104 protein-coding genes, 1 pseudogene and 1 riboswitch (1 of these 106 running past the window's edge) are annotated in these 115343 nt (G+C 43.7%); of the genes and pseudogenes, 77 read left to right on the forward strand and 28 right to left on the reverse strand.

The window, feature by feature from the left end:
* Nucleotides 1–64, forward strand: a pseudogene (locus K0625_RS08335) (IS200/IS605 family transposase); the annotation flags it as partial.
* 129 nt (nucleotides 65–193) lie between these two features.
* On the opposite strand, the gene K0625_RS08340 reads toward K0625_RS08335, so the two are convergent.
* Nucleotides 194–1570, reverse strand: a complete 1377-nt coding sequence (locus tag K0625_RS08340; protein WP_220109275.1) for an L-serine ammonia-lyase — start codon at nucleotides 1568–1570, stop codon at nucleotides 194–196.
* Between the two features lie 323 nt (nucleotides 1571–1893).
* On the opposite strand from K0625_RS08340, the gene nagZ reads away from it, so the two are divergent.
* The 3 genes from nagZ to K0625_RS08355 all read left to right on the forward strand — a co-directional run bounded on the left by nagZ (nucleotide 1894) and on the right by K0625_RS08355 (nucleotide 4685).
* Nucleotides 1894–2907: a beta-N-acetylhexosaminidase gene (nagZ, locus tag K0625_RS08345; protein WP_220109276.1), complete on the forward strand. Its 1014-nt coding sequence runs from the start codon at nucleotides 1894–1896 to the stop codon at nucleotides 2905–2907.
* A gap of 93 nt (nucleotides 2908–3000) precedes the next feature.
* A complete protein-coding gene (gene ycfP, locus K0625_RS08350) occupies nucleotides 3001–3540 on the forward strand; it encodes an alpha/beta hydrolase YcfP (RefSeq protein ID WP_220109277.1) in 540 nt (179 codons plus the stop codon).
* 869 nt (nucleotides 3541–4409) lie between these two features.
* A complete protein-coding gene (locus tag K0625_RS08355; RefSeq protein ID WP_041417567.1) occupies nucleotides 4410–4685 on the forward strand; it encodes an acylphosphatase in 276 nt (91 codons plus the stop codon).
* Here K0625_RS08355 and K0625_RS08360 read toward each other — a convergent pair.
* The 3 genes from K0625_RS08360 to K0625_RS08370 all read right to left on the reverse strand — a co-directional run bounded on the left by K0625_RS08360 (nucleotide 4682) and on the right by K0625_RS08370 (nucleotide 9763).
* On the reverse strand, nucleotides 4682–5620 hold the full coding sequence (locus tag K0625_RS08360) for a peptidoglycan binding protein CsiV (protein ID WP_220109278.1): 939 nt from the start codon (nucleotides 5618–5620) through the stop codon (nucleotides 4682–4684). The genes K0625_RS08355 and K0625_RS08360 overlap by 4 nt on opposite strands.
* 1 nt (nucleotide 5621) lies before the next feature.
* Nucleotides 5622–9095, reverse strand: coding sequence for a transcription-repair coupling factor (gene mfd, locus K0625_RS08365; RefSeq protein WP_220109279.1), 3474 nt, complete (start codon nucleotides 9093–9095; stop codon nucleotides 5622–5624).
* A 74-nt stretch (nucleotides 9096–9169) separates the two neighbouring features.
* Nucleotides 9170–9763: a hypothetical protein gene (locus K0625_RS08370; RefSeq protein ID WP_220109280.1), complete on the reverse strand. Its 594-nt coding sequence runs from the start codon at nucleotides 9761–9763 to the stop codon at nucleotides 9170–9172.
* Between the two features lie 97 nt (nucleotides 9764–9860).
* On the opposite strand from K0625_RS08370, the gene K0625_RS08375 reads away from it, so the two are divergent.
* The 4 genes from K0625_RS08375 to K0625_RS08390 all read left to right on the forward strand — a co-directional run bounded on the left by K0625_RS08375 (nucleotide 9861) and on the right by K0625_RS08390 (nucleotide 13697).
* Nucleotides 9861–11093, forward strand: a complete 1233-nt coding sequence (locus K0625_RS08375) for a lipoprotein-releasing ABC transporter permease subunit (protein ID WP_220109534.1) — start codon at nucleotides 9861–9863, stop codon at nucleotides 11091–11093.
* Between the two features lie 86 nt (nucleotides 11094–11179).
* Nucleotides 11180–11890, forward strand: a complete 711-nt coding sequence (gene lolD, locus K0625_RS08380) for a lipoprotein-releasing ABC transporter ATP-binding protein LolD (protein WP_220109281.1) — start codon at nucleotides 11180–11182, stop codon at nucleotides 11888–11890.
* Nucleotides 11887–13143: a lipoprotein-releasing ABC transporter permease subunit LolE gene (gene lolE / locus K0625_RS08385; RefSeq protein ID WP_220109282.1), complete on the forward strand. Its 1257-nt coding sequence runs from the start codon at nucleotides 11887–11889 to the stop codon at nucleotides 13141–13143. The genes lolD and lolE overlap by 4 nt, the downstream gene beginning before the upstream one ends.
* Nucleotides 13144–13196: 53 nt before the next feature.
* Nucleotides 13197–13697 carry a YdcF family protein gene (locus K0625_RS08390; RefSeq protein ID WP_220109283.1) on the forward strand — a complete coding sequence of 167 codons (501 nt, stop codon included), beginning with the start codon at nucleotides 13197–13199 and terminating at the stop codon, nucleotides 13695–13697.
* 66 nt (nucleotides 13698–13763) lie between these two features.
* Here K0625_RS08390 and K0625_RS08395 read toward each other — a convergent pair whose 3' ends face one another.
* Entirely contained in the window at nucleotides 13764–14273 is a 510-nt protein-coding gene (locus tag K0625_RS08395) for a DUF2062 domain-containing protein (protein WP_220109284.1), read from the reverse strand.
* Between the two features lie 31 nt (nucleotides 14274–14304).
* Here K0625_RS08395 and K0625_RS08400 point away from each other — a divergent pair, with 31 nt between their 5' ends.
* The 9 genes from K0625_RS08400 (at nucleotide 14305) to atcC (ending at nucleotide 23330) form a co-directional block, all read left to right on the forward strand.
* On the forward strand, nucleotides 14305–16602 hold the full coding sequence (locus tag K0625_RS08400) for a DNA internalization-related competence protein ComEC/Rec2 (RefSeq protein WP_220109285.1): 2298 nt from the start codon (nucleotides 14305–14307) through the stop codon (nucleotides 16600–16602).
* A gap of 34 nt (nucleotides 16603–16636) precedes the next feature.
* Nucleotides 16637–18451 carry a lipid A export permease/ATP-binding protein MsbA gene (gene msbA / locus K0625_RS08405; RefSeq protein WP_220109286.1) on the forward strand — a complete coding sequence of 605 codons (1815 nt, stop codon included), beginning with the start codon at nucleotides 16637–16639 and terminating at the stop codon, nucleotides 18449–18451.
* A 3-nt stretch (nucleotides 18452–18454) separates the two neighbouring features.
* Nucleotides 18455–19459: a tetraacyldisaccharide 4'-kinase gene (gene lpxK / locus K0625_RS08410; protein ID WP_220109287.1), complete on the forward strand. Its 1005-nt coding sequence runs from the start codon at nucleotides 18455–18457 to the stop codon at nucleotides 19457–19459.
* A 10-nt stretch (nucleotides 19460–19469) separates the two neighbouring features.
* Nucleotides 19470–19646 (forward strand): Trm112 family protein, encoded by a 177-nt coding sequence (locus K0625_RS08415; protein WP_012324451.1) that lies wholly within the window; start codon nucleotides 19470–19472, stop codon nucleotides 19644–19646.
* A 202-nt stretch (nucleotides 19647–19848) separates the two neighbouring features.
* Nucleotides 19849–20571 carry a lipopolysaccharide kinase InaA family protein gene (locus K0625_RS08420; RefSeq protein ID WP_220109288.1) on the forward strand — a complete coding sequence of 241 codons (723 nt, stop codon included), beginning with the start codon at nucleotides 19849–19851 and terminating at the stop codon, nucleotides 20569–20571.
* Between the two features lie 301 nt (nucleotides 20572–20872).
* The gene (gene atcJ, locus K0625_RS08425; RefSeq protein WP_012324453.1) at nucleotides 20873–21157 is read left to right on the forward strand and encodes a cold adaptation protein ActJcold adaptation protein ActJ; all 285 of its coding nucleotides are present in this window, start codon (nucleotides 20873–20875) and stop codon (nucleotides 21155–21157) included.
* An 18-nt stretch (nucleotides 21158–21175) separates the two neighbouring features.
* Nucleotides 21176–21673: a cold adaptation protein AtcA gene (gene atcA / locus K0625_RS08430; protein ID WP_220109289.1), complete on the forward strand. Its 498-nt coding sequence runs from the start codon at nucleotides 21176–21178 to the stop codon at nucleotides 21671–21673.
* The gene (atcB, locus tag K0625_RS08435) at nucleotides 21670–22425 is read left to right on the forward strand and encodes a cold adaptation protein AtcB (RefSeq protein ID WP_012324455.1); all 756 of its coding nucleotides are present in this window, start codon (nucleotides 21670–21672) and stop codon (nucleotides 22423–22425) included. The genes atcA and atcB overlap by 4 nt, the downstream gene beginning before the upstream one ends.
* Before the next feature lie 11 nt (nucleotides 22426–22436).
* Nucleotides 22437–23330, forward strand: a complete 894-nt coding sequence (gene atcC, locus K0625_RS08440) for a cold adaptation protein AtcC (protein WP_220109290.1) — start codon at nucleotides 22437–22439, stop codon at nucleotides 23328–23330.
* A gap of 69 nt (nucleotides 23331–23399) precedes the next feature.
* Here atcC and K0625_RS08445 read toward each other — a convergent pair whose 3' ends face one another.
* From K0625_RS08445 to K0625_RS08460, 4 genes are all read right to left on the reverse strand, one after another.
* Nucleotides 23400–24275, reverse strand: a complete 876-nt coding sequence (locus tag K0625_RS08445) for an MBL fold metallo-hydrolase (RefSeq protein WP_220109291.1) — start codon at nucleotides 24273–24275, stop codon at nucleotides 23400–23402.
* 147 nt (nucleotides 24276–24422) lie between these two features.
* A complete protein-coding gene (locus K0625_RS08450) occupies nucleotides 24423–27500 on the reverse strand; it encodes an efflux RND transporter permease subunit (RefSeq protein WP_220109292.1) in 3078 nt (1025 codons plus the stop codon).
* Nucleotides 27497–30757, reverse strand: coding sequence for an efflux RND transporter permease subunit (locus tag K0625_RS08455; RefSeq protein ID WP_220109293.1), 3261 nt, complete (start codon nucleotides 30755–30757; stop codon nucleotides 27497–27499). The genes K0625_RS08450 and K0625_RS08455 overlap by 4 nt, the downstream gene beginning before the upstream one ends.
* Nucleotides 30758–30770: 13 nt before the next feature.
* Nucleotides 30771–31850, reverse strand: coding sequence for an efflux RND transporter periplasmic adaptor subunit (locus tag K0625_RS08460; RefSeq protein WP_220109294.1), 1080 nt, complete (start codon nucleotides 31848–31850; stop codon nucleotides 30771–30773).
* Between the two features lie 290 nt (nucleotides 31851–32140).
* On the opposite strand from K0625_RS08460, the gene K0625_RS08465 reads away from it, so the two are divergent.
* Nucleotides 32141–32623, forward strand: coding sequence for a GNAT family N-acetyltransferase (locus K0625_RS08465; protein WP_220109295.1), 483 nt, complete (start codon nucleotides 32141–32143; stop codon nucleotides 32621–32623).
* A gap of 79 nt (nucleotides 32624–32702) precedes the next feature.
* Here the strand turns inward: K0625_RS08465 and K0625_RS08470 are convergent, their stop codons facing one another.
* Nucleotides 32703–33995 (reverse strand): citrate synthase, encoded by a 1293-nt coding sequence (locus tag K0625_RS08470; protein WP_220109296.1) that lies wholly within the window; start codon nucleotides 33993–33995, stop codon nucleotides 32703–32705.
* A gap of 410 nt (nucleotides 33996–34405) precedes the next feature.
* Here K0625_RS08470 and sdhC point away from each other — a divergent pair, with 410 nt between their 5' ends.
* From sdhC to sucD, 8 genes are all read left to right on the forward strand, one after another.
* Entirely contained in the window at nucleotides 34406–34801 is a 396-nt protein-coding gene (gene sdhC, locus K0625_RS08475; protein ID WP_157581928.1) for a succinate dehydrogenase, cytochrome b556 subunit, read from the forward strand.
* Entirely contained in the window at nucleotides 34795–35142 is a 348-nt protein-coding gene (gene sdhD / locus K0625_RS08480; RefSeq protein WP_012324464.1) for a succinate dehydrogenase, hydrophobic membrane anchor protein, read from the forward strand. The genes sdhC and sdhD overlap by 7 nt, the downstream gene beginning before the upstream one ends.
* Nucleotides 35143–36909: a succinate dehydrogenase flavoprotein subunit gene (sdhA, locus tag K0625_RS08485; protein ID WP_220109297.1), complete on the forward strand. Its 1767-nt coding sequence runs from the start codon at nucleotides 35143–35145 to the stop codon at nucleotides 36907–36909. It begins immediately after the preceding gene.
* Between the two features lie 10 nt (nucleotides 36910–36919).
* Nucleotides 36920–37627 (forward strand): succinate dehydrogenase iron-sulfur subunit, encoded by a 708-nt coding sequence (locus K0625_RS08490; protein ID WP_220109298.1) that lies wholly within the window; start codon nucleotides 36920–36922, stop codon nucleotides 37625–37627.
* A 222-nt stretch (nucleotides 37628–37849) separates the two neighbouring features.
* The gene (gene sucA, locus K0625_RS08495) at nucleotides 37850–40672 is read left to right on the forward strand and encodes a 2-oxoglutarate dehydrogenase E1 component (protein ID WP_220109299.1); all 2823 of its coding nucleotides are present in this window, start codon (nucleotides 37850–37852) and stop codon (nucleotides 40670–40672) included.
* A gap of 29 nt (nucleotides 40673–40701) precedes the next feature.
* Complete coding sequence (gene odhB, locus K0625_RS08500) at nucleotides 40702–41892, forward strand: 2-oxoglutarate dehydrogenase complex dihydrolipoyllysine-residue succinyltransferase (protein WP_012324468.1); 1191 nt, start codon at nucleotides 40702–40704, stop codon at nucleotides 41890–41892.
* Nucleotides 41893–42003: 111 nt separating this feature from the next.
* Complete coding sequence (gene sucC, locus K0625_RS08505; protein WP_012324469.1) at nucleotides 42004–43170, forward strand: ADP-forming succinate--CoA ligase subunit beta; 1167 nt, start codon at nucleotides 42004–42006, stop codon at nucleotides 43168–43170.
* Entirely contained in the window at nucleotides 43170–44042 is an 873-nt protein-coding gene (gene sucD / locus K0625_RS08510; RefSeq protein WP_220109300.1) for a succinate--CoA ligase subunit alpha, read from the forward strand. The genes sucC and sucD overlap by 1 nt, the downstream gene beginning before the upstream one ends.
* A gap of 81 nt (nucleotides 44043–44123) precedes the next feature.
* Here sucD and K0625_RS08515 read toward each other — a convergent pair whose 3' ends face one another.
* The gene (locus K0625_RS08515; RefSeq protein WP_220109301.1) at nucleotides 44124–45767 is read right to left on the reverse strand and encodes an FMN-binding glutamate synthase family protein; all 1644 of its coding nucleotides are present in this window, start codon (nucleotides 45765–45767) and stop codon (nucleotides 44124–44126) included.
* 213 nt (nucleotides 45768–45980) lie between these two features.
* Complete coding sequence (gene fur / locus K0625_RS08520) at nucleotides 45981–46412, reverse strand: ferric iron uptake transcriptional regulator (RefSeq protein WP_012324472.1); 432 nt, start codon at nucleotides 46410–46412, stop codon at nucleotides 45981–45983.
* Nucleotides 46413–46700: 288 nt separating this feature from the next.
* On the opposite strand from fur, the gene cobB reads away from it, so the two are divergent.
* The 6 genes from cobB to K0625_RS08550 all read left to right on the forward strand — a co-directional run bounded on the left by cobB (nucleotide 46701) and on the right by K0625_RS08550 (nucleotide 52764).
* Nucleotides 46701–47465 carry a Sir2 family NAD+-dependent deacetylase gene (gene cobB, locus K0625_RS08525; RefSeq protein ID WP_220109302.1) on the forward strand — a complete coding sequence of 255 codons (765 nt, stop codon included), beginning with the start codon at nucleotides 46701–46703 and terminating at the stop codon, nucleotides 47463–47465.
* On the forward strand, nucleotides 47465–47956 hold the full coding sequence (locus K0625_RS08530; RefSeq protein WP_220109303.1) for an ATP-binding protein: 492 nt from the start codon (nucleotides 47465–47467) through the stop codon (nucleotides 47954–47956). Before cobB ends, K0625_RS08530 begins: the two co-directional genes overlap by 1 nt.
* A 355-nt stretch (nucleotides 47957–48311) precedes the next feature.
* Complete coding sequence (locus tag K0625_RS08535; RefSeq protein WP_220109304.1) at nucleotides 48312–49316, forward strand: ABC transporter substrate-binding protein; 1005 nt, start codon at nucleotides 48312–48314, stop codon at nucleotides 49314–49316.
* 68 nt (nucleotides 49317–49384) lie between these two features.
* The gene (locus K0625_RS08540; RefSeq protein ID WP_012324476.1) at nucleotides 49385–50281 is read left to right on the forward strand and encodes an ABC transporter permease; all 897 of its coding nucleotides are present in this window, start codon (nucleotides 49385–49387) and stop codon (nucleotides 50279–50281) included.
* Nucleotides 50274–51515, forward strand: a complete 1242-nt coding sequence (locus tag K0625_RS08545) for a quaternary amine ABC transporter ATP-binding protein (RefSeq protein WP_220109305.1) — start codon at nucleotides 50274–50276, stop codon at nucleotides 51513–51515. The genes K0625_RS08540 and K0625_RS08545 overlap by 8 nt, the downstream gene beginning before the upstream one ends.
* Nucleotides 51516–51543: 28 nt before the next feature.
* A complete protein-coding gene (locus K0625_RS08550; protein ID WP_220109306.1) occupies nucleotides 51544–52764 on the forward strand; it encodes a putative porin in 1221 nt (406 codons plus the stop codon).
* Between the two features lie 66 nt (nucleotides 52765–52830).
* On the opposite strand, the gene K0625_RS08555 is transcribed toward K0625_RS08550, so the two are convergent.
* The 7 genes from K0625_RS08555 to K0625_RS08585 form a co-directional block, all read right to left on the reverse strand.
* Nucleotides 52831–53076: a hypothetical protein gene (locus K0625_RS08555; RefSeq protein ID WP_220109307.1), complete on the reverse strand. Its 246-nt coding sequence runs from the start codon at nucleotides 53074–53076 to the stop codon at nucleotides 52831–52833.
* Complete coding sequence (locus K0625_RS08560; RefSeq protein WP_220109308.1) at nucleotides 53030–53323, reverse strand: hypothetical protein; 294 nt, start codon at nucleotides 53321–53323, stop codon at nucleotides 53030–53032. The genes K0625_RS08555 and K0625_RS08560 overlap by 47 nt, the downstream gene beginning before the upstream one ends.
* Nucleotides 53324–53338: 15 nt before the next feature.
* A complete protein-coding gene (locus K0625_RS08565) occupies nucleotides 53339–53830 on the reverse strand; it encodes a GNAT family N-acetyltransferase (RefSeq protein ID WP_220109309.1) in 492 nt (163 codons plus the stop codon).
* Between the two features lie 191 nt (nucleotides 53831–54021).
* The gene (locus K0625_RS08570) at nucleotides 54022–54408 is read right to left on the reverse strand and encodes a VOC family protein (RefSeq protein WP_220109310.1); all 387 of its coding nucleotides are present in this window, start codon (nucleotides 54406–54408) and stop codon (nucleotides 54022–54024) included.
* Nucleotides 54409–54623: 215 nt separating this feature from the next.
* Nucleotides 54624–55922: a cytosine deaminase gene (locus tag K0625_RS08575; protein WP_220109311.1), complete on the reverse strand. Its 1299-nt coding sequence runs from the start codon at nucleotides 55920–55922 to the stop codon at nucleotides 54624–54626.
* Nucleotides 55923–55932: 10 nt separating this feature from the next.
* Entirely contained in the window at nucleotides 55933–57192 is a 1260-nt protein-coding gene (codB, locus tag K0625_RS08580) for a cytosine permease (protein ID WP_220109312.1), read from the reverse strand.
* Nucleotides 57193–57501: 309 nt separating this feature from the next.
* A complete protein-coding gene (locus tag K0625_RS08585; RefSeq protein WP_220109313.1) occupies nucleotides 57502–57861 on the reverse strand; it encodes a hypothetical protein in 360 nt (119 codons plus the stop codon).
* 322 nt (nucleotides 57862–58183) lie between these two features.
* On the opposite strand from K0625_RS08585, the gene K0625_RS08590 reads away from it, so the two are divergent.
* Nucleotides 58184–58417: a hypothetical protein gene (locus K0625_RS08590; RefSeq protein ID WP_220109314.1), complete on the forward strand. Its 234-nt coding sequence runs from the start codon at nucleotides 58184–58186 to the stop codon at nucleotides 58415–58417.
* Nucleotides 58418–59119: 702 nt separating this feature from the next.
* Entirely contained in the window at nucleotides 59120–59722 is a 603-nt protein-coding gene (locus K0625_RS08595; RefSeq protein WP_220109315.1) for a DP-EP family protein, read from the forward strand.
* Here the strand turns inward: K0625_RS08595 and K0625_RS08600 are convergent.
* Together K0625_RS08600 and K0625_RS08605 are read right to left on the reverse strand one after the other, a co-directional pair.
* Nucleotides 59719–62541 carry a serine/threonine-protein kinase gene (locus K0625_RS08600; RefSeq protein WP_220109316.1) on the reverse strand — a complete coding sequence of 941 codons (2823 nt, stop codon included), beginning with the start codon at nucleotides 62539–62541 and terminating at the stop codon, nucleotides 59719–59721. The two genes, K0625_RS08595 and K0625_RS08600, sit on opposite strands and share 4 nt — an antisense overlap.
* Before the next feature lie 43 nt (nucleotides 62542–62584).
* Complete coding sequence (locus tag K0625_RS08605; protein WP_220109317.1) at nucleotides 62585–63610, reverse strand: FHA domain-containing protein; 1026 nt, start codon at nucleotides 63608–63610, stop codon at nucleotides 62585–62587.
* A 367-nt stretch (nucleotides 63611–63977) separates the two neighbouring features.
* Here K0625_RS08605 and K0625_RS08610 point away from each other — a divergent pair, with 367 nt between their 5' ends.
* From K0625_RS08610 to bluB, 4 genes are all read left to right on the forward strand, one after another.
* Complete coding sequence (locus K0625_RS08610; RefSeq protein WP_220109318.1) at nucleotides 63978–66182, forward strand: molybdopterin oxidoreductase family protein; 2205 nt, start codon at nucleotides 63978–63980, stop codon at nucleotides 66180–66182.
* Between the two features lie 35 nt (nucleotides 66183–66217).
* The gene (locus tag K0625_RS08615; RefSeq protein ID WP_220109319.1) at nucleotides 66218–68266 is read left to right on the forward strand and encodes a DmsC/YnfH family molybdoenzyme membrane anchor subunit; all 2049 of its coding nucleotides are present in this window, start codon (nucleotides 66218–66220) and stop codon (nucleotides 68264–68266) included.
* A 211-nt stretch (nucleotides 68267–68477) separates the two neighbouring features.
* On the forward strand, nucleotides 68478–68966 hold the full coding sequence (locus tag K0625_RS08620; protein WP_220109320.1) for a hypothetical protein: 489 nt from the start codon (nucleotides 68478–68480) through the stop codon (nucleotides 68964–68966).
* A 199-nt stretch (nucleotides 68967–69165) separates the two neighbouring features.
* Complete coding sequence (gene bluB / locus K0625_RS08625) at nucleotides 69166–69828, forward strand: 5,6-dimethylbenzimidazole synthase (protein ID WP_220109321.1); 663 nt, start codon at nucleotides 69166–69168, stop codon at nucleotides 69826–69828.
* A 6-nt stretch (nucleotides 69829–69834) separates the two neighbouring features.
* On the opposite strand, the gene K0625_RS08630 is transcribed toward bluB, so the two are convergent.
* Complete coding sequence (locus K0625_RS08630; protein WP_220109322.1) at nucleotides 69835–70548, reverse strand: SDR family NAD(P)-dependent oxidoreductase; 714 nt, start codon at nucleotides 70546–70548, stop codon at nucleotides 69835–69837.
* 12 nt (nucleotides 70549–70560) lie between these two features.
* Entirely contained in the window at nucleotides 70561–71928 is a 1368-nt protein-coding gene (gene bioA, locus K0625_RS08635) for an adenosylmethionine--8-amino-7-oxononanoate transaminase (RefSeq protein ID WP_220109323.1), read from the reverse strand.
* 110 nt (nucleotides 71929–72038) lie between these two features.
* Here bioA and bioB point away from each other — a divergent pair, with 110 nt between their 5' ends.
* The 15 genes from bioB to K0625_RS08710 all read left to right on the forward strand — a co-directional run bounded on the left by bioB (nucleotide 72039) and on the right by K0625_RS08710 (nucleotide 89714).
* Complete coding sequence (gene bioB / locus K0625_RS08640; RefSeq protein ID WP_220109324.1) at nucleotides 72039–73103, forward strand: biotin synthase BioB; 1065 nt, start codon at nucleotides 72039–72041, stop codon at nucleotides 73101–73103.
* Between the two features lie 77 nt (nucleotides 73104–73180).
* Nucleotides 73181–74320 (forward strand): aminotransferase class I/II-fold pyridoxal phosphate-dependent enzyme, encoded by a 1140-nt coding sequence (locus K0625_RS08645; RefSeq protein WP_232847011.1) that lies wholly within the window; start codon nucleotides 73181–73183, stop codon nucleotides 74318–74320.
* Between the two features lie 48 nt (nucleotides 74321–74368).
* Entirely contained in the window at nucleotides 74369–75160 is a 792-nt protein-coding gene (locus K0625_RS08650; protein WP_220109326.1) for a methyltransferase domain-containing protein, read from the forward strand.
* 3 nt (nucleotides 75161–75163) lie between these two features.
* A complete protein-coding gene (bioD, locus tag K0625_RS08655) occupies nucleotides 75164–75832 on the forward strand; it encodes a dethiobiotin synthase (protein WP_220109327.1) in 669 nt (222 codons plus the stop codon).
* 289 nt (nucleotides 75833–76121) lie between these two features.
* Nucleotides 76122–76982, forward strand: coding sequence for a protease HtpX (gene htpX / locus K0625_RS08660; RefSeq protein ID WP_012324500.1), 861 nt, complete (start codon nucleotides 76122–76124; stop codon nucleotides 76980–76982).
* Between the two features lie 469 nt (nucleotides 76983–77451).
* Nucleotides 77452–77799 (forward strand): tetraheme c-type cytochrome CctA, encoded by a 348-nt coding sequence (gene cctA / locus K0625_RS08665; protein ID WP_220109328.1) that lies wholly within the window; start codon nucleotides 77452–77454, stop codon nucleotides 77797–77799.
* Between the two features lie 308 nt (nucleotides 77800–78107).
* Nucleotides 78108–78968: a uroporphyrinogen-III C-methyltransferase gene (cobA, locus tag K0625_RS08670; protein ID WP_220109329.1), complete on the forward strand. Its 861-nt coding sequence runs from the start codon at nucleotides 78108–78110 to the stop codon at nucleotides 78966–78968.
* A gap of 19 nt (nucleotides 78969–78987) precedes the next feature.
* The gene (locus tag K0625_RS08675) at nucleotides 78988–80124 is read left to right on the forward strand and encodes a glycosyl transferase (protein WP_232846992.1); all 1137 of its coding nucleotides are present in this window, start codon (nucleotides 78988–78990) and stop codon (nucleotides 80122–80124) included.
* A complete protein-coding gene (locus K0625_RS08680) occupies nucleotides 80125–80670 on the forward strand; it encodes an ANTAR domain-containing protein (RefSeq protein WP_220109330.1) in 546 nt (181 codons plus the stop codon).
* 379 nt (nucleotides 80671–81049) lie between these two features.
* Entirely contained in the window at nucleotides 81050–83692 is a 2643-nt protein-coding gene (gene nirB, locus K0625_RS08685; protein WP_220109331.1) for a nitrite reductase large subunit NirB, read from the forward strand.
* Nucleotides 83693–83724: 32 nt separating this feature from the next.
* Complete coding sequence (gene nirD / locus K0625_RS08690) at nucleotides 83725–84087, forward strand: nitrite reductase small subunit NirD (protein WP_220109332.1); 363 nt, start codon at nucleotides 83725–83727, stop codon at nucleotides 84085–84087.
* Nucleotides 84084–85550 (forward strand): NarK family nitrate/nitrite MFS transporter, encoded by a 1467-nt coding sequence (locus K0625_RS08695; protein ID WP_220109333.1) that lies wholly within the window; start codon nucleotides 84084–84086, stop codon nucleotides 85548–85550. The genes nirD and K0625_RS08695 overlap by 4 nt, the downstream gene beginning before the upstream one ends.
* Entirely contained in the window at nucleotides 85550–87349 is a 1800-nt protein-coding gene (locus tag K0625_RS08700; RefSeq protein ID WP_220109334.1) for a bifunctional protein-serine/threonine kinase/phosphatase, read from the forward strand. Before K0625_RS08695 ends, K0625_RS08700 begins: the two co-directional genes overlap by 1 nt.
* Before the next feature lie 160 nt (nucleotides 87350–87509).
* The gene (locus tag K0625_RS08705; RefSeq protein ID WP_220109335.1) at nucleotides 87510–88676 is read left to right on the forward strand and encodes a tetratricopeptide repeat protein; all 1167 of its coding nucleotides are present in this window, start codon (nucleotides 87510–87512) and stop codon (nucleotides 88674–88676) included.
* A gap of 405 nt (nucleotides 88677–89081) precedes the next feature.
* Nucleotides 89082–89714, forward strand: a complete 633-nt coding sequence (locus K0625_RS08710) for a response regulator transcription factor (RefSeq protein ID WP_220109336.1) — start codon at nucleotides 89082–89084, stop codon at nucleotides 89712–89714.
* Between the two features lie 67 nt (nucleotides 89715–89781).
* Here K0625_RS08710 and K0625_RS08715 read toward each other — a convergent pair whose 3' ends face one another.
* Nucleotides 89782–90336 carry a hypothetical protein gene (locus tag K0625_RS08715; RefSeq protein WP_220109337.1) on the reverse strand — a complete coding sequence of 185 codons (555 nt, stop codon included), beginning with the start codon at nucleotides 90334–90336 and terminating at the stop codon, nucleotides 89782–89784.
* Nucleotides 90337–90520: 184 nt separating this feature from the next.
* Between K0625_RS08715 and K0625_RS08720 the strand changes: the two genes are divergently transcribed.
* Nucleotides 90521–90892 carry a hypothetical protein gene (locus K0625_RS08720; RefSeq protein WP_220109338.1) on the forward strand — a complete coding sequence of 124 codons (372 nt, stop codon included), beginning with the start codon at nucleotides 90521–90523 and terminating at the stop codon, nucleotides 90890–90892.
* Between the two features lie 65 nt (nucleotides 90893–90957).
* On the opposite strand, the gene K0625_RS08725 is transcribed toward K0625_RS08720, so the two are convergent.
* The gene (locus K0625_RS08725; RefSeq protein WP_220109339.1) at nucleotides 90958–91371 is read right to left on the reverse strand and encodes a TetR/AcrR family transcriptional regulator; all 414 of its coding nucleotides are present in this window, start codon (nucleotides 91369–91371) and stop codon (nucleotides 90958–90960) included.
* A gap of 266 nt (nucleotides 91372–91637) precedes the next feature.
* Between K0625_RS08725 and hinT the strand changes: the two genes are divergently transcribed.
* The 9 genes from hinT (at nucleotide 91638) to K0625_RS08770 (ending at nucleotide 99583) form a co-directional block, all read left to right on the forward strand.
* The gene (hinT, locus tag K0625_RS08730) at nucleotides 91638–91994 is read left to right on the forward strand and encodes a purine nucleoside phosphoramidase (RefSeq protein WP_012324513.1); all 357 of its coding nucleotides are present in this window, start codon (nucleotides 91638–91640) and stop codon (nucleotides 91992–91994) included.
* 32 nt (nucleotides 91995–92026) lie between these two features.
* Nucleotides 92027–93025 (forward strand): PaaI family thioesterase, encoded by a 999-nt coding sequence (locus K0625_RS08735; RefSeq protein ID WP_220109340.1) that lies wholly within the window; start codon nucleotides 92027–92029, stop codon nucleotides 93023–93025.
* A gap of 61 nt (nucleotides 93026–93086) precedes the next feature.
* Nucleotides 93087–93476: a YcfL family putative periplasmic lipoprotein gene (locus tag K0625_RS08740; protein WP_220109341.1), complete on the forward strand. Its 390-nt coding sequence runs from the start codon at nucleotides 93087–93089 to the stop codon at nucleotides 93474–93476.
* Between the two features lie 98 nt (nucleotides 93477–93574).
* Nucleotides 93575–93686: riboswitch (TPP riboswitch) on the forward strand.
* A 77-nt stretch (nucleotides 93687–93763) separates the two neighbouring features.
* Nucleotides 93764–95953 carry a TonB-dependent receptor gene (locus K0625_RS08745; protein WP_220109342.1) on the forward strand — a complete coding sequence of 730 codons (2190 nt, stop codon included), beginning with the start codon at nucleotides 93764–93766 and terminating at the stop codon, nucleotides 95951–95953.
* A 104-nt stretch (nucleotides 95954–96057) separates the two neighbouring features.
* Nucleotides 96058–96318, forward strand: a complete 261-nt coding sequence (locus K0625_RS08750) for a hypothetical protein (protein ID WP_064791648.1) — start codon at nucleotides 96058–96060, stop codon at nucleotides 96316–96318.
* 117 nt (nucleotides 96319–96435) lie between these two features.
* Nucleotides 96436–97074, forward strand: a complete 639-nt coding sequence (gene pnuC, locus K0625_RS08755; protein WP_220109343.1) for a nicotinamide riboside transporter PnuC — start codon at nucleotides 96436–96438, stop codon at nucleotides 97072–97074.
* Nucleotides 97075–97099: 25 nt separating this feature from the next.
* A complete protein-coding gene (locus K0625_RS08760; protein WP_220109344.1) occupies nucleotides 97100–98149 on the forward strand; it encodes a phosphotransferase in 1050 nt (349 codons plus the stop codon).
* A 139-nt stretch (nucleotides 98150–98288) separates the two neighbouring features.
* Nucleotides 98289–98876 carry an HvfX family Cu-binding RiPP maturation protein gene (locus tag K0625_RS08765; protein WP_220109345.1) on the forward strand — a complete coding sequence of 196 codons (588 nt, stop codon included), beginning with the start codon at nucleotides 98289–98291 and terminating at the stop codon, nucleotides 98874–98876.
* Nucleotides 98877–99034: 158 nt separating this feature from the next.
* Entirely contained in the window at nucleotides 99035–99583 is a 549-nt protein-coding gene (locus tag K0625_RS08770) for an NAD(P)H nitroreductase (protein ID WP_220109346.1), read from the forward strand.
* A gap of 58 nt (nucleotides 99584–99641) precedes the next feature.
* Here K0625_RS08770 and K0625_RS08775 read toward each other — a convergent pair whose 3' ends face one another.
* The gene (locus K0625_RS08775) at nucleotides 99642–100382 is read right to left on the reverse strand and encodes an oxygen-binding di-iron domain-containing protein (RefSeq protein ID WP_220109347.1); all 741 of its coding nucleotides are present in this window, start codon (nucleotides 100380–100382) and stop codon (nucleotides 99642–99644) included.
* 39 nt (nucleotides 100383–100421) lie between these two features.
* A complete protein-coding gene (locus tag K0625_RS08780; protein WP_220109348.1) occupies nucleotides 100422–101051 on the reverse strand; it encodes a chemotaxis protein in 630 nt (209 codons plus the stop codon).
* 72 nt (nucleotides 101052–101123) lie between these two features.
* Between K0625_RS08780 and K0625_RS08785 the strand changes: the two genes are divergently transcribed.
* From K0625_RS08785 to K0625_RS08845, 13 genes are all read left to right on the forward strand, one after another.
* On the forward strand, nucleotides 101124–101630 hold the full coding sequence (locus K0625_RS08785) for a GNAT family N-acetyltransferase (protein WP_220109349.1): 507 nt from the start codon (nucleotides 101124–101126) through the stop codon (nucleotides 101628–101630).
* A gap of 192 nt (nucleotides 101631–101822) precedes the next feature.
* Nucleotides 101823–102362 carry a GNAT family N-acetyltransferase gene (locus K0625_RS08790; protein WP_220109536.1) on the forward strand — a complete coding sequence of 180 codons (540 nt, stop codon included), beginning with the start codon at nucleotides 101823–101825 and terminating at the stop codon, nucleotides 102360–102362.
* Nucleotides 102363–102461: 99 nt separating this feature from the next.
* Complete coding sequence (locus tag K0625_RS08795; RefSeq protein WP_220109350.1) at nucleotides 102462–102917, forward strand: GNAT family N-acetyltransferase; 456 nt, start codon at nucleotides 102462–102464, stop codon at nucleotides 102915–102917.
* A 51-nt stretch (nucleotides 102918–102968) separates the two neighbouring features.
* A complete protein-coding gene (locus K0625_RS08800; protein ID WP_220109351.1) occupies nucleotides 102969–103421 on the forward strand; it encodes a hypothetical protein in 453 nt (150 codons plus the stop codon).
* Between the two features lie 131 nt (nucleotides 103422–103552).
* A complete protein-coding gene (locus tag K0625_RS08805) occupies nucleotides 103553–103939 on the forward strand; it encodes a hypothetical protein (protein ID WP_220109352.1) in 387 nt (128 codons plus the stop codon).
* A 254-nt stretch (nucleotides 103940–104193) separates the two neighbouring features.
* Entirely contained in the window at nucleotides 104194–104880 is a 687-nt protein-coding gene (locus K0625_RS08810; RefSeq protein ID WP_220109353.1) for an ABC transporter ATP-binding protein, read from the forward strand.
* Entirely contained in the window at nucleotides 104870–105862 is a 993-nt protein-coding gene (locus K0625_RS08815) for an HlyD family secretion protein (protein WP_220109354.1), read from the forward strand. Before K0625_RS08810 ends, K0625_RS08815 begins: the two co-directional genes overlap by 11 nt.
* Nucleotides 105859–107079: an efflux RND transporter periplasmic adaptor subunit gene (locus K0625_RS08820; protein ID WP_220109355.1), complete on the forward strand. Its 1221-nt coding sequence runs from the start codon at nucleotides 105859–105861 to the stop codon at nucleotides 107077–107079. The genes K0625_RS08815 and K0625_RS08820 overlap by 4 nt, the downstream gene beginning before the upstream one ends.
* The gene (locus K0625_RS08825; protein WP_220109356.1) at nucleotides 107076–108335 is read left to right on the forward strand and encodes an efflux RND transporter periplasmic adaptor subunit; all 1260 of its coding nucleotides are present in this window, start codon (nucleotides 107076–107078) and stop codon (nucleotides 108333–108335) included. The genes K0625_RS08820 and K0625_RS08825 overlap by 4 nt, the downstream gene beginning before the upstream one ends.
* On the forward strand, nucleotides 108332–109591 hold the full coding sequence (locus K0625_RS08830) for an ABC transporter permease (RefSeq protein WP_220109357.1): 1260 nt from the start codon (nucleotides 108332–108334) through the stop codon (nucleotides 109589–109591). The genes K0625_RS08825 and K0625_RS08830 overlap by 4 nt, the downstream gene beginning before the upstream one ends.
* 296 nt (nucleotides 109592–109887) lie before the next feature.
* Nucleotides 109888–110931, forward strand: a complete 1044-nt coding sequence (locus tag K0625_RS08835) for a Preprotein translocase subunit SecY (protein WP_220109358.1) — start codon at nucleotides 109888–109890, stop codon at nucleotides 110929–110931.
* A 92-nt stretch (nucleotides 110932–111023) separates the two neighbouring features.
* Complete coding sequence (locus K0625_RS08840) at nucleotides 111024–111719, forward strand: aspartate/glutamate racemase family protein (protein ID WP_220109359.1); 696 nt, start codon at nucleotides 111024–111026, stop codon at nucleotides 111717–111719.
* A gap of 282 nt (nucleotides 111720–112001) precedes the next feature.
* Nucleotides 112002–112556: a porin family protein gene (locus K0625_RS08845; RefSeq protein ID WP_220109360.1), complete on the forward strand. Its 555-nt coding sequence runs from the start codon at nucleotides 112002–112004 to the stop codon at nucleotides 112554–112556.
* Nucleotides 112557–112654: 98 nt separating this feature from the next.
* Here K0625_RS08845 and K0625_RS08850 read toward each other — a convergent pair whose 3' ends face one another.
* Complete coding sequence (locus tag K0625_RS08850) at nucleotides 112655–113956, reverse strand: anaerobic C4-dicarboxylate transporter (protein WP_220109361.1); 1302 nt, start codon at nucleotides 113954–113956, stop codon at nucleotides 112655–112657.
* Between the two features lie 498 nt (nucleotides 113957–114454).
* On the opposite strand from K0625_RS08850, the gene K0625_RS08855 reads away from it, so the two are divergent.
* On the forward strand, nucleotides 114455–115343 hold the 5' portion of the coding sequence (locus K0625_RS08855; RefSeq protein WP_220109362.1) for an ExeM/NucH family extracellular endonuclease. It continues 1934 nt past the right edge of the window; only the first 889 of its 2823 coding nucleotides appear in the window; it begins with the start codon at nucleotides 114455–114457; its stop codon lies off the right edge, out of view.

Genomic DNA, 115343 nt, shown 5'->3' on the forward strand with positions numbered 1-115343 from the left:
AAGATATGTAAGGCATCAAGAAAAGGTTGAAAAACAGGAGCAGCCGCAATTAGATTTGAAGTAGACAACGCCCCCTTTTAGGGGGCTAATGCAAAGCCACCTTCTTCAGAAGGTGGATTCTTTACTTTATTTTTGCCGAACAGAAAAAACTCGCCATTTGGCGAGTTTTTTGTTTGTAATTTTCAGTGATGGATTAACACTCTACGATATTAACGGCCAAGCCACCTTTAGCGGTTTCTTTATACTTACTGCGCATATCTTTGCCTGTGTCCATCATGGTTTTGATCACTTTATCTAGGGATACTTTGTGGTTCCCATCTCCGTGCAGTGCCATTCTGGAAGCGTTAATGGCCTTAACGGCGCCCATGGCATTACGCTCTATGCAGGGAACCTGTACTAGGCCGCCGACAGGATCGCAAGTTAAACCTAAGTTATGCTCCATGCCAATTTCAGCAGCATTTTCAACATGCTCAATGGTTCCGCCCATGATCTCTGTTAGGGCTCCTGCCGCCATAGAGCAAGCTACGCCAACTTCACCTTGGCAACCGACTTCTGCACCGGATATAGATGCATTCTTTTTGTAAAGGATACCGATAGCGGCAGCGGTTAACAGGTAACGACAACAGACTTCAAGATCCACTTCTTGAACGAACATATCATAGTAGCAAAGTACGGCAGGGATAATGCCTGCGGCCCCGTTGGTTGGTGCGGTGACAACGCGATCACCTGCTGCATTTTGCTCATTCACCGATAGCGCGAACAGATCGACCCAATCCAATGCCGTTAGCGGATCGACGCTGTTCTTACCTTCAGCTTTTAAACGGCGGTACATGGCGGGGGCACGGCGTCTTAATTTTAAGCCCCCTGGGAGGATCCCCTCTTTTTTGTATCCGCGCTCGACACAGTTTTTCATGGTTTGCCAGATAACCCATAACTGCTGCTTTATCTCGGATTCAGTGGCTATGCTCAGCTCGTTCTCCATCATCAGCGATGAGATACTTAACCCATTTTCTGTACAGAGAGTGAGGAGTTGAGTTGCACTGTTAAAGTCATAGGGGGCAGATTTTATCGGTGCGGCAGGGGATGCATCTTGGGCTAAAATCTCATCTTGATCTAAGATAAAGCCGCCACCAACGGAGTAATAAGTTCGCTCGAAAATGCATTGGCCTTGGCGATACGCATAAAGCGTCATCGCATTGGCGTGGGCCGGTAGGCTTTTTCGTCTATGGTAGGTGATCCCTAATTCACGAGTAAAGGTGACTTTTGTGCCGTTGGCCATCAATAAGACTTCACTTCGACTGACCTCATCTAAGATCCCATCAATTGAGTCAGTATCTACAGTATCTGGTGCTTCGCCCATTAAGCCTAATATGACAGCTTTACCAGTACCGTGACCTTTACCCGTTTGACCGAGCGATCCAAACAGCTCCGAACGCAACTCATCGGTTGTATCCAATAGGCCTGCTTTATCGAGATCTTCAATGAAGATGTTGCCAGCTTTCATCGGGCCTACAGTATGTGAACTAGAGGGACCAATTCCTATTTTGAACATGTCAAATACACTAATCATCTTAAAACCTTTTCTGTTTTATTCGTTATTAGCACTATCTCTACGCGATTAAATTTCCCAGAGGTCAGTAAATAAAAAGGGAAAAAAGTCATGCTGTGTTAATCTACGCGGATAGTGTGGTTTTGTTTTCATAAATTATCCCACACTTTTCCATTGGGCTTAGCATGAGTTTTTTTAATTTAATACTTCAGATTAGATAAGCTAAGCCATTTTAGTGATATGAGCTTATATCATTGGGGACATTTATCCCCTAAATAATAAGGCGTAGTGCAAAATCTACTCAGCCAATTAATCACATTATTTTTTATATTATAGGAGGAGTTGTGAGTTACTTAATGCTTGATCTGCTTTCTACCCAAGCTTCTACAGAGGAACTGGCTCAGCTGAAACACCCTATGGTTGGAGGCGTGATCTTATTCAGTAGAAATTATACTGATCGTCCGCAACTTGTCTCATTAGTCGAGTCGCTCCGCGTTGTTAGACCAGATCTTCTTATTGCAGTTGATCATGAGGGGGGAAGAGTACAGCGATTTAGGGATGGTTTTACTCATATACCGGCTATGGGAGATATTCTTCCGTTTGCTGGTGGCGATATGATACTTGCTAAAAAATGGGCTGTAGAGTTAGGTTTTCTTATGGCTGTGGAGCTTTTGGCTTGTGATATTGATTTGAGCTTCGCACCTGTGCTGGATCTTAATCGTGTCAGTGAAGTGATAGGCAAGCGTGCATTTAGCTCTGAACCCAATGAAGTCATTGAGCTTGCAGGAAGCTTTATAGAGGGGATGCATCAAGCTGGTATGGCATCTGTTGGTAAACACTTTCCTGGACATGGCAGTGTGGTTGCTGATTCTCATATTGCCCAACCCTATGATGAGCGCAGCAAAGAGGAGATTTTTGAGCTAGATATGCAACCATTTAGATCACTGATCGGCAAAGAGCAGCTCCATGGTGTGATGCCCGCACATGTGATCTATTCAAAGGTTGATCCAAATCCTGCTGGTTTTTCATCATTTTGGTTGCAAGATATATTACGTGAGCAGCTAAGTTTTCGTGGAGTGATCTTCTCTGACGACTTGGGGATGAAGGGCGCCGGAGTTGTGGGCGGGTATAAAGCCAGAGCTCAAGCCGCATTAGATGCAGGTTGTAATATGATTTTGATATGTAATGATGCCAAGGGAGCTACAGAGGTACTTGAAGAGTTAGCTTGGCCGACCTGTCAGCCTGAATATCCTGCTCAGTTGCTGAAACCTGATAGTAAAGTCGTTGCACATGCCCTTCAAAATGATGAAAGGTGGCAGCAAGCCAAAGTCCTTGCATCAACATTTTCAACAGATTAATTGTAACTAATATTTGGAATATTGATTCACCTCAATATTCCAACAGTGCAACTTAGTTAAGGTTAATCTCCTAATTTTTTTATAGGTGACCCAATGATCCTCTATTTACATGGCTTCGATGCAACCAGTCCAGGTAACCATGAGAAAATACGTCAATTACAGTTTATTGATAAAGACGTACGTCTACTGAGTTACAGCACTTTACACCCAAAGCATGACATGCAGCATCTACTTAATGAAGTGAGTAAACAGCTAAAGTTAACTGATGACTCTGAATCTATCATTATCGGTGTCGGTTTAGGTGGCTATTGGGCCGAACGAATTGGTTATTTAAACGGTTTAAAATCGGTATTAATTAACCCTAATTTAACACCGCAAGATAATATGCTAGGTAAGATAGATAGACCTGAAGAATATTCGGATATTGCAAATAAGTGTGTGTCAGAGTTTAGAGAAAAGAACCGAGGTAAGTCTTTAGTTATACTTTCACGCAACGATGATACATTTGATAACCAAGTCGTCAGTGGTGAATTAAGCCGCTTTTATGAAGTATGTTGGGATGAGGAGCAGCCTCATAAATTCCCTGTGTTAGCGAGCCAGTTGCCAAAGATCCAAGCATTCAAAAAGGCTTGATTCAGTGAGTGCCGTATTATTACGGCGCTTTAATTGCTAGCTCTGCACAAATATCGCTTTCCGCTGAAACTCCAGCCATTGAATATTACTCTCACTTTCCCTGCCTAATAATAGTTCTGCTAAAAAATAGTTTAAAAAATAAACTCTCATCTATGTTAAATTGTAAAAGTTCTTATTACATTAATAATGAATTATATAGAATAAGAAACTGACAGGCATCCGAATGTAAGAACTTAAGATCGATATATGTCTTTTTTTTAGTTGAAAAGTCTACTTTTTGTTTTAAAATTGTATTTTGCAGTGTAAAGTAGCGCCCATGATTAATTTGTTACACAATGATACATAAAGAGAATTTGGTCTAAACCAGACCGTACCATTTTGCGTATGTCGCCCGATGCAGCTAATTATTTTTTTGTTAGCTGTTTTTTTTTGCATGTTTTTTGCCCAATGGTGTGCTTTGGGTTATCTTCAGAGGAGGGCATTAGCGATAATGGACGTGTACCAATTGGTACAAAGATGTGATCGCTCAGCGAGAGTTTAGCGCCTCTGAGGTAAGGTCCTTAATTGCTCCTGCATTAATGACATTCACCACATCTGACCTCCAGGGATGGAGGAAATGTCTTATGTATGTCAGGAACATACAAGACCATGTAGTTTGCAACGAGTGAGGAATATAGTTGTTCTACGTTTAAGCTCGTTAACACTGCATCAGAACCGCTAAGACTCGACTGTAAGGAGTGTTTTTGGCTGCCTACTTCTGCGCTGAATGAACTCACAAGGGAATAACCATTGTGTCATTCATTCGCCTTGAATTAGTTTGCCAAAAAAACTCTGAGCAGATCACTTTCTTATACCAATAGGTACTAAAGATGAAGAGAGTATTAATCAATGTGCAGGGCAAAGTGCAGGGAGTGTGCTTTAGGCGTTTTGCACAGTCTAAAGCTAACGAGTTAGGGATAACGGGCTATGTAGTCAACAATGAAAATGGCTCGGTTAATATTCTAGCTCAGGGAGCCTACCCTGCAGTTGATAATCTGATTGATTGGTGTGATAAGGGCTCACCACAAGCCCAAGTCGACAAAGTGTATGTTCAAGAAGATGAGGAGAATGAGATCTACCTCGACTTCTCAATTCTTCCCTATTAAAGCTCGTTGGCAACATCTTTGAGCCTGTCTTTCGGTTGTTCCATCTTCCTGATCTGTAAAATCATTCCCATTTTGGGATGATCAAAATAGTGGATCTCATCGCTTCGGACTCGACGATTCTGTGTCAAAGGGAAAGCATACAGAAAAGGGGTTACTTTATTGCCTTGCTCTACGGTTTCATTGAGATAGCTTGATGAGGTATCAATCTCTTTCGTTCCCTCCTCTCTAAGGTTTAGCGCAGCTTCTACATAAAGATAATGATTTAGGTAGATGTTAAGCGTCCCGTCAAGTTCCCACACGGGCTTTTGAGTCTTACTATCAAAGCTAGTATCAAGAAAGTCAAACTGTGGGATGGTGAGCTCGGATTGATAGCTTTGAACCATCTGGCCATTTCCCTCAAATCGGTCGGAGAAGTCTTGGCCAGAATAGAGCCTCACTGGTTTTGCTTTATGCCGTGGCAGCATAGATTGTTGCCAGGTCATGTGGAGTAAACTCTTGTTGCCTGGCTCTCGGCTTATTTTACTCATGATCTCTTTAAATTGATTCTGCTCACTTGAAAGCAAAACCGGAGCACCACCAGGAATGCCATACTGCTCGGTTGCAGCAGCAATATTGATAGGGATCTGTGTCGTGTGATTGACCTGAGCCGAACCTAACTGCTGATTACATTCATCAGCATTGATCGCCCAGTCACTGGATGAACACCCCTTTAAGCCTAGGCTTGCACCTGTGATATCGGTACTGAAAAGTGGCGAGATAAGATCAACGGCTTTTCTGGTGTTGATTAACGTGACTTGATCAGGACTTTTCTCCTGATTGTGTCCAGCGTCTCGTTCAAACAGGTATACCTCGACTTCAAACCAACGTTCATCTTGAGCGTAAGCTTGAGTTATCGACAGCAGTCCCATTAGGGGTAGTAACGTTTTCTTTAACACATTAATCTCCAAGACGATGTTGTGATAATTGCCCCAAAAGCAATTTAACCAGCGCCAACCTATCTGCATGAGATTCAGCTGGAATAATGAATTTTAACTTACTCGGGCCGTCCATTCGATAGTTTTGTGGTTGGCTTTGCAGTAAACCGATAATAAAACCTGGATCGACACTGTGATCGTCGCTGAACTCTAAGCTACCACCTTTGGCATGCATCTCTATTTTTTTGATCCCCAAAGCTGTAGCTTGGTGCTTGTAAAGCGTTAACTCCATTAAGTTTTTAGTAGAGTCTGGTAGGAGTCCAAAGCGGTCGATTAACTCGACTTTTAATTCATCTAACGCTTGGGATGTTTCACTGTTAGCTATCCGCTTGTAAAGAGAGAGTCTGATATTCACATCATGGACAAAGTCTTCGGGCAGCAGTGCAGGAATGCGAAGATCGATTTCACACTGACGCCTTAGCATCTGGCTCAATGAAGGCTCTTTACCCTCTTTTAAAGATTTAACGGCATCTTCTAGCATCTCCATATAGAGGGTAAAACCAATTTTTGAGATATGGCCACTCTGCTCGTCACCTAAGAGCTCTCCGGCGCCGCGTATCTCGAGATCTTGAGTCGCTAGCATAAAGCCTGCACCGAGATCTTCTAGTGCGCCAATGGCTTCGAGACGCTTCCTTGCATCTTTTGTCATGCTCTTAGGATGTGGCGTCATTAAATAGGCGTAGGCTTGATGATGTGAACGTCCAACGCGTCCTCTTAGTTGGTGCAGCTGAGCGAGTCCAAATTTGTCGGCACGCTCTATTACTATGGTGTTGGCAGATGGAATATCGATGCCAGTTTCTATGATAGTAGTACAAACTAAGACATTGAATTTTTGGTGATAAAAATCAGACATCACCTTTTCTAGTTCACGCTCTCGCATCTGTCCATGGGCGGTGATCACGCGGGCTTCTGGTAGCAGTTCACTGATCTCTGCAGCTCGTTTCTCGATGGTTTCCACTGTATTATGGAGAAAATAAACTTGGCCCCCACGTAATATCTCACGCAGCAGTGCTTCCCTAATCGCAGCATTGTCATATTCTCTGACAAAGGTTTTGACAGCAAGTCGCTTTGCGGGCGGAGTCGCAATGATGGAAAGGTCACGCATACCAGACATGGCCATGTTTAGGGTACGTGGGATCGGGGTGGCCGTTAAGGTTAAGATATCAACATTGGCTCTGAGGGCTTTAATCTTCTCTTTTTGGCGAACCCCAAACCTGTGCTCTTCATCAATAACAAGCAGGCCTAAGTTTTCAAATTTTGCTTCAGATTGTAGTAACTTATGAGTGCCGATAACGATATCGACCTTGCCACTACTCAGATCCTCTAATACACCTTTTTGCTCTTTTGCGGTTTTAAAACGCGACATGACCTCAATTTTTACCGGCCAATCGGCAAACCTATCCTTGAAATTTTCAAAGTGTTGCTGTGCCAATAGGGTGGTTGGTACTAAAATAGCGACCTGTTTACCGTCATTGACTGCAACAAACGCCGCGCGCATGGCGACTTCTGTTTTACCAAAACCAACATCACCACACACTAATCTATCCATGGCGATAGGGGAGCTCATATCGGTTAATACGGCATTAATGGAGGTCTCTTGATCCACAGTCTCCTCAAAGGGGAAACTGTTACTAAAGAGAGCATACTCCTCTTGATCAATATGGCAGGCATCACCAGGTCTAGCTTGTCTTCTGGCATAAACATCGAGTAGCTCTACAGCGACATCACGTATCTTCTCAATCGCTTTTTTCTTCGCTTTTGCCCAGCTCTCATTACCTAGCTTATTAAGCTGGGCCTCCTCATCGGGGCCGACACTATAGCGACTGATAAGATGCAGAGAGGAGACGGGAACATATAGCTTGTCTCCACCTGCATACTCAAGTTTAAGGTACTCAGCGACGAGTCCTCCAGTATCGAGGGTTTCAAGCCCTTGGTAGTGAGCGACACCGTGATCTAAGTGAACTATAGGCTGGCCCACTTTGAGCTCCGCCAAGTTCTTAATCAGGGCATCACTGCTTATCTGTCTCTGTTTATCTCGGCGCCGTGTTTGCGAGATACGGTGGCCAAACAACTCTGTTTCGCAGATAATGCTGAACTTAGCCCCTCTGGCTTTTTCGATAATAGCGCCTTTAGATAAAGGCGAGACAATAAGGCCTTGCTTGACTTTTGAGTCGACAAAATCATCTAGATGCTCGAACACTTGTGGCTTAAGATCTATTTTGGCAAATAGCTCAAGCAGTGCTTCACGACGCCCCTCTGATTCGGCGCTAAAGAGAATCCTGCCGCCTTGAGTGACATAATCTTGAAGCAGTGTCAGTGGCTGTTTAAGTTTATGGTTCGCTGTTAACTCTGGTAGTGATTCGAGCTTGGCATTACTGCCACTGTCTTGATTTTCACCTATTTTAAGCAGAGTTCTAGGGAACTTCTTAAAGGCGGAAAAAAGCTGTTCGGTCAGCAAGTATAATGATTTTGGCGGTAATAGAGGCCTAAGTGGATCGACGCGTCTGTCTTCATATCTAAGCTCTACTTCAGCAAGGTGTGCTTTTGAAGCGGCTTCAAGATCGCCAATGTTAACCAGTTGGGTCTGGACAGGCAGGTAATCAAATAGGCTCGCCGTTTCATCGAAAAAAAGCGGTAGATAGTTCTCAATCCCAGCGGGAAGTATTTTGCGGCTCACCATCTGGTAAACGGATTCTGGCTCTTTGACTATCACTTCAAAGTGACGTCGATACCTCTGTCTAAACCCTTCGATAGCCGCACTGTCCGTGGGGAACTCTTTTGCTGGCAATAAACGTATTGAGTCAATGGCACTGCTGGAACGTTGAGTTTCAGGGTCGAAATGCCTTATCGATTCCACTTCATCATCAAATAGTTCGATACGATAGGGCTGATTTGATCCCATAGGGAACAGATCGATAATCGAGCCTCTTACGGCAAACTCTCCGTGTTCATAAACTTGTTCAACGAGGTGATAACCGGTATCCACCAATTGTTGCTTAACATCTTGAAGGCAGTAGTTATCACCTTTAGCCAACATCAATACGTTGCCGGCTAGAAATGATCTTGGTGGCAGAAGAACCATTAGGGTACTGATGGGGACTATCACCACGCCCCGTTTAGCATTCGGGATCTGTGATAGAGTTTCGAGGCGTTGTGAAACCAGATCTTGATGGGGGGAGAAACTATCGTATGGCAAGGTTTCTCTATCAGGGAACAACCAAACAGGAAGAGTGTCGTCCTGAAGAAGATAATTTAGTTCGCTCTCTAACAGAAGCGCAGTTGGGGTATCACTGGTGACTGCCAGTGTCAGCCCCTCATGATCCTTGACTAAATTAGCTAAGGTGATGGCCTGCGATGCGCCGCCTAAGGTGAACAGAGTTTGTGCTTTGGTGGCACTTTTAACATGGGGCGGCGTTAATATGGAAAATGCTTTCATTGAGAGATGACAGGGGATCAGCGACAAAGATGCCTGTCATTGTAGTGGGATACAGGCGCATGTGCTAGTGAAAATTATGTCGCTTTTTTCGCAAGCTTGCGTTGTTTTAATTGCTTTTGTTGTACGCTCAAGCTCGCCTTGACCAGCTGCTCTACGTCAGTGTCTGTGATCACAGAGAACTCTAACTCAGTCAAATAACGTGTTTGTGGCTCGACATCCGTAGCTTCTATAACTTGAGTGTCCGTGACTTGAGCAAAACAGAGCAGGGCAACCAGCTCCTCTTTAATATGAAGCGTTAGCTTAAACTGCTTCCCGACATCAAATTGTGTTGTTCCCGTTATGCGGATCCCACTCCCGCCAAAGAACTTTCCTTGATGTAGCTCCCCATCATGTGCTTCGCGCTCGAGCACATGTTGCAGTACCAGATCGACCTTCTTTGATTGCAGTTTAAGGTACTCAACAACGGTTTTAGCTTCATCATCTAAATGCCTTAGTTGCAATAAGCAATCGGCTTCTAATGATTTGACATCACTAATAAGCTGTAGACCAAGCGGTAACATCAGCGTTAATTCACCCTCAGTTGGAATGGGGGCGTTATCTGGCCAAGCTGTTAGGTAGACTTTAAAATCGTGCTTGACACTAAAATAGGGGCTTGAGTCAGTGATCAAGGGATTTCCTCTTGTTTTTATATAGCTATTACCCCTATTATCGTGCGCATCTTAATGATTTAGCAAGGCTCTATATTTAATGAGTCGTTGGGCAACTATGAATTTTGCGTTATCTGCACATATTGGCTTTCGTTATTGGCGTGCAAGAAAGGCCAATGCGTTCGCTTCGTTTATCACTTTTTTTGCGGTTTCCGGTATTTTGCTTGGAGTTGCAGCGCTCATTATTGTCAGCTCGGTTATGAATGGTCTAGAGGGACAATTAAAGCAGCGTATTCTTGGGGCTGTGCCTCAGTTGACGGTCAACAGTGAGCAAGCCCTCGCTCATTGGCATACTAATGTGGCAGAGCTTAAAACGTTACCTGGTGTTTTGGCTGCCACTCCCAGTATAGCCACGCAAGCTATGGTCCAGTCACCCTCTAATATTAGTGCCATTCAAGTGTATGGTATCTACCCAGAATATGAAAAAGTGCTCGAAGGTAAGATGCAAGGTGTGCTAAATGCGCATTTTAGTCAGCTTATACCGGGAAAATATCGGATCATACTTGGCTCTGAGCTTGCCAGACGTTTAGATGTGTCCATTGGTGAGAAGGTGAGAGTGCTCAGCGCAGAAGGTGTGGTTTATTCCCCTTTTGGACCCGTGCCTAGCCAGCGTAAATTTGTGGTTGCAGGTATCTTTGAGATGGGCTCCCAGGTTGATGCAAGCTTGGCCTATGTTCATTATGAGGACGCGCAGCGGTTAATGCGGCAACCTCCTGGAGAGATAAAACATCTGAGGCTATATCTAGCAGATCCCTTTAATGCAGAGAGTTTAAGTAGTGAAGTAACTAATCAGTTTAAGAGACAAGGTATTGAAGTCACCACCTCTGACTGGCGAGACACATATGGTCATCTGTTTAGCGCAGTGAAGATGGAAAAGAATATGATGTCTTTGATGTTAAGTCTGATTATTGCCGTTGCCGCGTTTAATATTGTCTCTGCACTGGTGATGATGGTGGTAGACAAGACAACGGATGTTGCAGTATTAAAAACTCAGGGGCTGAGCACAGCGAATGTGATGGGAATATTTATCTTTCAGGGATCGCTCAATGCCATTATAGGTTTGGTGCTAGGGCTTATTATCGGTGTTGGTTTAACGCTTAATTTAAATACCATGATGAATTCGGTTGGGATCTCTATCTTAGGAGCGGGTCAATCACTGCCTGTGCAAATTGAGTGGAGCCAGATGAGCTGGATAGTCATTGGTACTTTAGTTATTACCTTCTGTGCCACGCTATATCCAGCATTTAGAGCGGCTAAAGTACAACCTGCGACAGCGTTGAGATATGAGTGATCTACGCCTAAAAATTAAGCGTCCAAATGGGAGAGAGTAAATAACTCTCCTGTTTGATGAGTAAAGAATATAAGAGTAAATAGCATATGCCAGAGTTATTGTTAGAAGTGAAGAGTGTCAGTAAACGTTTTCAAGAAGGAACGGTGGATACTCAAGTGCTTACAAGTGTGGATCTACAGGTTTTTAAAGGTGAGCAGTTAGCCATTATCGGTACCTCAGGCTCAGGTAAAAGTACTTTATTGCATATCATGGGGACACTCGATAAGCCGAGTAGTGGTCATGTCTTTATGTTAGGGGAAGACCTATATGATTTGTCGCCGCGTCGCCAATCTGAGGTGAGAAACCAAGACTTAGGCTTTATCTATCAATTTCACCACCTATTGCCAGAGTTTAGTGCGCTTGAAAATGTTGCCATGCCAGCCCTTATTCAGGGACGAAATCGTAAAGAGGTTGAAGTTGAGGCCAAGGCATTATTAGAGCGAGTGGGTCTTGGGCATAGATTTGGTCATACCCCTGGTGAGATGTCAGGTGGAGAGCGTCAGCGTACTGCGATAGCCAGAGCGTTAATTAATAAGCCTAAGCTAGTATTAGCAGATGAGCCGACCGGTAACTTAGATGCTACTAGTGGCGAGGCTGTGTATGAGCTTATCCGTGAGCTTGCAAACCAGTTAGGCACGGCATTTGTGGTTGTTACTCATGATGCCAAGTTAGCGGCAAGAATGGACAGGCAGTTGAAGATGAAAGATGGCCACCTTCAGAGTGAACAGCTTGCAGATGTTGCAGGTAAGGCTTCATGAACCCACTTTTATCAATATGGGTTGGTTGGCGTTTCTACATGGCACGCCAATCTAATAGCCTGATTAGTTTTATCTCATTTGCATCGACCGCGGGTATCGCATTAGGTGTCGCGGTATTAATTGTCGTGCTCTCTGCCATGAATGGTTTTGAGAGTGAGTTAGAAAATAGGATGTTAGGTGTTGTCTCTCATGGAGAGTTGAGCGGAGTTAATCAAGCTGTCAATAACTGGCCCTCAATTGTTGAAGATTCCAAGAAGGTGCCGGGGATAGTGGCATCAGCTCCCTTTATTCGTTTACAGGGACTCGTACAAAAGCCTGGGGGATTTCAAGGACTGACCATTTTAGGCGTTGATACTCAATATGAGCAGAAGGTCTCCAATATCGCCCAATTTATGCCAGCAGAAACCTGGGAAAAGCTAGCTGAGAGCGATAAAAATAACATAGTGCTAGGTAGAGGTTTGGCAAAAAGTTTAGGCTTAAGCCTAGGTGACTCATTAAGCATGTATATGCCTAATGTCAACGCCGATCCTACAGTGAAGCGTATTGGCTCTGCAAAAAGTTATCGTTTCACTGTGGCGGGGATATTTGAGCTAGGAGGAGAGCTGGATCTCTCTACTGCCTATGTGCCGATGCAGTATGCGGCATCTATTCTAGACATGGGCGAGCAGGTATCGGGTGTAAGGATTAAAGTGGATAAAGTATTTGAGGCGCCGCGGCTTATTCGTGAACTAGGCTTTAGCCAAGATCAATATCTGTACATCACTGACTGGACTCGTACTCAGGGGCATCTTTACCAAGATATACAACTTGTTCGCAGCGTGATGTATCTCGTACTGGCTTTGGTGATAGCCGTGGCTTGTTTTAATATTGTCTCGACGTTAGTGATGGCCGTACGGGATAAACAATCTGAGATCGCAATCTTGCTGACCATGGGGATGAAGCGCAGCGCGATTATGACTATTTTTATCGTACAAGGTGCCCTTAACGGAGTGCTGGGTTGCCTGCTTGGAGGCCTGTTTGGGGTGCTGATAGCGGAAAACCTAAGTTGGATAGCCAAAGGGATAGAGGGGGCTTTAGGCGTTAAACTGCTTTCTGCTGATATCTACTTTATCGACTTTCTCCCATCAGAGTTACACCTCGTTGACGTTGCACTAGTGCTGTTGTTAGCGCTGGTCATGAGCTTAATTGCGACGCTCTATCCTGCTTGGAAAGCGAGTCAAACACCGCCAGCAAGTGCATTAGCAGGTCGGTAATTAGGAGCTAAGTGTTTAGGCATTAAGTGTTTAAATTTTAAGAGAGGGAAACGGTGAATAGCGCGATTGTAGTTTTGGGAGCGCCAAATGATGCTGATGGTAACTTGTCTGAGATGGCACTCTCTCGGTGCGATCTCGCATATACCTATTTTTGTCAAAACCCTCACCTCAAACTTATCTGCACTGGTGGGATTGGTGCTCATTTCAATATCACTTCAACTCCCCATGCACAGTACTTGAAAAACTATCTCATAAATAAAGGGGTACCACAGATAAATTTTCTTCCCCTTGTCGAGAGCCAATTTACCTTTGAAGATGCACTACTGGCTCGAGAGGTTATTGAGGTGTATGACATTACCTCTATAGTTCTAGTGACATCAGAGTTTCATCTTCCTCGAGCCAAATTAGTGTTTAGCACGATGTTCCCACAAATCACGTTCCACTACTTGGCCGCAACGACGCCACTTCCAGAGGATGAACTGCTTAAGCTTGAAAAGCACGAGAGGGATGTTATGGCAAGAGAGAGGCGTAACCTGAGTACTTTGCTAACGTAATGTCACAATAAGAAACACCAAGCGTGTTTCCTATTGTATCGAGCAGTAACCTTGTCTGGTTTTAAGCTAATTAGCTTTTCGTCTATCCCATTTCAGTAGAATTGAGTACTTCCACAGGGTTCTTATTAAGAAAAAGCCCACAATTGAAAATATTGCACCCATTACAATACAGCCCAGTAGGAAAGGTGGGCCTATGGTGGATATCGATGACTCTATCCATACCCATGTGGCTTCAAAAGCAAAGTTTTGCGGTGGGTGATTAAGGAGCTTAGCCCCTAACATATAAGCTGCATAAAACATAAATGGCATAGTGATTGGGTTCGTAATCCACACTAATGCGACAGATACAGGCAGGTTACAGTTAAAAATGATGGCTAGAGCGGCTGCCAGTACCATCTGAAATGGCATGGGGATCCAAGCAACAAAAAGCCCGACGGCAAAGGCTGCTGGAGCCGAACGTCTGTTAAGGCTCCATAAATTGGGGTTATGTAACAATTTCCCGAACATCCGCAAATGCTTGTGATTTTGCAGGGTTTCAGGTTTAGGCATAAATCTTTCAATGATTTTTTTTGGCATAAATGGTTATTGCTGTCTTAACTAGTTCAGTATGAATCGATTTATGTTTGGTTTTTGCGTCACAATACTCTCAGCCATGTTATGGCCTTCACTGCCGACAGCTCAACTTACCCCCATTTTGTTTGTGATAGGGGCTCTGGTATTAAAACGTGCGCCATTAATCTCAGGTGTCGTCTTGGCTGTTGCATGGAGTGCATTTTATGCGCAGCTGGTATTAAGCTGGGATCATAAAAGTATAGACCTTGACCAGCCTGTAACTGGCGAAATCATATCACTAGTAAATCAAAACAGCGACTGGGTTAGTATGGATTTTCGGCTGTTGGATCATAATTCATCAAACTCTTGGCCAAAAAAAATACGTTTGAGTTGGAAAAAAGCCCCTAAATTGGCACAAGGTGAGATCTGGGAGTTGGTGGTTAAGCCAAAGCCTATCACCAGTGTGTTGAATCAAGGAGGGTATAATCAACAGAAATTACTTCTTAGTCGTCATATCGTCAGCAAAGGTAGTGTTATATCTGGTGAGCGAATTAAGGCAAGTGATTCTTTGCGTAATAAGCTTTTACAAACACTCAAACCCACCTTACAAGCATTGGCTAATGGTGATCTTATCTTAGCATTACTGCTAGGAGATCGAAGCTTATTGGATGCAGAGCGTTGGCACGCCCTTAGAGTGACGGGAGCGGGGCATCTGGTGGCAATCTCTGGTCTGCACCTCTCGGTTGTTGGGGCTTGGGTGTTTATCACCTTATCTAAGTTTCTTAACCTTATATCTCCTTGTGTAGGACGACGGAACTTGATGTTGGCTGCGGCTTCATCTGCTGTAGCGTGCTGTATTTATGCCTATCTTGCAGGGTTTGCATTGCCAACGATCCGCGCTTTAACTATGCTGTTGTTATTGGTTTTTTTGACGCTGTTAAACCGATATTCATCTTCTTGGGAGCGCTTGTTGTTTGCGCTTTTTCTGATATTAGTTATTGATCCCTTCAGTTGTTTAAGTGCTGGTTTTTGGCTGTCTTTTTCTGCATTATCAATTATTTTATTGACGCTACAGGCTCGTCCCATACCTGTTGTTGATGAGCCCGCCTCCCTGCACAAGAGAGTGTGGCTTAAGTTAAGCCTATTCTGGGCCATACAGTGGCGATTAAGCCTTGGACTGGGTTTATTACAGGCAGTGCTTTTTGGTGGTTTAACTCTTTATGGAGTCCTATTTAACTTTATATTTGTTCCCTGGTTTAGTTTGTTGGTTATTCCTGCTGCTATTCTCATTTTCGCTATTTGGGGACTAGGTTTAACTGCTGGGTTTAACCTGTCCGTCTTGTTTGAATTGGTCAATAAAACCTTATGGCCTGTGACCCAAGCATTAGAGCTGTTTATTACTTTACCTGGTGCTTGGTTGCCAATTTCAGATCCCATGATGCTAGCGCTATTCTTTCTTCTGTGCGGATTATGGCTTATGGCAAAACTGAAAAGTGTGCAGTGGAAGCTTATCTCCTCAGTGCTGCTTCTGCCATTTATCCTTTCGTTAATCTTTCGATGGGGATTTGCCCCTAAAGAGCACTGGCAAGTGCACCTGCTCGATGTTGGTCAAGGTTTGAGTGTCGTTATAGAGAGGGGGCAACATGGATTGGTATATGACACTGGAGCACGATATGGTCGGACGTTTAGTTATGCAGAAAGAGTCGTGGTGCCCTTTATTCGGGCCAGAGGCATTACTGAAGTTGATTATCTTGTATTAAGTCATAGTGATAACGATCATGCTGGTGGTGCCTCAACGTTTATTTCTGCTTTTCCAGAGGTAAAATTGGTGACTGATATTCCTGAGTATGCCGGTATCAATTGCAGACCTAAAACCATTATATGGCAGAGATTAAGAGTTGAGATCTTGGCGCCTCGTGTTGTTGAGAAGGGTAATAATGGCTCCTGTGTCGTGAAAGTTAGTGATAAGTATCATCAAGTCTTATTAACTGGCGATATAGAGAGTAGGGCAGAGCAAGCTTTACTGAGCTTAGGTAATAAGCTCAACAGTGAACTGCTTGTGGCGCCACATCATGGCAGCCGAACCTCCTCGACTCCGGAGTTTATCAAGTTGGTCTCTCCTCAGTTAGTACTCTTTCCCTCAGGATTTAATAATCGTTACGGTTTTCCTAAGCCTGATGTCTTACACCGCTATCAGGACCATGGAGCAGAGCACCTTATTTCAGGACGAGAGGGGCAGATTAGTGTGATTTTTAATCGAGAGCGGCGTGATATTCGAACATACCGAGCCAATTTAGCCCCTTTTTGGTACAACCGATTGTTTGAATTTGGTCAGAATGATAATCCAGAGTAGAATGCGTTTTTTGAATTAAGAATAGATTTGGTTAATGACAACATCTTCCAATCAAGAAGTCTGGACAGTATTTAAGCGTTTGATGGTGTATATCAAACCGCTTAAAGGTGTGTTTTTTCTGGCGGTAGTAGGCTTAGTACTTTATGGCCTGGTCGATATGACATTTATTGCCGTAATTAAACCCTTTATCGATGGTGGGTTTGGTGGACAAGCGAGCCAAATTCCCTCCGCGGCCAATGGACTAGATTTAGGTACAACTGATGGGTTTAACTCATCAAGTGATGTGCTTATGATGGCACCTTTTGTGGTTATTGGCCTATTTACACTGCGTGGTTTGGCTAACTTTCTGTCGACCTACTGTGTTTCGTACATGAGTGCTAGGCTCATTATGGATATGCGTCAGCAGGTGTTTGATCACTATCTTACGCTGCCAGTTAGTTACATGGATAGAGAGAATACTGGCAGTTTAATCTCTCGAGTAACCTATGATACAGAGCAGATAGCCCGTGCAACAGGTAGTGCCTTGATCACTATGGTACGCGATAGCATCACAGTTGTGGGCATGTTGACCGTGATGTTCTACTACTCTTGGAAACTCTCCTTGTGTATCTTGATTATCGGCCCAATTATCGGTGTGATTATTACGGTTGTTAGCCGACGTTTTCGTAAAGTCTCTAAACGAATTCAAACTGCAATGGGTGGCGTTACCGCGGCTACAGAGCAGATGATCACAGGCCATAAGAACGTGCTCTCTTTCGGTGGTCAAGAGGTTGAGTCGCAACGTTTTGGTGTCGTTAATGAACAAAACCGTTACCAAACCATGAAGCTTGCCATGGCGCAATCAGTCAGTCAGCCATTAGTGATGGTGATCGGCTCATTTGCCTTAGCGTTTGTTCTGTATGCAGCTAGTTTCGAAAGCTTACAATCTGAGTTAACCGCAGGAACTTTTGCCACGATTTTAGGTGCCATGTTGGCGATGCTAAATCCTATAAAAAGTCTGACTCGTGTGAATGCTGAATTCCAGCGTGGTATCGCAGCTTGTACTACGGTTTTTGAACTTTTGGATATCGAGCCAGAAAAGGATGAAGGCAAACATACTGTGGAGAGAGTGAAGGGGAATTTGAGTTTTAATCATGTCTCTTTTCGCTATCCAGAGCAGGAAGGTCTTGCACTCGATAACATAGACTTTTCAGTCAAGCAGGGTCAAACCATCGCCTTGGTGGGTCGCTCTGGTTCGGGTAAGTCTACCATTGCCAGTTTAATCACACGTTTTTATACCGGTTTGAGCGAGGGCGAAATTGTGCTCGACGGTGTCAGTATTGACGATTACACCTTAGAGTGTCTTCGAAGCCAGGTGGCACTGGTGTCTCAGCAGGTGACGTTATTTAATGACTCCATCGCCAATAACATCGCTTATGCCTACTCTGGCGAGGTGAGTCGTGAGCAGATTATTGAAGCGGCGCGCTCCGCCCACGCAATGGAGTTTATTGAGTTATTACCCGATGGTTTAGACACTCAAATTGGTGAAAACGGGGTGATGTTATCCGGTGGTCAGAGACAGAGAATTGCGATAGCCAGAGCGATACTGCGTAACTCTCCTGTACTTATTTTAGATGAAGCCACATCTGCCCTAGACACGGAATCGGAGAAGGCGATTCAGCAAGGGTTAGATAACTTGAGGCTCAACAGAACATCCATTGTTATTGCTCATCGGTTGTCGACGATTGAGGCGGCGGATCAAATTCTTGTGATTGACCAAGGTAAGGTTGTTGAACGTGGCAACCATGCTAGTCTGCTTGAGCAGGAGGGAGTCTACTCTAACCTTTATCAGATGCAGTTTGGTAGCTAATTGATGCAGGATTTTGTTAATCGACTCTGGTATCCCAAAGCCGATGCTCATATCGGCTACAGAGGGATAAAGTGGTTACTCACTCCACTTAGCTTGCTGTTTTGGTGTGTTAGTACCCTTCGAAGGCTGCTGTTTAAGCTTAATGTTAAGGCCGCTGTGTCTCTTCCTGTTCCTGTGGTTGTTGTGGGCAATATTACGGTGGGGGGCAGCGGTAAAACGCCTACCGTGATCTACCTTATTGAGCTCCTGCGTGCCCAGGGGCTTAAGCCCGGTGTGGTCAGTCGGGGTTATGGGGTTAAGTTTGACGGCGTTAAAATCGTAGAGCCTCACTTAGGCGCTGATAGTGTGGGTGATGAGCCCGCTATGATAGTGGCTAGGACCCAAGTCCCTATGGTGATAGGCAGCGATCGCGTTAGTGCTGCCCAGTGCTTAATTGAGCGCTATGATATTGATATCATAATTAGTGATGATGGCCTTCAGCACTATAAAATGGCGCGGGATATTGAGTTACTTATTCTTGATGGTGAGAGACGTTTTGGAAACGAGCTACTGTTACCAGCAGGTCCTCTTAGGGAGTTGACCGGTAGACAAAAGACAGTGGATTTCACCATAGTGAACGGTGAAGCAAAAGAGGGCGAGTTCCAGATGACACTTGAGCCAACTCGCTTTATTCCAGTATCGCCCCATTCTGAGTTAGCTTTTCAGCCCATAGAACCTGTTGTCGCTATTGCCGGGATCGGTAACCCTGAGCGGTTTTTTACCACTTTAGCTCAATCAGGTGTTGAGGTGATAAAAACCAAAGCGTTCGAAGATCATCAAAAGTTCAGTTTAGCGCAGATAACTCAAGTTACCGGAAACTCTCCTGTGCTGATGACTGAAAAAGATGCGGTTAAATGTCGCGATTTTGCAAAAGAAAACTGGTGGTATTTGACAGTAGATGCCAAGCTAGCAGAAAATTTTGATCAGCGACTGATGGATAAAGTTCGTCAGGTTATCGCTGTTAAATAAGGAAATAGAGATGTCGTTTGATAAAAAGTTATTAGAGATCGTCGCTTGCCCTGTGTGTAAAGGGAAATTAGATTACGATAAAGCGAAACAGCAACTGATCTGTAAGCTTGACCGCTTAGCTTACCCGATAAATGATGGGATCCCTGTTCTTCTTGAGAATAAAGCTGAGAGTTGGGAAGAAGCCTAATCTTAGCTATTTAACCAAAAGCGCTTTTACAAGCGCTTTTTTGTTTCTCCCTCCTTGTGTTCTTTGTGATTTGTTTGATTTACTCTCAATCTCTACTGTTATCGGTACTTGCTTGAGCACTCAAAGTGGATTTTACTTTTTCGGTTTGCTTTAACCGGAGCAAATACGCATAATCACCTCTCATTTTCTCGGAGTAAATTGCGTGCCTAATCAGACCTTCAGATCTCTCGTTGATACAGTATTGAATGACAATAAGGGGGAGAGGGTTGTACGATTTGAACATCTTGGGCAGGTGTATTGGCTAAAGCAGGCGGAAAAGTTAACCGGTGCCATGCGTTTTTTAAAGGCCAACCCCAAAACTGCGATTCAAACTGAAATTGAGACATTAACTCAACTGGCTAAACAGGGAGCTCAGGTTCCCGAGCTTGTCTGCTTCGATGATAACTTTCTTGTTGTTGCCGATGTGGGCAAAACACTCAGTGAGTGGATAGTAAACCCTGAGGTTGATCAAGCAAAGTGCTTGAGAATATTGACTGATAGTGGTGAAGCTTTAGCTAAACTTCATCGCTTAGGTTTAGCCCATGGCCGACCAGCATTAAGGGATATTAGTTGGCGCGATGGCAAGATCAGTTTTATCGATTTTGAAGCAAGTCAGAACAGTAAAGATATTACCTATCAACAGAGGCGGGATGTACTTGTTTATATTCATAGCCTTTACCGTTATCTAGGTCCTAACCATGAGATGATAACGCCTGTGATAAAGGCTTATCGTGATGCCGGAGGTGAGCATATTTGGCAGGAAGCTAAAGCTTGGATAGCTCCTTGGCAGTTTCTCTATTACGCCTTGTATCCGTTAAAAGATATTGGAGGCAAAGATCTTCGTCCCATCTATTGGTTACTATGGCATTTTAAGCAAGTTAATTAATGAGATAGTCTTAGGGACTTAACCTGTAAGCATTTTATTGTTATCGTTAATACGTAAGCTGCAAACATTAAAGCTTAACAAAAGGGAGTTAGTCTGCTCTTTTATCTCCTTTTAGGAGTGCTATGCTTTGGATTTTGTATTGTGCTCCAGCCTTTCAGCCGTTAAACTTCCGCCTCCAAAAATTTGGTTGGGCTAAGGTTTGGTAACATTGGGCTTATACGAACGTTAGCTGGTGAATGTTCACTATTGGATCTATCCATTTATATTTTGACATGAAGAATAATCGCCCACAGGTAATAACATGATTAACCACTTTAGCGTGCTTGGCATTAAGGCAAGTGCAAATGAAGATGATATTAAGAAAGCATACAAACGTTTAGCAAACCGATTCCATCCGGATAAACTACTCGGTGCATCCGATGAAGATAAGCAGCAAGCTGAGGTACAACTTCAGCGAGTAAAGCAAGCTTATGAAGTGCTGTCTAACCCTAAACTTAAAAGCGCTTTTGTTAAAGACTTCAATAATGTCATTGTGACCGACCCTGCTGCCGCTATGCGCGAGCTGTGGGATCAATTTTATTCTTAAGTTAAATTCAGAGCAATCATGGCAACATCACTTAATCTCTCACGCATTGATGAGTTAAAAGAGAATGCATACAGTAATATCGAGTCCTATAACGACCCTGATACCCCTAATGCTTTAGCTCAGTTTACCAGCCAAATTAAGGCTGTATTACTGGCAGATCCTGCTCTGCTTAACTCAGTACCTGAATATCTGCCAATAGCCCTCTATGACAGAGTTAAATTTCCTCCAGAGGCTAAGCTCAAGTGGTCTGGATGGATAGATGAGGGGATACAACCAGAGTGGAATGACTTTAAAACTACGGTTGCATTTAATAATGCCGATATCCCATTGGTGATAGCTGTACGTGGTTACTCTGAGACACTTCTGATTGAGAGCTGTGCAGTACTCTTTTTGTTAGAAAATCAAAATAACACACCATCTGCTAGTAAAGAGACCGATCAAGATGATGACAATGACATCGAAGATGATGAAGACGGTTATTACGATCAGTACGATTACAATGAGGAGTACTCATGAATAATTTGATTGAAATTACCGCCGCTGAGATCAAGCAGTTGGCTGATGTTGAGCCTCAACAGGCGAGTAAGAAATTTGAGTTGATGGCCAATACCATGACCGATGAGGTTTTGGTTGAAGTGATTGAGCATATGGATATTGTGACCTTGACTCAAATCAACAGCCATCACGATATCTCTTGTCCGTCGATCATGTCTGAGTTGATGAGCCCTGAGCAGATCCGAGATATTGTTTGTCAGCAGCCTCTTTATTGGGAGGAGAAGATTAAGAGTAATGCCGATGAATTAAGTCAGCATACTTTTGATTTTTTGACCTACCTTATCCGTATACAAGATAGCGAAGCTAAGCAGGTCGCTATTTTAGAGTGTATCGCTGAAGATCCTGCCGGTCTTTTCTACCTCTCTATTCCATTTATTGAGTTGATCCTTGGACCATCAACAGATACTGATGTGCAGATCAATGATACTTATGATGATGAAGATGACGGTGAGACCATAGGCTTTAGTGATCGCAGTGCAGAGGAGGAAGCCCATAGCTTAAGCATTGATGACCCTCGCAGCCTGTTAGCTTTGATCCGTGAAATTGCACCAGATGTTGAAAAGTCGATTAAGAATCTGCTTCGTAGTGAAAACTCAGGCTGGATGAATATCATCAACAAATTTGTTAGTGAATTAGTTATTCAGGCTAAAGAGAAGAATCAAGTGGCTGATGAATACGCTGAAGTTGATGATATGTTTAGTTTTCTTGATTAAGGGCTCGGAAAATGCAAATAGTATTACGAGATAATGATCAAGGGCCATTTTTAAGTAAAGTGTTAGCCTATGGCCAAGCTGAATCCTTGCTTGATGAGGCGCAGCTTGCTCAAATTAAGGCCAAAGCTGTGTTGATGAGTCTTAAGCTTGCCGATAAATTTTATAACAAGTATAAGATGCACCTGCTAGAGCATGCTGCCTTTGATGTTATCGGAGTGGTGAGTTTAGGCTTGATGGAGCAGAGCGAGCGAGATCTTAACCGTGGGCTCGGCCTTTTGATGACTGCCGATGGTATTGTAAAGTCATTTCAAAAAGGTTGGAGCATGCTCACCACCGTGAGTAAGTATAAGCTTAGCGGTAAATCAATCTATGGCGATATAGATAAAACTTTACTTGAAAAGGTCTCTAGCCCAAGTGATGCTCAGGAGTGGAGCGGGTGGCAAGCTTATCAAGAGGCATTATTGGATTTTAATCGTCAAGAATCAGTGGTGAGCTTACTTAGGCAGTTTTATTCCCAAGCAAGCTATGATCCTTTAGATTGTTTAAGCCTTGAAAGTGTATTTGCTGAAGTGGTCTTGTATCGCCTGTTTTTTGGACCTGTTAAGATTAAGCAAGATCTTAAGCAGCGTTTGGCCCATATTGAACTCGAAGAACACTGGTTTACCCTTGAGCATATTGAGCTTGAGATGAACAATACGCTTGGTGAGTTACCGCAGGCGCTTGCTGAAACCATTAGTGTGGATTTAGGTAAGTACTTTGCTTCTGGATTACTGCGTACCTTAACATTTGCTAAGGGGTACCGTGAACAGCTGTTAAAAGGGGTAAGCCCTGAGCGTTTGGAACGACTAGAGTACAAAGAGGGGCTAACTGGTCTGTTAGGTTGGCCTATCTATATCGTGATGTAGTGTCGCCGGTAGATAAACAGAAAGCGGAAACACCGATAGGTGTTTCCGCTTTTTTATGCCTATTTATAGCTATTTTTTAAGCCCGTTATAGAGAGTGTCTATCCACTTTTTCTCTGATATAAATCTCCACTCCCAAGATTGCCATTTCTCAGGCATGCCTTCAGCTTGGATCTCATCAAGGGTCTGCTGTGCTTGCAGTTTGCTCTGCATCCAATTGATGGATGCATCAAGCATATGCTTAAATCGGATCAGGTCATTTTTTGTGGCAAGCGAGCCATGACCTGGGATCACCTTAGTTTCATCATTAATTTTGCGGATCATCGCAGCGACATTATTACGGTAACCCTTAACTGAGCCGCCAGCGTTGAGATCGATATAGGGAAATCTATCTTTAAAGAAAAGATCTCCCATATGAAGGACGCTTTTGTCTTGCCAAAGAACAATACTGTCACCGTCAGTGTGGCCTGGCCCCATATGTAAAAGCTGAAGGTTTTCCCCATTAAAATGTATGTTAATGCCTTCATGGTATGTGATGCTAGGTAAGCCTGCAGGTGTGTAGCTTGTGTTGCCAGAGAGGCGAGAGAGCACATTATGGTGGGCTAAAATTACCCCATCAATGCCAAATAGATTATTGCCTCCAGTATGATCCCCGTGATAGTGGGTATTGACCACATATTTGGGTTTACCTGCTTGTATTTTTGATAGAGCCGCAGAGATTTTATCGGCTAGAGGTGCAAATTGATTATCTATGATAAGAATACCGTCACTGCCGGCAGAAACGCCAATATTGCCACCTGAGCCTGTAAACATGTAACTGGTTTTCGTCAGTTGTTGAGGTGTTATCTCCACATCTTTAAACCTGTCATCGTTTGCAAACGCAGAGGTTGTGAGCAGATAACTTAAGCTTACACTGAGCAGTAGACGAGTGTTCATCATATGGGCCATCTTTTTTATTAATTATGTTACTTAAGATAACCTTAGGTTGGGTTTAGCACAACAAATTCAGCACGTGGTAACAACAAAGGCTGCTTTAGCAGCCTTTGTTTCATTTGGTAAAATATTGAAGTTAATCTGGGAATGGTTTGCTCTATACTAATTTGCCCAAGGAAGCAGTCGTCTTGATATACGATCTGCTTGTCCCAATTTCACCGCTGCACCAAATCGCATTCTATAGAGTGCTTGGTAGCATAGGGGAACCAGATATAAACTGGTGACTGTAGAGAAAGTGAGTCCGCCAATAATGGCGATTGCCATCGGTGAATATGAGGGACCGCCGCCACCTAGTTGGGTATCACCCATCGCCAAGGGAATAAGCCCCAGAACTGTGGTACCAACTGTCATTAATACCGGACGTAAACGTGAGTTACATACTTGGCTGATGGTGTCAGATAACTTATCCAGATCTGGTGACATTTGATTTATCTGATCGACCAGCACTATGCCGTTATTCACCACGACTCCCATTAAGATCAAAATACCTATCATGGGCATAATATCCATTGAGGTACCGGTAAACAGTAATGCCCAAAATACCCCTGTGATGGAGAACAGAATGGACGTGATAATGGCCGTTGGCAGTAGCAATGATTCAAACAGGGCGGCCATAACGATGTAGATCATTGCAATCGCTAGGATCATGTTGGTCGCCATTATGGCTTCATCTTCATCCTGTTTCTGAAATCCGCCTCTTAAGGAGTAGCCATAACCCGATGGGAAATTAACCGCTTCCATAATCTTGGTTATCTCTTCTTGAGCTTCTTCCATTGTGAGATCGTCAAGGTTAGCGCCAATAGAAAGAGCCGTTTGTCTGTCATAGTGCCTTATCGTGTCGAATCTAGCCTGGATATTAACCTTGGCTAAACTCCCTAGCGTGTACACTCGGTCGTCTATTCGTATGATAGGTAGCTGCTTGAGCTTCTCAAGAGATAGACGCCATTGTTGCTCAAAGGCTAGCTCAATTCTCAGTTCGCCATTAGGGTCGTGACGGAAGGATCTCAGCTGGCTACCACGCAGTGCCATGGAGATATTAGCGGCTATCTCGTTAAGCTTTAAATCAAGACGGGCAGCCAAATCTCGGTCGATATGAATAATGACCTCCTGCTGCGCCCCACTTAATTCAGAACGTACATCAGTTAAGCCTTCGATAGAGGAGAGTTGGGGAATAACTTGCTCACTGAGTTTGATGAGTTCGCTGGTGGAGCGTCCAGTAAGCGAGACTCTGAGCCCATTATCATCATTACCCCAACCAAACTGAGGTTTTGCGATGGAAAACTTAGGAAACCCTTCACGTATGGTTTTCTTAAGGACTTTCATATCGACCTCAGTATCTTCATTGAGGATAAGAGTTGACTGACCGCGGTCGGCAGAGAAGTAGCTATAGACTGAATCTATCTGGAACGTCTCTTTATTGGCATAAAGATAGGTTTCCATCTTGGTTATCATCGCTTCGGTGACATCTAAACTATGACGACCCTCTACCTGATAGTTAATGTAGAGGCGATTATTTCCCTCACCATCGGATTGATCTTGTTTTACCATGCTAATAGGCAGAGCTGTGGTGGCCAATATGATAAGGGCGATAACGCCAGAAGTTTTAGGGTGAGATAATATCCAGTTCAGACTACGTTGGTAGTTGATACGCAGTTTGCTATCTTTTTTCTCCGCCTCTATCTCAAAATGCATCTTGCTTAACATAAGAGGTAGTAAAGTTTTCGCCACTAACAGTGATGCAGCAAGTGAAATACAGATAGCGATAGCGACATGCTCTAAGAAGATGGTTAGCTGGACCTTCACGCCAAAAATATTGGGTAAAAATACAATCGCTGTGGTCAAGGTTCCTGCTAAAACAGCCAGAGATACCTTATTGACACCCGTTAATATCGCATTATCACTTTCAGTTTGCTCATCATTTAGCTCTGAAGTTTGTGAGTTTTTTTGAGCTTGTTTCTCCTGTAAAACACTCTCGGTGACCACAACGGCATTATCGATAAGCATACCGACAGCTAGCAGTAGCCCCATCATTGAGAGGATGTTTAGGCTGTAACCTAGCAAATACATAGCCGCTAATGTCATGCAGATAGAGATAGGTACAGAGGTGACCACCACTAATGTCATTTTTAGATTGCGCAGAAACAGATATAGCACAGCGAATGAGAGTAAGGCGCCGATGAGACCAGCTGTTAGTAGATCTTCTAACGATGAGGTTACCCCATAGGCTTGATCTTCCATGACAAACAATTTAACCCCATTAAATTGAGGATCTTGCTTGGCACTTTCAATCACTTTCATCACACGCTTTGAAACATCAACTAAGTTGGCTCCTGACTCTTTAAATACATCTAGACCCACGGCATACTTCTGATCTAAATGGCGGCCATCTAAACGCTCAGGTAGGGAGAAACTGACGGTGGCAATATCCCCTAAAGTGACCCCAGGTTTAAGCACGAGTGCATTTATATCATCAAGATCTCTAAATTCACCTTTTGGCGAGACTTGATAAACTTGAGAGCCCGTACGTAGTACTCCTGCATTGACAACAAAGTTCTCCTGTTGCAATCGGTGATTTAATGCTTGTATTGAGATGTTGCTTGAGGAGAGTTTATCTGCATTTAAACGTATCTCGATCTGTTTTTGCTCAACACCATAGAGGGTGACTTGTGAGACCCCCTCCACACGTTCAAGAGGGCGTTTAAGCTGCTTATCTAGCAGATCAAAAGCGCCAGAGAGTTCACGGTCACTCGATATTCTTAAGTTGAGCACAGGCATATCGGCGGTTGAGAACTGGCGGATTAACACCCGCTCGACATCTTTGGGCAACAGATGTCTTACGGCGTCGATCTTCTCTCTTGCTTCCAAGCTTTTAGTGGCAACATTCTGTCCCCACTTCATTCTCAGCTCAATCTCTGCACCATTTTGTGATGAGTTTGAACGCATCTCCTCAATACCGCTCATGGTCGCTAGGGACTCTTCGAGTACGCGGGTGATATCACGCTCCACTTCTGCAGGTGTTGACCCTTTATAAGGCACTTCGATATTAACCTGTGGTATATCGATCCCTGGGAACATCTCCAGAGGCAGTAGACGACTGGAAGCGAGACCAAAGAGGAGTATGGCAACGAAAAACATGCTCGTTGTCACAGGCCTTTTAATGGCTAAACGGGTTAAGTTCATACCTGACCTCCGGTATTGACCAATGTGTTACTCTCTTTTACCTCTTTATGTGTAAACTCTTTACGGTCAAATAGGGCATAAAGCACAGGGATAACCACAAGCGTCAACAAGGTGGAGAGACTAAGGCCAAATATTACGGTAATGGCCATTGGCGCTCTGACCTCTGAGCCATCTCCCAACCCTAGCGCCATAGGAGATAGTCCCAAAGCAGTGGTTAAGGTGGTCATAATAATTGGACGTAAACGAGATTTAGCCGCATCAGATATTGCAGTGATTTTATCGAGACCATCTTGACGTAGTTGATTAATTCTATCCACCAAGACAATCGCGTTATTAACCACAATACCTGCCAGCATAATCAAGCCGATAAACACAACAACACTGAGGTGAGTTTGGGTAATGTAGAGGCCTAAAATACTGCCTCCCACCGCCATAGGCACTGCGATTAGGATCAGCAGTGGATGTAACAGTGACTCAAATTGACTCGCCATCACCAGATAAACCAGAAACACCGCAAGCACTAGGGCAATTTGTAGTGATTGGAAAGAGTGCTCCATCTCCTCATTTTGACCACCAAACCTTGCTTGAATTGAGGTTGGTAAAGTCTGCTGACCTAAAATCTCTCTTGCTTCTAGTACTGCTTCATTGAGATCTCCATAAGCCAGGTTTGCAGAGACAATGGCAACTCGCTGTTGACTGATACGGTTGATTGCCGATGGGCCTAGCTTTAATGACACGTCAGCAACGGCGCTGAGTGCGATAGGGTGGCTACTATCTGGATTAACGATCATAGCGTCAATATCACTGATCTGATCGCGCTCCTCAGCTTCACTGCGCACTAAAATATCAACTTTACGATCTCTGACTGTGTATTGGCTGGCAATCGTGCCACCGATACGTTGGGCAATACGGTTAGCCACAGTTGGTGCATCCATTCCCAGCTTAGCGAGACGCTCATGGTCGAAGCGTATGCTGAGTTCAGGTTGACCGTCACGAAGGCTAGTGTTGATATCAGCAAAGCGGTCTGAATCCGATAGCGCATCGACTAGGTTGTCTGCTGTACTTTTTAGCTGAGTTAAATCGTAACCGACCAGCTCAATCTCTAATGGGGTTTTAAAGCTAAAGAGTTCAGGATGTTGAATTTTTGCTTCCAATTCTGGAATACGCATCGCCGTACGCCTTAGAACATTGGCCACGGTATCAAAAGCACGGTGATCGGCTAATACGACCTGTAGACGTCCCCAGTTTTCACCTCCTCGAGAGGTATCTGATGTCATTAATCCGCCGCTTCCCGCTTGGCTGTATGCGTGTTTCACATCGTCTCTGTCTTTAATTGAGAGGGCGAGTTTTCGAAGGACGTTATCTGTTTCTGATACCTCTGTTCCAGGTGGAAGTAAGATCTCTACATAAAACTCTCCTTGATTCATGGGCGGAATAAGCTCCATCCCCAGCTTTGGTATTAGGGATGCGGCGCCTAAGGTGACTAAAAGGGCAATAGCGATCGTCAATACTTTCAGTCTCAGTGCTAGGGCCAGTAGGGCATGATAAACCACCTCTAATTTATGATACATCCAGTTAAAACCTGAGCTAATTGGTCTCATAAACAGACCTGTGAGCCAAGAGGTAAGGCGGCCTAACATCAAGGCTAGTGTCAGTAATGCGCTTGGCAGATAGCTGAACAGTAGTATAAAGGGGAATGAAAAAACGGTGGCACTGTAGTATTTCAACTTACCGATTTTAGTCTCAGGCTTAGGTTTTTTTACCTTTTCCATCAATGGTGGTAGGGATTTAAAGCCCTCTCTTGATGCCAACATGGGGATAGTGGTAAGTGCAACAAGCAGTGAGGCGAGCAGTGCGAAGGTGACAGTTAATGCTTGATCTGAGAATAGGGCACCGGCAACACCATCGACGAACACAAGAGGAACGAAAACGGCTAAAGTGGTTAATGTTGATGCGAAAATAGCGCCAGCCACCTCTTTTGTGCCAGTAACAGCGGCATCGAGTTTATTCATGCCCAATGACCGGCATCTGTCTATGTTCTCTAGCACGACAATGGCGTTGTCGACAAGCAACCCGACCGCGAGTGCTATCCCCCCAAGTGACATAATGTTGAGACTGATATCGGCAAAGTACATCATGTTAAATGTGGCGATGACAGAGAAAGGAATAGAGATTGAGATAATTAAAGTTGGAATAATGTCCCTTAAAAACAGGTAGATGACCAACATAGAAAGCAAGCTACCTATCAGAGCTGCAAAGGTTACTTCGCTGACAGCACTCTCAATAAATTCAGATTGGTCATATATCACTTTGAGCTCAGTGTTACTGTCCTCATTGAGCTTATTCAGCTCTGCGGTTACTTTACGTGCCACTGCGACTGTGTTGGCGTCCCCCTCTTTGTAGATGGCTAACTCAATCGATTCTTGATCGCCGATACGAGTTACATCATTACGCTCTTTATGGGCATCAATAATGTTCGCAACCTCAAACAGTCTAACTAACGTCTGGTCATCTCGGTAAACGACGATTCGGCCCAACTCTTCAAGTGAGTTGAACTGGTTTAATGTTCTAACAAGGTACTCTTTCTCACCCTGGATCACTTTACCGGCAGAGAGATTAATATTCTCCTCTGCGATGCGATTGCGGATAAGATCTGCATTAAGGTTTAACTGAGTTAATTTTTGCTGATTAAGCTGAATATGTACCTCTTGCTCAAGGCCGCCAGATAGCCTGACAGCTGCCACTCCACTGAGTGACTCAAGTTGGCGTTTTAACTCCTCTTCGGCATAGGTTCTCATCTGTTTCAGTTCGTTATCGCTGGCATCGGGTACTGACAGGGCTAAGCGAACGATCGGATCAAGGTTTGGGTTAAACCTCAGTAATAGCGGTTTTTTTACATCGAGAGGGAGCTCAATGGTATCGAGTTTCTCTCGCACATCGAGGCTCGCCATATCCATATCTGTGCCCCACTCAAATTCAAGTACAACATCAGACATACCTGAGCGTGAGATGGAGCTGATTTTACGTAGTCCTTTTACAATACCCGCGGCTTCCTCAATGGGTTTAGAGACAAGTTGCTCCACTTCGACCGGAGCGGCACCAATGTATTGTGTTCGAATAGTAATGGTGGGGTAGCTTAAATCTGGCAGCAACTTGACTGCCAGTCTAGAGAAGCCAACCATACCAAATAGGATGATAGCAAACATAAACATCCAAACAGTGACAGGTCGGTTTACCGATGTTTTTATAATAGACATAGACCCAGTTCCTTTATTTGCTTGTTGACGCTAGATCTAGAGAGCTGATGACCTCAACCAGAGACTGGTCTTTAAGGTTTTGATGACCGCGGATCACTATCTGCTCACCTGGCTCTATTCCTGAAACCACTTCAACCGTATCGGCTTCACGGTAGCCTAGTGAAACTGAGCGGCGGTTGGCATTTGTGCCATCGATAACATATAAAGCAAACTCGTTATCTTGATTGACGACTGCGTTATAGGGAACAGTGATCACGTTGTTATGGGTGTCGTATCTCAGCTCTACTCGGGTAAACATGCCTGCTTTTAGTTTTGAGTCGCTGTTAGGTACGGAAAGGGTCACTTTAAAGGTGCCGCTTTGTGCATCAACAACTGGGCTGATACGCAGTACTTTTGCATGCACTGTGTCTTGTGTGTGCTTATTGGCAAATATTTGTGCATCTTGGCCTAGTTTTAAACTTTCAAGTTGCTGCTCAGGAAGATGAACAATGCCATAAAGTTCATCTTGATCGACGACATAAAATAGCTCATCGAACTCTTTCGCCATATTGCCGGCTTTGACAAATCGAGTTGCTATTACACCATCAATGGGTGAACGAACCATACTCTCTTCAACTTGAAGTGCAGCTAAGTCTCGTTTTGCAATAGCAGCTTGCAAGTTGTACTCAAGTTTTGCCATTGAGTCAGCACTGAAAAACTCTTTATTGTTCATCTTTTTGAGGCGATTTAGCTCCTGCTCAATAATCTCAACTTCTGCTTGTGAGCGGGCTAGTTCATACTTTTGTCTTTTGGCGTCGATAACAGCAAGTAGCTGACCTTTAGTGACTCTATCTCCCTCTTCAACATTGATGCTCTCTATTAAACCTGAGATCCGGGTGACGACATTGGCTTCCTGTGGAGCTTCTAGGGTTGCTGTTGTACTGTAAAATGAGGAGACGTCTCCTTGAATAACAGTGGTTGTTTCTACTGGTACGGCGTATTTCTCCTCCTCTTTAACTTCCTCTTCTGCGCCACAGGCACTTAATACGCCAACTAAAACTAATGGAAGGGCAAGTTTGAAATAGTTATTAGCACGTTTATTTAGAGAGTCCATGTAAGATTACCTATGTTTTTTGATTCCAATTAACACTAACTAAGCACAACTTGTGCCAAAGATTAAAAGTTATATTAATCATATTGTTACATGATACTTCTTTCTTGTGATTAACTACTTAGTAAACTTTGTAGCGAAAATGTTTAAAAAATGATGATTTTGACTATAGGGTTAATCTGAATAAAATGGGTGACTGAATTAAGTCTAATTGCAACAAAATGTAGCTAGAGAGATCTGATAAAAAATCAGAGACTTATTTAGGAGTAAGTTTAGGTTTATAGGAGGGTGGCTTGATTAAGGTAAGGGCGTTTAATGCAGTGAGTTCAAGTTCCGATATTGATGAGCTGTGGACACTTAAGTTTAATACTATCAGAAAAGTAAATTGTAGAGATTATACCCAAGCGCAAGTTAAGGCCTGGGCGCCTGATAGCCTTGATCGTGAAAACTGGATAAAGAGGGTGAGTGAGATGGCCCCTCTTATTGCTGAGCTTGATGGTGTGATTGTCGGTTTTGCTGATCTTCAACCCGATGGTTATATCGATCATTTCTTCTGTCATCTGGACTACCAAGGCAGAGGTGTAGGTAAAACCTTAATGAAAGCGATAATGGAGAAAGGGGCGCGTTTAGGTGTGCCGCGTTACTACTCACATGTCAGTATAACCGCTAGGCCTTTTTTCGAGCATTTTGGTTTTACGTTGGTGAAACAGCAAAGTGTTGAGGTGAGGGGAGAGGTGCTCACCAACTATGTGCTGGAAAAGAGAATTTCTATGTAACGAATTCTTTGTTCAATGTTGCAAGAAGTTTTGGTAATAAAAAAGGCACTCAATGAGTGCCTTTTGGGTAACTTAAAAATTAAGCTTCACGTTTATCTTGAGGGATAAAAGTGCGTTCTTCATCACCAGTATAAAGTTGACGTGGACGGCTAATCTTATGACCTGGCTGATCCAACATCTCTTTCCAATGTGCAATCCAACCAACTGTACGCGCTAGTGCGAATAAAACGGTGAACATGCTAGTTGGAATACCGATAGCTTTCATGATGATACCTGAATAGAAATCGACATTTGGGTATAGCTTCTTAGAGACAAAGTATTCATCTTCAAGTGCAATACGCTCAAGTTCCATCGCAACATCAAGTAGTGGATCATCGACTTTAAGTTCGCCAAGTACTTCGTGACACGTTTCACGCATGACTTTTGCACGAGGGTCAAAGTTCTTATAAACACGATGACCGAAGCCCATTAGGCGGAAAGGATCTTCTTTATCTTTCGCACGAGCAATGAACTCTGGAATACGGTCTACAGTACCAATCTCTTCAAGCATGTTTAGGCAAGCTTCATTAGCACCGCCATGTGCAGGTCCCCAAAGTGATGCGATACCCGCTGCAATACATGCAAATGGGTTAGCACCTGAAGAACCGGCAAGGCGTACAGTAGAAGTTGATGCGTTTTGTTCATGATCTGCATGTAATATGAAGATACGATCCATCGCGCGCTCTACAATTGGATTAACTTGGTACTCTTCACATGGCACACCAAACATCATGCTCAAGAAGTTACCTGCGTAACTCAACTCATTGCGTGGGTAAACAAAAGGCTGACCAATTGAGTACTTGTAGCACATGGCTGCGATAGTCGGCATTTTTGAGACTAGACGGAAAGCTGCGATTTCGCGGTGACGCTCATCGTTTACATCTAAAGAGTCTTGGTAAAATGCAGAAAGTGCACCAGTAACACCACATAGCATAGCCATTGGATGAGCGTCACGTCTGAAACCTCGGAAGAAGGCTGCAAGTTGCTCATTGACCATAGTGTGGTTTTTAACAGTATGAACAAACTTTTCATACTGAGTCTTAGTTGGAAGCTCTCCGTAAAGAAGTAGATAACATAGATCTAAATAATCTGATTCAACGGCTAATTCGCTTATCGGGTAACCACGGTGAAGCAGTATCCCCTGATCACCATCGATATAGGTAATTGCTGATTCACAGGAAGCTGTTGCGAGAAATCCTGGATCGAAAGTAAAGTGACCTTTGCTACCTAGCTTACTAATGTCTATCACATCGAATCCTGCGGTGCCTTCTTTTACCGGCAGTTCGATCGATTCATTCCCTGGCAGTTCCAATTTGGCTATTTTGTCAGCCATACCCTTCTCCTTACTTCATTCTTATGTGAGTGCGGCTTATCAATCGCCAATACTTTACAGTGAATCCAGATCACATTTCAATTTAAATAACCGTTTAAATTCGTTAGACCATGGTCTTATTTTGGCCAAACCCTATAACAGAACAGGAACTTGGCAGATTTTTTTACCAAAAAAACTAAATTTGCATAATGTGATGTTTGTATTTGACATTTGCCCCGCGTATACTTGCCTCGGCTCTTATGAGCTACTAACATTGCCACTTGGTTAACACTTTTTTGCGTGCTTAATTAGTGTCTACTAAAATGGTTAAATGTTTGTTTAAACTTTTCTTTTGTGAAAGCTTGAATTGTGATCTAAGTCACGCCTCAATTTTTGATCAAAAGCGGTTCGTATAACAAAAATATAGCTCAATTGAGCAGAGTGAGCAGAACGTGAAAAAGAAAAGACCTGTCCATTTAGATCTGCAGACCATTCGCTTCCCTGCAACAGCGATTGCGTCCATTCTTCACCGTGTATCCGGTGTCATCATGCTGTTTGCTGTCGGTATTCTTATTTGGTTGTTAAATGAATCTTTAGCATCCCCTGAGAGTTTCGCGGGCATACAATCTCTTTTTGATAATTTGCTAGTTAAGTTTGTCATATGGGGAATTCTTACTGCACTTGGTTATCACCTTATCGTTGGCTTGCGCCATCTGGTAATGGATACCGGGCGTTGGGAAGAGTTGGCCTCTGGCATAGCTTCAGCAAAAGTCGCGTTTGCTTTGTCAGCCGCGTTTTCAATCATTGTGGGGATTTGGGTATGGTAACTAATGCAGCGAGTCTTGGTCGAAGCGGTGTCCATGACTTTATTCTTATACGCTCAAGTGCAGTCGTTTTGGCTATCTATACCATCTTTTTGGTTGGATTTATTGCATGTAGCTCTCCACTAACTTACGACGCATGGCATGGCTTATTCAGCGCATTGCCGATGAAGGTTTTTACACTACTTGCACTGGTTGCTGTTCTGATCCACGCATGGATCGGTATCTGGCAGGTGCTAACAGATTACGTTAAGCCATTGATGCTGCGTGGTGTACTTCAGTTTGTGTTTGTCGTTGCGGCCTTTAGTTATCTGGCTGCGGGCATTTTGATAGTGTGGGGTGTTTAAGTGAGTATTCCAGTTCGCGAGTTTGATGCAGTCGTTATTGGCGCCGGTGGCGCGGGTATGCGAGCAGCACTACAGATCTCTAAAGAGGGTAAAAGCTGTGCGCTTTTATCGAAAGTTTTCCCAACCCGATCCCATACTGTGTCAGCACAGGGTGGTATTACCGTAGCACTTGGTAATGCCCATGAAGATCACTGGGAACAACACATGTACGACACCGTGAAAGGTTCCGATTTTATCGGTGATCAAGAAGCGATTGAGTTCATGTGTAAAACGGGTCCTGAAGCCGTTATTGAATTAGAGCAGATGGGTCTTCCTTTCTCTCGTTTCGAAAACGGTAAGATTTACCAGCGTCCATTTGGTGGTCAATCGAAGAATTTTGGTGGCGAGCAGGCGGCACGTACAGCAGCTGCAGCCGACCGTACAGGTCATGCACTGCTTCATTGTCTTTACCAGCAAAATGTAAAGCACAAAACTGAAGTTTTCTCTGAGTGGTACGCGCTTGATTTAGTGAAAAATGAAGACGGTGCCATTGTCGGTTGTACTGCAATCGATATCGAAAGTGGCGAAATTGTCTACTTCAAAGCTAAGGCAACCATTCTTGCTACAGGTGGTGCGGGACGTATTTTCGCTTCGACCACTAATGCGCATATTAATACTGGTGACGGTGTTGGTATGGCGATGCGTGCTGGCGTTCAGATGCAAGATATGGAGATGTGGCAGTTCCATCCAACGGGTATCGCTGGCGCGGGCGTTCTGGTAACAGAGGGTTGTCGTGGTGAAGGTGGATATCTGCTAAACAAAGATGGCGAACGCTTTATGGAGCGTTACGCTCCGAATGCGAAAGACTTAGCGTCACGTGACGTAGTCGCACGCTCTATGATGACTGAGATCCGTGAAGGCCGTGGTTTAGATGGACCATTAGGTCCGCACTGTTTGCTTAAGCTTGATCACTTAGGTAAAGAAACACTGGAAGCGCGTCTTCCTGGTGTTTGTGAACTGTCTCGTACCTTCGCTCATATCGATCCCGCTGATGGCCCAATCCCTGTACTACCAACGTGTCACTATATGATGGGGGGTCTTCCTGCTAAAGTGAGTGGACAGGTTATTCGTCAAAACGGTGATGGAACAGAGCAAGATGTCGTTGGTTTGTTCGCGGTGGGTGAAATTGCTTGTGTATCCGTACACGGTGCTAACCGACTCGGTGGTAACTCGCTACTTGACTTAGTGGTATTTGGTCGTGCAGCTGGTCAGCATTTAGGTAAAGCACTTGATGCAACAGCAACACCTAAAGATGCAACTGATGCCGATATTGCCCAATCTCTTGAGCGCCTGAATCGTTGGGAGAGCAATAAAGACGGTGAAGATCCTGCACAAATCCGTAAAGACTTACAGCTTTGTATGCAGCTTAACTTCTCAGTATTCCGCAGTGGCGATGCGATGGCCGAAGGGCTTAAAGAGCTCAAAGCTATTCGTGAGCGTTTAGCTAATGCTAAGTTGTCAGATAACTCAACAGAGTTTAATACTCAACGTATTGAGTGTCTTGAATTGGATAACTTGATGGCAACGGCGATAGCAACAGCTTATGCGGCAAACTATCGTACGGAAAGTCGTGGTGCTCATTCACGTGAAGATTTCCTAGATCGTGATGATGATAACTGGTTATGTCACAGTGTCTTCGATCCGGTTAGTGAAGAGATGACTAAGCGTGATGTGAACATGGAGCCTAAGCTTCGTGATGCCTTCCCACCGATTAAGCGTACTTACTAAGGAGATTGAGATGAATTTGAATATCGCAATTTATCGCTATAATCCCGACGTAGACGCGAAGCCGTATATGAAGGATTACACGTTGGAAGTCGCTGAAGGGACCGATATGATGGTTCTCGATGCACTGATGCTTTTGAAAGAGCAAGATCCAACGTTAGCATTTCGTCGCTCATGCCGTGAAGGTGTTTGTGGTAGTGATGGTCTAAATATGAATGGTAAAAATGGCCTGGCATGTATCACGCCTGTGTCGACATTCAAAGGTAAGAAGATAGAGATCAGACCACTACCTGGTATGCCTGTTGTCCGCGATCTTATTGTGGACTTATCTCAATTCTACAAGCAGTATGAGAAGATAAAGCCGTATCTGATTAATGATGAGAAAACACCTGCGCGTGAACATCTGCAATCACCTGAAGAGCGTGCACATCTTGATGGTTTATATGAATGTATCATGTGTGCTTGTTGTTCTACTGCTTGTCCATCATTTTGGTGGAATCCAGATAAGTTTATCGGACCAAGTGGCTTACTTCATGCCTATCGCTTCCTAATTGATAGCCGTGATACAGCGACAGAAGAGCGTCTGTCTGAACTTGATGATGCCTATAGCGTATTCCGTTGCCATGGCATCATGAACTGTGTGGATGTCTGTCCTAAAGGATTGAATCCAACTAAAGCGATTGGACATATTAAGTCCATGTTGCTGAAGAGAGCAGTATAAATGCAAGACCAAGAGCTGAAATCAATAATTATATAGCTCGAATTGAGTCACTTTTCATTTGAAAAGTGGCTCTTTTGTGTAATGGAACTACAATTTGCCGTGAAATGATGAAAACCTGATTTTCTCGGGATAGCAACGATTATGCATTCCTTGTATTTATCACAAAGAATGCATACTTATAGACTTGGCTAAATTCGTGTATAAAGTTTGAAAGGAATAGAAATGCACCAAGGCATCATGAAAGCCTGGCTCGAATCATCACATCTAAGTGGTGCTAATTCGACCTATGTAGAAGAGATGTATGAAGCCTATCAAGAAGACCCTCAGTCTGTTGCAGCAGACTGGCAAGCGGTGTTTGATAACCTCCCTTACGCGAACGGTGCATCAAAAGATGTTCCGGAAGCAGCCCACTCTAAAGTACGTGATTATTTTCGTAGTTTAGCGTTAGAAGGTCGTCAGAAGGGCTCAGCCCGAGTGACAGATCCTGAAGTCGATGCTAAGCAAGTTAAAGTCCTGCAGATGATTAACGCCCACCGTTTCCGTGGTCACCAGAATGCGAATCTGGACCCATTGGAGCTTTGGAAGCGTGATCAAGTTTCTGAGCTGGACCCAGCCTTCCACGGTTTAACTAGCGAAGATATGCAGCGTGAATTCAATACCGGTTCATTTGCTCATGGTGGTGACACTATGAAGCTTGGTGATCTGATTAAAGCCCTGAAGGCCACCTATTGTGGTTCAATTGGCTCTGAATACATGCATATTACTGATACCGATGAGAAACGCTGGATACAGCAAAGGTTAGAGCCTTCTTTAGGTAGAGCTAATTACGATAAACCCGCTAAAACTCGTATCTTAGCAGGCTTAAATGCCGCTGAAGGTATGGAGAAATATCTAGGGGCTAAGTTCCCTGGCGCAAAACGTTTTTCACTGGAAGGTGGTGATGCGCTAGTGCCTATGATGCGTGAGATTTTATATCGCGCAGGTGAAGCTGGTACTAAAGAGGTTGTGGTGGGCATGGCTCACCGTGGTCGCTTAAATTTGCTTGTGAATATCTTAGGTAAAAAGCCCTCTGAGTTGTTTGATGAGTTCGCTGGTAAACACAGTGATGCGATCAATGGCTCTGGTGATGTTAAGTATCACCAAGGTTTCTCATCTGATTTTAAAACACCTGGCGGTAACGTCCACTTAGCCCTTGCGTTTAACCCATCTCACCTTGAGATTGTTAATCCTGTAGTTATGGGTTCAGTTCGTGCACGTCAAGATCGTCGTGGTTGCGATAGCGGCTTACAAGTTCTGCCAATTACCATTCATGGTGATTCGGCGATTACTGGTCAAGGTATCGTACAAGAGACATTTAACATGTCTCAGACTCGTGGTTTTAAAGTGGGTGGTAGCATTCGAATTGTTATCAACAACCAGGTTGGTTTTACCACTTCAAACACAGAAGATGTTCGCTCTACTGAGTACTGTACTGATATTGCTAAGATGGTTCAGGCACCGATATTCCATGTGAATGCCGATGATCCTGAAGCGGTTGCTTTCGTATCTCAGCTTGCCGTTGATTACCGAAATGAGTTTAGACGTGATGTGGTGATCGAGCTTGTGTGTTATCGCCGTCACGGTCATAACGAAGCCGATGAGCCTAGTGCAACTCAGCCATTGATGTATGCCAAAATTAAGAAGCATCCAACGCCACGTAAAATTTACGCTGATCGTTTGATTGCTGAAAGCACCCTTGCAGCTGATGAAGTCACTTCGATGATCAATGATTATCGTGACGCGCTTGATCACGGTGATTGTGTTGTTGAAGAGTGGCGTCCTATGACACTGCACTCTGTTGATTGGTCTCCCTATATCAATAAAGAGTGGGATGATGCCTATGAAGCGCAGATGCCTATGGAACGTATCAAGAACTTAGCTGAGAAGATTAGCTATGTACCTGAAGGCCATAAACTGCAATCTCGCGTGGCTAAGATCTACAAAGATCGTGTCTTAATGGCAAGTGGTGAAAAACTGCTCGACTGGGGTTTTGCTGAAACCTTAGCCTATGCATCGATTGTTGAAGATAAGCAACGTATCCGCATTACCGGTCAAGATTCTGGTCGTGGTACCTTCTTCCATCGTCATGCTGTTCTGCATAATCAAAACGATGCGACAGCGTATATGCCATTGCGTAACATTGCCGATGAGCAAGGTCCTATTGATATTACTGATTCAGTATTATCTGAAGCATCGGTTTTAGCATTTGAATATGGCTATGCAACAGCAGAGCCTGGCGGTTTGACACTATGGGAAGCTCAATTTGGTGATTTTGCCAACTGTGCCCAAGTGGTTATCGATCAGTTCCTCTCCTCAGGTGAGCAGAAGTGGGGCCGCTTATGTGGTCTGACAATGTTACTGCCTCATGGTTATGAGGGACAGGGACCTGAGCATTCAAGTGCTAGATTAGAGCGCTTCCTACAGCTTTGTGCTAACCACAATATGCAGGTATGTGTGCCATCAACTCCAGCTCAGGTTTACCACATGCTGCGTCGTCAGGTTGTTAGACCTATGCGACGTCCATTGGTCGTGATGTCTCCTAAGTCACTCTTGCGTCATCCATTAGCGGTATCGTCAATGGAAGAGCTCGCAGAAGGGACATTCCAAAATGTGATCCCTGAAGTTGAAAGCTTAGACAACAGTAAGATTGACAGAGTTGTGTTCTGTAGCGGTAAGGTGTATTTCGAGTTGCTTGAAAAGCGACGTAAAGAGAATGTCACTAACGTTGCTCTGGTTCGTTTGGAGCAGCTTTACCCATTCCCGCATGAGGACATGGACTCTCTCTTAGCTGAATATCAGCATGTTAAAGATTTTGTTTGGTGTCAGGAAGAGCCTCAAAACCAAGGTGCTTGGTACTGTAGTCAACACCATTTCTGGACATCAATTCCAGCGGGTGCAAAGTTAACCTATGCCGGTCGTGAAGCATCAGCTGCACCCGCTTGTGGTTATCCATCACTGCATGCCAAAGAGCAAGAATCTTTGATTAATAGCGCATTAAAACTGTAGTAATAGACAAATAAAAAGGATAGCTCCTCATGAGTATCGAAATTAAGGTACCCGTACTACCAGAATCTGTTGCTGATGCAACTATTGCTACTTGGCATGTTCAGCCTGGTGAACAAGTAACACGTGATCAAAACCTTGTTGATATTGAAACTGACAAGGTTGTACTTGAAGTGGTTGCCCCTGAAGATGGATCGATAGCTGAATTTCTAGCAAATGAAGGCGACACTGTTCTTGGTGAAGCGGTCATCGCTAAGTTCACTGCTGGCGCTGTTGCTGGTCAAGAAGTGACGAAAGCGGAAGCAGAGGCTACCACACCTGAAGCTGCCGATGACACTAATGATGCCCTTAGTCCGTCTGTTCGCCGTTTATTAGGTGAACATGGTCTTGAAGCAAGTCAGGTTAAAGGTACTGGTGCTGGCGGTCGAATTACAAAAGAAGATGTAGAAGCGTTTGTTAAGAGCAAGTCTGCAGCGCCTGCACCGACGGCGAGTGCACAGGTGGATGTTGCGCCATTAGCTGAGCGTAGCGAGAAGCGTGTACCTATGTCACGTCTTCGTAAGACGATTGCAAACCGTCTACTTGAAGCTAAAAACTCTACAGCGATGTTGACGACATTTAATGAAGTTAACATGAAGCCAATCATGGATATCCGTAAGCAGTATCAAGAGGTTTTTGAGAAGCGTCATGGGATCCGTTTAGGTTTTATGTCTTTCTACATTAAAGCGGTAACGGAAGCGTTGAAGCGCTTCCCTGAAGTGAACGCTTCTATAGATGGTGATGATATTGTTTATCACAACTATTTTGATATCAGCATTGCTGTGTCAACGCCGCGTGGTCTTGTGACACCTGTTCTTCGTGATACAGACACCATGAGCCTTGCAGATATCGAGCGTAATGTTCGTGAACTTGCAATTAAAGGTCGTGACGGTAAGTTGACTGTTGATGATATGACTGGCGGTAACTTCACTGTGACTAATGGTGGTGTATTTGGTTCACTTATGTCCACCCCAATTCTTAACCTGCCACAAAGTGCAATCCTTGGTATGCATGCCATCAAGGATCGCCCAATGGCAGTGAATGGGCAGGTTGAAATCCTACCTATGATGTACCTAGCATTATCTTACGATCACCGTATTATCGATGGTCGTGAGTCAGTTGGTTACTTGGTTGCCATTAAGGACTTCCTCGAAGACCCAACTCGTCTGCTGCTTGATCTATAATTAGCAGCGACACCTTATCGGTCCCTTCACTTGGAGTGACCGATAAATACCCTCGTTACTGGCCCCATAGAGGTCAGTTGGATTTGATAAGAAGTATACGGATAGATCATCATGAATTTGCATGAGTATCAGGCGAAATCTCTATTTGCCGAATATGGTTTACCAGTGTCAGAAGGCTTTGCATGTGATACAGCTCAAGAAGCAGTAGAAGCAGCAGGTCATATTGGCGGTGATATGTGGGTTGTTAAGTGTCAAGTACACGCTGGCGGCCGTGGTAAAGCAGGTGGCGTAAAAGTTACTGGCGATAAAAACGAAATCAGAGCATTTGCTGAACATTGGTTAGGTAAGAACTTAGTGACTTACCAAACTGATGAGAAAGGTCAGCCTGTTGCTAAGATTTTAGTAGAAAGCTGTACTGACATCGCTAATGAATTGTACCTAGGTGCAGTTGTTGACCGTGCTTCACGTCGCGTTGTATTTATGGCATCTACTGAAGGTGGTGTTGAGATTGAGACTGTGGCCGAAGAGACGCCAGAGCTTATTCACAAGGCTATCATTGATCCACTAGCAGGTCCTCAGCCTTATCAGGCACGCGATCTTGGCTTCAAATTAGGTCTAAACCCTACACAATTGAAGCAGTTCACTAAAGTCTTTATGGGCTTAGCGAAAATGTTTGAAGATCATGATTTCGCACTGCTTGAAATCAACCCACTTGTTATTACTGATGAAGGCAACATCCACTGTCTTGATGGTAAGATTGGCATCGACGGTAATGCACTTTATCGCCAGCCAAAGATCCGTGAGATGCACGATCCATCACAAGATGATGCTCGTGAAGCCCACGCTGCTAAGTTCGAACTCAACTATGTTGCATTAGACGGAAACGTTGGTTGCATGGTTAACGGTGCTGGACTTGCAATGGGTACGATGGATATCGTTAACCTACACGGTGGCAAGCCTGCTAACTTCCTTGATGTTGGCGGTGGAGCGACTAAAGAGCGTGTTGCTGAAGCATTTAAGATCATCTTATCAGATGACAATGTTAAAGCCGTTTTGGTTAACATCTTTGGCGGGATCGTACGTTGTGACATGATTGCTGAAGGTATTATCGGTGCAGTAAAAGAGGTCGGTGTAACCGTTCCTGTTGTTGTACGTCTTGAAGGTACTAACGCTGATCTTGGTCGTGAAGTTCTTGCTAACTCAGATCTTGATATTATCGCTGCTACAAGTCTTACTGACGCGGCTGAGCAAGTTGTTAAAGCTGCGGAGGGCAAATAATGTCTGTCTTAATCAATAAAGATACTAAAGTTATCTGCCAAGGTTTCACTGGCGGTCAAGGTACTTTCCACTCTGAGCAAGCTATCGATTACGGTACTCAGATGGTTGGTGGTGTATCACCAGGAAAAGGCGGTCAGGTTCACTTAGGTCTTCCTGTTTTTAACACTGTTAAAGACGCGGTAGCTGAAACGGGCGCAACTGCTTCTGTTATCTATGTACCAGCTCCTTTCTGTAAAGATGCTATCTTTGAAGCGATTGACGGTGGCATTGAGCTTATCGTTTGTATCACAGAAGGTATTCCAACTCTGGATATGCTTCAGGTTAAAGTGAAGCTTGAAGAGACTGGCGTTCGTATGATTGGTCCTAACTGCCCAGGTGTTATCACTCCGGGTGAGTGTAAGATTGGTATCATGCCTGGTCACATCCATAAGCCAGGTAAAGTTGGTATCGTTTCTCGCTCAGGTACACTTACCTATGAAGCGGTTAAGCAAACGACTGATGAAGGTTTCGGCCAATCAACATGTGTTGGTATTGGTGGTGACCCAATTCCTGGTACTAACTTCATCGACGTTTTGGAGATGTTCCAAAACGATCCACTGACTGAAGCAATCGTGATGATTGGTGAGATTGGTGGTACTGCTGAAGAGGAAGCGGCCGATTACATCAAGGCTAATGTGACTAAGCCTGTTGTTTCATACATTGCTGGTGTTACTGCACCAGAAGGTAAGCGAATGGGCCATGCTGGTGCAATTATCGCAGGCGGTAAAGGTACTGCTGAAGATAAGTTTGCTGCATTAGAAGCTGCTGGTGTAACCACTGTTCGCTCTCTTGCTGATATCGGTAAAGCTCTACGTACTAAAACTGGTTGGTAATCATATTCTCCAGTTAAAAAAGGCGCCTATGGCGCCTTTTTTGTGTCTGGAACACTTATGAAGACTCTAAGGTCTCTGATATTAATGTGTTGCGACTTTAAACTCTGCAGGTTTCAGAATATAACGATCTTCTACATAAAACTGTTCAGCGCTGCAGCTTTCCCACCAGTTTGACCAGGCATCATCACATCTGTTTTCAATTAATGCCCCATTTTCCAATGGCTCGATTAAGCTTCCCGTAGACATGAGTAGGCCGTAAGGCGAGCGGCGTTTTATCATCTGAGGAGTTAAAAAGATGGGATCGCTTAATCCCATGCTGCCAACAAGTTCAAAAAAACTCTTCAAGGTATTATGGTGGAAGTTCCTAACCCTTAAGCTCTTATCGTGAACATTTAAGGCTTTTGAGCGGGCAGGGTCTTGAGTGGCAATACCTGTAGGACAATGATTAGTGTTGCAGTGGCGTGATTGAATACACCCAAGTGCCATCATCATAGTTCGCGCCGCGTTAACCGTATCTGCACCTAAGGCTATTTTAGACAGTAGATCAAAACTTGATGCGGTTTTCCCCGAGGCAATAATACGAATCTTATCCCTTAACCCGACACCAATCAGTGCATTATGAACAAAGTAAACTCCCTCTAGGCATGTCATTCCTAAGCGATTGGTAAACTCCACGGGTGCTGCACCTGTTCCTCCTTCAGCACCATCAACAGTGATAAAGTCAGGGGTTATTCCTGTTGCTAGCATCGCTTTACATATGCCTAGAAACTCAGCTGGGTTACCAATACAAAGCTTAAACCCCACGGGCTTTCCGCCACTGAGCTCCCTTAATCTTTTTACAAAGTTCAGTAGTGCAATTGGGGTGGTGCATTCAGGGTTAACGGCAGGGGAGACACAATCTCTGTCTCTAGGAACATGCCTGATCGCAGCAATCTCTTCGGTGATTTTAGCTTTAGGGAGCACGCCACCGTGTCCAGGTTTTGCGCCTTGACTTAGTTTAATCTCAATCATTTTGATTTGAGGTCGAGTTGCCATCGCTTTGAAAGTATCAGGGTTAAAGTTACCCTCATCATCCCTGCAACCAAAAAGGCCTGAGCCAACCTGCCATACCACATCGCCACCATGTTTAAGGTGATAAGGACTCGCTCCGCCTTCACCCGTATTATGGTAACAACCAGCTAGCTTAGCGCCTAAGTTCATCGCTTCAATGGCATTGGCACTGAGTGAGCCAAAGCTCATGGCTGAGATATTTAGGTAGGAGGCATCATAGGGCTGAGTGCAATCAGGCCCACCGAAACACACGCGCTTTACATCATCTTTAACCTCTTTAGGAGAGAGGGAGTGCCACAGGCTTAAATAATTCTCCTCCATCAAATCTCGCTGAGTGCCAAAAGCAATAGTGTCACGGACATTTTTTGATCTTTGGTAAACAAGAGAGCGCTGTTCGCGGTTAAAAGGCTTCTCTTCGGTGTCATTTGCAATAAAGTATTGCTGGATCTCGATGCGATAGGACTCCAGAAAGTAACGCAGGTAAGCGACGACTGGGTAGAGGCGATTTAAGGTGTGTGGGCTGAATTTTAGATCGTAAAAGCCAACAGCGGTATAACCTAAGGTGAACAGTAATAGCAGACTTGAGATAACATTCATCTCAAGTTTTAATATGTAGAGTGCTGATAGGTTACCTAATGTGGCAACTAGCCAATAAACCATTTGCATTATAGTCATGAAGTATCCTTAATTTGGGCGAACATTCGCTGTGGGAAGCTAAAAGTGATGAAGGTTAACTGCTGCATATTGGTAGTGTTGTTTACCATAACCTAATACGAATATGGATAGAAGACCGATGATTGAACAAATTTATGACATAAAAAAACCAGCATTATGCTGGTTTTAAATTCATTGGCCTGTATTCATAAAGCCACTAAGTAGGACTGAGCCTTATGCTTCGCCGTGGTTGCACTCATCATTGGTACACACGCCATAGAGATATAAACTATGGTTGGTGAGTTTGATATTGTGCTTCATCGCGATCTCATCTTGACGAGTTTCAATAACATCATCAGAAAATTCGATGACTTTACCGCAAGACAGACAAACCAGATGGTCATGGTGGTGCTGCGTTGCTAACTCAAATACTGCCTTACCGCTTTCGAAATGATGGCGTGTCACAATACCTGCATCATCGAACTGGTTTAATACTCGATAGACAGTAGCTAAGCCAATCTCTTCACCTAAGTCGAGCAATCGCTTATAGAGATCTTCGGCACTGATGTGTTGGTTTTCTGGTCCTTGCATCAGTTCTAGGATCTTGACTCGTGGTAAGGTAACTTTCAAACCCGCTTTCTTTAGCGCTTGATTTCCATCTGTCATTACTTATCTCTTGATTGCAGAACCTAAGCTATTATCGGTTCATATGTGGATATTGAAATTCATTATATGTGCAGTAACAGAAAACATAAACCTTTGATCTTGCTTTATAGGACGATAAGCAAATAAAACGCAATATTCAGGCACTAATGATGATATTTGGTTCGATTTAAGCACACTTTTTGTATTGTTATTCGACCGTTATACTAATGCACAATAGCAATTGCCCTTAATTTTTGGCAGGGTATAGTGAAACCAATTAAATAATAAAGATAAAAAGAAGGACTGAAGATGTATCGGCAGATTGTGATTTTAACTGGCGCAGGTATTTCCGCTGAATCGGGCCTAAGAACGTTCCGAGATCAAGATGGCCTTTGGGAGGAGCATAAGATAGAAGATGTAGCCACGCCAGAGGGCTATGCCAGAGATCCTGAGTTAGTTGAAGCGTTTTATAACACCCGCTGGACCCAGTTACATAATGGAGATGTAGAACCAAACGAGGGTCACCTTGCTTTGGCAAAGCTCGAGCAGGAGTTTGATGGAGAACTCTTAGTCGTAACACAGAATATAGATGATCTTCATGAAAGAGCCGGCTCTCGTCGTTTGCTTCATATGCATGGGGAGCTTTCAAAGGGACGTTGCCCTCGTTCAAGACAAACATTTATCCTAAAAGATCCCTTTGGTCCTGCTCATACCTGTACCTGCTGTATTCCAGCTCAACGACTTCGCCCTCATGTTGTTTGGTTTGGCGAGATGCCGATAGGTCTTGATAGAATTCAACACGCACTCGATACTTGTGATCTGTTTATCGCTATTGGAACATCTGGAACGGTTTACCCTGCGGCAGGGTTTGTGGATACGGCAAACCATCATGGTGCACAGACCATAGAAGTTAATTTGGTTGAAGCCGACCGTCATAGTCAGTTCCAGTATCACTTGCAAGGTAAGGCAAGCCAAGTTTTACCTGAGCTGGTCGATAAGATACTCAAAGGGCAAGTTATCAGTAACTCGAGTTGTGATGTAACTGAAGCATTAGTGCTGAAAAGTGCTAACTGATGCCTGATAAAGCCTATGAGGTTAACCCTGCTGTTGCCAGTGATACACAAGGTTTAGCCATCATTATGCGTGGCCTTCCCGGCAGTGGAAAATCCCATTGGGTGAATGAGTTTATTGCTCGTCAGGCTGTTGAGGTTAGAGATCGGTTTTTTACATTTGGCTATTTTTCAACTGATAGCCTGTTTTACCGTGACGGCGTATATCAATTTGATGTTAAGCGTTTATCTGAGTATCACCAGCGAAACTTAACGGGGTTTATCCAAGCACTTTCTGCTGGGGAGCCAATCGTTATCTGCGATAATACTAACTTAACAAGGTGGGAGTCGATGGCCTATGAAGCCGCGGCTAAAGCACTAGGCTTTCAAGTGCGTTATGTGTTAATGGGCGATCCAAAAGACAGTGCTCATCAAGCGGTGTGCGCCAAGCGAAACAGTCATGGTGTGCCGTTAGCACAGATTATAAAAATGGCGAATTCGTTCGAAGAGTTTTAGTCTGCCAAATAGCTTCCTGTTACTTCTACTTTAAATATCTCCTTTAAAACCCACCTTGATAATGGCGACAAAAGTGATTCGAGCTCTAATCACTTTTTGTCGCTTCTTCCAGACTCGACTTCATTTTCATTAAGTGAATAAAATTTGCTCTATGACTCGTTAATGTTTGTCTAGGTGAATGATATTCAGATTAATCCCTCTGAAAGCATATGATTATGGAGCGGTGAATGATGCTAGATAGATACTTTGAATAAAATGATATGTCAGTGTTAATCTCTGGTAAACTAACTTGTGCACTAATGGTTACTTGTGTAGTGTGTTGGTTACATATTCACCGCTTTAAATTGGGAACTCTATGAGAAATATCATTTTAGCCGCTGGCTTACTAGGTAGCATTTTTACACAACAGGTATCGGCTGAAGGTGAGTGCGGTAAGGTGACCATTGCCGATATGAATTGGAGCTCAGCGTCACTGATTGCTAATGTTGATCGCTTCATTCTTGAACATGGTTATGGTTGTGAGGCTGAATTGCTTCCCGGCGACACTATGCCAACCAGTACCTCAATGATAGAGAAAGGTGAGCCAGATATTGCCCCAGAGATGTGGAGTAATAGTGTAAAAGAGCTCATTGAAAAAGCGGTAAGTGAAAAGCGTTTAGTGATTGCGGGACAATCTCTCTCTGATGGTGGTGAAGAGGGGTTCTGGGTTCCTCAATATATGGTTGATAAAGACCCGAGTTTACAAACCATTGCTGGGGTTATTGCCAACGTCAAATCCTTTAAACACCCTGAAGATCCAGAGCGAGGGGCTTTTTATGGCTGTCCTGCTGGGTGGGGGTGTCAATTGTCAGCAGAAAATCTTTATCGTGCACTTAATTTGAGTCATGCAGGCTTTGATCTCATCGATCCTGGTTCAGGTGCTGGTTTGGCGGGATCCATTGCTCGAGCGTATGAGCGGGAGAAACCTTGGTTTGGTTATTACTGGGCGCCAACAGCGGTATTAGGTAAGTACAAAATGGTCAAAGTCGATTTTGGAACCGGTGTTGATGTTGAGCATTTTAAAGCGTGTACCTCTCAAGCTGAGTGTGCAGCTCCTAAAGTGACCATGTATCCAAAGGCGCTCGTTCAAACCATCACTACATCTGATTTCACTAAAAAATCGGTTCAGGGGTTTGACTACCTCAGCAAACGCGCTTTTACCAACGATCAGATGAATGGTCTACTGGCTTGGATGGAAGATAATCAGGCTGATGGCGATATTGCTGCTGAATATTTTCTAACAAATTATGAAGATATATGGACACAGTGGGTTGCTGCTGACGTTGCTGCCAAAGTGAAACAAGCCATTAAGAGCCGATAAGTCGTTAATGCGAGATCACTGATCTCGCAGCCTCCCTTTGCATAGACATAAACACAATAGAGGTACTTATGGCCGATTCTTGGCTGAGCAAATTTCCTAAGATGGATCGTGCCGATCTGCTGGAGATACGAAAGTCATTAGACGGTGCTTTTCGTGATTTTTCCCGTGAATATGGTGATGAAATAGAGTCCTTTTTTAGTCCGTTACTTGATTTTTTGATCTGGTTTGAAAAGCTATTAGTGCAATCTCCATGGTGGGCGGTGTTAATCGTTATTACTGCGATGGTGTATCTTGCCAGTCGCTCCTGGAAACTATCCTTAGGTGTGGTTGTGTCGTTTCTGCTTATCGGTTATTTCGGTATGTGGGAGGATACGATGCGCACGTTAAGTATTATCACTGTTTGTACGCTTTTGGCCATTATATTGGGCGTCCCTATCGGGATCTTTATGGCGCGTAGCGACCGAACACAATCTGCCGTCACCCCCATTTTAGATGTCATGCAGACCATGCCTGCGTTTGTCTACCTTATACCTGTGGTGATGTTGCTTGGGATCGGCAAAGTGCCTGGCGTGATTGCCGTGGTTATCTATGCAATCCCACCAGTTATTCGTCTTACCAACTTAGGGATCAGACTTGTCGACAAAGAGGTTCTTGAAGCCGCGACGGCCTACGGAGCCAATAAGATGCAGCGCTTGTTAGGCGTACAACTGCCCCTTGCTGCACCAACGATTATGGCTGGGATTAATCAAACCATTATGATGGCGTTGGGGATGGTAGTGATTGCGTCGATGATTGGTGTAAAGGGACTAGGCCAGCCTGTACTTAAATCTATTACTAATCAGTACTTTACTTTAGGGCTTTTCAATGGTTTAGCCATTGTTGCGTTAGCTATCATTTTCGACAGAGCCTCTCAAGCATACGCTAAGCGTTCTCAGAAGCATTTGCAGGATGGTCATAATGTCTAACGAAGTAAAGATAGAGCCGCTTATTGAGATTAAAGATCTCTACAAGGTTTTTGGAAAAAAGCCTGCGAGTGTGATGCCCATGGTTCGAGAGGGATTATCTAAAGATGACATCTTGGCTCAAACGGGTCACACAGTAGGTTTAAAAGCGATAAACCTTGATGTTTATAAAGGTGAAATTTTCGTCATTATGGGCTTGTCAGGCTCAGGTAAGTCCACATTAATCCGCCATTTCAATCGCCTGATCGATCCCACTGAGGGGCAGATATTGGTCGAGGGAACGGATGTGATGAAATTAAATACCAAGGAGCTGGAAACATTTCGCCGTAAAAAGATGGCGATGGTTTTTCAACGCTTTGGTTTGATGCCCCATAGAAACGTTCAGGACAATGTGGCTTATGGGCTAAGTGTTCAAGGAGTTGATAAAGCCACCAGAGTTGATAAAGCAAACAAGTGGCTAGAGACCGTGGGACTTGCGGGTTATGAGAAGCAGTATCCATCGCAGCTTTCTGGCGGTCAGCAGCAACGTGTCGGCCTTGCAAGGGCCTTGTGTACGGATGCGGAAATCTTGTTGATGGATGAAGCTTTTTCCGCACTTGATCCCTTGATCCGCAGCGAGATGCAAGATCAATTGGTTGAGCTGCAAAAAGAGCTAAATAAAACCATTATCTTCATTACTCACGACTTAGATGAAGCCCTGAGAATTGGTGATCGCATCGCAATTTTAAAAGATGGCGATCTTATTCAACTTGGGGAGCCCGTCGATATTTTGCTTAATCCTGCCGATGACTATGTTGAAGCTTTTGTTAAAGACGTGAACCGAGCACGGGCATTAACAGTAGATACTGTGATGAAGCCACCGGCTTACCGTTTGACTGCAGAGACAATAGGTGAAGCACTCAAAGAGATGAGACAGAACTCAGCCGATTACGCCTACTACATGACCGAAGAGGGATTTCAGGGAGTGGTCTGCGAGAAAGCGCTTGAGAGTGCTGCGGAAGATAACGCAGCCGCGCCAATGGATGAGTTTAAAGTGGAAGAGATGAGTGTGCTCTCACCGGATGCGCCGCTAGAAAGTATTATTCCTGCCACGATGAAGTCAGATTTTCCAATGCCAGTTGTGGATGATGATGGTGATCTACAAGGCCTCCTCTCAAGAGAAGATCTGGCAGAGGTACTGTCGGATTTTTACAAAGATGAAAAAGATGAAGTAGTCACTGAATCTAAAACAGATTAAAAACAATGATAAGCAATAAGGATAAATGATGATCCGCAAGACACTATTAGCCTCTTGCATCGCAATGATGTTAAATGCTAGCGCAAATGGCGCCACGGTTGATGAAGAGATCGCGGCGCTTAAAGCTCGAATCGATCAACTGGAGTCAGAGAAAGCATCTCCTAAGAGTGAGGTTGAGGAGAAAAAGGATAACTCTATTAAGTTTGGTGGAGCCGCACGTTTCCAATATACCTATACCGATTATGACGAGAAGAATGAAGACCGCGGTGGCGATCTCGATTTTGACCTTTTCCGTATCGATGTTGATGGCAATGTGGGAGACGTTCTCTTCTCGGCGCAGTATCGCTGGTTTCAGTATATGAACGTGATTCATCATGCTTGGGTGGGTTATGATTTTGATGAGAATCAACAGGGGAAGATCGGTGTTACTCAAGTCCCATTTGGTATTTTGACCTATGCATCGAACAGCTACTTCTTTAGCTCTAACTTCTACCTGGGACTCGAAGATGATTACGATCTGGGTCTGAATTACACCTATAAAAGTGATGCAAATCGACTGGATTTAGCCTTTTATAAAAATGATGAGTTAGGTGGTCTGGATGGTTATGTCTCTGATCGCAGTGATCGTTATGCCTACGATGTCGTGGGAGTTCGCTTGGATGGAGAGGGGATCTATGATGTTCCTACTCTAGAAGCGGGAGAAACCAACACTTTTAATGCCCGTTATGTGCATAACTTTGTGTTTGATGATGTGTTGCTTGAACTTGGTATGTCAGCGCAAGCTGGTCAGTTAGAGATTGCCAGTGATCAAGATGGCGATCACTTCTCTGGTGCTGTGCATGGTGTGGTTAACTATGATCGCTGGAACCTTAAGCTTCAATATACCGGCTATGAGTATGATGTTGATGGTATGGATGTTGAACAGATGGTGGTCGGTGCCTATGGTTTTTATGACTCTATCCCTGCAGAAGCCAGTAGCTATATCGCTAACATAGCTTATAGTTTGCCTGTGAAGATCGGCCCAATTTCAAATCTCACCTTTTACAACGACTACTCGCTTGTCACCGATAAGTCAGCGGATCTGGAAGACACCTTTATGAATGTCACTGGTGTTGCCATTACTGCTGGTGGTCTCTACACCTATGTAGATTTTGTTGTTGCTGAAAACCAGCCGTTTATTGGTGGTTCAATGGTAGGTAATGGGGAAGTGAATAAGCGCGTTAACATCAACTTCGGCTATTATTTCTAATAACAGTTTGAAATAACAAAAATTAAGCTATTCATTATACAAGGTGAGTGCAGGCTATTGCGGTACTCACCTTGTTTGTAGATGATGTAAGATTTTATCATTGAGCTCATTTATCAAGGCACTGGTTTTGGGGAGTTTGATATCCAAAGCGACCCAGCCATCAGTCCCCATAATATCGAATGTTGAGATGAACAGTTTGGCACCTGTCACTGTTGGCGTGTTCGGTGCCCACTGGCCAGTTGCTCTGATTATTCCCAAAGGGGTGTCAAGCCGAGTGATGGTAAACGCGATGGGGGGATTGTTTAAATTCACCTCTCTTATCCTTGTTAATAAAGCCAAAGCCGAGCAAAGTGCTCCGTTTATCTTCACTGATATCTTCGGCGACAATGGCGTGTAAGTTGATCAATATCTCTGCAAAGTTACTTGGTATAGGGGAGGCCGCCCACTGCTTTACCACCTCTTTTGGATAGTGGCTTAAGCAAGCTTGGCTGATAGCCTTGGTTCTTAATGTCCAAATATCGCAAGTATCGGCTATTGTGACGGCTCTAATATTAATCATCTTGTCCTTTTAAGATTATTGGGCTAACCTTGCCATAAGGTGGCTATCGACATACTCACCATCTCTGAAGGCGTAGTTTTTTGCTGTCCCCTCTATCACGAAACCTGCTTTTTTATAGAGTGCAATGGCTGCGGGATTGTCTGTATACACCTCAAGTTCAACGCGTTTCAGTGCGAGCCAGTTGTCAGCAAGATCAAGTATCGCTTCTAATAATTGTGTGCCTATTCCCTGATTCTGCAGTTGATGGCTAACAGACATACCAATATTGGCCACGTGTTTCCTACGCGGATTGTCCATTATTATCATGCCAATTTGACCCACAATCTGGTTATCAATAAGGGCAACTAAGTTATAGTGATCTTTACCCATATTAGCGAGTCTGGCCTGCCAGTTTGATAGTGATGGGTAGGGGAGTTGCAACGTACCTGAGTAGCAGGAAGGTTGGGTATACAGTGATTGTACTCCCTCAAAATCGCTAGGTTCAGTGTGCCTTATTGTGACATCCATTTTTGTTTCAGCTCCTTTATTTTCTGTTAGGTTTATATCTATCTTATTAATGTATATAAAGTTAATTTCAATTACGAATGTTTTATCACTAAAATTAAGTGATTGGAAGCTATCATCCAGTGAAGGGGCGATAGGCTAAATCTGTTTGGTGTTGATTCAATTTAATCGTTGATGATTACTACTGATTGCTTTTATGGCCACTCATTAACATTTTCAGCGGTTGTGAAGTCTGTTCGCTGTGGGTTAACAACACAGAATCTATGCCCTGTAGGCGCTAGCATCACGACCCAGCGAGGAAACTTTTCAGCAATCACAGCGCCTAGCTTCTCAAGTCGAGCAATTTCCGCATTGATATCATCGGTCTCGATATCCAGATGAACTCTGCTTTCGTGGTTCACTTTTTGAATCAGCACTTGCGGTTGATTGTTACAGGTTTCCAGATGCGCATACTTATTAGACCAATCCTCGGTAGAGGAGATGCACATTAAACCTAGGGCATTTTCCCAAAACTGATTGGCGACTTCGATATCATCAACTTGACTGTCTATCACTAGGGCGGCTAATCGACTCTTATGCATATTGTGGTCCTCTATCTAGTTGAGCTATACCAGAGTTTTTCGCCCGGAATTAGAGGGGAAAATTCTGGTATAGCACTCGTTCTAACTTGATTATTTTAAGGGAAATAGTCAAGAGAAAGGGTGAAAGGACAGGAAGGGGGATTTGGAGGAGAGCTGCTGTAGGTAAAGGGTCACTATATAAACAGCTATAGTGACCACAGTGTCAAAGCTGAATATTAGCGACGAAAAGTGACGTTTTCAGCTTCTTCTAAATGAATTTGTGTTGTTGCAACTTGAGTTTCTGCGAGCAGTTTTCCGTGGCGTACAGAGTAACGTACAGGCACTTGGCGGCGCACGGCATCAAAACCATTATCGGCAGGAAGGATCAGTAAGCTGCCTGGCTTGCCTATCTCTATCCCATAGCTGTCCTGAATATTCAGGGTACGTGCTGATTTACTGCTGATAAGGGCTAGCGAGTCATTTATCTGCTCATAACCCATAATCTGACATACATGCAGACCCATATGTAGTACTTGCAGCATATTTGCAGTGCCCAATGGATACCATGGATCGAAGATATCATCATGACCAAAACAGACATTAATGTTGGCTGCCAGCATCTCTTTGACTCGGGTGATGCCGCGGCGCTTAGGATAATCATCGAAACGACCTTGCAGGTGAATATTGACTAGCGGATTGGCGACAAAATTTATGCCCGACATCTTAAGTAGACGGAACAGACGTGAGGCATAGGCATCATTGTATGAGTGCATCGCGGTTGTGTGGCTGGCTGTGACTCGTTCTCCCATATCGTATTTATGGGCCAGCGCGGCAACCGTTTCGACAAAACGTGATTGTTCGTCATCTATCTCATCGCAGTGAACGTCGATAAGACGGTCATACTTGCGGGCAAGCTCAAAGACAAAGTGCAGAGACTCGACACCATATTCACGGGTGAACTCAAAGTGAGGAATTGCACCTATGACGTCAGCACCTAATTTGACCGCCTCTTCGAGTAACTCTTTACCATTGGGGTAGGAGAGGATCCCCTCCTGCGGGAAAGCAACGATCTGAATATCCACCCATTGCTTCATCTCCTCTTTAACTTCAAGCATGGCTTTAAGGGCGATAAGTGTTGGGTCGGAGACATCGACATGGGTACGAACGTGTTGGATACCGTTGGCTATCTGCCATTTTAGCGTCTGCTTAGCTCGGCTTTTCACATCTTCGATTGAGAGCATAGATTTACGTTCAGACCAACGCTCAATCCCCTCAAACAGAGTTCCAGATATATTCCAGCTTGGCTCTCCAGCTGTTTGTGTGGTGTCTAGGTGTACATGGGGCTCACAAAAAGGGGCGATAGCCATGCCGCCTTCACCGTCAAGGTGCTCGCCAGAGGTATCTGCAGAGCTGAAGTGTAAGTGCTCAGTCATTGGGGCGATAGCTTGGAACTTTCCACCTTCAATTAGGATCTGATGCAGGCCTTGCTTGCCTTGGAGAGTAATGTTTTGGATCAGCATATTTGCAGCTGGCATCGTGGTTTCCTTATGCATTAGTTGCATTTTTACAAGTTGATTTTGATGGAACTGTTTTACGTTTAATCAGAGTGTCTATTATGAGATAACTTAGTGCACCAGCCAGTACCGCATTGATTGGCACTATGCCTGGTAGCAAATGCCCTGCAGCAACACCTATCGCGACGCCTAAAATAGCGGCCCAGTTAACTGTGTCGAATTTTGCATTAGCAAAATCTTTGTACTTTTCACGGTTTCTTAAGAAGTCAGCGATGATGATACCGCCAATTGGGGGGATAGCTGCTGACAGAAAGGTGAGCCACCCCACGAAGTTATTATATAGCCAAAGTGCGCAAAGTGTGCCGATGATGCCGTTAAATACCGACAGGTACTTACTTGGAAGGCCTGTGATATTGGAAAAGCCTAAACCTGAAGCGTAGAGCGCATTATCATTAGTGGTCCAGATGTTTAACCCTAAGATAATAATTGCTGGGATCAGTAATCCTTGAGCAATCATGACCTCTGAAATATCCGCTTGGCCTGTTGCTGCCGCGCCAGCTGCGCCAAAGATAAACATCAACGAATTGCCAATGAAGAAGGCAAACATAGTGACAAATACAGCATTCATCGGCTTTTTACCAAATCGAACAAAATCAGCGGTGAGTGTTCCTGCTGAAATAAACGACCCGACAACCAGAACCAGTGCGGTAGAGAAGGCCATTGGCTCCTCGGGCGTGAAGGCCACTAAGCCATCGACGCCACCCATACTGTCAACCGCCTGAAGTACTGAGAAACCACCGAAGAGGGCAATAGCTGGAACGGCGATGGCAGATAAGATCATGATGGCGGCAATGCCGAAGTAAACGGTGGCGGTCATCAGTAGACCAGAGATAAGAATAAGTAGGTTGGTGTCTATGCCTGTCGCCTTATGTACTGGGATGGCAAACATTGCGACACCAACGCCAAACCAACCAACTTGTGTTCCACCGAGAAGAAGAGAGGGAAGCCAGGAGCCTTTTAAACCGAAAGAGTAACGAGCCAGAAGATGTGTAGAGAGGCCAGATTGAGCGCCGATGTAACCAAGAAATGAAGTATAAATACCGAGAATTAAGTTACCAATGAGAACCGCGAGAATAAAATCATCAAAGGAGAGTCCTGTTCCAAGCGTTCCTCCTGTCCACATACTTGCTGAAAAGAAGGTTAATCCCAGCATCACCATAGTGAGAGAGAGAATGCCTTTACGTGCCGATTGTGGAACCGGACCTAAGCTATAGTTATTATCGCCTGCCATCTGTTACCCCTGCATCATATGAATAAAATGTGCGGCTTACCTGAAGTGTAACCTCGCATTATAACTGCTTGGTGTTACTGCCATTCAGGCAAACGGCGCGTATTCTAGTGATAATCCATACCCTGTCAAGGATATTGATAGGGTTACTCTATTTTTGATGACTTCGCTAGCGCATCTGCTAAAAATGATATGTATTTGCTGATTAGATGTAACTAGCTTCAGTTTTTGTTTATTCACTTTAGTAGCTAAATAGCATATGCATTGTTATCCATCATTTGAAACTGATGACGAGTAAGAGAAAGCTTTAGTTTATCGGTTAAGTGCACTATAGAAGGTAAGAATGCTGATGAGTCTTCTCTTATCTTGAGCTTTGATCCAATTTTGTCCATAAAGATGCATTACTGATGCTGCCAACGTGATTTGATGTAAATTATTACTGCTATTAAACAGTAATGCCCTACAATTTTTATGTAATACAGCCGTATTCAGTTCACCTTGATAAAGCGTATCGATAACAGGGCTATTTTCAACATCACTAAACGTCCAATGACACTGCTCATATACGTTGAGTAGTAGCTGGTTGAATTGGGAATTTGTTAGATTGTCTTTATGCTTTATAAGCCAAGAGAGTGCAATCAGGTTATGCCCCCAAAAACCTGGCTGAGTCATCCAGATTGTTTCAATATCAAAAGAGCATGCTTTTACGGGTTGTACTTACCAATTCTAATTGTACTTTTATACTAGTTTTTCTTTGAATGTTGGCGCTTAAGTATCGTTTATTAAATCATTATTTATGATTGGTTAATTGTATTTGGATCATGTGCTAGTGTCTGAAAAGCTAGATAGTAGTTTGATTAGGGATATCGTGTGCGGGTTGTCCAAGCATATAAGCATATCACTGAGGCAATTAATGCTACTTGCTGTTTCTACTAGGATATTACCTTTCATTGGTAATACTTTATATGTTAACTACTCAATTAATGGAATAATTATGTTAAAAAAATCATATTGTGCAGCTTTGCTGACCACCTTACTTATCTCTACATCATCAATGGCAGGAGCTCTTAACGTAGAGCCCAATAAGGGCGGGGTTGCTGAGCGAGCTAATACTCGACTTTCTAATGGAAATACTCAAAGTCTCACTGATATAGACATAAAAGGCGTATTGTCTCCTACGACGCTTAATCTTCGTCCACTGGTTGGAGTGAGACGTCCTCGATTATAAAGGGCAATATTTATATCTGCTGGCAATGTGCAAGTTTGCCAGCCTTTTCTATTTGTTAGTGAGTTTCCTATTTGTTAGTCAGTTATAGGAGGTATGTCAGTTTTATGGTTCGACTGCTTAATACTTGCTTGCCAGATTTGGATTAACCAATCTTGGGAGTGATAACCTCCCGACAGAGCGAAATTTAGCTGCAGGATAAGTTCGTTATCTCTTTGTTTGCCAGTTAACCAGTGAAAGACTCGGTTAAGACTACACAGTTTCATACTAGTAAGCTCTGTATTATTCACTTCATAAAAGCTTATCAAAAATGATAAAAAATCCGTATTACACCATATAACACGAATTAAACAGCTAATTGCTTCATGCTCTATGAATTAAGTGGAGTATTCTAAAATTATCATAGGTTTGATATTTTTTATCTATTCACATTTTGTTACTTATGGCTGTGAACTAGGGGGGATATAGATAAATTAAAAGGCTTGAATATGGAGGGAAACTGCTGTACTAATTTATAAGGCTTAATTAGACTTCGAATTTAAATAAGCTGAACTAATACCTTAATTTTTGATGGTTCTATTACTTTTTTTAATGAGTTATTTATTCACTGTCTCTATTGTTGAGTCAGTATAAATAACGATTAAGCCTATCAAGTTTTTATTTATCCAATCACGCAAGATAATCTATGACAGGGAAGGGAGATTAATGATGAACATAGCCGAAAACATGACAAACAAAGTGACAGAGGGGGTTGAGATTGTGGTTCCTGCACCCGCGTTCGAAGGAAACAGTATGAACGTGAGTACTGATGTTAACTATTTTTCAATCACGCCCGATGTGCTCTCCCCTTGGAATACCGAAATCTATCGAGTTGATAATGGGGTGTTAGCACCAACACCGAGTCCATGTTCATCCTTAACTATAAGTTTTGAGCCTTATAAACCAAGTGAAACAAGTCCTGTCGTGCTTAGCGAGGAGCTGCAACTCCTGCAGAGGGTGGTACTTATCGGCAAGATGAGTGATAAAGCTATCGAGGCTGGTTGGCGTTTCTATGAAAACGGCATCGTGTTTGATGAGGAGCAAAATGCCAGTGCTTATAGTGTTACCAGTCAGGTGGCGGATAATGGATTACAAGTTATATTGACCATTGAGCAGGTGAAAGAGACTCCCGTTGAGGGAGATACTATTTCCTTTAGGTATGTGGCATCAAAAGACCTACCGACCCCACCTTTTACCGATACACAGGGACAATTCACTGTTCACTATTCGCAAGATCCACAGGTTGGTGTAAGGCGCCCTATGGGTTAGGTTTTCAAGCGTAAAATCAACTCTTTAAGCTGGCAACGATCAAGTGTGCCAGCTGTTTCCAGTAATTGACTAAACTTTGGTATTTCACAGAGTGAATCAAACCAAGGCAGATTAAACCAGACAGCTCCTATATTGGAATTTAGTGCCTCTTCGACTTGAGATAGTGCTGAGGTATGCTCCCCGATTTGTGTGTATATGAGGGCGGCGACAAAAAATACCTCACCATCATTTGTTGACATTTTTTTTAGTTGATTTAACGCTTTAATTGCTGCTTGGTGGTCACCTATATGAACATAAGCTTGTGCTCTTTGTAGCCAAGCACTTCTGCTATCTACTTCCTGATTTAATTTTAAAACCTGCCGATAGTGGGCATGGGCTTGGCTTGTTTTACCTAAGATTAATTGAATATCGGCCAGATTTAATATCCAGTTTGGGTGGTTAGGGCTACTATCTACCGCCAATTGAGCCATCTCCAGTGCTTGTTGGTATTTCCCTGAGAGTGCATAGCTAAGTCCAAGGTTACTAATATCAATACTTTGATTGTTTGTTTTCACTAAAGGAAGATAAAGCGCTATTGCTTGCTCTAAGTCTCCCTCAATAAGTGAAATATCAGCGAGTAGTTGATTGGCAAAGTAGTGTTTTGAATTGATTGAAAGTAGAGTTTTTAAGGTTTTTTTAGTGTTTATTGAATCACTCTCCCACCAATAACTGAGTGCTAAATTATATAATAACTTTGTACTTGGTCTCAGGAATAAAGCTTTTTGGTAGGTACTTATGGCCTGCTCTAATTGATTACTGACTAAGAAAAAGTAGGCTTGAAACTCAATTAAAGTGGTTTGATTTGCACCACGCTGTTTCGCTATGTTTAGTTGAGTATGAGCTTTGTCAAACTCATTGGTTGAGGCATAGATAGTGAACTTATCTATAGCCTGTTCAACACTGTATCTGTATTCAGGAGGGGATTGGTCTAATAGCTTCTCAAAGATGTGAAGAAACTTCTCATCATTTGTACTGTTATAAAAACTTAATGCACTCTCTCTAAATAGAGAATAGGCGGAATAGAGGTAAGGGGTTTTCTGAATTAATGTCGCTAAAGACTGCATCAATTCTGGTGTGACTCTCCCTTCGAGCAACACTGTTGAATAAAGATCAATATAAGTCAGGTAGTCTTGTTCACTAACCTGCATATTTACCTGCTTTCCAGCCCCGCTATCCGAAAATAGCTTAGTTACTTTCAGTTGGGTGTCGTTATGGGTGGCGTAGAAATTCTCCAATATTACCGGCCAGTGATCTTGCTCTGATACCGTCCAGCGCTGAGAGTCTGAGCTTCTATTTAATCGTGAGAGAGTAATGTTGCAGCGGGTAATGTTGCAGTTGATTTCACTGGTGAGGATATCTGTCGCGCCGGTATAGTTGCCGATTGCATTGATATCGCCCTCGATGGCATTAACCTCTGAGCTTGAGATAAGCTGCATCGATTGGTTTTGTATTATGTACTGCTTAATAGCATCGTCCATGGTTGCTACCAGCAGGCTAGGCTCTGCTGTGGCTAAAAGATTGGAGCCGATGGGGTTTTGATTGCTAAAGCTTGAGCTCTCAAGTGTTGGTGGGATCACTACCACTTGATGTTTAATCGCCGTGCTAGATGGTGCAGGATTCATAAAAGCCAATAGTGATGGGTAGTTTGCCAGCAATAAAGCCGTTAACAGGCAAAGAGCTGTCACCGTTATGAGTATACTTTTTTTCGATAACGGGTTGAGTGGGCTAGTTTTAAGTGGACTATTTTTAAGTGCACTATCTTTAAGTACATTGTCTCTAAGTGCATTGTCTCTAAGTGTATTGTCTTTAGAGGGAGAATTATGCTCCTCTGTTTCGACGTTGCTATCGTATAGCGGAGTATTGGCCACAGTTTGCTGCTGTAATATCTCCTCTTGGGTTTGGGCGATGATAATTTGTTGGAGTTTATCCGCCACTTGTTTCGCACTTTGCACTCTATCTGCGGGGTGTTTTTGAAGTAGTTGATTAAGTAGTTTTGCTAATGCTGCTGGGATTTGTGGCACAAGTTCAAAGGCATCTGGTGCAGGGGTATTGACTATGTTGTCACCAATCTGACTTGCCGAGCCTGTGCCAAAAGGGTGGTGACCAGAGATAAAGCGATAGGCCAAAATGCCGAAAGAGAATAGATCACTTAAATGGTTGATTGGCAATCCATTTAGCTGCTCTGGCGACATGGCTATTTTACAACCTTGGCTTGCAGCTAGATTCTCATTTTTTTCGCTGATATTTTGTAGTACTTGGACTGATCGCTGAGTTTGCGCAATGCCAAAATCAACAATTTTCGCGCCGAAACCACCTTCATTTGTCTCCGAGGTAATGATGATATTGGACGCTTTTAGATCGCAATGAACAACTCCAACATGATGTGCGGCTGCGAGCCCTAGACAGATCTGATATAAGATCGTTAGCTTCTGGATTAGACTAGGGAGCTGCTCATGTTGAAACTGCTGAAGCGGTTGGCCTTCGATGAACTCCATGACTAATACGAGCTGACTTTGATGTTCCAGCACATCATAGATCTGCACAATATTAGGATGGTTTAACTTAGCTAAGGCTCTGGCTTCATCTAGTGTTTGATTTGGTGTCTTGCTCCCGTCTGATGCTTGATTTAACACTTTAATGGCGACGGTTCGATGCAAACGAGTATCTTGAGCAAGGTATACCTTGCCCATGCCTCCCGCACCTAAAGTATCTGTCAGCGTATATTTATCTGAAATAAACTCAGGGAGTTGTAGGGGCGTGGGCTCAGTTATAGGCTTCAATTTACTTCTATTCCTATTTTATGATGGCTGAATGTTAAAACCACTAGTGGTGCCCGTACTGTGTTTGGTTATCGCTTGGAGTGCTCTCTCTATTTTGATGTAGACCACACTCGAGTTTCTGTCCCTTGTAGATGTTAAAATTAGCACTGCCGAAACGCACTTTTCCAGCCTGTCTTTGGATGATGTATTCGGCATCATTGACGTTGACACTGTCGCTGAACTGTTTTCTGGCTCTGTGGATCTGGATATTAAGATGGCGGATCTCTATCCCCAAATCTTTGACGAGTTGATCTGCATAAACCCAGCCCTGCTCAGATTCATCTAACCCTTGCTCTGCGCTTAAGGAGCGGTATCTGGCTAGATTCAAGGTTAAATAGTGATGACTGCGCACATGGAGATCTAATATCGATTCAGGAGTATGTACTTTTAGCTGTGATACCTCTTCATCTAAGCTTAGATAGAAATCAAAGGTGATATCTTCAAGGGTTAATCGAGAGTCCTGCAACGCCTGAGTTAATGGCTCTAGATGGCTAAGGTGCAGTTGCCACTTCTGCTGTTGAAACTCGATAATTTGCCCCTCTGCGAGTATGCAGTTGTCATCGGTTTCACTGTCAATGGATGAGACTTTCCAGTTATCCATCTTTGGGTCATGAAATATGGCTAATTCAGGATTTGAGTGAGGGAGTAGATTGTACTCCTCAAGTGTAATCGCATCATCAAGGTGTTGATTATCTTCTCCAGGCGTTGTGCAGGGGATAAGAAGGTCGGCAGGTGCATCGGTATTTTCTAAACAATATTCCTGATGTTCTAAGGAGGCGAAATTAATCTTATCTCCCGCTTTCAGTGGATAGCGCTTATTACTAAAGAGTTTTATCTTATTTAACCAGCAGCCATTTGTGCTGATATCTCGAATAGTCCAGATGCCATCACTCCACTCTATTATCGCATGGATTTTTGATATATCTGAATGACTTATTAGCGTATTTACTGAATAAGCTAAACGTCCAAAACTGTGGTGGGCATAAAGGTAAACTTTAGAGTTTGAATTCGGATCAATGATATACGCCATTTAACTGCTCCCTTTCATAATTAAATAAAGTCCGATTTTATTTAAAGTAAAGGTTAACCCTGTATAACCTTCGCCACCGTTAAATTGTAGCTATCTATTTTACGAACCTCTAATTATAGATATCATTTTATTATTTTCGCTTCTATCTTAACGCGTTAAAAAAACCGTGGCTAGTAATGAAAATGAATTGTAAATAAGGTGAAGGCTTTTTGTTGTCAAAATTGCACCAAAACAAGGCGGTAGCACTGTTATTGTCCAAGTTCTTCCACTCTATTTTTCATATCTGATTGATTTTAATGGGGTAAGTGTTTGGCACAACTAGTGCAAAGTTAAGGGTAAATAAACCTTAGCTGTATCTGGAGTGCTGATGTTGTTTGGTCGAAAAAACAGAAAGCCCATTGTGATCCCAAATAAGCAAGTTGCGAAGTGGAAGTACACTACGTGTAATTATTGCTCTACAGGCTGCTCTATTGAGATTGGATTGAATGAGCATAATAAGATAGTGACAACTCGTGGTCATGCTGGGGCCGATGTCAATCGAGGTAAGCTATGTATTAAGGGGATCCTTGAACATGAGTTATTTGAAAGTCCGGGTAGAGGCTGTGCACCGCTTGTTCGTAATCAACATTTCGAGGAGTTCGAGGAAAGTTCTTGGGATCATGTCTTAGATACGACTGCGAGCAAGATAAAGCAGATCCAAGCCGAGTATGGACGTGATGCATTTGCCATTGTCTCTTCGGGTCAGCTATTAACTGAAGAGTTCTACACTTTAGGCAAGCTTGCTCGTGGCGTGATTGGCACCAATAATTATGATGGCAACACGACTTTGTGTATGGCATCGGCGGTGAGTGGCTATAAGCGCTCCTTTGGCGCCGACGGGCCACCGGGTTGCTATGATGACTTTGAACACACTCACTGTTTAATGGCCTTTGGCTCTAACCTTCCAGAGCAGCATCCCATCATCTATTGGCGTTTAAAAGAGGCGCTTGAGAAGCGTCACTTCCCGCTCATTGTTGTTGATCCTAGAGTGACTATGTTGGCGCAGTTTGCTGATATTCATCTGCCTATTACACCGGGAACCGATTGTGTGCTGATTAATGCCATGCTGCATGTGATCATCAAAGAGGGTTTGCAAGATCAAAGCTATATTGATGCCCATACTCAAGGCTTTGAAGCAGTCAAAGCGCTTGTTGGTGCATATAGCCCAGAAATTGCTCAGCATATCTGCGGCATCGATGAAGACACCATACGCAATGTGGCGAGGCTGTACGCTAATGCGCCGGCTGCGATGAGTATCTGGACCATGGGGATCAATCAATCAACCCATGGCTCCGACGGTGTCGCGAACATCAATAACCTCAATATGCTCACCGGTAACATAGGCAAGCCAGGCGGCACTAGTTTATCGATAACCGGTCAGTGTAACGCCATGGGTACCCGAGAGTGGTCATCATGTTCTGGGCTACCCGGTTACCGTTATTTGGAAAATAGGGCTGATCGAGATGAGATCGCAGCGTTTTGGGGGATAGACTCTGACTTTTTCCCAAAAAAGCGTGGTTTGGCCGAGACCGATATTTTTCCCGCAATAGAAACTGGCGAGATTAAAGGCTTGTGGATTGTGGCCACGAATCCGATGACCTCAATGCCAAATACACCACGAATACGTAAGGCGTTAGAGAAGTTAGATTTTTTGGTGGTTCAAGATGTATATCAGGATGTTGAAACCAATCAATATTCCCATGTGTATCTTCCTGCGTCTGTGTGGGCAGAGAAAGAGGGCACCCATACCAATACCGAGCGCAGAGTCAATCTCATTAGCAATGTGTTACCTCCCTATAAAAACTCTAAACCGGATTTTTGGATCTTTAATCAACTGGCGAAACGCTTTGAGAATGGTCAGATGATCCATTTTCCTGAGACGCCAGAGGGGGCATTTGAGGAGATGAAATACCTGTCTAAAGGTAAGTTGCCACACGGCGCACCGCGTAACTTAGATATTTCGGGGATGAGCTATGCAAAAATTGCCGCGGCTAAAGGGATACAGTGGCCATTTCGAGAAACGGATGAGGGGTTAAAGGGCACACCTAGGCTCTATAGCGATGGCGTATTTGCCACGCAAACGGGCAAGGCGAACCTTATTCCTGTGGATTTTTACAATAATAATGAGCAGCCCTGTGATGAGTATCCTTTTTGGCTTAATAGTGGCCGTGTGGTCGAGCATTTTCATACCCGTACCCGTACAGGAAAGATAGGTAACTGTAATAAGTTCAGCCCAACCGCCTATATGGAGATGAATCCAGATGCGGCGAATGCATTAGGGGTTAAACATCAAAGCTATGTGCGTTTAACCAGCCGTCGAGGCGATGCGGTTGTGATGGTGCAGCTAACACAGAGAGTGCCGCGTAATATGGTCTTTATCCCTTTTCATTATCACGATTGCGTAAACAGGCTGACACTCGGCTTACTCGATCCCTATTCCCGTCAGCCAGCCTTTAAACAATGTGCAACCCGAATTGAGGCGATTGATCAAGTTGAAGCTGCCCGTATCAATGCCGAGCGACGTGCATTTTGATTGGTAAACCGCAGGGTGAATTCAAGGACATAGTGATGAGTATAGAAAACATAGAAGAGCCAAAAATAACAGCTAGCATCAAGAAAGTTGATGTCGATCTGTATATCCCTGAGCAGGCAACGAGTACAAGTTCAAAAAAAGAGACTGCCTCAAATAGAGCTGAGGAGAATAAAGAGCAACAGGGACGCTCAAATCACTGGGAAGTGAGAACTGATGAGCAAGCTTATGCTTATTTGCCAAAAACAGAGAGTGAAATTGAAAATCGTTACGGCAAGCGGATTGATCTTGTTGAGTTGACCGATAAACCGGTAGGTCGCTCCATGTTTATTAATGACAACCCGCAAGTTGGCACTAATCCAGATCGTAATAAACAGCATGGGTTTTTCTTTACCGCCGATAACTGTATCGGCTGTCATGCCTGTGAGTCAGCTTGTTCTGAGAAGAATGATAATCCTGCGCACTTGGCATTTCGCTCTGTAGGGTATGTGGAAGGGGGCTCATACCCAGATTATAAACGGATGAATATCTCCATGGCCTGTAACCATTGTGATGATCCTGTGTGTTTAAAAGGGTGTCCAACGAGGGCATACACCAAACATGCTGAGTATGGCGCTGTATTGCAAGACCCTGAGACTTGTTTTGGTTGCGGTTACTGCACTTGGGTTTGTCCCTACAATGCCCCTCAGTTAGATCCGGTAAAAGGGCTGGTATCTAAATGTAATATGTGTGTCGATAGGCTCGAAGTTGGCCTTAAGCCTGCTTGTGTGTCGGCGTGTGTGGGTAACGCGCTGGATTTTGGCGTGATAGAGAATACACCAGAGAACAGAGAGCAGTGCAAAACCGCGATACCGGGCTTTCCATCTCCTGAGATCACCCATCCCAATATTCGCTTTCAGCAGACAAAAACACTACCTGATGAGTTGACTCGTACCGACAATACACCAGTTAAATACCATAAAGACTCCCAAGGTCATTATCAGCCTGTGGTGGATCAAAAGGTGGGTAAACAAAAACATTGGAACCTGCAAAAATTGAACAGTCGAGAAAACCCTCTGGTGCTATTTACCTTGTTGGCGCAGGCTGCACTTGGCACATTTATCATTCCATTTTTAGGGGCACTAGCAGGCATTGAGGTGTTCGAGGTATTTACCGGCTCCAACTTCTTCCTACCGCTGGTATTGCTCTCTATTGTGCTGATGTCTCTGGGTCTGTTTATGAGTGTGACTCACTTAGGTAAACCTTTTCGCTTTTACCGAGGTTTTAATAATTTGCGTTACTCACCCATGAGCCGCGAAGGTTTTGGTTTAGCTATGTTCTCTGCAAGCCTTGGAGTGACTTCACTGTTACTTTTGCCAAGCAATACGTGGGTTATCAGCTCGATAAACCAACTAATTGGCGTTGACTTAGTCAATCTAGTAACAGGAGTAACCTTAAGGCCTTGGGTGCTAGGTTCGGGGGGATTTGCGACCCTTGCTGGACTAGCTGGCCTCTATTATATGAACCAGTGTTATCAAATTAAGGCCAGACCCTTCTGGAATCACTGGCAAACCGTAACCAGCTTTGTGGGTAACAGCTTGTCTTTAGGCGCTATGGTCTGTGGTGTAGTTTTACTCATCTCAATCGGCGCTGAAGGAGCAGGTTTCTCTGATGCACTGCAGATACTGGGACTGGTATTTGTGCTGGGACAAATGATAGAGGCGGTTGGCTTGATTGGGCACAATATGATGCTTAATCGAAGTGAAAATGAAGGCGGGGCGGCTCACTATGTCCAATGCACTACATTTGGTAAAACCTATCTGCTACGTAACTATCTGCTAGGTTTTAACCTCTTTATGGGGTGTGGTTTACTGATGACTTCTCAGGTGCAAAATGTGAGTGAGTCCATAACAGTTGCAGTCTGGTTGAGCTTAAGCTTGGTCAATATTGTGACTGCAGTTATCGGCAGGGCGCTATTTTATAATCTCGTGATCCCGACGACGATGCCAGGTGCTTTTTTCTGGAAGAACAAAGGGTTTGAGCAACACGCAAGGGATGTAGGACTGGCTGATAATCCAACTTGCGGTGTCGCGCCTTTAGCTCATTAATGTTCGCTGAATCTATTGGTTAAACTATTGTTGGCAGATTGACTCATTTAAGTTGTACAAGATTGATGATTGGCACTCGATCGATATCAATAAATCAGGTATCTTGGAATATATCTAAGCTTTATAACCTGTTATCAATTGATTCGTCGACGACAATATGCTGAATTGGGTCTACATTTAGTTGATAAGAACAATAGCCAAGGATAAAAGAATGAACGTAGAGTTAATCGGAAATTTTGTCGGCCTCACTCTGGCTCATACTGGTTTTATTGGTAGTGGACAAAATGGTGAGTTGATGGTCCCTTACCTTATCTTACAGTCTGGTGCTAAAAGAGAGGTGCAGAATTTCGAAGCAGCCACTCAGCAAGAAGCGATAGAGCTGGCCCATAAAGCGATTGAGGAGCACCAAGACTCTGTGGATGCATGGTCTTATGCTCAAGAGGGAATTGTAGAGCTTGAGGATGGCACTAAACAGGATGTTTATCTGATTAAGGCTTGGTCAAATGAGCTTGCTCAACCTGTTCAACTTTACCAAAGATGTCAATCTAGCCCCTTTAAGCTTATCGGTAATATACAGATATTAAATTTTGAAGAAGCGGGCTTTAGCATGGAAGATGCAGATAGCTTTATGAATGCCCTTAATAATGGGATCTTGTCCCATAAAAGTGCTAACGAGAATTGGGAAAGCTGGTTTGAATAGCTAAAAGCCTGTGTTTGTTTGATGTCAGTTGGGGTTATAGAGTGGGCATGAGTTGCTACAGATGAGCGAATGAAGCAACACCACTTTTTAGCCCTTGATTTCAACCAAATGATAATATCGATTCTTTACTATAAAATCCTCGCACTCTCACTCCTTCGTAAGATAATCTACACCATCTCTTCCTTACCACTCCTTAGTGATGAAAATAACTGAAAATGAACGTGATGCTGTCTATAAAACTATTTTTGCCCGGCGAGATGTTCGTGGCGAGTTCTCCCCTGAACCGATCCCTGAGGATGTGTTACATCGAGTATTAACCGCTGCTCATCATGCCCCCAGTGTTGGTTTTATGCAGCCTTGGGATTTTGTTCTGGTTGATGATCTGGAAACAAAAAAGAAGATAAAGACTGGCTTTGATAGTGCTAATCGTGAATCTGCAGAACAGTTTAATGATGACAAAGCAGCTCAATACCGAAAATTAAAATTAGAGGGGATACTGGAAGCACCGCTGGGGATCTGTGTGACCTGCGATCGACACCGTAATGGCCCAACTGTGTTAGGTCGTACGATTAAAGCTGAGATGGATCTATTTAGCAGTGTGTGTGCAGTTCAGAATCTGTGGTTGGCAGCCAGAGCTGAAAATTTAGGTGTTGGTTGGGTGAGCATCCTCCATGACTCAGTACTAAGAGATGCACTTAATATTCCTGAAGAGATAGAGATAATCGCCTATCTGTGTGTAGGTTATGTTTCTTATTTCAAAGATAAACCTGAGTTGGAAACCTTAGGTTGGCAGCCCAGACGCGATGTTAACTCTGCAATTCATTATGGCACCTGGTCGAGAGCTGTGGACACAGGTGCCTAACAAGGCTTACAGCTGAGCTAAGGCGATGGGCGTACAATCAATATCGAGTTGAGGAAGCTGAGCGCCTTTACCTAGAGAGAGAATATAGGTAACGGCGTTAACTAAGTCATCAGTTTGTATCTTATCTTGGTTTGCAATTCGCCCATCATCAGTCATCTCGGTGTTAACCACACTGGGGCAGAGACAGGTGACCTTAACATTGTGGGGAAGCAGGTGTTTATACAAACTTTCACTGTAACTGATAAGGGCAGCTTTGGTAGCTGCGTATGCACCAATTTTAGGTAAGTGGCTTTTGCCAGCTAAAGAGGCAATATTGATAATATAGCCGGAGCGCGCTTGCTTCATCTGCTCGCAAATGGCATTTGTAAGTACCATGGTAGAGATGCAGTTGACGGAAAACAGTGTGCTAAGTGTGGCAGCAGAGGCGTGTTCGAACTCAATGCTAAGGACGCCTGCGCTGTTAACCAGTATATCAATGTTCGTGTGCTTTTCGGTTATCGTCTGAGCCACACTCTCTATTGCCGCACTATCACTAAAATCGATAGCAATGGTTTCTATGCTGATGTTTGGGTTGATTTCAAGTAGTGCCTGTTTAGCCGAGGTTAAATTGTTGGCTGTTTTTGCCATTAAGATCAGGTTAAACCCCATCTGGGCAAGTTTTTCAGCGATTGAATAGCCGATCCCGCGGCTACCTCCAGTGATAATTGCTAATTTCGACATGATGACTCCTGATTAACCGTGGCTAATAAACTCTGCTTGATCACCGCAGGTTAAGATACTTTTGGCCATTATTTTCATTGCACTGGTTAATTTAGTTAACTGCTCTGCAGAGATAACATAGGGGGGCATGATATAGATAAGGTTGGAAAACGGCCTTATCCAGACACCGAGGTCGACAAACTGCTGTTGTAACTCAGCGGTATTGACGCTCGAGTTCATCTCGATAACACCAATTGCGCCCAATACGCGGACATTTTTGACTTGTGGATATTCAACGGCTTCGGCAAGCTCATCTTGTAACTGACGCTCAATGTTACTGACTTGGGCTTGCCACTCATTGCGTGAGAGAAGATCTAAGCTGGCGCAAGCGGCAGAGCAGGCCAGTGGGTTACCCATAAATGTTGGGCCATGCATGAACACGCCTGCTGGCGAGTCGCTGATCCCCTGGGCGACCTCATCGCTACAGATAGTTGCGGCGAGTGAGATATAACCGCCAGTGAGGGCTTTGCCTAAACAGAGAATGTCGGCTTCAACGGCTTTTCCATCATGCATCGCATGTTCATAGGCAAATAACTTACCCGTACGCCCAAAGCCTGTTGCTATCTCATCGAGTATTAAAAGCACATTAAACTCATCACATAGCTGACGTAAACCAACTAAATATTGAGGGTGATAAAAGCGCATACCTCCAGCACCCTGTAAAACAGGCTCTAAGATAACCGCTGCTATCTCATTGCCCTGTGAGGCAAGCTTTGCACGCATCTCATCGAGTTCACTGTTATCGAATGGCTGGCCAAATTGAGTTTTGGGCGCACTGACAAACTCATGCTGAGTCACAGAATCGCCAAACATAGTGTGCATACCGCCTTCGGGATCGCACACACTCATGGCTGCAAATGTATCACCGTGATAGCCACACTTTACCGTTAGTATGCGCTGTTTTTGCGGCTGGTTACGTCCTTGCCAATACTGCAAAGACATCTTTAGCGCGACCTCAACAGCAATTGAGCCTGAGTCGGCTAAAAATACTTTAGTGAGGTTATCGCTGGTCATATTCACCAGCTTTTTTGACAGTTCAATTGCTGGCTGGTGAGTGATCCCACCAAACATGACATGGCTCAACTTGTGAAGCTGCTCCTGCATTGCATTGACGATTGTAGGGTGACTATAACCATGAACGCAGGCCCACCAAGAGCTGGTGCCATCGACAAGTTGGCGTCCATCATCCAGTGTCAGCTCACACTCTTTTGCGGATATAACGCCAAATGCAGGAAGGGCATGACTCATTGAAGTGTAAGGATGCCAGATATGTTGTTTATCAAATTCAAAGTCTATTGAACTGTTATTGGCGGCGATCGTAGAGTTGATATTTTTGTTCATAAAATAACCGTTAGTAAACCCTTTTATCTGGTTGGCGTTGACAGATTACGGTCTACAGGTATCCTAAGCAAGATAAAAACTAATTATATTGAGTTGAAAGGGTAAGTTAAATGTCGGAAATACAGCTGCGTCATGACTGGAAACGCGATGAGATTGAAGCACTTTTTGCTTTACCTATGAATGACTTACTTTTTGAAGCTCATTCAATCCATCGCCAGGTATACGATCCAAACGAAGTTCAGATCAGTCGTTTGTTGTCGATAAAAACCGGCGCTTGCCCTGAAGATTGTAAATATTGTCCTCAAAGTGCTCGTTATGATACTGGCCTTGAAAAAGAGCGTCTCATTGAGATTGAGAAGGTATTGACCGAAGCAAGAAGTGCTAAAGCCGCTGGTGCATCTCGATTCTGTATGGGCGCCGCGTGGCGTAATCCTCACGCTCGTGATATGCCTTACCTTAAAGATATGGTGCGTGAAGTTAAATCCATGGGAATGGAAACCTGCATGACCTTAGGCATGTTATCACCCGATCAAGCTGGAGAGCTTGCCGAGGCGGGATTAGATTACTACAACCATAATTTAGATACTTCACCTGAATATTACGGTGACATCATTACCACACGTACTTATCAAGACAGATTAGATACCTTGTCGAATGTACGCGCTGCAGGCATCAAAGTCTGCTCTGGCGGTATTGTGGGAATGGGCGAGCAGGCCACCGACCGCTCAGGTCTTCTGCAGCAGCTGGCTAATATGGAGCAGCACCCTGACTCTGTGCCAATTAACATGCTAGTTAAAGTCGCGGGGACGCCATTTGAGAATCTTGAGGATCTCGACCCATTGGTGTTTGTCAGAACCATTGCTGTTGCACGTATCTTGATGCCCCATTCAAGGGTTCGCTTGTCGGCAGGTCGTGAAAAAATGAGCGATGAGATGCAGGCGATGTGTTTCTTCGCTGGGGCCAACTCGATATTTTATGGCTGCAAACTGCTGACCACAAATAACCCTGAAGAGAATGAAGATATGACCCTGTTTAAGCGTCTTGGTCTGCATCCTGAGCAGGGCAAGTATGCCACCATCGAAGATGATAAGGCTGTACTTGAGAAAGCAACGGCTAAAGCTAACGCGATTAAAGATAAGCAAAGTGCTGCTTTTTATGATGCCGCTGCGCTTTAACGGATTAGCATTTTGTGACGAATAAATCCCTAGATGCATTAAGTTGCGATCGCATCTCTTTATCGCAAAAGATCCAGATGAGACAAGCCCAGCTTAAAGAGGTTGGGCTGCTGAGACAGAGAGAGAAGCTGAGTGTTACCCGCAGTGGCAGTGATAAGCCTGCCATGCTTTTCTCTGTTGAGGGCGTTGACTACCTTAATTTCAGTAGCAATGATTATCTTGGGTTATCTCAATCACCTGAGCTTGTTGAGGCGTTAAATCTCAGCGCTAACGACTATGGTGTTGGTAGCGGCTCATCCCCCTTAGTGACAGGATACAGTCAAGCTCATCAACAGCTTGAACAGCGTCTTTGTCAAATCACAGGCCATGAGGCGGGTTTACTTTTCTGTTCAGGCTTTAGTGCTAACAGTGCCTTGATGAAGACTCTATTTGATGCCAGTGATAATGTTGTGGCGGATAAACTGATCCACGCTTCGATTATTGATGGTCTGGGTGACAGTAAGGCTAGACTCAAACGTTTTTTACATAACGATCTGCAAAGTGCAGAGCGACTGCTGTTGAAGTATCAGCCTCAAGCCTTAGTGACAGAAAGTATCTTTAGTATGGATGGCGACAGGGCGCCGCTGGAAGCGCTGTCAGAGCTCTGTCATCAACAGGGAACTTGGTTGATTGTTGATGATGCCCATGGTTTTGGTATTGATGCCGCGTTGGCTAATAGAGCTTGTACGGTGAACGCCTCAATTGCCGATATTCAGGTCGTGACTTTTGGTAAAGCGCTAGGCTGTCAAGGCGCTGCGATTCTTGGCAGCCAAGCACTTATCGACTTTTTGGTGGCCAATGCTCGTGAATATATCTATTCGACGGCGCTTTCACCCACATCGGCAAGTCTTGCACTAGCTGCTGTCAATTTAACTCAAACGTCCATGCAGCCTGCAATAACCTTGGCTGATAATATTGCCTACTTTAGACAAAGCTGCGCCACGGCTCAGCTCAATTTAAATGGATCTGTGACACCTATCCAACCTCTGATTATTGGTGATGCCGATAAAACTTTAAAAGTGGCTGCAGATTTGAAAAGTGCTGGTGTGTGGGTAGGGGCAATTAGGCCACCCACAGTGCCTAAAGGAAGTGCAAGATTAAGGATCACTATCACAGCCTTGCATACCCGTAGTGACATTGACAAATTAGTGAGCGCGTTAGTATTGGCTCTGGAGTAGAATCCAATCAATGCTAAATTTAATTATTAGATGAGTGTGTAATTTAAGATGAAACCCGAAGTAGTCATAGATGGGGTTAACAAGATAAGCGACACTAATATCGTTGCTGAGCGTTTCTCTGCTGCAGCAAAAACATACTCCCGCCATAACTGTTTGCAAAAGCGTTCAGCGCAAGGCTTACTCAAAGAGATGAGTCCTTGCGGTGTTTTGCTCGATATCGGTTGTGGGCCTGGTACAGATTTTAGCCATTTAAAACGCGTAGAGAAGGTTATTGGCCTTGATATCGCGCCAGGCATGCTTGAGCAGCTGTCTATTAATTTCCCCTCCTATAAAACTGTCTGCGCCGATGCTAAAGCGATCCCTCTGCCTGAAAACAGTGTCGATACTGTGTATTCTAATCTCGCATTGCAGTGGTGTGACGACCTTAAGCAGTCTTTTAAAAGTACTGGGTCGGTATTAAAGTCTGGAGGTGATTACTATCTATCTGTTGTGGCCGAGGGCAGTTTGCCTGAGTTGGTCGAGCTGGGTTTTAGGGTGAATAGCTTCAGAAGTATGACCGATATCGTTTCACAGTTTGATCCTGAGTTTTGGGTAGTTAAGTCTGCCAAACTTGAACCTATTACGGTTTACTTCGATGATTTAAAATCTTTGCTCTACTCCATTAAAGGGGTAGGGGCGTCGATAGTGTCAGATGAGAAGAGTTCAGAGCAGAACTTGGCCCACGGCATTCGCGGCCGCGAAGATTGGAAAGAGCGGTTAGCGAGGGCGGAGTGCATACGTCAAGCTAAAGGGCTTCCTTTGACCTACCACATTGCACAGCTCCATGTAGAGAGACGATAACTGATGATCTATTTTGTGACAGGTACAGATACTGATTGTGGGAAAACTTTTATTTCATCGGCGCTACTTTGCAAAGTTGCGAGCCAAGGCCGAGCAAGCTTAGGGCTTAAGCCAATTGCTTCGGGTTGCGAGGAGACTGAACTGGGGCTGAGAAACAGTGATGCCTTGAGTTTAATGGCGCAATCCACTATCGAGTTAGATTATGAGCAAGTTAACCCTGTCTCCTTTAAACCTGCTATTGCGCCTCATATTGCCGCGATGCAAACCTGCGTTGATATCTCTCCTGAGACAGTGATTAAGCATCTGTCACCGACACTCTCCTTAGTCAATGAGACGGACTTTTGTTTAGTTGAGGGGGCTGGTGGCTGGCGATTACCTTTGGGAGAGGGAGCGTTTCTTTCTCAAGTAGTTCAAACACTCTCGCTTCCGGTTATCTTAGTCGTGGGGGTTAAGTTAGGCTGCTTAAACCATGCAGTTTTGACTCAAGAGGCGATACTGGCCGATGGTCTAGAGATCGCGGGTTGGGTTGGCAACATTGTTGATGCAGACATCTCATGCATCGAAGAGAATTTGGCTAGTCTTCATCTGCTCATGTCATCTCCCTGTTTAGGTGTGGTACCACATCTGTCTAATTGCTCTGCTGAAGAGGCGGCCAAATACCTGACAATCTAGCTTAGTTCTTGGTGTTACAGTCCACTATTTCTGAACCTTGCTTCTCTAATTAACAAAATTTAATGGCCTTTATATTATTGCCAAGCTTGGGCTCTGCCTTTTTTAAGACTAGCTTAATATAAGGCTTTTAGACTGCTTTCTCTTTAATTTACAACTGATTTTAAGTGAGTTGAACTTGTTCAGTTGACACTATTTTTAACTTTCTCACTTGAATTATCGCTTTTAGGACATATTATGTCTTCAAGAACGCAAAAATCTGGTATTCAGTACCCAACAGGAGCTTAACTAAATGCGTATTTTTTTATTGATTGCTACCAATATGGCAATCTTACTTGTGGCCTCGATTGTGATGTCACTTCTAGGGGTTAACACTTCAACCATGGGCGGATTGCTAGTATTCGCGGCGATTTTTGGTTTTGGTGGCGCCTTTATTAGTTTGGCAATCTCAAAGTGGATGGCTAAAAAAACTATGGGTTGTGAAGTGATCACAGCCCCTCGTGATAACACTGAGCGTTGGTTGGTTGAAACCGTTGCTCGCCAAGCCGAGCAAGCTGGCATTAAGATGCCAGAAGTGGCTATCTACCAATCTGAAGAGCTGAATGCGTTTGCGACAGGCCCGAGCAAAGATAATGCACTGGTTGCTGTCAGTAGCGGATTGCTTTATGGCATGAGCCAAGATGAGATTGAGGGTGTACTTGCTCACGAAGTAAGCCATGTTGCTAATGGTGATATGGTGACCTTGACTCTTATTCAGGGGGTAGTGAACACCTTTGTTATCTTCGCGGCCCGTGTTGTTGCCGGTATTATCGATAACTTTGTATCGAGTAATGACGAAGAGGGTGAAGGCCTTGGCATGTTCGCGTACATGGGGGTTGTCTTTGTTCTGGATATGCTATTTGGTATTCTTGCCTCTATGATAGTGGCTTACTTCTCTCGTATTCGTGAGTTTAAAGCCGATGAAGGCGCTGCTAAGCTTGCTGGTAAAGAGAAGATGATTGCCGCGCTTGAGCGTTTACGTCAAGGGCCTGCAACAGGTGCCATGCCAGCCCAAATGTCTGCATTAGGCATTAACGGCAAGAAGTCTATGTCTGAACTAATGATGAGTCATCCTCCATTAGAGAAACGCATCGCGGCACTTCGTAACAGCTAAGAGTCAATGGTGGAGGTTGTATCAGAACTAATGATGTCAGCACAGCCTCCATTAGAGAAGCGCATCGCGGCACTTCGCAACAGCTAAAATCGCTGGATTATTGATGATTGTTGAATAGAACGGGAGCCTAGGCTCCCGTTTTTTATGTTTAAACTCTAAAAGTGCATAATTATTTAGTTGTATAAAAAGTGAAATGAAATTTCACTGCAACTAAAGATTCATTCCTATATGCATGGGATTAGCGTGATCAATATCACTTTAATTCATTAATCATATGGTTAGAGGTGTTTTTATTTGATGAGTCTCACATATTATCAAAGTTGGAGTTGCTAAGGTTTCAGCTATAGTTAGTTGCGAGTTTGCTTATGTTTAGCTACTTTATGCATTGTCGTGCTATTACTTTAGGCAGCAAGATGACGTTGATAGTTGATAAAGCGTCACTATGTTGCTCCATAAAGAGGATATTATTGTGAGCAAAAAAATATTAAGTGCGCTATTCGGTGCAGGCTTGGCTGCGTTAGCTTTATCACCAACGGCGATGGCTGAACCACAAGAGCTTGCTGAGATGCATGCAGAGATGGATGGCTGTGAAGCATGTCATGCAGATGGCGAGCCTTCTGCTGATGGAGCTTATGAGTTTGAACAGTGCCAAAGCTGTCATGGTACACTGGCAGAGATGGACGCTGTTCATCAGCCCCATGAAGGTAACCTAACATGCGCTGATTGTCATGCGCCCCATGACATGAATGTTGGTGATAAGCCAGGATGTGATAGTTGTCATGATGATGGTCGTACATCTGAGTCGACGCTTAAATAGTGGTTTTGATGGAGCCATTAAGTTGAAATAAAATGCCAGCATTTGCTGGCATTTTTGTGCCTGCAGTTTCTGTTTCCATGCTTTGCTGAACTTTTTCCTCTCTTTTATGAGCTTTTTTGGTGCAAGACTTTGCACTCTTGGAGCTCAAACTTCGCAAAAATAGATATCAATTTTTAAAACATCAATATTAATCAATCTGTTAACTACTGGCATAAGGGTTGCGATAACTTCTCATAAGATTAAATCGTTCGTGTTACCTGTATTGCCCTAGAGGGGTTATCGAATTTAACTTTAAGAGGGAGTGCCCAGTGAAAACTGCTGATGTGATAAAACTTGATTTAAACCGGTATGCCAGTACTCCACCTAAGGTAGCGATTGTAGGGGCGGGGTGTGGCGAGGTGGAACTATTGACGTTAAAAGCGGCTCGATATATCTCAAAAGCCGATGTCATTATCTACGACAGTTTGGTGTGTGAGGATATCCTGACATTAGCATCATCTAAATGTGCAATGCATTTTGTCGGTAAGCGTTGTGGTCAACCCAGTGCTAAGCAAGATGAGATAAATGCACTATTGGTCGCTAGTACAAGGGATGGTGGTTTTGTGGTTCGTTTGAAAGGGGGCGATCCGAATATCTTTGGTCGTGGTTGCGAGGAGGCGCTTTATCTGGCTAAGAGCGGAATTAAGAGCGAGTTTGTTCCGGGAGTGACGGCGGCGCTTGGCTGCGCGGCGAGTACAGGGATCCCTTTGACACACAGAGGCGTGGCACGCTCTGTGACCTTTGTGACCGGACGAGTGTTTGATAACAGTGCCCAAAGCTGGAGTGCACTTCTCTGCGCCGAAACAAGCTTAGTCTTTTATATGGGCAAGGAGCAGGCTGGTAACATTGCGCAGGGATTATTGGCTGCGGGGGCAAGCATTGAGCTGCCTATGGCATTTATCACTAATGGTGCTAGAGCAGAACAGGAAGTGGTTTACGCCAAATTAGGCGGTATGGCGAAGGTAGCGCGGGGACTGGTTGTTGAGGGGCCCACCTTGATGATTGTCGGAGAGGTCGTCAATGTCGCTCAGACACTATCAGCGCTGGTTTCGAGTATTGAAGAGAGAGGTTCATGGCGAGTATCTGAGCATAGTGATAATCAAATGAATTCATCACGTATGGTGAGGTGAACTTTTGCACGGAAATACAATGACTAAAACAAGCTTTATGAAACAGAGCTTGATGAAAAAGAGCTACCAGGCCTTAGTAAAAGCTTTAGGGCGAGGGGTTAAAGGCTCCCGTAGCTTAACGCTTGAGGAGTCAAAATTTCTCGTTACTGGTTTTTATGATGGTTACGGTACTCGAGCTCAATTAGCGACATCCTTGATGTTAATGAGGGTAAGGGGAGAGACGATAGATGAGATTGCTGGGGTTACCTTAGGTATCCAATCGACAATATCCCCCGAGTGGAAAACCATAGATGCCAGTATCGATTGGCCCTGTTATGCGGGAAAGCGTGACATGCTGCCATGGCTGTTGCTCGCGGCCAAAGTGTTAGCCAAAGAGGGGGAACGAGTACTGTTACATGGCGACCCCCACTCGCTCTCCCATCGTTTACATATTGCTCGTTATGTTGCATCGCTCGGGATCCCCGTTGTTTCATCAGCTAAAGAGGCCAAGTCTGCGCTAGACAGCGCCGGGATCTGTTATCTAGATGCCGATCACCTAACGCCTTTAGTCTCGGTATTTCGCTCACTGCACCAAGAGTTAGGTTTACGTAGTCTTTTTCAAACCGCGATACGTTGTGTCAATCCTGCCTCTGCGCCCGTGAGCTTACGCAGCTACTTTCATCCTGGTTTAGATAAAGTGCATGTAAAGGTCGCGAGATCCATAGCGCTATTTAGCCCAGAGAGTAAAGAGATAAGGGTGGGCATTTTTAAGGGCGTGCAGGGGGAGACTGAAGTGAACCCAAGGATCGCCACTGAACTTTCTATTGTTACGGATCATGGTCAAGAGGGCTTTGTTATCCCAACGTTATTGGAGGGGGTGATTGGGATAACGAAATTTACTTCTCAATTAGAAATAGATCAGAAGCAGATTGCTGAATTGTTTATATCTATTTGGCAGCGGGGTGAGCTTATTTCCCATGATGAGTTGATACCGGACACTCAGAGAGTGACTCAATTGGCTATTGCGAGTGTTCTGAGTTCTTTGTCGGCGATATATCTGATTAAGGGGCGTTGTCAGCGCACTAAAGTTGCAACTCAATTAGCGCTCAAGGCTTGGAAAAATAGAGAAAACAAACTTAAAGGGCTTGTTAAAAAACCAGTGCTGGAGGAGAGGTAGATGAGATTATTGATTGTCTCTGAGGGGAATAAACTCGACTTTGCTAACGTTTCCTCTTATTTGAACAGTGAGGTTGAGTTGCTCTCACCTTTAAGCCTAAGCGAGCTTGAACGGCTCCCCTTAGATGTGGATAAGGATGTGATGCTGCTATCTGTGACGACTTTTGCCCGAAAGGAGTTGGCTTTTTTGCAAAGATTAATCGCATTCTCGGCTATTCCTCTGTTGATAAACGCGCAAAGTTGGCAAGCAGATGATCTTAAAAGCTTGTTAACCTGTGGTCGTGTGACATTTGTGCCAGGCCAGTTAGAGATGAGCCGTTTAAATGATTTACTTGTTTTGGCAAAATTAAGGTACGAACTCGCAGAGCAGCAGCTTCAAGAGATCAGTACTCTACAAGGCTGTTTAGAAGAGCAAAAACAGCTGGCAAAGGTAAAGTCTAAGCTTCAGGCTAAAGGGCTCTCTGAGTCTCAAGCTCACCAACTGCTACAAAAGGAGGCCATGAAGCAGGGACTCCCATTGGCTCAATTGGTAAAGCAGTTTCTTTAACACCCCTTTATTCTCTAAGTGCAGCTCAAAACAGAAGCATTGCGTTAATGAGCTATTCAATACCTTTTACTACTCCATCTAACTACTCGATCGATTTAATCACTTTGCCTGTTTGGTATTTTTTATGAGATGAACTTCTGCTCACTTGTGGTGCACTGGGGCTTAACTTGTGCATAAACTCTATACCTATTTATGATTACTTTTACTTTAAGTGGTTAAAAATCAATTAGATACAGAGTCTGCTTTGTTGGCATAGGCCTCGCATTCCTAATTGTAGCTTAACTGAAAATTAGAATTGATTGGCAATGGCGCCATGTTCCCAATGGGGAGCATGGCGCTTTTTATTTTTAAAGTAGTAGAAAAGAGTGGGGACAGGTTCATGGGATGCATACAAACGACTCAAGTGCCAGATGTAAGGTTTGGCCTAGATGAAGATGACTTAAGGCCCAAGTTACTGGTTGTGGGTAACGGCATGGTGGGTCACCATTTTATAGAGCAGCTTTGTGAACAAGGCCTTAATGAAAGGTATCAAGTGCAGGTATTTGGCGCTGAAAATTTGCCAGCCTATGACAGGGTTCAACTCTCTAAATACTTTGACTCAGGATCTGCTGATACCTTGATGTTGGCAAGTGTTGAGGCCTATCAAGCCAAAGGGATCTCGCTTCACCTTGGAAAAGAGGTAGTGGGTCTGGATATTGAGAGCAGGCATCTATATACCTCAGGTGATGAGAAGTGGCGCTATGATAAATTAGTGCTGGCAACAGGCTCCTATCCTTTTGTACCTCCTATTGAGGGAAAAGATCGTAAAAAATGCATGGTTTATCGCACCATTGATGATCTGCACGCTATTCAACATGCGGCTAAAGATGCCACTTCTGGCGTGGTTATTGGCGGAGGTCTCTTAGGACTTGAAGCCGCAAACGCCTTGCTGACTTTGGGTTTAGATACTCATGTTGTGGAGTTTGCGCCTCAGTTAATGCCAGTGCAACTTAATGACAAGGCCGGTGAACTGCTTTGCCAGAAGATTGAAGCACTTGGGGTGTCAGTTCATACCAGTAAGGCAACAACTGCGATTATTGACGGGGAGAGCTCAACTCACCGGATGACATTCAGAGATGGTAGCCATTTAGAAACTGACTTAATTGTCTTTTCGGCTGGGATCCGCCCTCAAGATAGCCTAGCGCGTTTAAGTGGTCTTGAGGTTGGTGAGCGTGGCGGAGTTGTCATTGATGATCATTGCTTAACCTCAAATGAGGATATCTATGCTATCGGTGAGTGTGCGCTTTGGCAGCAGCAAGTTTTTGGGCTGGTGGCGCCGGGTTATCAGATGGCGCGAACTGTTATCTCCCATCTTTCATCGAGCAGTAAGGGAGCTGACTCTGCTCCTTTTAGTGGCGCAGATATGAGCACTAAGCTTAAGTTGTTAGGGGTTGATGTCGCATCTATTGGTCAAAGCCGAGGCTTTGATAATGCAAAGTTTGTTGAGCTTAGTGACAATCAAGCAGGCACTTATAAAAAGCTTTGGTTGGATGAAACGGGAGATTACCTAAAAGGGGCTGTGTTAGTCGGTGATGTGACTGATTACAACTTTCTCCTTAATCAATACCTTTCAGGTAGTGCACTAACAACTCCCGCCATTGAACTATTTCAACAAGATGCTGATGCCCCTTTAACGCTCAATGATGATGCCGTTATCTGCTCATGTCATCAAGTCACTAAGGCAGACATAGTTGCTAGGGTGATAGAGGGAGATCACTCCCTTGCGGCTATTAAAGGTTGCACTAAAGCGGCATCAGGCTGTGGAGGATGTAGTGCGCTGGTTCAGCAAGTGATCACTCAAACCATGGAGTCTCAAGGCCTTGAGGTATCTAAAGGGATATGTTGTCACTTTGAACATGACAGACAATCACTGTTTCACCTATGCCAAGTTGAATCCATTACTGATTTCTCCTCTTTGATAAAACGTCATGGAAAAGTGGGGACGAGCCAACTCGGGCTTGGGTGCGATATCTGTAAACCCCTAGTGGCATCGATTTTTGCCACCCTCGAGAATGAGTATGTTCTCAATCTGCAGCATGCCAATTTGCAAGACACTAATGACGCCTATCTGGGCAATTTACAAAAAGATGGCTCATATTCTGTCGTCCCTCGCATTGCAGGGGGAGAGATAAGCCCCGATAAATTGATTGCTCTAGGTGAGATAGCCAAAAAGCATGACTTGTATACCAAGATAACCGGTGGACAACGCATCGATCTCTTTGGCGCGCAGCTCACCGATCTTCCCATGATCTGGCAGGAGTTAGTGGAGCAGGGGTTTGAAACTGGCCATGCTTACGGCAAGTCACTTCGAACAGTGAAATCCTGTGTCGGCAGCACTTGGTGCCGATATGGTGTACAAGACTCGGTGGGTTTAGCGATAGCGCTTGAGAATCGCTATAAAGGCTTGAGATCGCCACACAAGTTAAAGTTTGCAGTATCGGGTTGTACTCGAGAGTGTGCAGAAGCACAGAGTAAAGATATTGGTATTATTGCCAGTGATAAAGGTTGGAACCTTTATGTTGGCGGCAATGGAGGCATGAAGCCAAGACACGGCGATCTGTTTGCAACCGATCTTAGCACCAGAGAGTTAGTGCGCTTTATCGATCAGATCTTGATGTTTTATTCCAAAACCGCTGCACGTCTGCAGCGTACCTCTGTCTGGCTCGAATCCCTCGAAGGGGGGCTAGCCTACCTTCAATCTGTGATTATCGATGACAGCTTAGGTCTGATATCAGAGCTTGAAAGCCATATGGATAAAGTGGTTGCCAGCTATCAATGTGAATGGAAAACCAGTTTAGAGACTCCAGAGTTTTTATCTCGATTTAGTGAATACGTAAATCCTGAACAGATGCCTGCATTTGGGTTAGAGCAGTATCGATACAGTCGTGGTCAACGTTTCCCTGTTTCCACATCTGACAGAATTCCTTTGATCAACATTCCTCTTAGTGAAGATGCTCAATTAGCTGAATTAAGTGAAGTTTAACTATATGGCAGGGTGCAGAAAGGAGATTAAATATGAGATGGGTTGATATTTGTGATGAGAGTGCGCTGCCAAGGTTTGGCGGGATTGCTGCATGGTGTGAAAACCGCGCTGTTGCCATTTTTAATTTAGGTGAGAAGGGGCTATATGCCATTAGCAATACCGATCCTGCCACTGGAGTCAGTTTACTATCCCGTGGACTTATTTGTGAATTGGAAGGGGATATTTGGGTCGCATCGCCACTGCATAAGCAACACTACAGCTTAACCAGTGGTGAATGTATTGAAGATGAAAGCTTACGTGTCCAGCTTTACCCCATTAGCTGCGAAGGAGGCAGAGTGCGGCTTCAAACGGCCTGTGATCAAAGTGAGTCAACTGCTTTAAGGAGTGCGATATGAAGGCGGAAAAATTTAATCTATTCTCATTTTCAGGCAAGATGAAAATGATGCACATGAGCTGGATGGCATTCTTTATCTCATTCGTTGTTTGGTTTAACGCCGCACCGTTAATGAGTGTCATTGCCGACAGCCTAGGACTGAGTAAAGAGCAGATAAAAACCCTGCTTATCCTTAATGTTGCTCTCACTATTCCCGCCCGGATTATTATCGGTATGGTGACGGATAAGTTTGGTCCAAGGCTAACCTATTCCGCCTTACTTATCGTGTGTTCAATCCCCTGCTTTATGTTTGCCTTAGGAACCAGTTTTGAGCAGCTTGCTTTAGCTCGCTTTCTTCTTGGCTTTATTGGCGCGGGTTTTGTTATTGGAATACGTATGGTCAGTGAGTGGTTTCCCGCTAATGAGCTCGGGACCGCAGAGGGGATCTATGGCGGCTGGGGTAACTTTGGGTCTGCGGCAGCAGCCTTTACCTTGCCTGTGATTGCGCTTGCGTTTGGCGGTGAAGATGGTTGGCGTTATGCCATTGGTGCCACTGGGGGACTGAGTCTACTCTTTGGTGTTATCTATTTTCTTAATGTGAGCGATACACCTAAAGGCTCAACCTATTTTAAGCCTAAAAAAGCGGGTGCACTAGAGGTGACAAGTAAGGCTGATCTGATGTTACTCGTTGTGATGAAGTTGCCTATGTATGCCACATTAGCGCTTTTGGCCTGGAAGTTATCCCCCGAGGGCGTCAAGATGTTCAGCCAAAGTAGTACTGAGTTGATCTATGGGGTGTTAATGCTCGTTCTGGCCATCGATCTTTATCTCACCTATCAGGTTAATAAACATCTGTTTAATGGGACTGTACCTGAGTTTGAGCGATATCCTTTTAAACAGGTAGCAGTGCTTAATGTGCTCTATTTTTCTACGTTTGGTTCGGAGCTGGCAGTTGTTTCTATGTTGCCTCTCTTTTTTGCGGAAACCTTTGAGCTGGGCTTAGCTCAAGCGGGGATGTTGGCATCGAGTTATGCGTTTATGAATCTGCTGTCTCGTCCTGGAGGAGGTTGGATAAGTGATAGATTTGGAAGAAAGCCAACCTTAATGATCTTAACCGCCGGTTTAGCCTTAGGTTATCTTGGGATGGCGCAGATCGATGCTCAGTGGTCTCTTCCTTTGGCTGTGTTAATGGTGATGACCTGCTCCTTCTTTGTACAAGGTGGTGAAGGCGCCGTATTTGCTGCTGTCCCTTTGATTAAACGTAGGCTTACCGGACAAATCGCTGGTATGACTGGGGCTTATGGCAATGTCGGGGCGGTATTTTTTCTGACGGTTTACTCTATGGTGTCGACGCAGCTGTTTTTTTATGTCATTGGTGCGAGCGCGCTATTTGGCTTGGTTAGCTTGCTGTTTCTCACAGAGCCTAAAGGCCATATGACCGAGGTGGATGAGGATGGTGAAGTGACCATGATAAGTGTTAACTAATGAGCGCGTTTGAGAAGATGCATCACCAAGACTTGCCCTTAAGCGGTAAGCTTGAGATCAATGCTGGACAGTATTCTCATCGTGGGGTGAAGCAAGTAAATGAAGATGCGATAGGGATCCGCATTCCCGATGGATTAATGCTCACCACAAAGGGAGCTGTGTCTGTGATCTGTGATGGGGTGAGTGCCGCTGAGGCCGCAGAAAAAGCGAGCCATATCAGTGTGACTAACTTTATCTCAGATTACTATTCAACCCCAGATACTTGGGGAGTCAAGCGTGCAAGCTCTCAAGTTTTAACGGCCTTAAACCGCTGGTTATTTGGCTTAGGGCAAGATTATCGTGATGCGAGAAAAGGTTATGTGTGTACCTTTACCGCACTTATCTTTAAGTCATGTAGTGCTCACCTATTACATGTGGGTGATTCACGGGCTTATCGTTTTCGACATGGGGAGCTAGAGCGAATAAGCCGTGATCATATTAGCGTACTGAATACCAATAAACGTTATTTGGCTAGGGCTCTAGGGTTAGATGTGAAGCTGGATGTGGACTATCGCCAGTTAGCGCTTCAGAGTCAGGATTATTACCTGCTAACGACTGATGGCGTCCATGATCTATTTACCGATAGCGAGCTGAGTGAAATTTTGAGTTTATGGTTAAATGAAACTCAAGAGGACAGAGAGGTGAGCTTCAGATCAGAGTTCGCTGACTTGGCTATTTTTTGTCGTCACCTGTGTGAGCTCGCGATTGAAAGGGGTAGTGAAGACAATGTCAGTTGCCAGTTGCTTGGAATTGAGACTTTGCCTTCTCAAGATATTAATGATGTTTATCAGCAACTCTCTAGCCTGCCTTTCCCACCGCCACTGTTAGTAGGGATGAAATTAGATAATTATTTGATTAAACAGGTTTTACATCAGAGTCAGCGTAGTCAAGTCTACCTTGCGGTTAACCAAGAGGGGAGGCAGGTTTGCCTTAAAACCCCCTCTGTAAACTACCTTGATGATGCTGCTTATATTGAGCGGTTTATGCTTGAAAGCTGGATTGGGCATAGGATACATAGTCCAAATGTAGTCAAGTTACTCGATAGAGACCAGCCAAAGTCGGCTCTCTACTATGTGACAGAGTATCTCAATGGAATGCCCCTTAGCTTATGGATAAGCAGAAATCCCAATGCTTCTATTCAAGAGGTGTTGATGTTGTTAAAGCAGTTAGAATCAGGTATTCGAGCCTTTCATCGTAAAGAGACCCTACATCAAGATCTTAAACCTGACAATATTCTTCTAACTCAGGAGGGACAGATTAAAATTATCGACTTTGGTTCCTGTTATATTAAAGGCGTTGCAGAGATAACCACGCCACTGCAAAGAGATAGAATCTTAGGTACGGCAGATTACTCGGCGCCGGAAAGTGTGCTGGGCTACCGGGTGAGTAACCGTGCGGATCTTTTCTCATTGGCGATAATCGCATTTGAGATGTTGACTGGAGAGTTGCCTTTTAAGGGGAGGTTAGCGAGATGCCGGACAAAAGCTGATTATCAAGATCTTATCTATATTCCTTGTTATGAGCTGAACCCTTTAATTCCGATCTGGATAGATCAAACCTTGAAAAAGGCTTTGAGTCTAGATCCGAACCATCGGCATGGCGACACCTCAGAGTTTATCTATGCGCTACAACAACCCAAAGCTGTAAAGGATAAGCGAGAGTTTGAGTTGCCCCTTTTGGAAACAAATCCAGTGTTCTTCTGGCGAGCAACAACACTTATCTTTGCACTTTCTACTTTGTTATTACTGCTTTTTCTCTAAAAAATAGCAACATTTAGCAGACTTTAGTCTAAGTTAAGCAGCTATTATTTGTATCAATTTTTATGTAGGGTTGATCAATGTTTTTACTACTTTCAAAGTACTCTGAAAACATTTTTGTATAGAGAATGCTGAGATAAGTCGCCAAAGGAGTGGGTCTATTATGAGAGTGAATGCTGTTTGTATTATCTGGGTGTTGGGCTGTATTTTACTTTTAGGATGCAGTAATAGAGCTGTAACCCCTCCTAAACCGAGTTACCCGAATACTAACGATCTGCTGTTTCGTTCAGATACAGCCTCAATTCCCAGTTTTGATAGTTTAATACAGTTAACGTCATCTCAAGTGAAAGATATATATCGATTTGTTGAAAAAGAAGAAATTGCTCAACTTCCGATAAATGAGCAGGCTCATCAATACGTCGCAAAAAAGTTAGTTAACTTTAATTATGAAGGGAAAAATTTATCTGCAGCAGAAGCGATGGCGACAGGGAGAGGCAACTGCATGACCTTGGCTCTACTGACTTATGCTGTAGCAAAAGAGCTTAATGTGGGCGTAGTTTTTCAAGTCATGCACACTGCGCCTATGCTTCAGGAGATCAGGTCTAATTTGGCCGTCACATCAGATCATGTTCGAACGTTTCTATATGAGGAGGATAAAAGCAAAAGTAAAGGTTTTTATCTCTCAGGTAGAGACTACGCGATAATGGATTACTTTCCTGATAGTTACGATAGAGGTGGTGCATTTATTGGTGAAAGCCAGTTTATTGCCATGTATTACCGAAATTTAGCGGCTGATGCATTGCTTGATAATGATCTAGCGCTCTCTTTTGCACTGTTAAAACGAGGAGTAAGCTATGCACCTGATTATGCTCCTCTGCTTAATATGATGGCGGTTGTACACCGAAGAGCGGGTGATGAAAAGACCGCTGAGGAGTTTTACCTGTATGGAGTGGAGGTGGCTAAATCTAAGATCACTCTACTGAGTAACTATCATCATTTACTGACTTCTCAAGGAAAGGTTGATTCTGCAAATGAGATAAAGAGAACCTTACTTTATCTCGATGATCCAACACCCTATAACTGGTACCTGCTTGGTAGGAGTGCGCTTAAGGAGAGAGATTACTTTAGTGCAATTATCTATCTAGAAAAGTTTTTAGAAAATAGTCCATATTATCACCAAGCATATATAGAATTAGCCAGTGCTCAGCATGCTTTAGGTAAAACCTATGCTGCTGAAAAATCATTAAAAACGGCTTTGGACTATACATACCTTTCTAACACTCAACGCCTATATCAGGCTAAATTAGCTTGGCTTAAACAAAGTCGATAGAATGAGTATTCCAGAGGGGTTAGTAGTTAAGTATTAGGTCTAAGGTAAAAATAGCAGTTTTGTATGACAAGCTTAATACTTTAGATTGACGATGTTGTTAGCTATCCCCATCATAATATTGAGATAATGGTTATATAGGACCGTGAAAATTTATACAGGGTTTATTTACAAGAAAAGTTGCTATGTATTTTATATAAGCGAAACTTCATCAGGACTATGAAATTTGCTTGTTGATAACACATGAAAGTTAACGTTCAAAACGATGATTTTTTTGGGGCATTCTTTTCTATTTTTGTTCATCAACAAAATATAATGTGTAGGTTAATAGATTTTTTGGTATAACTTACAAGTTGTTGCTCTAGGGCAGTGAAAGCGCATTAGTTTTGTAGACATGGAGTCAGCAGTATGTTCAAAGTTATAAACTGGGTAGTTATTTCTCGTTCTAATCTTCTCACTGATCTATTGGACACACGCTGGCCTCAAGAATTTTTAGTTAAACTACTTAAAATTCCTCCAGAAAAAGCGGAACTCGAAGTGTCTGGTGGTAACTTCTCTTTAGTTATCATAGATCTATCAACTGTGGATATTCAAAAAGCTTATCAAATTCAGCGTTTTGTTGAGAAAAAGCTATCAGCAAGAGTTGTTTTCCTTCATTTTCCTCGACAGATTGATGCTCGTTTTCTGATCCACCCGACTGTGACTGCAGGCGTATTTTTCTGTGATGCAGCACTTGACGCAATTGGCCATGGTTTGGGGAATATATTGAGGGGACAATCTGTCATTCCTGCTGAGCTATCAGAGCATAAACAGGACAACCAATCTCAGGTTGAGGGAAGTGAGAGTTTAACTATACGAGAGCGCGAGGTCTTACAAGCACTGCTAAGTGGCAGTACTAATGTCGATATTGCTAATCAACTTTTTGTTAGTGAAAGTACGATAAAGACTCATCTTTACCGTGCTTTTAGAAAGATAGGTGTATCGAGTCGCGGTCAAGCCATTGCTTGGGCGCAGACACACCTGCATGAAGTGCAACATTGAATTAGGTAAGACTTTCTTCCTAAAATATATGCAGTGTATTAGCTTTAATCTTCAATCAAGTACAGGGCTAAAACGCTGCAGCAATTGAAGTGTTTTTGGCTTTGAAGGCTTGTAATTCAAGTTGGTTTTCTTTCTCAAGTAGTTCCGGGGCTGAAAACTCAACTAATATATAGCCTTCCTTTCGATTTTTACCTTGAGTTAACAGCTTTACTGTATTGCCTTGTTTTGACTCCGCATGCCATGAGTTTCCATAACAGTTACTTTGCAAAATACATTGATATGTTCCAAAGGTTCCTGACTCTGTTCGGGTGAATCGATAACCGCTTTGAATGAGCTCCTCTCTAATCTCATTATGAATCATCTCAAGTTCTTTACTTTGTACATCATAAACGTTGGACGACATTCTGATTAGACTTAACCCTAGTTCTGTTCTCCCTTTGAGGAAGTAGTTCTCTGCTCTGGGATGAACAATCGGCAATTTGTTGGTTAATAGCGTTACTGTTTGTCCATTTACATTTGTCACTCCATACTCAGATAGATCTGCACCCCACTCTAATCCAAATGGTGCACTTGCCAATGAGGATGTTGAGTAAAATATAAACAGGAAAAGCATTTTTTTCATTAGTTTTGTCATAGAGCCAAATAATTGGCGCGATAATAGCTTAAAAATTTTTTGTGAAAAGTATATATGTTTGAGTTTATGAGGATAATCACAAATCCTATTTGCCAGTTGAAAATGCGTCTATACATATGTATAGTTTAGTGTGTTATTTGTTTGAAGTATTTGACTTATGGGGATTAGAACAATGAAACATGCTGCATCTATTATTTACTTCTCTATTTCTGTATTGGCAGTAGTTAGTGCTGGAGTCTCAAAAGGAGTGAGTGCTGCAACTGTAGGTTGTGAGCGTGCTGGTGGTGTGAAGTGTCAACGTGTCGCATCTCAACGCGTTGTTCGTAGTCCAGTTATAGCACCTGTGATCGTTATACCTAAGCACCATAAACATTATCGCTCTTTTCATTCTCCGATGTTAACGGCGATGGGAATTGCTGTTGTGCTTAATGCTGCAGGGGAGGCTGTCACTGAAAAGGGTCAGCAAGTTATTGTGTTAGACGAGGGGAATGAAGTCAGTAACGTTTATGAAAAAGAGGGTGTTGTGTATATCATTAAGACCTAATGGTTGCTGGGAGCTATATTAAGCCTTTCACGGTAAATAAAAGGCTTAATATAGAGGGGATTAGCTTACGCAGCGTTAATTCTCTCTTGATTGAGAAAATTAAAACCTTGTTTCAGGAATGAAAACTGCTCAACATCAGGAAGAGTTTGAACGGCATCTAGCATATGGTTGAATGCTGAGTCGATCATTAGTCTATCTGAAAGCTTTAAGTAGTTATAAACAACGGGTCTTAATACGACGGTGAAGTCACTAGTCATCTCTGTATATCTTTGCTCGTTAAGTGCAGAGGTATTTTGAACTAGCTCCCTCATACACAGTGCAGCAAGTAGAGAGTTTTTATCGCTGAAAGATTGGTATTGAGCGGCCCTTGAGTAGCCGGCTTTTTTGTGAACGTCAGACATATTTAAAGCGATCATACCATGCTCTTTAATCAAGTCAGTTGCCGCGTTTAATAGTGCAGTCTCTTTATCCGTTAGCATATTTGCTATCTCAAATGTTTTATTAGCCTAAGATTCTATGCTCTTAGCCTCTATTGTCAATGTTAATGTATATACAATTGTGTAACTGTTAATCAATGTGAAGGGGCTTGTCCTTTGTGTGACTATCACTTTGGTAGAATTTACAGATATGTTTGTAAGTTTTTAGGGCAAACAACACCTTCTTTATCAAGATGAGTTGTCAGATACTCCCAATGCGACTAATTATAGGTATACTCCTACTATTCCATGATAGAGAGGACAGGCAAGTGGCCGAAGAAACCATTTTCAGTAAAATTATACGTCGAGAGATCCCTGCTGATATCTTATTCCAAGATGAATTAGTCACCGCATTTCGTGATATTAATGCTCAGGCGCCGAGTCATATTCTTATTATTCCAAATCATCTTATTCCAACAGTGAATGATGTCAAAGCATCAGATGAGAAAGCACTGGGTCGAATGATGACCGTTGCGGCTAAGTTGGCAGAGGAGGAGGGGATAGCGGAAGATGGGTACCGCCTTATTATGAACTGCAATAAACATGGGGGACAGGAGGTTTACCATATTCATATGCATCTTGTAGGCGGAAGACCTTTAGGCCGAATGTTAGCAGCTAAAAAATAGGCGCAAGTGCTACCTAATGAAGGCCAATTTCTATGAAGGTTAATCCTGATTTTTTCCCGCTTACTCAACTTGCCACACGCTTTGTTGATCAGTTAGCGCAGTGCCGTCGTCTAAACCTTAGAGTTCATGAGGCCAGTGAACATCACGTGTTGATTGAACTGCCCTATGCCCATGAATTAGTGGGGTATCCGGATACGGGAGTGATTCACGGTGGAGTGATCACGACCTTGATGGATACTGCAAGTGGCAGTGCTGTGGTTTGCTCTATCTTTGATAAATATCAGGCGTTAGAGCTTTCTCCAACTTTAGATCTGCGGGTTGATTATATGAAACCTGCCGATCCCAATAAGCCTGTTTATGGCTTTGCTGAGTGCTATAAAATATCTTCGAGTGTTGCGTTTACACGTGGCATTGCTTATCAAGATTCGATTGATGATCCCATTGCCCATGCAGTCGGCTCTTTTATGCGTATCAGCCCGGAGATGATTGGCGATGAGTTTCGCCAAGCTCTGATTGGCGAGGAGGTCACTTCTCTAGCTGATGGGTTATCAGACAGCAAGCAGTGCGTGCAGGAACCGATTGTCTCAAAGACTCCACAACTCGATGTAAAAGAGATAGTGAAAAAAGCCACTGAGTTGAATGACTTTAGCCATCTCTTATCCCATGTTCCCTATACCGATTTTATTGGTATGTCTGTGGAGCGATTCGGTGATGAGCTGGTTTTCAGACTGCCAGCAAAAGGTGACAATATAGGTAACCCTATCCTCCCCGCTATTCACGGCGGCGTGATTGCTGGGTTTATGGAGATGTCGGCAATTGTGCAACTTATGGTATTTATGCACACAAGTAAGGTGCCTAAGGTGGTTGATTTTTCGATTGATTACCTAAGAGCTGGTTACCATAAAGATACGTTTGCTGAGTGTAAAATCACTCGTCAGGGACGCAGGGTGGCCAATGTGAGCATTAACTGTTGGCAAACGAACCGTAAAAAGCTGATTGCTACAGCAAGGGCTCATTTTTTGATTGATTAATTAAGCGGTAAACTCATATTGTCAGTATGAGTTCCTCAACTTAATAAGGATGATAAGTGCAATGAGAAAATTAATAACAATTTTAGCGTTAGGGTTAATGATGACGGCATGTGCCCCCCATACTGCAGGGGTGATGGCAAGCTCCACGGGAGAGGTTCGCGTCGACAATGGATCCTTTGCTGGTGAGGTCAGTGTTGAGCAACTTAAGTCCCGTCAACAGGGAGGGTTCCTACAGGGCTCTGGATTAATCATCAGCAAAGTTGCAACGGATCTGCGCCTTCAATACAAGTTCACTTGGTATGATATTAACGGTTATACCTTAGACGATGAAGGCAGTGCCTGGAAGTCATTAAAGCTTCATGGAAAGCAGCAGATGCAGGTGTCAGGTCTTGCGCCAAATACAGATGCTGTCAGGTATGAACTTTATGTGAGGAAGGCGTTTTCTAATTAGTTGGAGTTGATTGATATAAGATGCCATCAATGGGGTGGCATTTTTATTGCGATTGATGCTAGAAGTTTGTCAATAGTTAGTAATATTGATGTATAATCGCCGGCGCCAAGGGGTGATACTGCATATAATGCGGTATCTGAGATGTCCTACGACAAACCCTTTGAACCTGATCCGGCTTATACCGGCGTAGGAATGGGCCAAATTTTGATCGTATAAACTTGATCAAATACAATATCCTTTCTCGCTTTTCCAATTGCCGGATCTCAAAATAATAATTTGGGGTCCTAATGTCTGTTTCAAAACTGTCTATATTAAAAAAGATTTCACCTGTCGCACTTGCGGTATCGAGCTCGATAGCATCTGGCTACGCAGTTGCATCAGAGCTAAGTCAAACACTAGATACAGGTGATGAGATGGAGGTGATTGTTGTCACTTCCGATTTTCGTGGTACCGAGCTTGAGAAGATGCCTTCGAGTATTACCGTTATCGATCAGCAGCAGATCGAAGATGAAGGTGCTCAACATTTCGAAGATATCCTAAACTCCATCGCAAACTTTAACTGGTCAGGGGGAAGCTCAAGACCAAAATACTTCCAAATACGTGGTGTTGGGGAGCAGGAGGAGTACCAAGGAGCACCTAACTCCTCGGTCGGCTACATTATCGATGATATCGACATGTCCGGTTTAGGCATGATATCGAGTATGTATGACCTGCAGCAAGTAGAGGTGCTTCGTGGGCCGCAAGGGACACGTTACGGTGCGAATGCACTTGCTGGACTTATCTACCTTAAGAGTAATGATCCTACTGATGTGTTTGAGCATGGAGCCGAAGTCTCTGTAGGCGATGATGCATTAACGACTTTTAGCGGCTTTAGTTCTGGTCCGTTAACGGACTCTGGCAAACTCCTGTATCGAGTATCACTGCAACAGCATAAGCAAAACGGCTACCAAGATAACCTCTATCTTGGGCGTGATGATACTAATGCCCGTGATGAGTTTACTGGCCGTGCTAAACTGCGCTGGTATGCAACTGATGATTTAGAGATAGATTTGACCTTGCTGCATGCTGATTTTGATAACGGTTATGATGCTTGGACCTTAGATAATAATGGTTTCGATACGTTAACTGATGCGCCTGGCGTGGACAAACAGCGTACCTCTGGCAGCTCGCTTAAGTTTACTTATACAGGGGCTGATGCATTTGATTTAGTCTCTTTGACCTCCTATGCAAGCTCTCAAACTCACCATAATTATGACGGTGACTGGGCCAATCCAGATTATTGGGCTGGCTTAGATTGTGGCGGCGAGCCTTGTCAGTATGATTACACTTGGGATAAGAGAGGAGAGCGTAACACTGTTAGCCAAGAGTTTAGACTCAGCTCCACAGAAGCCGGGCGTATCTTTGCTGGGAGCACTGACTGGTTGCTCGGCGTTTATGGTATGAATCTCGATGAAAATAATGAAGTCACCTCTTTTTATAACGGCTGGGCTGACGAGCATGTTATTTCAGATTTTAATGCAAGAAACTATGCAGTTTTTGGTCAAATAGACTCAGATTTAGGTAATGGGTATTCATTTTCAACAGGATTGAGAGTCGAAGAGCGAGAGGCTAAATATGATGAAGATCGCCTTGTTGATGGGGAGATGAAAAGCTCAAGCTTTAACCCTGATGAGACCATGTGGGGCGGTCATATTGCCTTGAGTAAAACGCTCAGTAATACACAGGAGACATACATTAGGGTTGCTCGTGGCTATAAAGCGGGCGGTTTTAATATGGCTTTACCTGAGCAATTAGCCGATAAAACTGAGTATGACTCTGAGACTCTCTATAACTATGAAATTGGGTTGAAATCTACTTGGCTTGATGGTGACATCAATACTAACTTCTCTGTTTTCTATATGGATAGACAAGATCAGCAGGTTGCGGCATCTCAGCAAGCCGTTGAAGATAGTCAACGTTTTTACCTCTATACCGAAAATGCAGGCAGTTCAAATAACTACGGTGCTGAATTGGACGGCACTTGGTATGCAACGGATAACTTGAAGTTGTATGCAAGCCTTGGTTGGTTAGAGACTGAGTATGGCGACTATTCATATCAGGACAAATACGGTGGTACGGTTGATCTAAGTGGCCGCGAACTGGCTCATTCACCTAAGTTTACCTATAGCGCTGGGGCGACTTATCGCACCGATTCTGGCTGGTTTACAAATTTAACCACGAGCGGTAAGAGTGAGTTTTACTACTCAGACAGCAATGAGTCTACATCTCAAGCCTATACCATCTTCAATGCTCGTATGGGTTATGAGACAGAGCTTTGGTCTGCTTATCTTTGGGGGCGCAACCTGTTTGATGAAAAGTATGGTACACGAGGCTTCTATTTTGGTAACGAGCCCGATCAAGATTGGGCTGATAAACAATATATCCGTTATGGCGATCCTCGTCAGCTCGGATTAACCTTTAGTATTAAGTTTATCTAGTAAAGTACTGCCGGACATTTCCGGTTTAATTATCTAAATGTTTAAAAGTTCAATGTTTACTCATTTAATTTTAGCCGCACTCTAGTGCGGCTTGGGGTCATAAAATGAAATTAACCGCTGAAATTAGCTGCTACCCGTTACAAGACAACTACTTGGATCCTATTCGCTGGTTTATTGGTCGTGTCGATAGTTATGAAAATATCGAGCGTAAAACGAATGCGATGGCGACTCAGGTGTGTGGTGAGTATCGTGAGGTGATGGATATGCTAGCAACAGAGATGGAGGCCGCCCACAAGAAGTGGGGCAAAGCTGTCTTTGTGTGTAAGTTTATTGGTGGTGAGCTTAATCTCTCCCATAGTGAGTAACTAGGCACGGTATTTATAGCTGTTTTATCCTTTTTAATGATAAAACTTGCTTGAAGTTGAGCTCATATTCAGGACGTGGATATGGGCTTTTAAGTTTTACCATTGAGTGAGAGAGTCATGACAGAGTTTTGGTCAGCATTATTAAATACTTTTACCGGCGCTTTATCTGAAGCGAATGCGTTAACCGCTTGGGAAGGTATTGCCGTTATCTTAGCGGCGGCCTATTTACTGCTGGCGATGAAGGGCAGTATCTGGTGCTGGTTTGCAGCTTTTGCGAGTACAGCTATCTATACGGCACTTTTTTGGAAAGTATCATTGTTAATGGAGTCAGTGTTGAATGTCTACTATATGGCGATGGCAATATATGGTTTTCAGCAGTGGTCTAAAGGTAAACGTGATGATACAGGCGGCGTCATTTCATGGAGTTTGAACCGTCACCTGAAGATAATCGCCGTGACGGCAGCTATCTCACTCTTGATGGGATATCTGATGGCCAATCATACTAGTGCTTCCTTCCCCTATTTAGATGCCGCGACGACCTGCTATGCCGTTATGACAACCTACTTAGTGGCAAAGAAGGTGCTTGAGAACTGGCTTTACTGGGTTGTTATCGATCTGGTTTCTATCTATCTCTATCTTCAAAAAGGATTAATGCTTACCTCTTTACTGTTTATTCTGTATGTCGGGATGGCCATTGGCGGGTATTTTCTGTGGCGCTCCACCATGAGAGAGCAAGATTTAGCTACAGTAAGTTAATAGCCTTAGTGAAATTGATAATTCTATGGATCAAGCTGAAGCGTTAATGAAAAGGTTACCTGTGATTGTGATTAAAGAGCTTGAGCAGCTTGGGCTAATATTTGGTAGCAATCATGAAAGTGACAAAGCAGGCTCTAGCACGCTTGAGGTGCAAAAGCTTACTCACGGGCTGAGTAATCAAAATTACTTGATTGATAATGGTCAACATAAATGGGTACTACGTTGTAACTCATCGGCAAGTGATCAATTGTGCAATCGTAGAGCTGAAGTGAGAAACTGGCGTTTAGCCGCAGATGCAGGTATCGCACCTGCATTACTCTATGTTAGCGCCGATCACTCGTTTTATCTTAGTGAGTATATTGATGAAGATCCCGCTAAGTTGTGGGCCAACTTGCTTAGCGCTGAAACAGCTCATCCTGTTATCCATGATGCTGCAATTTGGCCTGCGGCTGACAAACAACTCTTAGTGCTGCTGCAGGAGCTTACACGCCTAGATACTCCCGAAAATATAACAGACAACCCAGAACAGTGGCGCCTTTACCTTAAACGGCTAAGTGAGATAGAGACCCACATTGTGAGCGAAGCAAGCAGTGGGTTGAATGTACAATGGCTAACTCACTTTAAGCAGTTATTAAGCTTAGAGAGCAAGATATCTCAATGGCTTCAAGAGTTGAGTGATTGTGCGCTTGGGCTTCAATATAGTCATAGGGATCTCAACCCCCATAACCTGCTTTGTAAAGATGGCATTCTGTATTGCATCGACTTTGAGTACGCCTGCGGTTCACATCCGCTATTTGATCTTGCTGGGGTGCTGTCAACTCATGAGTTATCGACCCCGCAGCGGCAGCGATTGATCGATGCTTATCTCCTTAATCACCCTAAACTGACCTCAGGTGCAAAAGCGGCGTTACCAGCTGCGATAAATATCTATTGGGTTTTTGCAGCATCTTGGTCACTCTTGATGGCGTCGGATAACTCATCTAACTCTGATGTGGAAAATTTAAGCAGTAGTAATCCACATCAGGCGCAAGAATACCTAAACTGCTTTGAACAGTTTTTCTCTTTAATTGATTAACTAACGCTGTTTTAAAGCGCTACAGCCGATCATGTTTTTGTAAGCGAGTTGAGCCTTTATGCTATAAAGTGATAACTGAGTGAAATAAAACTCTCTCCCTGATGGTCTATTTAACCAATAATGATTAAAAGGAGCGTTCATGTTAGTTAACCTGTATCAAAAATTTGTAGACTTGCTTAAATACTTTGAGGGACTAGCCCCCCTTGCTCTTCGGCTTTATCTTGCCCCTGTTTTGATGCAGGCCGGTTATAATAAACTTTCCCACTTTAGTGATTCTGCCGCTTGGTTTGGTAACCCTGACTGGGGGTTAGGCCTGCCTTTTCCTGAGTTGATGGTTGCGTTGGCTGCTGGAACGGAGTTAATTGGCGGGGGATTATTGGTATTAGGCTTGGCTACGCGTTTGGTCTCTATTCCCTTGATGGTGACCATGTTAGTGGCAGCCTTTGCTGTTCATTGGGAGAATGGTTGGTTAGCGATTGCCGATGGGAGCTCTTGGCTAGCTAACGAGCAGGTGCTTGCAGCAGGTGATAAATTGAGCGCCGCAAAAACCTTGCTTCAAGAGAATGGTAATTATGAGTGGCTAACAAGTTCTGGAAACTTTGTCGTGTTGAACAATGGGATTGAGTTTGCCATAACTTACCTGTTTATGCTGTTGGCCTTGTTATTTATGGGAGGCGGACGTTTCACTAGTCTAGATTATTATATTGCTAAGGCTGTGAATAAGTAGCTCGAGTTGAACAGTATTCGATTAAACTTCATAAACTATGTAAATCCCACCAATTAGGTGGGATTTTCTATTATCCCTATCAAAGCTTTGTTACTCTTGTTGAAAATCGAAATTGATAAATATCAATCAGTATAAAGATTGGTATCATAGGAGTAGTTTTGGACGCCATTGAGTTATTATTGACAAGACAGTCATGCCCACGCCTTGCAGAGCCAGGTCCAAGCGAAGCGCAGCTCAATACTATTTTAGATGCAGGGGTTAGAGTCCCAGATCATGCTGGGTTAACCCCTTGGGAGTTTATCATTGCTCAGGGTGAAGGGTTAAAAAAACTCGGTCAAGTATTTGCTGATGCAGCTATGAGCAGTGGCGCCGATGAGGCTGCACTCGCTAAAGCCCTAGTTATGCCCCAACGAGCTCCTTTAGTGATCGTTGTGGTGGCTAAATCTGTTGAGCATGCAAAAGTACCTGAGCTTGAGCAACATATCGCAGCAGGCTGTGCAACGATGGCGATGCAACAAGCTGCATTTGCATTGGGATTAGGGGCTATCTGGCGTACGGGGAGTTATGCTTTCGATCGCAAGGTGCACCAAAGTTTGGGGCTTACACAAAGCGATCAGATTGTCGGCTTTCTGTATGTCGGTACACCTGTGGTCAAAGCCCCGATTAAAGCGGCTAAGAAGGGCAGTGAATTTACCCGTTATCTGTGATCTATATTGAATCTATTTAATGTAAAAGCGTCCAGGTAGGACGCTTTTTTATATTCAATTAGCTATTGCTGATAGCTTGCCCCACTTCAAGTTGCTCAAACCAATCTAGAAACTGCCCAACTTGCTCTCCTTTGAATATTCTTCCGTGCTGAGGGCACATATACTCAATATCCAGTTTTCTGACTCTGGCTATCCAGTCATTCTTGGCGGCATTTGAAGGCATCCATCTTTGATGGAAAAAACTCATCTTCTTGATATGGCTTTCAAAGTCGTCGACAAAAATACTGACATTGGGTCCCTCAAGAGCTGCGCCCACATCACCACTCATTAAGACCCGAGTTGCCGGATCGTAAACATGAAAGTTACCAGATGCGTGCAGGTAGTGAGCAGGAATGAACTGAACTTCAGCTTGATCCAATATTAATCGACTTCCCTCGTCTGGCAGCGCCTCATAGGTGATATTGCTCATTCCAAAGTGTCTGATAAACCCCTCCCATATCCAAGGGGAGTAGAGTTTGGCTTCGGGTAAGGTTTGATCCCATAGCCCTAAGGAGGAGATGATGTCAGGATCTTGATGAGATGCAAAAAGGTGGGTGAGCTGTTCAAGGGGAATATGTTTAACAATATTTGCCAGCATAGGTGCAAACAGTTCCACACCGCCAGGATCCATTAAGAGTGCTTTATGTTCTGTGACAAGCATATATTGATTGGTATCTATTATCTTTTCAGGTTTATCGGGATCTCGACCAAAATAAATCCATTTATGTGTTGGTGTTTCAACGAGTAGTTGACTCTTCATTAGTGCTAGCTCCCTGTCAAACTTGAGTTATTTAAAGGCTTAAGCGGCTTTCTTCTCTGCTGAGGTATCAAAAAGAGATATGGCGTTATCGACTCTTTGACGGATCTTATTGGCGACATTGTCAACACGGTTGGCAACATCATTAAAGGTGGCTTGGTTGGCAACATCGACACGGCAAGCTTCGATTCGGCATATTGAGGCGAGTATATTGGCTGTTCTCAAATTACGTTTAAGCTCATGGAGTTGAATCTCCATTTGATTAATCACCTTTTGGAAAGAGCGTTGGAGTTGAGTATATCTATCAGAGGTATGTTGAAAAGCGGGCAATATTGTATGGGCATACTTAGCATCATGTGAGTTACGCTTTGCTTTTTCAAAATGTTTCAGTGCGGAGGCGGCTCTTGCTGTTTCGGTTGCCATTTTGCTGGCTTGGTTTGCTAGCTGATTGATATCCGTTGCCGCTTTCATGGTGTAACAGGCAAGGTCATCGATAAAGCCAGTTAACGCCTTAAATCCTAAGGCTGCATTACCCACTCTCGAAGAGGCCGCCTGAGCATTACTCGCGGTAAGGTTGATCTGCTTGCAGTAAGTTAATGTGTGATTTAACTCGGCAGCAACGACCGCGGCTATCACATAATACTGACTGACTTTAGTACGTTTCCTTGACATAGGGTTAGCTTCCTCTGCGAGACTTAACAAAGTATAGTCTAAAAATCAGGGAGTAAAGCTTGAGAGGGGATTTTGATTGTATTAGAAACAGATAGGTTGATACTGAGGTATTTAACCTTAGGAGATGCTGCTTTTATTTTAGAACTGCTTAATACTCCAGGTTTTTTAGACAATATAGGCGATAGAGGAGTGAGGGACCGTTATCAGGCTGAAACCTACTTGATTGAGGGGCCGATCGCGAGTTATCAGGAGCATGGCTTCGGATTATATCTGGTTGAGCTGAAAAGTTCGGGAGAGCGGATCGGTTTATCTGGAATTGTTAAGCGTGAAAATCTTAATTTTCCCGATTTGGGCTATGCGTTTTTGCCACAGTTTTGGGGGCAAGGTTATGCTCTTGAGTCAGGGAAGGGGGTTTTATCTCATGCAAGAACATTAGCACTGTCGAATATTTTGGGTGTCGTCAGCCCGGGGAATAATGCTTCTATCGCTGTTTTAGAGAAACTCGGTATGCAGTTTGAGTGTTGTGAAAAGTGGCAAGATGGAAGCGATATTTTACGGTACAACTTGTGTATTGATTGATTTTATTTGGGAAGGTTTTTACCATATCGTTGAGTTTGAAGGTAATGGGTTTGAAGGTAATACCAATCAGTATAGGTTGTCATCAATTGTTCATCGCACGCATATTATAATAAAAATCGTAGCAGGGAGAGAGATGTGGCTAATGAAATAAAAACAGAGTTCCTTTCGGGGGAATGTATTGTATTAGAGCCTATGACCATAGAACATACGGCGGCGTTATCTTTAGCGGCTTCAGATGGTGAACTTTGGAATATTTGGTTCACAGATGTGCCTCATCCTGATGAAATGAAGCAGTATATCGAGGATGCGATAGCGTCTGAGAAGGCGGGAGAGGCGTTAACCTTTGTTGTGAGAGATAAAGTGTCTGGAGAGGTGATAGGTTCGACACGGATCTGCCGCTGGGATCAGTCAAATAGGCGATTAGAGATAGGTTATACCTGGTATGCAAAGCGCGCTCAAAGAACTGGCGTGAATACTGAAGCTAAGTTACTGCTCTTAACCTACGCCTTTGAAACCTTAGATGTGATGGCTGTAGAGTTTAGAACCCATTGGCACAATCAAGCTGCAAGAGAGGCGATAACACGCCTTGGTGCTAAGCAAGATGGCGTGTTGAGAAATCATCAGTTGCTATCAGATGGCACAGTTAGAGATACAGTTATCTACTCTATTATCGATAAGGAGTGGGAAACTGTGAAAGATAACTTGATGAAGAGAGTCGCACAATACAGTTAGAAGCTGGCTTAGATTCATCTGAATAATAAAATACGCACGGCTCAGCCTAAGGCTTATGGTGCGTATTTTATCGATACCATGTACTAGGGAGGGTATAAGATGGATAGTCGCATCATACAAGGACGATTAGAGGATGTGGATGTGATATCGCAACTCTTTAATGAATACCGTCAGTTTTATGGACAAATTGATGATCTGCCGTTAGCGAGAAGCTTCATCGCTGAACGCCTCAGTGATAACTCTTCAATTATTTTTTTAGCTATCGATAGCCATGGTCTCGGATTAGGCTTTGTGCAGCTCTATCCAGGCTTCTCTTCGATAAGTACTAAGCCTGTGCTCAACCTTAATGATCTGTTTGTAACGAAACACGCTAGGTGTGTCGGTTTAGGTGTTAAGCTGATGAAGCAGGTTATTCAATACGCACGGGATCATGGCATGGGTAAACTGGTGTTAGAGACACAAGAGACCAATCAGCCTGCTCGCTCACTTTATACCTCTTTAGGCTTTGAAGTTGATAATGACTTTCTTACCTATTCACTTGATATTAAGCGGTAACTAAAGTAGAACTGTCGTCAATTATTTCGATAAGTTTGTGATAGGGATCCCATGTTGAATTTCGTTAGTCAAAGATCTGATTCATTTTTTCACTTAACAGGTAAAAGTTTGCTGCTTGTGCCCGTTACTCTGTTTTTAAGTGCTACTGCAATGGCGACAGAAAGTCCAAGTGAGGCGGAGCTTGCATTTAATAAAGAGGTGCTTGAGTGTGCGTCATACTATCAAATTAGCTCGAATGTTATCGTAAACATGGATGCTCCACAGATGAAACCAGTGGGGGAGCGTTTGCTTAACTCTTCAAAGAAGGCCGTTGCATTAGCTGAGCAATATCAGAGCAAAGAAGCGGTGGAAAAGCAGTTGTCAGCTATTAAAGAGAAGCAGTTAGCCACACTGCCAAATGGCAAAAGTTTAGGTCCATTGATGAGTAAGTATAAAGTGGCTTGCCAGTCACTTTTATCTGAGCCACAAACACGCTTGGATTATTGGATAATGGCGACTATGTAAGTCACTAGAGCTATGATGGAGAACCTTATACTGATTGGTATAGGGTTCTTTTTTGAAAGAAAATGATGAGCCTTCCTGTCTAATAGCAAGCAATGTTATACAAAATGGTGAAAGACCGAGACGAGGGATAGATGAATTACTACTTTTTAGTCGCAGCTTTATTAGCATTATTGACACTCTTAACTCATCTTAGCCATGGAAGAAAAGAGTATCTGTTTCCTATGTTATCGAGTGAGTTAGACCCTGTTGTAAAAGCGGTATTTCACTGTATTTTTCATTTTGTATCCCTGTTTATTTTACTCTCTATGATCATTTTGGCAGCCTGTGGTTTTGACCTGATCTCCATGATGCAGGGGTATGGTTTAGTGCTATTTATTGCACTAAATTTTGGCATCTTTGCGATTTGGCAGCTTTTTCTTGCTTTTGATAGTGAGATACCATCGCCGTTTCGTCGACTGTTTCAATGGATGCCCTTTGCAGGGATCGCTATCTTAAGTTTAATGGGGATCTATTTTTAACTCTTATTGGATGTTTTAGCGCCAGCTTTACCTTTGATACTCCTCCTTTGTCATTACTTTTCCACTTCTGAATGATATTCACCTGAGATCTCTGTCAATTTATTGAACTTTCTGTATCTTATAACTCTAACTTTTGAATCTTGTCACCAGTAACAACTTTCATGTTTTTAAAGAGTTAACGAGATGTAACTGAGTTTGTTCCGTAGTAAATATTGAAACATTTATGCATAAACATAGATGTGGGTGAGAGCATTATGATCAAAGTCAATGGATTAACTAAAGAGTACCAGATGGGCAATACCTCTGTGTTTGCACTAAGAGGGGTAGAGTTTACGATTAATAACAATGAGTTTGTTGCCATCATGGGGCCATCAGGTTCTGGTAAATCGACATTGATGAATATCATAGGGTGTTTAGATAAACCTACTAGTGGTAGCTATCAGTTAAACGAGCAAGAAGTTGCTAGTTTAGATGATGATGCATTATCAGCGGTTCGCAACAAAGAGATAGGTTTCGTTTTTCAAAGTTTCCATTTATTACCGCGAATGAGTGCGCTGCAAAATGTGTTGTTGCCATTACGTTTCTCTAATCCGCCAAATGAAGATAGCCAATATGCGAGTGAGTTATTAACTCGGGTGGGCCTAGGGACACGGCAAGATCATAGACCAAATCAACTATCAGGTGGTCAGAGACAGAGGGTTGCTATCGCTCGGGCTTTGGTTAATCGCCCAGCTATTTTACTCGCTGATGAGCCAACTGGTGCCTTAGACAGTAAAACATCTGTTGAGATCATGGAGCTGTTTACCGACCTGCACAAAGCGGGGCAAACTATTATTCTTGTCACACACGAAGAGGAAGTTGCTGCTTATGCGCAGCGGGTTATTCGCATGCGGGACGGTCATATTGTAGAGATTGAAGATCGGAGCAACTATGCTGCTTGATTACCGTTCTAAGCTAAGCTGCCGTGGTTTATGCTCGCTGCTTTTACCATTTTTATTCACCTATATTTCGAGCGTCGCTGCCGATGAGTCACTGTTATTAACGGGAAAGGTCTCATCGGTAAAATCACAGTCATTTATGGTGCCAAAGGCCGGTGATGCATGGCGCTATCAGATACAGTGGATGATGCCGGAGGGGGAGATTGCTGAGCCTGGTCAAGTGGTGGTTATTTTCGATAAAACTCAAATTGATAATCAGATTGAGCAGCTAGAGGCGAGTTTACTTAGGGTGACAGCGCAGGAGCAGAGTACGTCAATCGACCTAAAAGCGAGTGTTTTACAGGCAAAGTTCGATCTGAAACAGAAAGAAACTGAGCGTGATAAGAGTCAGCTTGATGCCGATGTGCCTGCGGACTATATCGCTGCCAAAGAGTATGCGGAGAATCAATTTAAGCTGATGCAGGCCAACAGTGAGTTGATTAAAGCGGAACAAGCATTAAAAGAGGCCTTAGATAAGCAATCTGCCAGTAAAGCTCAGTTGGCTATTGATAGAAGCCGAGCCCAGCTTGAACTGCAACAAGCATTGGATGGAATTGAGCAACTTACACTAAAAGCCGAGATAAAGGGGCCACTACTTTACAGCAGCGACCCTTGGTCAGAGAAGAAGTATGCCGTGGGGGATACCGTACAGATAGGCCGTCAAGTTGCAAGCTTACCGGCAATGGAGGAGCTGGAGGTTGTCGCTTGGGTCAATGAGGTCGATGTCGATAAAATTAAGGCTCAAAGCCTGGTTACATTAAGGCTGGACTCTCAATCTGATATGTCCTTCAGTGGCCAAATAAAAAGTATCGGCAGGCAAGCTCAGAAGCAAACAGCTTGGGGAAACAGCAACTGGTTTAAAGTGGAGATCAGTTTTACTCCCAATGAAAAAGTAAAAATTATTCCGGGGATGAGCGTATTAGTGACCTCTAAGGAGAAGTTATGAAAAAGAGTGTCAACTCAATAGCCACGGGTATCACGGGCACATGGCGTAAAACCCTTTTACTCTCTTCGCTTACTTTAGCCTCAGCCTCTATGTTGTCGGCCTGCAATCATGAGTCTGTAACTTGGGTAGAGCAAGGTGTTCTAAGTCAAAGTATCGAAGCATCCGGTGAGCTGGTTTCGGCTGATACCGTCTCATTAATGCCACCTTCAATTCGCCGTGTGTGGCAGTATCAAGTTAAGCAGTTAGCTCAAGAGGGAGCAGAGGTTCAGCAGGGGGATATGGTTGCTCAGCTTGACACCTCTGACTTGACGCAAAAGCTCTCAGTTAAAACTGCTAAGTTAGAAGCCACTCTTCAAGATATTGAAACTTCCAAGTTAAGGAATGCAAAAAAACTTGAGGAGCTGAGGCTTGCACTGGCGGAAGACAAGATGAACCTTGAAAAAGCGGAGCGTAAATTCAGGCTGTCAGATGAAACCGTAGCTGCCATTGAAAAGATTAAATATCAAAAAGATGCAGAAATAGCCCGAGATAAGGTGAACTTGACAGAGCAGAAGCTAGATCTAGAAGTGAAAGGGGCTAAGCAGAGGGAAGCGATGTTAATGGGAGACCGTCAGAAGTTTGCTGCTGAAGTTGAGCAACTCAAACGTGGGATACAATCCCTAACGCTTATCGCCCCGAGAAACGGCATGGTGGTTTACGGTAATGACTCTCAAGGGAATAAGATAAAAGAGGGCCAGTCAGTATTTATGGGGGATGCGGTGCTTAGTATTCCAGATCTGACCCATATGCAGGTCAATATGACGATCCCGGAAGTTGAAGCGAGACGGGTTAAGATAGGTCAAGAGCTGAAGATTAGGCTCGATGCGAACCCTGATAAGGTGTTTACCGGTAATATTATTGAACTCGGCGCTGTATTTCGTAACAAAAATCAAGAGGTTCCTTTAGTTGTTTTTGATGCTGTTGCCAGCATAGATGAAGCGGATACTGAGTTGATGCGCCCAGGTATGACCGCCAAAATATCGATCGATATTGCTAATGAGAAGCAGGAGTTGCTGCTCTCTCTCGATGCTGTTCATTACGACGCAGGACAGGCATATGTGTATACTCCCGGCACTTTCAGCAAGAGTAAACAGGCTGTCACTATAGGTGCAATAGGTAAAGAGCGAGTATCTATCACATCAGGACTAGCATTAGGTCAGGAGGTTGTACTGCCATGAGCGAGTGTCAATTCTCTTTCATTAAGCCTGTATATGGCTCATTTAGCTTGAGTCGTCATTTAGTTAAATCATCAGCGTTAATCGCGATGTTGGCGTTGTCAGGCTGTAGCCAACAAGCCAGTGATGGTGTGTTAACCATGGATGTTCAGCGAGCGGATTTTACCTTTGATATACCTGCAGTGGGTGAGTTAGAGGCGAGCAATGCAACCGCCGTGACAGTACCTTCTGGTTTAAGAGGTCCACAATCTTTAGCTTGGATATTAGCCAACTTTACTCAAGTTAAGAGAGGTGATGTGGTCGCCAGAATGGATCCAGAGCGAGAAAATTATCGACTTAAGATGGAGCAGTTTGATTTCGATAAACTCGCTTTTGATAGTCAGATCCAGACAGAAAAAGACAATACCATTAGTCAAAATTTACTGGAAGGCACCCAGATAACCAGTCAAGAGAAAGATCTAGCTGAGCGTTACTTCAGTGATGATGAGCGGGTCTATAACAAGATAGAGATCATCGATCAGATGCGAAATCAGGACTATCTAGTGGCCAAGATGCACTATTTCGATTGGGGGTTAGAGCAACATGGCTCGCAAGCTGAAGCCGAGCAGGAGTTAATAAAGCTTAGGCAAAAGGGGCACTCAGCCAAAATAAGTCGGTATGAGAGTAATCTAAATCAGATGGAGATCATTGCTCCCCATGATGGCCTGTTTGTTTACCAAGCGGGTTGGGATGGTTCTTTTCCGGTTGTGGGTGACATGATGTGGTCAGGCACCTCCATTGGCTTATTGCCTGATACCTCAGTGATGCAAGCAAAGTTATATGTTCAGGAGTCAGAGGCGGCGGGTTTAGCCGTAGGAAAAAAGGCAACTGTTTTTCTTGATGCCTATCCTGACAAACCTTTTACTGGCGAAGTGACTCAACTTGATGCCTTGGCAAAACCTAAGGATAAAGACAGTCCAGTTAACTATTTTCAATTTACCATTAGTCTAGATAGAACCGAGGTGGGCATTATGCAACCCGGTAGGCAGGTTCAGGCAAAAGTGCATATGTTAAGTTTACATAGCGTGCTGACGGTTCCCAATCAAGCCCTTTTCCAAAAAGAGGGGCAGTATTGGGTCTACCTTAAAACAGCAGAAGGTTTTGTTAAGCAAACTGTGGAGATGGGCAGTCGAAGTCTCAATCGCACCGAGATCACTAAGGGATTGAGTGAGGGGGATGTGATAGCACTGACTACACCTCCAAAAAGGAGCCGAGTATGAGGCACCTTTTAGTTGAAAGCAGAGTTTATATCGAGGGAGTAAAGCAAGCGTTCGATGAGATGCGTCATCACAAGCTGAGGACGGCGTTGACCCTGTTAGGCATGATTTTTGGTGTAGGCGCCGTGATTGCTATGCTAAGCGTGGGTGAAGGTGCAGAGAAAGAAGCCCTTAAGATGATTGAGTCCATGGGGGTTAGAAACCTTGTGGTTAATGCAAGGCCCACAGATGGTGAAGCATTAAAATCTATACGTGAGCACAGTTTAGGGTTAAATCTAAGGGATGTTGAAAGTGCGAAAGATACGCTGCCTTTTGTTGAGCTGTGGAGCGCCGAGAAACAGGTCAAAACTTTTAGCTTGTTTAGTCCAGAGGGGCGCAGTGATGCACAAGTTAAGGGAGTCACCTCTAGCTACTTCTCATTAACGGCACTTAAGCTGAGTGAAGGTAAGATATTTAATTTAGATGATGAACGTTATTACAATCAAGTAGCAGTATTGGGGCCAGAAGCGGCTCGCAGTCTGTTTCCACAGGGAAAAGCGATCGGCAGTGTGATTAAGGTCAATCATCAATGGTTTACTGTGGTTGGCGTTTTGACCGATGCTGGTACGGGTCAGTCTAAGATTCAAGGCGTGAAGTTAGGCGGGGAGCGAAATCAAGTGTTTATCCCTCTGTCGACGGCATTGAAAAAGCTTAATTTTAAGCCCCTTGAGGATGAACTTGATTCGTTTAAAGTATCGATATCTGAAGGTGTTGAGCCCTCTTTGGCCGCGAAAAGTCTGCGTCACTTAATGGATAGGCGCCATGGTGGAGAGAGAGATTACGATATTGTGGTGCCTGCGGATCTGTTGGCGCAGCATCAAAAGACACAGCAGATATTTAATATTGTGATGGCATGTGTTGCTGGGATCTCCCTACTTGTGGGCGGGATCGGGATCATGAATATCATGCTAGCAACGATTATGGAGCGCACTGGAGAGATAGGTCTGCTCCGTGCGTTAGGTGCCAGACGAAAAGATATCGCGCGTCAGTTTCTTATCGAGAGTATCGCCATCTCTGCAACGGGTGGCATCATCGGGATCGGTGTGGGCTTGTTATTGGCGATGGTGATTTCAACCGCTGCCGGCTGGCCTGTTGCCTGGTCTCCTTTTGCGATTATTTTGGCATTAGGTGTATGCATGACCATAGGTGTCGGTTTTGGACTTTATCCAGCGAAGAAAGCCGCAAAGCTGGATCCTATCGTGGCTCTTCAACGGGACTAGTCACCATTATGCAGCCCACTTGTGAAGTGGGCTGCATCTTTTCTTCCTGTCTAATTTTATCCTGTGACTTTCTCAATATGTTGAGTGCTGAATAGTTATTAAACCGCGGCTGATTATGTTTTATTCGGTAATCATAAAAGTGGGTAACAATTCAGCGGGAGTGAGGCTTTCAGAGCATTTTTTGAGAGAATAGAGGCTAATTAAGGTATCCTTATGCTCCATTTTTTCGTCTGGCTAACTGCTAGGCAATGAGTTTTATAGTAATTGGTATAACTCCCTCGAAATAGAAGTCTGTTATGTTTTACGATCAAAATCTAGCTATACGCTATCCTAAAGGCCCCTTTGCCATGTGGAGCGTTTACAGTTTCACAGGCGCCTCGATTCTAGCCTCTATTGTGTTTTCACTCCTGTTATTTCTATCGATTGATGATGATCCTTTGATGCAGTTTCTATTTGGAGGATTGGCAATCATCTTTGAACTAGGCAAATTCTTCGCCTGGTATGAGGTGGGTGAGCGCCATGCCAGACGAAACTACTCAGGTATGATCTTTGCGCTGGGCTTTTACCTTGTATTGGCAGCAATTTCTATTGGTGGCTCGGTTGGCGGGATCAACAGTGCGACCAATAAAGCGCAGAGTCATGTTGCTTTGCATCAGAGTAAGGTCAATGCATTTGATATGCAGATAGCTGCCATCGATAAGCAGATAGCACTTAACAATGTTGCTGCTGAGAAATACATCCAAATGGAGCGAATAGCCACAGGTGTCGTGAGAATACAGAATGAGAATAAACGGCTCAGAGAGGAGCAGCAAAAGTTAGCGATACAGAGAGATAGCCTGCCGCTTGCTGAACAAGGTTCTGTGATTGGATTGATTGATGGTTTAGCATCTTTTTTACACACATCACCCCATACAGCTCAGTTAGGGCTAGTGGTGTTTCTCTCGATACTGTTGGATTTCTTTGCCGCTTTCTTCGTTGGTTTGATAGGTGAGGAGAACCGCTTTCGTCATCAATATCGTCATATGAAGCCGATTACCATAGACAGCTTCACCTCAGGTGAGATGAAAGAGCCAGAGATGTTGAGTCACTTCACGCCCACAATCAATAGTGAGTTTGATGTAACAGCTTGCAATGAACCCAATAAAACCGCTTATGAGAGAGTGATTGAAGCCCTGAGCACCCAAGAGGTGATGTGCAGTAAACGTGCTGTAGTAAAACAGTTAAAACTCAAGCCAGATGAGGTGGATGTTATCTTTACTCAGCTCTTTAATGAGGGCATTGTTAGCAAGAAAGCCAACAATCACTTTCAGTGGCATGGCTTGGCGACAACTCATTCCTAAGAGAGAGTCATAACAGGAGACTCCATTAACTGAGAGTGTTAATTTGTATGGAGGTCTGGCGAGCTTAAAAATAACCTTGATAAGGAAACAGTGTGAAAACTATTGGATTGATAGGCGGAATGAGCTGGGAGTCGACATTAAGTTACTATCAGGCGCTCAATCTTAGTGTTAAAGCTGAATTGGGTGGTTTACACAGTGCGAAAATAGTACTGGTTAGTGTTGACTTTGCTGAGATTGAGAAGCTTCAGCATCTTGGAGAGTGGGATAAAACCGCTGCGATCTTATCTGAAGCTGCAAGCGGGTTAGAAGCGGCTAATGCTGACTTTTTCATGATCTGTACTAATACCATGCACAAGGTTGCTGAGCAGGTGCAGGCTAAAGTGAATATTCCGCTACTGCACATTGCCGATGCTACTGCTGAGTTATTGGTTAAAGATGGTATCAAGAAGGTAGGGTTATTAGGCACCCAATTTACTATGTCTGAGTCCTTTTATAAGGGGAGGCTGACGGAAAAATACGGTATAGAGGTACTAACCCCAAGTGATGATGAACAGTCAATCATTCATCGAGTTATCTATGATGAGTTATGTCAAGGTGTGGTAAATACACAATCACGAATAGCCTATGTCGAGATCATTGAAAAGCTGAGAGAGAGTGGCGCCGATGCGGTGATATTGGGTTGTACCGAGATAGCTCTGTTAGTCAAAGAAACAGACACCAATGTGCGCCTTTATGACACCACAGCTATTCATGCTGAGGCAGCTGTCAAATTAGCATTAGATTCTTGATATCGTATTTTTAGTCACTTACAGCCCTGTTTTAAACAGGGTTTAGAAGTGTACTAATTTGAATATCTTCATGATGCTACTTTGTTAGTATCTTGATCTAGGATTGATCCTCGGATGTTTTTAAATTAGTGCTTTTTGCTCTGTTTCTCGCCAAACCTGTATGCTTCCTGAATGGCCATGTTGCTCTTTGTTGGAATCGATAACCTTTATGCCGAACTTGTATTAATCTGCATGCAATTTATAAGACAGATGTAACAACAATAATCAGTTCGGGGAATTACTTTGAAAACATTAACTATTGCAGCAGCTTCTCTACTCGCCATTTTTGCATCAAGCAGTGTGGCAGCAGCCAACGATCATAGCGGTTTTTATGTGGGTGGCAGTTTAGGACAACTAAAAGTAAAAACAGAGGATAGCGATAACGGCTTAGGTTTTGGCGCCTATGGTGGTTATAACTTCAATGATTGGTTTGGCTTAGAAGCCAACATGTATCTTTCAGGAGATCTTGGTGGCAATGGTTATGACTTAGGTGCTGGCTCGTTTGCTTTTACCCCTAAATTTACTTACCAGATTAATGACACCTTTGCCGTGTATGGCAAAGTAGGTATTGCTTCTATGGCCGTAGTATATCGACCTGATAGAGGTATAGATGAAGACTTCACTGGGTTTGGTTGGGTCTATGGGGTAGGTGTTAATGCCTCTATTACTGAGAACCTTAACATCCGTTTAGGCTATGATATTGTTAAAGGCGATCTCGACTCTGAGTATTCATTAGGTGAGCAAAATGTGGATACTGATATCTCTAATTTTGCTCTAGGTATGCACTACCAGTTTTAAGCTCTAACAGGCTAAATGATAAAAGGGATACTGATACCGTTAGGTATCGTATCCCTTTTTTGTGTTTCTCACTTATCTATGTCGATTGGTATAAAGTCTTAAAGCACTAAGCTTCCTAATGCAAACCCTAACGCGACAGAGGTAAAGATGGTCACAAGTCCAGGGATAAGGAAGGGGTGATTAAATACCATCTTACCAATTCGTGTCGAGCCCGTATCATCCATTTCTACCGCTGCTAATAGTGTTGGGTAGGTGGGTAAAACAAACAGGGCACTTACCGCTGCGAAAGAGGCGATTGCTGTTATTGGTGCAACACCTATGGCCAGTGCGGCAGGCATAAGGGCTGTAGTGGTGGCACCTTGTGAGTAGAGTAGCATAGAGGCAAAAAACAGAGTGACGGCTAACATCCAAGGATATTGATTGAGTATGTCTGCTGATAGCGCCTTAATCTCTGTGATATGACTGGAAACAAACGTATCTCCTAGCCAAGCAACACCTAATACACAGATACAGGCACACATACCGGATTTAAACGTTGGAGCATTGGAGATCTCTGATGGATCTATCTTGGTGATTGTCACGATAGCTGTAGCGGCCGCTAGCATAAATACCATGATAGCTTCATTACGGCCCAGTGCTGGGTCTTGAATGAGATTAACCGTATCTGAAATCAAGGTCGCATAGACAATTACACCAACAATGGCGGTGACAAAAATAGCGGTGGCTGTTTTTGCTGTCGGCAGTAGGTTTCGCTTGGTTTGTCCCTGTAGTTTAATCAGGCCTTTAGCTTGACGCTCTAGAAAAACAGGATCGTCTTTTAATTCACAGCCAAGGAAGTTAGAGACAAATGCGCCTATCATACAGGCTGCAAAAGTGGTGGGAATACAGATGGCCAGCAAGGTTAAGTAGCCCACGCCTAGAGGCTCTAAAATACCAGAGAAGAAGACGACAGCTGCGGAGATAGGTGATGCTGTAATGGCAATTTGTGAAGCAACAACTGAGATCCCTAATGGACGTGAAGGCCTAATTCCTTGCTCTTTAGCAACTTCTGCGATAACTGGTAAAGTTGAGAATGCAGTGTGGCCTGTTCCTGCAAGTAGGGTCATAAAATAGGTGACAATAGGTGCGTAGAAGGTGATGTGTTTAGGGTGTTTTCTAAGAAAACGTTCCGATAGATCGACCAATAGTTCCAGTCCGCCTGCCACCTGCATTGCAGCAATTGCGGCAATAACAGACATAATGATCAAGATGACATCAATGGGGATGTGCCCGGTATCGACCCCTAGAAATAGTGATAAAACGAGGACACCAGCACCGCCAGCTAATCCAATTCCAATTCCACCGATACGTGCCCCGAGATAGATAAAAGCGAGCACAACGAGCAGTTCAACAACGACCATAATTAACCCTAATGTAATAACATTCAGCGAAAATATACCGATTTAAAAGTGGTATATTGATTTGCCTGAGGAGAAGCTTATGTTGTTTTTGGTACCGCTTTTTCCTAGGCGCTAAATTTTACTCCCCTTATTCCCTATATAACGGTACTTAATTGACTATTTCTTTAAGCTGTGATTTTGCTCACGCAGCCCTAAGTTTTTAATGGGGTAGGTGCACAATTATTCAGATTTTTGATTTAACCTAAAATCGCATATTGAGTCAGTTTTACACCATTAATAATCATCTTATTGATTGTTTTTTATCAGAACTTTTTCTGAAATATCGCTCAAGGAGTTCATAAGTTGTATTTACCTTCTTAACACCTTCCTGTAACTTAACTGTAACCGGTCGGATTTATACTTTGTGCTGGTTTTGGATGTAAAAACAACAGCAATCTGAACAGAAGAGTCAAATGCTGAAATAAAACTAGGTTAAATGGGTTATTTTAAGGGGTTAATATGTTTACCAAAGCGAGCTTGCTTGCCTTGGCGATAGGTGGTGTGTCCACGTTCGCTCAAGCAGCAGACAATCTGATCTTTTCTGAGTATGTCGAAGGCAGCAGCAACAATAAAGCGTTCGAACTCTACAATCCAACCACCGCAGCGCTAGATCTTAGCCAATATGAAGTTAAATTCTACTTTAATGGTAATACACAAGCTGGTACAACAATCAGCTTAAGTGGCTCATTGGCACCTGGAGAGGTGTATGTGGTTGCTGATAATGATGCAAATGCCGATATCTTAGCTATTGCCGATCAAGTCAGCAATAGCAGTTTTTACAATGGCGATGACGCGCTGGTATTGATGTCAGGTGGTGTCGTTATCGATAGTTTAGGTCAGGTTGGTTTTGATCCTGGTAGCCAGTGGGGAAGCGGAGATCTCTCTACTCAGAACAACACACTTAGGCGTAATCCAGATATGTTGATCGCAGATACTGTGGTTGATGATGAAGCGAGCTTAAATACTTGGTTAGGTTTTGCTCAGGATGATATCTCTGATCTGGGTATGTTTGACGGCTCAGGTCCAATTGATCCGCCTCCACCAGTGGATCTCGTATGTCACGATCCATTTGTGACAATCCATGCGCTGCAAGGGCAAACTGATGTGAGCCCATACAATGGCCAAACTGTTGAAGTTGAAGCGGTTGTGACCAGTAATCAAGAGGCAGGCCTTAAAGGACTCTTTATCCAGATGCCTGATGATGCTGTCGATGCAGACCCACTGACCTCTGAAGGTGTCTTTGTCTATACTGGCGGAGATACAGGTTATCTTGCTGGCGACCTTATTCGCATGCAAGCTATGGTTAAAGAGTTTAATGGACTCACTGAACTGACTGATCTTGTATCCC

It is taken from the genome of Shewanella nanhaiensis (assembly GCF_019457885.1).
GTDB classification, from domain to species: domain Bacteria; phylum Pseudomonadota; class Gammaproteobacteria; order Enterobacterales; family Shewanellaceae; genus Shewanella; species Shewanella nanhaiensis.

Excerpts from the sequence above, each read along its gene's own strand:
- K0625_RS08340 (WP_220109275.1), bottom strand. The coding sequence starts at position 1,570 with ATGATTAGTGTATTTGACATGTTCAAAATAGGAATTGGTCCCTCTAGT.
- ycfP (WP_220109277.1), top strand. The coding sequence starts at position 3,001 with ATGATCCTCTATTTACATGGCTTCGATGCAACCAGTCCAGGTAACCAT.
- K0625_RS08355 (WP_041417567.1), top strand. The coding sequence starts at position 4,410 with ATGAAGAGAGTATTAATCAATGTGCAGGGCAAAGTGCAGGGAGTGTGC.
- mfd (WP_220109279.1), bottom strand. The coding sequence starts at position 9,095 with ATGAAAGCATTTTCCATATTAACGCCGCCCCATGTTAAAAGTGCCACC.
- K0625_RS08375 (WP_220109534.1), top strand. The coding sequence starts at position 9,861 with ATGAATTTTGCGTTATCTGCACATATTGGCTTTCGTTATTGGCGTGCA.
- lolD (WP_220109281.1), top strand. The coding sequence starts at position 11,180 with ATGCCAGAGTTATTGTTAGAAGTGAAGAGTGTCAGTAAACGTTTTCAA.
- lolE (WP_220109282.1), top strand. The coding sequence starts at position 11,887 with ATGAACCCACTTTTATCAATATGGGTTGGTTGGCGTTTCTACATGGCA.
- K0625_RS08395 (WP_220109284.1), bottom strand. The coding sequence starts at position 14,273 with ATGCCAAAAAAAATCATTGAAAGATTTATGCCTAAACCTGAAACCCTG.
- K0625_RS08400 (WP_220109285.1), top strand. The coding sequence starts at position 14,305 with ATGAATCGATTTATGTTTGGTTTTTGCGTCACAATACTCTCAGCCATG.
- msbA (WP_220109286.1), top strand. The coding sequence starts at position 16,637 with ATGACAACATCTTCCAATCAAGAAGTCTGGACAGTATTTAAGCGTTTG.
- lpxK (WP_220109287.1), top strand. The coding sequence starts at position 18,455 with ATGCAGGATTTTGTTAATCGACTCTGGTATCCCAAAGCCGATGCTCAT.
- K0625_RS08415 (WP_012324451.1), top strand. The coding sequence starts at position 19,470 with ATGTCGTTTGATAAAAAGTTATTAGAGATCGTCGCTTGCCCTGTGTGT.
- atcJ (WP_012324453.1), top strand. The coding sequence starts at position 20,873 with ATGATTAACCACTTTAGCGTGCTTGGCATTAAGGCAAGTGCAAATGAA.
- atcA (WP_220109289.1), top strand. The coding sequence starts at position 21,176 with ATGGCAACATCACTTAATCTCTCACGCATTGATGAGTTAAAAGAGAAT.
- atcB (WP_012324455.1), top strand. The coding sequence starts at position 21,670 with ATGAATAATTTGATTGAAATTACCGCCGCTGAGATCAAGCAGTTGGCT.
- atcC (WP_220109290.1), top strand. The coding sequence starts at position 22,437 with ATGCAAATAGTATTACGAGATAATGATCAAGGGCCATTTTTAAGTAAA.
- K0625_RS08445 (WP_220109291.1), bottom strand. The coding sequence starts at position 24,275 with ATGGCCCATATGATGAACACTCGTCTACTGCTCAGTGTAAGCTTAAGT.
- K0625_RS08450 (WP_220109292.1), bottom strand. The coding sequence starts at position 27,500 with ATGAACTTAACCCGTTTAGCCATTAAAAGGCCTGTGACAACGAGCATG.
- K0625_RS08455 (WP_220109293.1), bottom strand. The coding sequence starts at position 30,757 with ATGTCTATTATAAAAACATCGGTAAACCGACCTGTCACTGTTTGGATG.
- K0625_RS08460 (WP_220109294.1), bottom strand. The coding sequence starts at position 31,850 with ATGGACTCTCTAAATAAACGTGCTAATAACTATTTCAAACTTGCCCTT.
- K0625_RS08470 (WP_220109296.1), bottom strand. The coding sequence starts at position 33,995 with ATGGCTGACAAAATAGCCAAATTGGAACTGCCAGGGAATGAATCGATC.
- sdhD (WP_012324464.1), top strand. The coding sequence starts at position 34,795 with ATGGTAACTAATGCAGCGAGTCTTGGTCGAAGCGGTGTCCATGACTTT.
- K0625_RS08490 (WP_220109298.1), top strand. The coding sequence starts at position 36,920 with ATGAATTTGAATATCGCAATTTATCGCTATAATCCCGACGTAGACGCG.
- sucA (WP_220109299.1), top strand. The coding sequence starts at position 37,850 with ATGCACCAAGGCATCATGAAAGCCTGGCTCGAATCATCACATCTAAGT.
- odhB (WP_012324468.1), top strand. The coding sequence starts at position 40,702 with ATGAGTATCGAAATTAAGGTACCCGTACTACCAGAATCTGTTGCTGAT.
- sucC (WP_012324469.1), top strand. The coding sequence starts at position 42,004 with ATGAATTTGCATGAGTATCAGGCGAAATCTCTATTTGCCGAATATGGT.
- sucD (WP_220109300.1), top strand. The coding sequence starts at position 43,170 with ATGTCTGTCTTAATCAATAAAGATACTAAAGTTATCTGCCAAGGTTTC.
- K0625_RS08515 (WP_220109301.1), bottom strand. The coding sequence starts at position 45,767 with ATGACTATAATGCAAATGGTTTATTGGCTAGTTGCCACATTAGGTAAC.
- fur (WP_012324472.1), bottom strand. The coding sequence starts at position 46,412 with ATGACAGATGGAAATCAAGCGCTAAAGAAAGCGGGTTTGAAAGTTACC.
- cobB (WP_220109302.1), top strand. The coding sequence starts at position 46,701 with ATGTATCGGCAGATTGTGATTTTAACTGGCGCAGGTATTTCCGCTGAA.
- K0625_RS08530 (WP_220109303.1), top strand. The coding sequence starts at position 47,465 with ATGCCTGATAAAGCCTATGAGGTTAACCCTGCTGTTGCCAGTGATACA.
- K0625_RS08535 (WP_220109304.1), top strand. The coding sequence starts at position 48,312 with ATGAGAAATATCATTTTAGCCGCTGGCTTACTAGGTAGCATTTTTACA.
- K0625_RS08540 (WP_012324476.1), top strand. The coding sequence starts at position 49,385 with ATGGCCGATTCTTGGCTGAGCAAATTTCCTAAGATGGATCGTGCCGAT.
- K0625_RS08545 (WP_220109305.1), top strand. The coding sequence starts at position 50,274 with ATGTCTAACGAAGTAAAGATAGAGCCGCTTATTGAGATTAAAGATCTC.
- K0625_RS08550 (WP_220109306.1), top strand. The coding sequence starts at position 51,544 with ATGATCCGCAAGACACTATTAGCCTCTTGCATCGCAATGATGTTAAAT.
- K0625_RS08560 (WP_220109308.1), bottom strand. The coding sequence starts at position 53,323 with ATGATTAATATTAGAGCCGTCACAATAGCCGATACTTGCGATATTTGG.
- K0625_RS08565 (WP_220109309.1), bottom strand. The coding sequence starts at position 53,830 with ATGGATGTCACAATAAGGCACACTGAACCTAGCGATTTTGAGGGAGTA.
- K0625_RS08570 (WP_220109310.1), bottom strand. The coding sequence starts at position 54,408 with ATGCATAAGAGTCGATTAGCCGCCCTAGTGATAGACAGTCAAGTTGAT.
- K0625_RS08575 (WP_220109311.1), bottom strand. The coding sequence starts at position 55,922 with ATGCCAGCTGCAAATATGCTGATCCAAAACATTACTCTCCAAGGCAAG.
- codB (WP_220109312.1), bottom strand. The coding sequence starts at position 57,192 with ATGGCAGGCGATAATAACTATAGCTTAGGTCCGGTTCCACAATCGGCA.
- K0625_RS08585 (WP_220109313.1), bottom strand. The coding sequence starts at position 57,861 with ATGACTCAGCCAGGTTTTTGGGGGCATAACCTGATTGCACTCTCTTGG.
- K0625_RS08590 (WP_220109314.1), top strand. The coding sequence starts at position 58,184 with ATGTTAAAAAAATCATATTGTGCAGCTTTGCTGACCACCTTACTTATC.
- K0625_RS08595 (WP_220109315.1), top strand. The coding sequence starts at position 59,120 with ATGATGAACATAGCCGAAAACATGACAAACAAAGTGACAGAGGGGGTT.
- K0625_RS08605 (WP_220109317.1), bottom strand. The coding sequence starts at position 63,610 with ATGGCGTATATCATTGATCCGAATTCAAACTCTAAAGTTTACCTTTAT.
- K0625_RS08610 (WP_220109318.1), top strand. The coding sequence starts at position 63,978 with ATGTTGTTTGGTCGAAAAAACAGAAAGCCCATTGTGATCCCAAATAAG.
- K0625_RS08615 (WP_220109319.1), top strand. The coding sequence starts at position 66,218 with ATGAGTATAGAAAACATAGAAGAGCCAAAAATAACAGCTAGCATCAAG.
- K0625_RS08620 (WP_220109320.1), top strand. The coding sequence starts at position 68,478 with ATGAACGTAGAGTTAATCGGAAATTTTGTCGGCCTCACTCTGGCTCAT.
- bluB (WP_220109321.1), top strand. The coding sequence starts at position 69,166 with ATGAAAATAACTGAAAATGAACGTGATGCTGTCTATAAAACTATTTTT.
- K0625_RS08630 (WP_220109322.1), bottom strand. The coding sequence starts at position 70,548 with ATGTCGAAATTAGCAATTATCACTGGAGGTAGCCGCGGGATCGGCTAT.
- bioA (WP_220109323.1), bottom strand. The coding sequence starts at position 71,928 with ATGAACAAAAATATCAACTCTACGATCGCCGCCAATAACAGTTCAATA.
- bioB (WP_220109324.1), top strand. The coding sequence starts at position 72,039 with ATGTCGGAAATACAGCTGCGTCATGACTGGAAACGCGATGAGATTGAA.
- K0625_RS08645 (WP_232847011.1), top strand. The coding sequence starts at position 73,181 with ATGAGACAAGCCCAGCTTAAAGAGGTTGGGCTGCTGAGACAGAGAGAG.
- K0625_RS08650 (WP_220109326.1), top strand. The coding sequence starts at position 74,369 with ATGAAACCCGAAGTAGTCATAGATGGGGTTAACAAGATAAGCGACACT.
- bioD (WP_220109327.1), top strand. The coding sequence starts at position 75,164 with ATGATCTATTTTGTGACAGGTACAGATACTGATTGTGGGAAAACTTTT.
- htpX (WP_012324500.1), top strand. The coding sequence starts at position 76,122 with ATGCGTATTTTTTTATTGATTGCTACCAATATGGCAATCTTACTTGTG.
- K0625_RS08675 (WP_232846992.1), top strand. The coding sequence starts at position 78,988 with ATGACTAAAACAAGCTTTATGAAACAGAGCTTGATGAAAAAGAGCTAC.
- K0625_RS08680 (WP_220109330.1), top strand. The coding sequence starts at position 80,125 with ATGAGATTATTGATTGTCTCTGAGGGGAATAAACTCGACTTTGCTAAC.
- nirB (WP_220109331.1), top strand. The coding sequence starts at position 81,050 with ATGGGATGCATACAAACGACTCAAGTGCCAGATGTAAGGTTTGGCCTA.
- nirD (WP_220109332.1), top strand. The coding sequence starts at position 83,725 with ATGAGATGGGTTGATATTTGTGATGAGAGTGCGCTGCCAAGGTTTGGC.
- K0625_RS08695 (WP_220109333.1), top strand. The coding sequence starts at position 84,084 with ATGAAGGCGGAAAAATTTAATCTATTCTCATTTTCAGGCAAGATGAAA.
- K0625_RS08700 (WP_220109334.1), top strand. The coding sequence starts at position 85,550 with ATGAGCGCGTTTGAGAAGATGCATCACCAAGACTTGCCCTTAAGCGGT.
- K0625_RS08705 (WP_220109335.1), top strand. The coding sequence starts at position 87,510 with ATGAGAGTGAATGCTGTTTGTATTATCTGGGTGTTGGGCTGTATTTTA.
- K0625_RS08710 (WP_220109336.1), top strand. The coding sequence starts at position 89,082 with ATGTTCAAAGTTATAAACTGGGTAGTTATTTCTCGTTCTAATCTTCTC.
- K0625_RS08715 (WP_220109337.1), bottom strand. The coding sequence starts at position 90,336 with ATGAAAAAAATGCTTTTCCTGTTTATATTTTACTCAACATCCTCATTG.
- K0625_RS08720 (WP_220109338.1), top strand. The coding sequence starts at position 90,521 with ATGAAACATGCTGCATCTATTATTTACTTCTCTATTTCTGTATTGGCA.
- K0625_RS08725 (WP_220109339.1), bottom strand. The coding sequence starts at position 91,371 with ATGCTAACGGATAAAGAGACTGCACTATTAAACGCGGCAACTGACTTG.
- K0625_RS08735 (WP_220109340.1), top strand. The coding sequence starts at position 92,027 with ATGAAGGTTAATCCTGATTTTTTCCCGCTTACTCAACTTGCCACACGC.
- K0625_RS08740 (WP_220109341.1), top strand. The coding sequence starts at position 93,087 with ATGAGAAAATTAATAACAATTTTAGCGTTAGGGTTAATGATGACGGCA.
- K0625_RS08745 (WP_220109342.1), top strand. The coding sequence starts at position 93,764 with ATGTCTGTTTCAAAACTGTCTATATTAAAAAAGATTTCACCTGTCGCA.
- K0625_RS08750 (WP_064791648.1), top strand. The coding sequence starts at position 96,058 with ATGAAATTAACCGCTGAAATTAGCTGCTACCCGTTACAAGACAACTAC.
- pnuC (WP_220109343.1), top strand. The coding sequence starts at position 96,436 with ATGACAGAGTTTTGGTCAGCATTATTAAATACTTTTACCGGCGCTTTA.
- K0625_RS08760 (WP_220109344.1), top strand. The coding sequence starts at position 97,100 with ATGGATCAAGCTGAAGCGTTAATGAAAAGGTTACCTGTGATTGTGATT.
- K0625_RS08765 (WP_220109345.1), top strand. The coding sequence starts at position 98,289 with ATGTTAGTTAACCTGTATCAAAAATTTGTAGACTTGCTTAAATACTTT.
- K0625_RS08775 (WP_220109347.1), bottom strand. The coding sequence starts at position 100,382 with ATGAAGAGTCAACTACTCGTTGAAACACCAACACATAAATGGATTTAT.
- K0625_RS08780 (WP_220109348.1), bottom strand. The coding sequence starts at position 101,051 with ATGTCAAGGAAACGTACTAAAGTCAGTCAGTATTATGTGATAGCCGCG.
- K0625_RS08790 (WP_220109536.1), top strand. The coding sequence starts at position 101,823 with ATGACCATAGAACATACGGCGGCGTTATCTTTAGCGGCTTCAGATGGT.
- K0625_RS08795 (WP_220109350.1), top strand. The coding sequence starts at position 102,462 with ATGGATAGTCGCATCATACAAGGACGATTAGAGGATGTGGATGTGATA.
- K0625_RS08800 (WP_220109351.1), top strand. The coding sequence starts at position 102,969 with ATGTTGAATTTCGTTAGTCAAAGATCTGATTCATTTTTTCACTTAACA.
- K0625_RS08805 (WP_220109352.1), top strand. The coding sequence starts at position 103,553 with ATGAATTACTACTTTTTAGTCGCAGCTTTATTAGCATTATTGACACTC.
- K0625_RS08810 (WP_220109353.1), top strand. The coding sequence starts at position 104,194 with ATGATCAAAGTCAATGGATTAACTAAAGAGTACCAGATGGGCAATACC.
- K0625_RS08815 (WP_220109354.1), top strand. The coding sequence starts at position 104,870 with ATGCTGCTTGATTACCGTTCTAAGCTAAGCTGCCGTGGTTTATGCTCG.
- K0625_RS08820 (WP_220109355.1), top strand. The coding sequence starts at position 105,859 with ATGAAAAAGAGTGTCAACTCAATAGCCACGGGTATCACGGGCACATGG.
- K0625_RS08825 (WP_220109356.1), top strand. The coding sequence starts at position 107,076 with ATGAGCGAGTGTCAATTCTCTTTCATTAAGCCTGTATATGGCTCATTT.
- K0625_RS08830 (WP_220109357.1), top strand. The coding sequence starts at position 108,332 with ATGAGGCACCTTTTAGTTGAAAGCAGAGTTTATATCGAGGGAGTAAAG.
- K0625_RS08835 (WP_220109358.1), top strand. The coding sequence starts at position 109,888 with ATGTTTTACGATCAAAATCTAGCTATACGCTATCCTAAAGGCCCCTTT.
- K0625_RS08850 (WP_220109361.1), bottom strand. The coding sequence starts at position 113,956 with ATGGTCGTTGTTGAACTGCTCGTTGTGCTCGCTTTTATCTATCTCGGG.